This is a genomic window from candidate division KSB1 bacterium (assembly GCA_034505495.1).
In the GTDB taxonomy this organism is placed as follows: Bacteria; Zhuqueibacterota; Zhuqueibacteria; order Residuimicrobiales; family Krinioviventaceae; genus Fontimicrobium_A.
In genome coordinates this window covers 7,154-122,496 of record JAPDQV010000006.1, presented here as the reverse complement: position 1 = coordinate 122,496, position 115,343 = coordinate 7,154, and the positions used below count along the sequence as shown (strand labels likewise).

Annotated in this window: 101 protein-coding genes (1 of these 101 cut by a window edge); 81 read left to right on the top strand and 20 right to left on the bottom strand. The window is 53.7% G+C overall.

The features are described 5' to 3' along the window. From ONB24_04440 to ONB24_04365, 16 genes are all read left to right on the top strand, one after another. Window positions 1-86, top strand: partial view of a lysophospholipid acyltransferase family protein gene (locus tag ONB24_04440; protein ID MDZ7315354.1) — the 3' portion only. Its footprint begins 574 nt before the window's first position; 86 of the gene's 660 nt are visible here — the last part of the coding sequence; its start codon lies beyond the left edge, outside the window; it ends in the stop codon at window positions 84-86. After that, on the top strand, window positions 73-1,098 hold the full coding sequence (gene lpxK, locus ONB24_04435) for a tetraacyldisaccharide 4'-kinase (GenBank protein MDZ7315353.1): 1,026 nt from the start codon (window positions 73-75) through the stop codon (window positions 1,096-1,098). Before ONB24_04440 ends, lpxK begins: the two co-directional genes overlap by 14 nt. A 102-nt stretch (window positions 1,099-1,200) precedes the next feature. Continuing rightward, the gene (locus ONB24_04430; protein MDZ7315352.1) at window positions 1,201-2,586 is read left to right on the top strand and encodes a sigma-54 dependent transcriptional regulator; all 1,386 of its coding nucleotides are present in this window, start codon (window positions 1,201-1,203) and stop codon (window positions 2,584-2,586) included. Between the two features lie 290 nt (window positions 2,587-2,876). Then, window positions 2,877-3,962 (top strand): hypothetical protein, encoded by a 1,086-nt coding sequence (locus ONB24_04425; GenBank protein MDZ7315351.1) that lies wholly within the window; start codon window positions 2,877-2,879, stop codon window positions 3,960-3,962. A 203-nt stretch (window positions 3,963-4,165) separates the two neighbouring features. Continuing rightward, window positions 4,166-4,675: a hypothetical protein gene (locus ONB24_04420; GenBank protein ID MDZ7315350.1), complete on the top strand. Its 510-nt coding sequence runs from the start codon at window positions 4,166-4,168 to the stop codon at window positions 4,673-4,675. Between the two features lie 129 nt (window positions 4,676-4,804). Further along, on the top strand, window positions 4,805-6,460 hold the full coding sequence (locus tag ONB24_04415) for a response regulator (protein ID MDZ7315349.1): 1,656 nt from the start codon (window positions 4,805-4,807) through the stop codon (window positions 6,458-6,460). A 14-nt stretch (window positions 6,461-6,474) separates the two neighbouring features. After that, window positions 6,475-7,626, top strand: coding sequence for a response regulator (locus ONB24_04410; GenBank protein ID MDZ7315348.1), 1,152 nt, complete (start codon window positions 6,475-6,477; stop codon window positions 7,624-7,626). 14 nt (window positions 7,627-7,640) lie between these two features. Next, window positions 7,641-8,138, top strand: coding sequence for a hypothetical protein (locus ONB24_04405; protein MDZ7315347.1), 498 nt, complete (start codon window positions 7,641-7,643; stop codon window positions 8,136-8,138). Between the two features lie 5 nt (window positions 8,139-8,143). Next, a complete protein-coding gene (locus tag ONB24_04400) occupies window positions 8,144-8,521 on the top strand; it encodes a hypothetical protein (protein ID MDZ7315346.1) in 378 nt (125 codons plus the stop codon). Continuing rightward, window positions 8,518-9,468 (top strand): peptidase MA family metallohydrolase, encoded by a 951-nt coding sequence (locus tag ONB24_04395; protein ID MDZ7315345.1) that lies wholly within the window; start codon window positions 8,518-8,520, stop codon window positions 9,466-9,468. Before ONB24_04400 ends, ONB24_04395 begins: the two co-directional genes overlap by 4 nt. An 8-nt stretch (window positions 9,469-9,476) precedes the next feature. Next, the gene (locus tag ONB24_04390; GenBank protein ID MDZ7315344.1) at window positions 9,477-10,373 is read left to right on the top strand and encodes a lysophospholipid acyltransferase family protein; all 897 of its coding nucleotides are present in this window, start codon (window positions 9,477-9,479) and stop codon (window positions 10,371-10,373) included. 11 nt (window positions 10,374-10,384) lie between these two features. Further along, window positions 10,385-11,470 (top strand): polysaccharide pyruvyl transferase family protein, encoded by a 1,086-nt coding sequence (locus ONB24_04385; protein ID MDZ7315343.1) that lies wholly within the window; start codon window positions 10,385-10,387, stop codon window positions 11,468-11,470. After that, the gene (locus ONB24_04380) at window positions 11,448-12,653 is read left to right on the top strand and encodes a glycosyltransferase family 9 protein (GenBank protein ID MDZ7315342.1); all 1,206 of its coding nucleotides are present in this window, start codon (window positions 11,448-11,450) and stop codon (window positions 12,651-12,653) included. Before ONB24_04385 ends, ONB24_04380 begins: the two co-directional genes overlap by 23 nt. Further along, window positions 12,650-13,381 (top strand): glycosyltransferase, encoded by a 732-nt coding sequence (locus ONB24_04375; protein ID MDZ7315341.1) that lies wholly within the window; start codon window positions 12,650-12,652, stop codon window positions 13,379-13,381. Before ONB24_04380 ends, ONB24_04375 begins: the two co-directional genes overlap by 4 nt. Before the next feature lie 11 nt (window positions 13,382-13,392). Further along, window positions 13,393-14,241 carry a glycosyltransferase gene (locus ONB24_04370; protein ID MDZ7315340.1) on the top strand — a complete coding sequence of 283 codons (849 nt, stop codon included), beginning with the start codon at window positions 13,393-13,395 and terminating at the stop codon, window positions 14,239-14,241. Window positions 14,242-14,279: 38 nt separating this feature from the next. Beyond that, window positions 14,280-15,038, top strand: a complete 759-nt coding sequence (locus ONB24_04365) for a glycosyltransferase family 2 protein (protein MDZ7315339.1) — start codon at window positions 14,280-14,282, stop codon at window positions 15,036-15,038. Between the two features lie 7 nt (window positions 15,039-15,045). Here the strand turns inward: ONB24_04365 and waaF are convergent, their stop codons facing one another. Both waaF and ONB24_04355 read right to left on the bottom strand, forming a co-directional pair. Next, window positions 15,046-16,077, bottom strand: a complete 1,032-nt coding sequence (waaF, locus tag ONB24_04360; GenBank protein MDZ7315338.1) for a lipopolysaccharide heptosyltransferase II — start codon at window positions 16,075-16,077, stop codon at window positions 15,046-15,048. After that, a complete protein-coding gene (locus ONB24_04355) occupies window positions 16,064-17,149 on the bottom strand; it encodes a glycosyltransferase family 4 protein (protein ID MDZ7315337.1) in 1,086 nt (361 codons plus the stop codon). Before ONB24_04355 ends, waaF begins: the two co-directional genes overlap by 14 nt. A 116-nt stretch (window positions 17,150-17,265) precedes the next feature. Here ONB24_04355 and ONB24_04350 point away from each other — a divergent pair, with 116 nt between their 5' ends. The 20 genes from ONB24_04350 to ONB24_04255 all read left to right on the top strand — a co-directional run bounded on the left by ONB24_04350 (window position 17,266) and on the right by ONB24_04255 (window position 40,818). Then, window positions 17,266-19,122: an ABC transporter ATP-binding protein/permease gene (locus ONB24_04350; GenBank protein MDZ7315336.1), complete on the top strand. Its 1,857-nt coding sequence runs from the start codon at window positions 17,266-17,268 to the stop codon at window positions 19,120-19,122. Beyond that, entirely contained in the window at window positions 19,112-19,774 is a 663-nt protein-coding gene (locus ONB24_04345; GenBank protein MDZ7315335.1) for an L-threonylcarbamoyladenylate synthase, read from the top strand. The genes ONB24_04350 and ONB24_04345 overlap by 11 nt, the downstream gene beginning before the upstream one ends. 98 nt (window positions 19,775-19,872) lie before the next feature. Then, complete coding sequence (locus ONB24_04340) at window positions 19,873-20,310, top strand: single-stranded DNA-binding protein (protein ID MDZ7315334.1); 438 nt, start codon at window positions 19,873-19,875, stop codon at window positions 20,308-20,310. A gap of 80 nt (window positions 20,311-20,390) precedes the next feature. Continuing rightward, entirely contained in the window at window positions 20,391-20,795 is a 405-nt protein-coding gene (gene cdd / locus ONB24_04335; GenBank protein MDZ7315333.1) for a cytidine deaminase, read from the top strand. Beyond that, complete coding sequence (gene udk, locus ONB24_04330) at window positions 20,782-21,423, top strand: uridine kinase (protein ID MDZ7315332.1); 642 nt, start codon at window positions 20,782-20,784, stop codon at window positions 21,421-21,423. The genes cdd and udk overlap by 14 nt, the downstream gene beginning before the upstream one ends. Continuing rightward, on the top strand, window positions 21,420-22,592 hold the full coding sequence (locus ONB24_04325; protein MDZ7315331.1) for an acetylxylan esterase: 1,173 nt from the start codon (window positions 21,420-21,422) through the stop codon (window positions 22,590-22,592). The genes udk and ONB24_04325 overlap by 4 nt, the downstream gene beginning before the upstream one ends. Before the next feature lie 33 nt (window positions 22,593-22,625). Further along, on the top strand, window positions 22,626-22,841 hold the full coding sequence (locus ONB24_04320; protein MDZ7315330.1) for a DUF2905 domain-containing protein: 216 nt from the start codon (window positions 22,626-22,628) through the stop codon (window positions 22,839-22,841). 23 nt (window positions 22,842-22,864) lie between these two features. Next, window positions 22,865-23,443 (top strand): thymidine kinase, encoded by a 579-nt coding sequence (locus tag ONB24_04315; GenBank protein MDZ7315329.1) that lies wholly within the window; start codon window positions 22,865-22,867, stop codon window positions 23,441-23,443. Between the two features lie 7 nt (window positions 23,444-23,450). Further along, on the top strand, window positions 23,451-25,055 hold the full coding sequence (locus ONB24_04310) for a NupC/NupG family nucleoside CNT transporter (protein ID MDZ7315328.1): 1,605 nt from the start codon (window positions 23,451-23,453) through the stop codon (window positions 25,053-25,055). 16 nt (window positions 25,056-25,071) lie between these two features. Beyond that, window positions 25,072-25,932: a purine-nucleoside phosphorylase gene (locus tag ONB24_04305; protein ID MDZ7315327.1), complete on the top strand. Its 861-nt coding sequence runs from the start codon at window positions 25,072-25,074 to the stop codon at window positions 25,930-25,932. An 18-nt stretch (window positions 25,933-25,950) separates the two neighbouring features. Next, the gene (ade, locus tag ONB24_04300) at window positions 25,951-27,660 is read left to right on the top strand and encodes an adenine deaminase (GenBank protein MDZ7315326.1); all 1,710 of its coding nucleotides are present in this window, start codon (window positions 25,951-25,953) and stop codon (window positions 27,658-27,660) included. A 15-nt stretch (window positions 27,661-27,675) separates the two neighbouring features. Beyond that, the gene (locus ONB24_04295) at window positions 27,676-28,563 is read left to right on the top strand and encodes a DUF1684 domain-containing protein (GenBank protein MDZ7315325.1); all 888 of its coding nucleotides are present in this window, start codon (window positions 27,676-27,678) and stop codon (window positions 28,561-28,563) included. Window positions 28,564-28,649: 86 nt separating this feature from the next. Next, entirely contained in the window at window positions 28,650-29,132 is a 483-nt protein-coding gene (locus ONB24_04290; GenBank protein MDZ7315324.1) for a hypothetical protein, read from the top strand. Between the two features lie 14 nt (window positions 29,133-29,146). Then, the gene (locus ONB24_04285; protein MDZ7315323.1) at window positions 29,147-31,282 is read left to right on the top strand and encodes a TonB-dependent receptor; all 2,136 of its coding nucleotides are present in this window, start codon (window positions 29,147-29,149) and stop codon (window positions 31,280-31,282) included. A gap of 53 nt (window positions 31,283-31,335) precedes the next feature. Beyond that, on the top strand, window positions 31,336-32,997 hold the full coding sequence (locus tag ONB24_04280) for a T9SS type A sorting domain-containing protein (GenBank protein ID MDZ7315322.1): 1,662 nt from the start codon (window positions 31,336-31,338) through the stop codon (window positions 32,995-32,997). A 1-nt stretch (window position 32,998) separates the two neighbouring features. Next, window positions 32,999-34,126, top strand: coding sequence for an alanine racemase (locus tag ONB24_04275; protein MDZ7315321.1), 1,128 nt, complete (start codon window positions 32,999-33,001; stop codon window positions 34,124-34,126). Window positions 34,127-34,138: 12 nt separating this feature from the next. Continuing rightward, complete coding sequence (locus ONB24_04270) at window positions 34,139-35,890, top strand: T9SS type A sorting domain-containing protein (GenBank protein MDZ7315320.1); 1,752 nt, start codon at window positions 34,139-34,141, stop codon at window positions 35,888-35,890. A gap of 19 nt (window positions 35,891-35,909) precedes the next feature. After that, the gene (locus tag ONB24_04265) at window positions 35,910-36,755 is read left to right on the top strand and encodes a hypothetical protein (protein MDZ7315319.1); all 846 of its coding nucleotides are present in this window, start codon (window positions 35,910-35,912) and stop codon (window positions 36,753-36,755) included. A gap of 4 nt (window positions 36,756-36,759) precedes the next feature. Continuing rightward, a complete protein-coding gene (locus ONB24_04260) occupies window positions 36,760-38,928 on the top strand; it encodes a TonB-dependent receptor (protein ID MDZ7315318.1) in 2,169 nt (722 codons plus the stop codon). 273 nt (window positions 38,929-39,201) lie between these two features. Further along, entirely contained in the window at window positions 39,202-40,818 is a 1,617-nt protein-coding gene (locus tag ONB24_04255; protein ID MDZ7315317.1) for an SMP-30/gluconolactonase/LRE family protein, read from the top strand. Between the two features lie 139 nt (window positions 40,819-40,957). Here ONB24_04255 and ONB24_04250 read toward each other — a convergent pair whose 3' ends face one another. The 3 genes from ONB24_04250 to rocD all read right to left on the bottom strand — a co-directional run bounded on the left by ONB24_04250 (window position 40,958) and on the right by rocD (window position 45,332). Next, on the bottom strand, window positions 40,958-41,995 hold the full coding sequence (locus tag ONB24_04250) for a T9SS type A sorting domain-containing protein (GenBank protein ID MDZ7315316.1): 1,038 nt from the start codon (window positions 41,993-41,995) through the stop codon (window positions 40,958-40,960). A gap of 187 nt (window positions 41,996-42,182) precedes the next feature. Next, window positions 42,183-43,721 (bottom strand): alpha-N-arabinofuranosidase, encoded by a 1,539-nt coding sequence (locus ONB24_04245; protein ID MDZ7315315.1) that lies wholly within the window; start codon window positions 43,719-43,721, stop codon window positions 42,183-42,185. Window positions 43,722-44,129: 408 nt separating this feature from the next. Further along, a complete protein-coding gene (gene rocD, locus ONB24_04240) occupies window positions 44,130-45,332 on the bottom strand; it encodes an ornithine--oxo-acid transaminase (GenBank protein MDZ7315314.1) in 1,203 nt (400 codons plus the stop codon). Between the two features lie 139 nt (window positions 45,333-45,471). Here rocD and trpS point away from each other — a divergent pair, with 139 nt between their 5' ends. The 29 genes from trpS (at window position 45,472) to ONB24_04095 (ending at window position 75,911) form a co-directional block, all read left to right on the top strand. Continuing rightward, window positions 45,472-46,437 (top strand): tryptophan--tRNA ligase, encoded by a 966-nt coding sequence (gene trpS, locus ONB24_04235; protein MDZ7315313.1) that lies wholly within the window; start codon window positions 45,472-45,474, stop codon window positions 46,435-46,437. A 4-nt stretch (window positions 46,438-46,441) separates the two neighbouring features. Next, window positions 46,442-47,119: an HAD-IA family hydrolase gene (locus tag ONB24_04230; protein ID MDZ7315312.1), complete on the top strand. Its 678-nt coding sequence runs from the start codon at window positions 46,442-46,444 to the stop codon at window positions 47,117-47,119. Window positions 47,120-47,264: 145 nt separating this feature from the next. Continuing rightward, on the top strand, window positions 47,265-48,488 hold the full coding sequence (locus ONB24_04225) for a hypothetical protein (protein ID MDZ7315311.1): 1,224 nt from the start codon (window positions 47,265-47,267) through the stop codon (window positions 48,486-48,488). Window position 48,489: 1 nt separating this feature from the next. Next, on the top strand, window positions 48,490-49,917 hold the full coding sequence (locus tag ONB24_04220; protein MDZ7315310.1) for a hypothetical protein: 1,428 nt from the start codon (window positions 48,490-48,492) through the stop codon (window positions 49,915-49,917). A gap of 26 nt (window positions 49,918-49,943) precedes the next feature. After that, window positions 49,944-50,912 carry a hypothetical protein gene (locus ONB24_04215; GenBank protein ID MDZ7315309.1) on the top strand — a complete coding sequence of 323 codons (969 nt, stop codon included), beginning with the start codon at window positions 49,944-49,946 and terminating at the stop codon, window positions 50,910-50,912. Window positions 50,913-50,976: 64 nt separating this feature from the next. Next, on the top strand, window positions 50,977-51,861 hold the full coding sequence (locus ONB24_04210; GenBank protein ID MDZ7315308.1) for a PorV/PorQ family protein: 885 nt from the start codon (window positions 50,977-50,979) through the stop codon (window positions 51,859-51,861). Window positions 51,862-51,910: 49 nt separating this feature from the next. Further along, window positions 51,911-53,515 (top strand): S41 family peptidase, encoded by a 1,605-nt coding sequence (locus tag ONB24_04205; GenBank protein MDZ7315307.1) that lies wholly within the window; start codon window positions 51,911-51,913, stop codon window positions 53,513-53,515. Window positions 53,516-53,763: 248 nt separating this feature from the next. Then, window positions 53,764-55,113 (top strand): Na(+)-translocating NADH-quinone reductase subunit A, encoded by a 1,350-nt coding sequence (locus ONB24_04200; GenBank protein MDZ7315306.1) that lies wholly within the window; start codon window positions 53,764-53,766, stop codon window positions 55,111-55,113. Then, window positions 55,113-56,309, top strand: coding sequence for an NADH:ubiquinone reductase (Na(+)-transporting) subunit B (locus ONB24_04195; GenBank protein ID MDZ7315305.1), 1,197 nt, complete (start codon window positions 55,113-55,115; stop codon window positions 56,307-56,309). Before ONB24_04200 ends, ONB24_04195 begins: the two co-directional genes overlap by 1 nt. Beyond that, window positions 56,296-57,099 carry a Na(+)-translocating NADH-quinone reductase subunit C gene (locus tag ONB24_04190; protein MDZ7315304.1) on the top strand — a complete coding sequence of 268 codons (804 nt, stop codon included), beginning with the start codon at window positions 56,296-56,298 and terminating at the stop codon, window positions 57,097-57,099. Before ONB24_04195 ends, ONB24_04190 begins: the two co-directional genes overlap by 14 nt. Next, entirely contained in the window at window positions 57,089-57,706 is a 618-nt protein-coding gene (locus ONB24_04185) for an NADH:ubiquinone reductase (Na(+)-transporting) subunit D (GenBank protein MDZ7315303.1), read from the top strand. Before ONB24_04190 ends, ONB24_04185 begins: the two co-directional genes overlap by 11 nt. Before the next feature lie 2 nt (window positions 57,707-57,708). Continuing rightward, window positions 57,709-58,320 (top strand): NADH:ubiquinone reductase (Na(+)-transporting) subunit E, encoded by a 612-nt coding sequence (gene nqrE / locus ONB24_04180; GenBank protein ID MDZ7315302.1) that lies wholly within the window; start codon window positions 57,709-57,711, stop codon window positions 58,318-58,320. Between the two features lie 9 nt (window positions 58,321-58,329). Then, window positions 58,330-59,565: an NADH:ubiquinone reductase (Na(+)-transporting) subunit F gene (nqrF, locus tag ONB24_04175; GenBank protein ID MDZ7315301.1), complete on the top strand. Its 1,236-nt coding sequence runs from the start codon at window positions 58,330-58,332 to the stop codon at window positions 59,563-59,565. A gap of 176 nt (window positions 59,566-59,741) precedes the next feature. Then, window positions 59,742-60,200, top strand: a complete 459-nt coding sequence (locus tag ONB24_04170; protein ID MDZ7315300.1) for a CBS domain-containing protein — start codon at window positions 59,742-59,744, stop codon at window positions 60,198-60,200. After that, a complete protein-coding gene (locus ONB24_04165; GenBank protein ID MDZ7315299.1) occupies window positions 60,175-61,221 on the top strand; it encodes an FAD:protein FMN transferase in 1,047 nt (348 codons plus the stop codon). The genes ONB24_04170 and ONB24_04165 overlap by 26 nt, the downstream gene beginning before the upstream one ends. Window positions 61,222-61,854: 633 nt before the next feature. After that, on the top strand, window positions 61,855-63,252 hold the full coding sequence (locus ONB24_04160; GenBank protein ID MDZ7315298.1) for an MBL fold metallo-hydrolase: 1,398 nt from the start codon (window positions 61,855-61,857) through the stop codon (window positions 63,250-63,252). 31 nt (window positions 63,253-63,283) lie between these two features. Continuing rightward, window positions 63,284-64,240 (top strand): calcium/sodium antiporter, encoded by a 957-nt coding sequence (locus ONB24_04155; protein ID MDZ7315297.1) that lies wholly within the window; start codon window positions 63,284-63,286, stop codon window positions 64,238-64,240. Between the two features lie 122 nt (window positions 64,241-64,362). Then, window positions 64,363-64,767 carry a hypothetical protein gene (locus ONB24_04150; GenBank protein ID MDZ7315296.1) on the top strand — a complete coding sequence of 135 codons (405 nt, stop codon included), beginning with the start codon at window positions 64,363-64,365 and terminating at the stop codon, window positions 64,765-64,767. Between the two features lie 140 nt (window positions 64,768-64,907). Next, window positions 64,908-66,461 carry a capsule assembly Wzi family protein gene (locus ONB24_04145; GenBank protein ID MDZ7315295.1) on the top strand — a complete coding sequence of 518 codons (1,554 nt, stop codon included), beginning with the start codon at window positions 64,908-64,910 and terminating at the stop codon, window positions 66,459-66,461. Between the two features lie 6 nt (window positions 66,462-66,467). Then, entirely contained in the window at window positions 66,468-67,553 is a 1,086-nt protein-coding gene (locus ONB24_04140; GenBank protein ID MDZ7315294.1) for a glycosyltransferase, read from the top strand. Window positions 67,554-67,645: 92 nt separating this feature from the next. Beyond that, on the top strand, window positions 67,646-68,170 hold the full coding sequence (locus tag ONB24_04135; GenBank protein ID MDZ7315293.1) for a phosphatase PAP2 family protein: 525 nt from the start codon (window positions 67,646-67,648) through the stop codon (window positions 68,168-68,170). Then, window positions 68,171-69,214: a hydroxymethylglutaryl-CoA reductase gene (locus ONB24_04130; GenBank protein ID MDZ7315292.1), complete on the top strand. Its 1,044-nt coding sequence runs from the start codon at window positions 68,171-68,173 to the stop codon at window positions 69,212-69,214. It begins immediately after the preceding gene. Next, on the top strand, window positions 69,211-70,257 hold the full coding sequence (fni, locus tag ONB24_04125) for a type 2 isopentenyl-diphosphate Delta-isomerase (GenBank protein ID MDZ7315291.1): 1,047 nt from the start codon (window positions 69,211-69,213) through the stop codon (window positions 70,255-70,257). Before ONB24_04130 ends, fni begins: the two co-directional genes overlap by 4 nt. A 54-nt stretch (window positions 70,258-70,311) precedes the next feature. Then, window positions 70,312-71,490, top strand: coding sequence for a hydroxymethylglutaryl-CoA synthase (locus tag ONB24_04120; protein ID MDZ7315290.1), 1,179 nt, complete (start codon window positions 70,312-70,314; stop codon window positions 71,488-71,490). Then, complete coding sequence (locus ONB24_04115) at window positions 71,487-72,461, top strand: hypothetical protein (GenBank protein ID MDZ7315289.1); 975 nt, start codon at window positions 71,487-71,489, stop codon at window positions 72,459-72,461. The genes ONB24_04120 and ONB24_04115 overlap by 4 nt, the downstream gene beginning before the upstream one ends. Further along, the gene (gene mvk, locus ONB24_04110) at window positions 72,442-73,365 is read left to right on the top strand and encodes a mevalonate kinase (GenBank protein MDZ7315288.1); all 924 of its coding nucleotides are present in this window, start codon (window positions 72,442-72,444) and stop codon (window positions 73,363-73,365) included. The genes ONB24_04115 and mvk overlap by 20 nt, the downstream gene beginning before the upstream one ends. Beyond that, window positions 73,358-74,371 carry a diphosphomevalonate decarboxylase gene (gene mvaD, locus ONB24_04105; GenBank protein MDZ7315287.1) on the top strand — a complete coding sequence of 338 codons (1,014 nt, stop codon included), beginning with the start codon at window positions 73,358-73,360 and terminating at the stop codon, window positions 74,369-74,371. The genes mvk and mvaD overlap by 8 nt, the downstream gene beginning before the upstream one ends. After that, window positions 74,368-75,375, top strand: coding sequence for an SMP-30/gluconolactonase/LRE family protein (locus ONB24_04100; GenBank protein ID MDZ7315286.1), 1,008 nt, complete (start codon window positions 74,368-74,370; stop codon window positions 75,373-75,375). Before mvaD ends, ONB24_04100 begins: the two co-directional genes overlap by 4 nt. Before the next feature lie 14 nt (window positions 75,376-75,389). Further along, complete coding sequence (locus tag ONB24_04095) at window positions 75,390-75,911, top strand: nitroreductase family protein (protein ID MDZ7315285.1); 522 nt, start codon at window positions 75,390-75,392, stop codon at window positions 75,909-75,911. Window positions 75,912-75,959: 48 nt separating this feature from the next. Here the strand turns inward: ONB24_04095 and ONB24_04090 are convergent, their stop codons facing one another. The 5 genes from ONB24_04090 to ONB24_04070 all read right to left on the bottom strand — a co-directional run bounded on the left by ONB24_04090 (window position 75,960) and on the right by ONB24_04070 (window position 80,835). Beyond that, window positions 75,960-76,901 carry an esterase gene (locus tag ONB24_04090; protein MDZ7315284.1) on the bottom strand — a complete coding sequence of 314 codons (942 nt, stop codon included), beginning with the start codon at window positions 76,899-76,901 and terminating at the stop codon, window positions 75,960-75,962. Continuing rightward, window positions 76,898-77,443, bottom strand: a complete 546-nt coding sequence (locus ONB24_04085; protein ID MDZ7315283.1) for a hypothetical protein — start codon at window positions 77,441-77,443, stop codon at window positions 76,898-76,900. The genes ONB24_04090 and ONB24_04085 overlap by 4 nt, the downstream gene beginning before the upstream one ends. A 115-nt stretch (window positions 77,444-77,558) precedes the next feature. Continuing rightward, a complete protein-coding gene (locus tag ONB24_04080; protein ID MDZ7315282.1) occupies window positions 77,559-78,419 on the bottom strand; it encodes a patatin-like phospholipase family protein in 861 nt (286 codons plus the stop codon). Window positions 78,420-78,430: 11 nt separating this feature from the next. Next, window positions 78,431-80,092 (bottom strand): S8 family serine peptidase, encoded by a 1,662-nt coding sequence (locus tag ONB24_04075; protein MDZ7315281.1) that lies wholly within the window; start codon window positions 80,090-80,092, stop codon window positions 78,431-78,433. A gap of 11 nt (window positions 80,093-80,103) precedes the next feature. Beyond that, window positions 80,104-80,835: a peptidylprolyl isomerase gene (locus ONB24_04070; protein ID MDZ7315280.1), complete on the bottom strand. Its 732-nt coding sequence runs from the start codon at window positions 80,833-80,835 to the stop codon at window positions 80,104-80,106. A 175-nt stretch (window positions 80,836-81,010) separates the two neighbouring features. On the opposite strand from ONB24_04070, the gene priA reads away from it, so the two are divergent. Next, the gene (gene priA / locus ONB24_04065) at window positions 81,011-83,500 is read left to right on the top strand and encodes a primosomal protein N' (protein MDZ7315279.1); all 2,490 of its coding nucleotides are present in this window, start codon (window positions 81,011-81,013) and stop codon (window positions 83,498-83,500) included. Window positions 83,501-83,558: 58 nt separating this feature from the next. Here priA and ONB24_04060 read toward each other — a convergent pair whose 3' ends face one another. From ONB24_04060 to selD, 3 genes are all read right to left on the bottom strand, one after another. Continuing rightward, a complete protein-coding gene (locus ONB24_04060; GenBank protein MDZ7315278.1) occupies window positions 83,559-84,383 on the bottom strand; it encodes a family 16 glycosylhydrolase in 825 nt (274 codons plus the stop codon). Between the two features lie 85 nt (window positions 84,384-84,468). Then, the gene (locus ONB24_04055) at window positions 84,469-86,286 is read right to left on the bottom strand and encodes a peptidylprolyl isomerase (GenBank protein ID MDZ7315277.1); all 1,818 of its coding nucleotides are present in this window, start codon (window positions 86,284-86,286) and stop codon (window positions 84,469-84,471) included. Between the two features lie 181 nt (window positions 86,287-86,467). Further along, window positions 86,468-88,654, bottom strand: a complete 2,187-nt coding sequence (selD, locus tag ONB24_04050) for a selenide, water dikinase SelD (GenBank protein MDZ7315276.1) — start codon at window positions 88,652-88,654, stop codon at window positions 86,468-86,470. Window positions 88,655-88,736: 82 nt separating this feature from the next. On the opposite strand from selD, the gene ONB24_04045 reads away from it, so the two are divergent. The 8 genes from ONB24_04045 to ONB24_04010 all read left to right on the top strand — a co-directional run bounded on the left by ONB24_04045 (window position 88,737) and on the right by ONB24_04010 (window position 97,199). Continuing rightward, entirely contained in the window at window positions 88,737-89,432 is a 696-nt protein-coding gene (locus ONB24_04045) for a PTS sugar transporter subunit IIC (protein MDZ7315275.1), read from the top strand. Then, on the top strand, window positions 89,429-90,190 hold the full coding sequence (locus ONB24_04040; GenBank protein ID MDZ7315274.1) for a PTS system mannose/fructose/sorbose family transporter subunit IID: 762 nt from the start codon (window positions 89,429-89,431) through the stop codon (window positions 90,188-90,190). Before ONB24_04045 ends, ONB24_04040 begins: the two co-directional genes overlap by 4 nt. Window positions 90,191-90,214: 24 nt before the next feature. Next, window positions 90,215-90,490, top strand: a complete 276-nt coding sequence (locus ONB24_04035) for an HPr family phosphocarrier protein (GenBank protein ID MDZ7315273.1) — start codon at window positions 90,215-90,217, stop codon at window positions 90,488-90,490. 9 nt (window positions 90,491-90,499) lie between these two features. After that, window positions 90,500-92,263 carry a phosphoenolpyruvate--protein phosphotransferase gene (gene ptsP / locus ONB24_04030; GenBank protein ID MDZ7315272.1) on the top strand — a complete coding sequence of 588 codons (1,764 nt, stop codon included), beginning with the start codon at window positions 90,500-90,502 and terminating at the stop codon, window positions 92,261-92,263. A 30-nt stretch (window positions 92,264-92,293) separates the two neighbouring features. After that, complete coding sequence (locus ONB24_04025; GenBank protein MDZ7315271.1) at window positions 92,294-93,352, top strand: bifunctional phosphoglucose/phosphomannose isomerase; 1,059 nt, start codon at window positions 92,294-92,296, stop codon at window positions 93,350-93,352. Between the two features lie 112 nt (window positions 93,353-93,464). Continuing rightward, a complete protein-coding gene (gene metK, locus ONB24_04020; protein ID MDZ7315270.1) occupies window positions 93,465-94,601 on the top strand; it encodes a methionine adenosyltransferase in 1,137 nt (378 codons plus the stop codon). Window positions 94,602-94,625: 24 nt separating this feature from the next. After that, window positions 94,626-95,885, top strand: coding sequence for an adenosylhomocysteinase (ahcY, locus tag ONB24_04015; protein MDZ7315269.1), 1,260 nt, complete (start codon window positions 94,626-94,628; stop codon window positions 95,883-95,885). A gap of 57 nt (window positions 95,886-95,942) precedes the next feature. Further along, complete coding sequence (locus ONB24_04010) at window positions 95,943-97,199, top strand: DUF5723 family protein (GenBank protein ID MDZ7315268.1); 1,257 nt, start codon at window positions 95,943-95,945, stop codon at window positions 97,197-97,199. Here the strand turns inward: ONB24_04010 and ONB24_04005 are convergent. Next, on the bottom strand, window positions 97,196-98,410 hold the full coding sequence (locus tag ONB24_04005) for a sugar phosphate nucleotidyltransferase (GenBank protein ID MDZ7315267.1): 1,215 nt from the start codon (window positions 98,408-98,410) through the stop codon (window positions 97,196-97,198). The genes ONB24_04010 and ONB24_04005 overlap by 4 nt on opposite strands. Window positions 98,411-98,541: 131 nt before the next feature. Here ONB24_04005 and ONB24_04000 point away from each other — a divergent pair, with 131 nt between their 5' ends. After that, window positions 98,542-98,775, top strand: a complete 234-nt coding sequence (locus tag ONB24_04000) for a hypothetical protein (GenBank protein MDZ7315266.1) — start codon at window positions 98,542-98,544, stop codon at window positions 98,773-98,775. A 1,247-nt stretch (window positions 98,776-100,022) separates the two neighbouring features. Then, window positions 100,023-100,343 (top strand): hypothetical protein, encoded by a 321-nt coding sequence (locus tag ONB24_03995; GenBank protein MDZ7315265.1) that lies wholly within the window; start codon window positions 100,023-100,025, stop codon window positions 100,341-100,343. Window positions 100,344-100,810: 467 nt separating this feature from the next. On the opposite strand, the gene ONB24_03990 is transcribed toward ONB24_03995, so the two are convergent. The 5 genes from ONB24_03990 to ONB24_03970 all read right to left on the bottom strand — a co-directional run bounded on the left by ONB24_03990 (window position 100,811) and on the right by ONB24_03970 (window position 107,150). Next, window positions 100,811-101,824 carry an electron transfer flavoprotein subunit alpha gene (locus ONB24_03990; GenBank protein ID MDZ7315264.1) on the bottom strand — a complete coding sequence of 338 codons (1,014 nt, stop codon included), beginning with the start codon at window positions 101,822-101,824 and terminating at the stop codon, window positions 100,811-100,813. A 66-nt stretch (window positions 101,825-101,890) separates the two neighbouring features. Further along, complete coding sequence (locus tag ONB24_03985; protein ID MDZ7315263.1) at window positions 101,891-102,697, bottom strand: electron transfer flavoprotein subunit beta; 807 nt, start codon at window positions 102,695-102,697, stop codon at window positions 101,891-101,893. Window positions 102,698-102,831: 134 nt separating this feature from the next. Further along, window positions 102,832-104,667, bottom strand: a complete 1,836-nt coding sequence (locus ONB24_03980) for a 4Fe-4S ferredoxin (GenBank protein MDZ7315262.1) — start codon at window positions 104,665-104,667, stop codon at window positions 102,832-102,834. Continuing rightward, complete coding sequence (locus tag ONB24_03975) at window positions 104,654-105,097, bottom strand: hypothetical protein (protein MDZ7315261.1); 444 nt, start codon at window positions 105,095-105,097, stop codon at window positions 104,654-104,656. Before ONB24_03975 ends, ONB24_03980 begins: the two co-directional genes overlap by 14 nt. Window positions 105,098-105,107: 10 nt before the next feature. Beyond that, window positions 105,108-107,150, bottom strand: a complete 2,043-nt coding sequence (locus ONB24_03970) for an acyl-CoA/acyl-ACP dehydrogenase (protein ID MDZ7315260.1) — start codon at window positions 107,148-107,150, stop codon at window positions 105,108-105,110. A 529-nt stretch (window positions 107,151-107,679) separates the two neighbouring features. Here ONB24_03970 and ONB24_03965 point away from each other — a divergent pair. The 4 genes from ONB24_03965 (at window position 107,680) to ONB24_03950 (ending at window position 111,323) form a co-directional block, all read left to right on the top strand. Then, window positions 107,680-108,072 (top strand): TraR/DksA C4-type zinc finger protein, encoded by a 393-nt coding sequence (locus tag ONB24_03965; GenBank protein ID MDZ7315259.1) that lies wholly within the window; start codon window positions 107,680-107,682, stop codon window positions 108,070-108,072. Window positions 108,073-108,167: 95 nt separating this feature from the next. After that, entirely contained in the window at window positions 108,168-108,803 is a 636-nt protein-coding gene (locus ONB24_03960) for a hypothetical protein (GenBank protein MDZ7315258.1), read from the top strand. A gap of 67 nt (window positions 108,804-108,870) precedes the next feature. Further along, a complete protein-coding gene (gene selA, locus ONB24_03955; GenBank protein ID MDZ7315257.1) occupies window positions 108,871-110,301 on the top strand; it encodes an L-seryl-tRNA(Sec) selenium transferase in 1,431 nt (476 codons plus the stop codon). Window positions 110,302-110,318: 17 nt separating this feature from the next. Further along, window positions 110,319-111,323, top strand: a complete 1,005-nt coding sequence (locus ONB24_03950) for a sodium:calcium antiporter (GenBank protein ID MDZ7315256.1) — start codon at window positions 110,319-110,321, stop codon at window positions 111,321-111,323. 226 nt (window positions 111,324-111,549) lie between these two features. Here ONB24_03950 and ONB24_03945 read toward each other — a convergent pair whose 3' ends face one another. Next, complete coding sequence (locus tag ONB24_03945; protein ID MDZ7315255.1) at window positions 111,550-112,962, bottom strand: MATE family efflux transporter; 1,413 nt, start codon at window positions 112,960-112,962, stop codon at window positions 111,550-111,552. Between the two features lie 290 nt (window positions 112,963-113,252). On the opposite strand from ONB24_03945, the gene cas3 reads away from it, so the two are divergent. Then, the coding region (gene cas3, locus ONB24_03940; protein ID MDZ7315254.1) for a CRISPR-associated helicase Cas3' at window positions 113,253-115,343 on the top strand (2,091 nt) is incomplete at its 3' end.

Here is a 115,343-nt window from a genome sequence, read left to right as displayed (position 1 = left end):
CGACTCCGGAAGAATTCGAGCGGGAACGTCGTCGTCTCGAGGAGGCGATGAACCGCCTCCAGGAGAAAGCGGATGCTTTGGTTTGAATCCAGGCGAAAAGCCCTTTTTCTGTTTCCGCTTTCCCTGCTCTATCAACTTGTCGTAGCCTTTCGCAATTTTTTTTATGATAAGGGGATGTTTGCTATTTACAGACCTCCCTGTAAGGTTATCTCTGTCGGGAACATAACGGTTGGGGGCACCGGAAAGACCCCGACGGTTCAGTTCCTGGCCAATGAGCTCCTGCGACGGGGCAAAAAGGTCGTCATCCTTAGTCGCGGCTACGCCAGAAAAAGCCGAGGCACAGTCATTGTATCGGATGGAAATCATATTTTGACGGACGCCGAAACAGCAGGAGATGAGCCGCTGCTTTTGGCACGCAACTGCCCCGGCGTTCCCCTCATTGTCGACGAGGATCGCGTCCGCGCCGCTCAATCGGCGGTCCGGCGCTTTGCAGCGGATGTTATTTTGCTGGATGACGGCTTTCAGCATCGGCGGCTGGCGCGAGATTTTGATTTGATAACAATGCGCAGCATCAATCCGCTCGGCAACGGTTGGTGCCTGCCGGCCGGGCCTTTGCGGGAGCCTGTTCGCAGCATCCGCCGTGCGGATTTTGTTTTGTTCACCGGCGGCAGCAGCTTGGAAAAGGTTCCGCGGCAGATGTTGTCGGCAAAACCGTGGGCATGCGCCTCCTATTGCTTCAGAGAGGCGGTTGACATGCAGGGAAAGGTGCTGACTCTCGGTGATTTGAAAAATTGTCGAGTTGTCGCCGTTTGCGGATTGGCAAATCCGAAATATTTTTTCCGCATGCTTGAGGAGATCGGCATAGTAATCGCTGTAAAGATTATCTTCCCTGATCATTATTATTATCAAGATCAGGACATCGAAAAAATTAACAAGACACACAGAATCGTCAATGCCGATTATGTGGTGACGACGGAGAAAGACTGGGTTAAGCTAGAATCGAGGCATGTGGAGTCGAATTGGCTGATGATGCGGATGACTTTGCAAGGGAAAAACCTGTCGATATTATTGTCTCGTATTGAGAATCTGCTTGGTTGAGTGTATCATAAGCATACAAAAATTACTTGCAAATTAGCGTTTTATTTATTAGTATTTTATGCCATAAAATGAAAGGCGGTTTGTTTTAAAAGGAGACACTTTGTGGAAGAGAGGGAACGTCCGCTTATATTGATCGTCGATGACGATAAGAACATCTGCAAGATGATCGAGGCGAGTCTTCGCAAGGAGCGGAAATACGAAGTAAGCACCGCGCTGAGCGGAGAAGCCTGCCTCAAGTTGATCAAAGAGGACTTGCCCGATTTGGTGCTTTTAGACATTCAGATGCCGGGCATCGACGGAATCGAGACGCTTAAGCGAATCAAAGAAGAGGAACCTCGATTGCCGGTGATCATGATGACCGCACACGGCACCATCGAGCGGGCGGTCAATTCGATGAAGCTCGGCGCTTATGATTTTCTGACCAAGCCTTTTGCGCGCGAGCGCCTGTTGGTCACCGTACAAAACGCCCTGCTGAATAGTTCGCTGCAGAAAGAGGTAAGCGAGCTCCGTTCCGAGCTGAAGAACAAGTATGGATTTCACAACATCATCGGTCAGAGCGGCATCATGCAGGATGTCTTTCGGGCTGTCGAAAAGGTGGTCAACAGCAACGTTACCGTGCTGATTCAAGGCGAGAGCGGCACCGGAAAAGAGCTGATTGCCAGGGCGATTCATTTCCATTCCAAGACCAGGGCAAACAAGCCGTTTGTGGCTGTAAACTGTTCGGCACTGCCGGAGTCGCTGCTCGAAAGCGAGCTTTTCGGACATGAGAAGGGCAGTTTTACCGGCGCATCCGGCAGAAGGATCGGCAAATTCGAACAGGCGGACGGCGGCACCATCTTTCTCGACGAAATCGGCTTGATGACCCCGGCAACGCAGTCAAAAATTTTGCGCATTCTGCAGGAGCGCGAGTTCGAGCGGGTCGGCGGCAACGAGCTGATCAAGGTCAACGTACGCGTCATTTCCGCAACCAACAAGGATTTGGAAGAGGAAATGAAGGCAGGCAACTTTCGCGAAGATTTATATTATCGCATCTCGGTGTTTCCCATCAAACTGCCGCCCTTGCGCGAACGAAAAGAAGACATACCTTTACTGGCGGCACACTTTTTAAAGAAATTCAACGAACAGGAAGGAAAACACATCGAAGGCATTTCACCGGATGCTTTGGAACTGCTGATGGCCTATAACTGGCCGGGCAATGTACGCGAGCTGGAGAATGCCATGGAACGGGCGGTCGTGTTGGCCAACGGCGATGAGATTACTGCAAAAGATCTGCCGCCTGCTGTTCGAGCTTTGGGTGAAAAGCGTATTTATGAATCGGACAACAAGCTTGCCAGCTGGATCGAGAAATTGGAAGAACAGGCTTTGCGTCAGGCACTTTTGGAATGCGAGGGCAACATCTCGAAAACGGCCAAGCAACTTGGAATCGGCCGCGCGACCATCTACCGCAAAGCAAAAAAGTACGGCCTGCCGATGATAAAAAATTCGTGATTTGGTTTTTCTACTCGCAGAAAGGCGAACCTCAGAGTTCGCCTTTTTTGTTTTATTGTGATACACTGTTTCGCTTGGGTACGATTCTTCTGAGACGACTCTAGTAATAAGCATTATTGCTTTATTGTATTTAAAGCAGTTAAAGCATTAAAAACTGCCGGTCGATGGTATGCGTTTTGCGGAGAAAAAAATACTAATATACTGTGTCTGCATCGTTCCGGATGCAGCAACGATTTTATTGCAAACAAGGAACGGCATCGAAAACGATTCATGCAGGAAAGCTGTATCGGATGGAAAAGCAAAGTTTGAAGCAACTGATTCAAGCTGTTTGTTCCGGCAGCCATACGCAGGCACAGCTGATCGAAATCATCAGCTTAATGCAAAAGATATCATTAGGCTATTTGAAATATCAAGAAATTATCGGCAAACGAATCTCCGGGGAGAGGATCGATACCGATCTTGAACTTCAGGACTTGGCAACCGACTGCATAGCAGAGCTGTTTACCTGCGACGAAGACGGCACTTTTCTGCAGCTGAAACGATATTATGAGCCGAAATTTGCCGAACAATCTTTTGTTTCAGATGCCGACGTTATGATTTGGACGCGCCGTTTGGTTGTGAGAAAAACCAAGCAGGAGCTGTCACGCATTTTTCGTGAAAGAGATCCGGAAGGCGCTAAAATTGTACGCAACATCAAGGTTGCCATTCGCAGTTCGGAAAAGCTGGCCGTGTTTTCCGAAATGGGAAAGGAATATGTCTTTTATAAAAACGGCCTCGATCTTGCGCTGAATCAGCCGATTATCGTCGAGCAGATTCTGCCCTATTTGCGCAAGAATCGTCCTCCCATTCCGGAAGAGGTGCTCTACAATCGCTTCATCGACATCTACAGCCCCAACGATTCGGTCTCAGGTGCGATCCGAAAACTTTTGAAAAACCTTCATGACTCCGACGAATTTCAGAATTTTTTGCCGGTAGAAGCGATCGTCAAGCTTGTCCGCAAGATCAAATTCGAGTCGGCGCGAGACACTTTGTCCGCCGAAGAACACGTTCCCACGCCGCAGGACATACTGGAAAGCAAAGAGATCGAAAGCTATATCGATGTCGTTATGAAAAAAGTCGACGACAAGATATCGTCGCAATATCTAAAGTCCAACAAGTTGGATCCAGAACGTGCGGTAATCTACAGCAAGGCTCTACGAGATGTTCTTTACGATTTGATTCAAAAGAAGGATACTTCCTCGTATTTCCGCAATTTGCGCTTTTACCTTCCGCATCTCACCCAGCGCGAATATCGTCAAAACGAGCGCTCGATCTTTGAATATTTAGCCAAAGTCGCCAAAAAAGAATTTCGCCTGCAATTGAAAGCTCTTCTTTAATTTTCCGTGAAATATTTTTTTTGTCGGTATTTATTGTCAGTACACAAGCGGATGGTTTCGCTGGGCTCGACAATAAATAACCGTTGCGGAAAATGATCGTCAAGACTCTAAAAAACGAATTATGTCGAAAAGGGCGGGCGTTTGAAACGGCGGCTTTGGGAGAACCACTTACGGCAGATGACAAGCAACATTTTGATCGTCATTTGAGCGAATGTGTTCAATGTAGAAACGCCTACCAGGCCATTCGCAGTCTGTATGATCAAATTAATGAAGAACTGCAGAGGCCTGTGCACAACAAGGTGCTCGATTTGGCCAAATGCCTCTCCTCTCCGGAGGTCGAATATGGTCTGCTGATTTGCAGACCGATCGCCTCAAGTGAGCCAAATCCGCAGGCCGGGCTATTTTTCACCGAACTGTTATTCTATGCCAACGGCAGCCGTTTCGGTGCAAAAGAAAAGCTTGCAGATTATGGCCGCGAAGATTTGCAGGACTTTTTGACGATCCGCGCCATGAGCGACCTGCAGGATCATAAGCTGCTGCTGTATCTTTGGCAGGCGAATTGTGATAATTTTTCGGGCTGGAAGCTTAAATTGGCCGATCAGGAGGTCGATGTCTCCGCCGAGGGCAAGGCATCCATTCCCTTGTGCGGAATCAAGGAATTGCACGGCAAAGTTATTCAAATCGCGAAAAGCGCAGACCCTTCCGCGGTCTGAAAAAAGAATTTAATTTCAAGTTTCTCCATTTTACTGAATGCCGGATAAAAATCCGGCTTTTTTATTGCAGCTTGATTTGCGCGGACAATTTCGATACATTGTAAAGGCATCATAAGAAGGCACTGCAGCATGGCCGCCCGTGAGCTTTTAGTTATTGAGCACGAGCAAACGAATCTCAGTTTGTTCGAAAATTATTTCAGTGCGGCCGGATTTCGGGTTCGGTCGGCAGTTTCGGAAGATGAGGCGCTGGACATTCTTTCCGCTTCCTCCTTTGATGTGGTGCTATGTGAATTGTCGGCGCCCAAGATCAACGGTTTGATCGTTCTTCGCGAGCTGCAGAGGGCTTTGCTTCACCGCCGGTCCGTAATCATCTTTCTGACCTCAAAGAACGACGTGTGGAGCCGGACGGCATGTTTGCGCCTTGGCGCGGATGACGTCATCATCAAGCCGATTCATGCACGGGAAATCGTGGCGCGTGTAGAGATGCTTTGGCGCCGCAGAGAGCGCTGCCGAGCGTCTCTTGATCCTTCATCAACATTCGGCCGATTGGAAGATCATTCGGTAATTGATCTCATCGAAAGTATGGGGATCGAGCGGAGAAGCGGCCTCCTGCAGCTGGTCAACGAAAACGGTTCCACAGGTCGTCTGGCTTTTCGCGACGGATGTTTGATTGCTGCCGAAACCGGTTCTCTTTATGCTGAAGAAGCGGTTTTCAAAATGATGAGCTGGCGAAACGGCGTCTATACGATGTCTTTCGGCCGCGTAAACACGGAAGACGAGATGTCGCTCAGCAATATGGGCATATTATTTCAAGGAGTCAAACGCATGGATTTGCGCAATGAGCTTCTCAAACAACTGCCTGCTTTGGATTCTGTGGTCATTATTACCACGAATTTTCGTCAAATCGTAGCCCAAAAAGATACGAATCCCGAATTACGAGAATTTTTAACCTTATTTGACGGCGAGCGAACCCTTGGCCGCATCATCGACGAGTGCCGTGAAAACGAAATCGTCGCTTTGAAAAGGATCGTCAAGTTGTATAAACTCGGCTTTCTGCATGTGCTCAAAGATTTCGGCAGTGAGAGCGAACCCGAAACTGATACGGTAGAGGAAGAAGATTTAACCCCATCCATTTTGCTGCCGGAGCCGGCTGAGGAAGATGAAATTTTTCCTCGCGCAAATAGGATTCCTTTTGCGCGTCCCTCGGTGTCTATGCATGAAGAGGAATCGGCTGAAGATTTTCCTGCGTCCTCTGAGACAACAGAACCGAAAATGATCCGCGCAGAACAACTCGGCACCATTCTGGTTATCGGGTCAAATGAAGACAAAGCCCGCCAAGTTGTCGAAGCCATGACGCAGAAATCCCTGCAGACTGAAAGAGTCGGTAAACTCGACTTTCGCTATTCGACGCTCAATTCGGCAAACGGAAGCTATTTAACGGTCTTTTGTCTATCTACCGATAAAGAGTTGACTCCTCTGGTGGATTATGCTGCCAAGGATTTGGCAGGCATCATTTTGGCGCTCGATAAGGACTCTACACGTTGGGACTATTACCGATATCTGCTTAACGCTCTTCACCGTATTACAAAAGCACCGATTCATGTCCTTTTTTACGCTTCTTCAGGAAAAAGTGTCGAGTTTGATCAAGTCCGTAAACTCCTCGACGCTCCGGCATGGGTAGAGGTGCATGTGCAATCAACCTTTGAGCCGGCGGCCCTGCAGAGATTGCTTTTTGTACTTTTAAAGAAGCGCCGCCCTGATGCCGCTGCTTTTGTGAATCAATAAGATGCCTCATTTTTATGACCGGCTTACCCTCCCACAAAATTCTCATTATCGACAGCGAGTCGGTTGAGCTCGAAGAATTATCTCGGCTGCTGAAAGAGCAACGGCATCGAATTGACAGGCTGGATTCCCTGGAAGAAGCGGTTCAATTTCTTCAAAAAGAAAGGGTCGATGTCCTGCTTTTTGAGCCGCGTTTGAGCGACGATCGCGGCAAGCGTTTTATCGACCAGCTGCGCAGAACGTATGCCGAGCCTCCGATAGCCGTTATTGTCCTGACAGAGGAAGCGGATCACGACCGACGTATCGAGCTGTTGGAGCTGGATATCGATGATCTGCTGCTCAAGCCTTTCCATCCGCGCGAGGCGATGACCAGGATTGAGGTCCTACTCGGCCGCATGCGACCATTGGTACTCGAGGAAAGCGGGCAAGGAGACGGCCTTTCCGGCAGCCTGACGGAAATGGGCGTCGCCGATTTGATTCAGACGGTCATTATCGCTAATAAATCGGCGATTATTCATCTTCAGCATAAAACGGAAACGGCACGGATTGAAGTGCACAAAGGCGAGGTCTGCGGTATTCATTCCTACGATCAGAGCGCCGCGATCGAAGCTTTGTTGAATCTATTGGCTTGGGAAGAGGGACGATTCTCCATCGAGTTCCGAAACGAGGTCGGAAAACCCAAGCTCGGTTCAGAGGAGCGCGCCCGAATTGCCCTGATTTTGCGCGCCGTCGAGCAGCTTCATGAGACAATGGGCGAACCGTTTTCGTTGCAGACGAAATATGTGGCAAACTCTACTAATTTCAGCGGGGCTCTATCGTCGGCGGAACGAAGCATGCTGCTGCTTTTTCTCGAGCCGAGTTCGATACGTCGCGCATTGACCCTCAGTACGTTGGAGGCAGATCAGGCTTTGCAGTGTATTGATTCTCTGATCCGAAAAGGACTTCTTTTGAAAACTGAAGAGCATCGCCGAGCGGAAGAGGAAAAGCTTGTTTTTAATCCCGTTTCGGCCGGTGCGATACTCGGCGCAAAACAACAATACAGCCGCATTTTTTCTCTTTTTCGGCAGGGAGCACCCTTGATCAGCAAAGGAGAGTCACCTTCCGGACTTTACAATCGACCGCGGCTCACTAAAGCCGAGTTGATGTTGATTCGACAAAAATTTGTTTGATGAGGTGGTCGGAAGTGCTGCGTTCCGGTCAACGAACAGCCGAGATTGTTGTTTTAGGGCCCTCTTTTGCCTTGCAAAAACGACTGCTGACCCATCTTTGCAATGAAGTCGTTTTGACGCGGGAAAATTGCGCATTCGGGCGAACGCGAATCAGCAACGAACTGGAACTGTACTTTTACGGATTGGGAGAAAGCGACAAGTCCAAGGATTTTGCCTGGGATTTGGTTGCCGATAAAATCCTCGGTTTTTTTCTACTGTTCAATTGGTTCGACGGCGCTTCTTTTCAAAAAGCAATGGAAACGGCGGACGAGTTGTCGCGAAGATTCGATGCTCACGGGGTGATTGCCGGTGATCTTGCGGAAAATCTCGTACCGGTCAATGAAAAACTGATTGGTTATGGTTTTTCTCTTTCTGAGCGCGTATATTTTTCTTTGTGGAACTCGGCCGGCAAAGCATCCAGTCGCGCGTTGATGCGTCTTTTGGTTGACGCGGTTATGAGCCATCTGGGCTGATGCACATGCAAAAAGAAAACGAAATTTCGATCGGCGTAAAACTACAGTTGCTGCGTCATTTACTGACCGGAACGCCGCCGCAGAGCTTTCTCGATAATCTGACAGCCGCGCAGATGATCGCCGCCCACCAATTTATTTGGGAAAAGACGCTGGAAATAGGCATTCAACTGCTGGGGGACAAGTTTTCTCAGTCCGCCGTCGTCAAACGAATTCAAACCATCGAGGCTTACAAGAATGCCGCGGGCTGCAGCGAACCGCAACAGCGATGCGAAAGCAATGCCTGCATGGACGAACATCCCGAATGCGTACACCGCAAACTCAAACAACAAATTGAAAATCTCTGCGACTTTGCCTCCGATACCCTTCAGCTTGTTAAATCATGAAACGGCTTTTCCTCACGATCCTTGTTCTCCTGACGACGCTTTTTGCCGTCGAACCGGAATATGAATCCTACCTCTCCGGCAGAATTCTTATCTATTCTACCACCGAAGACGCCCCCTACCGACCGAACATCAGCCGTATCATTCGCAAAGCGATTGAAGAAATCACATTCGATTTTGACTGCTTTTCTGAGGATACGCTTGTTGTCTACATTGCGCCTTCGCGCCGCGCCTTTCGAGAGATGACCAATGGAACCTTGCCTTCCTGGGTGGGGGCGTTTGCCGTTCCCAATAGCCGCGCCATGATCATCAAATCTCCGCGCTGGTCGCAGGATCTTTCCTTTGAAACCACCATCGTGCACGAGCTGACCCACTTGATTCTGCACGACTGTTTGGAAGGCGCAGAGATCCCGCGCTGGTTGGATGAAGGGCTCGCCATCTTTTACTCTAAAGAGGAGCGACGGAAAACGTCGACGGTTCTGTCGAAAGCAATCGCCTCGAATTCGCTGATTCCGCTCGATCAGATCGAATGGGTGCTCGAATACGGCCGAATCAAGGCTGACTTGGCTTATCAGGAAAGCTATTCCGCCACGCTCTATTTCCTACAGACTTATGACATCGACGGACTGCGGCAGCTGTTGGGCGGCCTAAGGCGCCGCCTCCCTCTCGACGAGTGTTTTATTTTGGCCACCGGCAGCTCTTTTCGCCAGTTCGAAGCCGAATGGCGCGCTTATATTTCTACACATGAGAAATATGTATGGCTCTATGAATTGGAGGATTATTTTTGGGTCGGCGTCATCTTTTTGGCGGTTGCCGCCTTTATCGCCAAATGGATCAGAAAGCGGCGCATCGAGCGTGAATGGGAAGAGGAAAGTGTCCAGTCAGGCACGACCGAAACTGCAGACGGCGATCGCGAGGGGCTTGTTGTGAATGACGATGAGATTGAGTAAATTTTAGCATGACGCCGTGGAATCATCGCCTTGAATATCGTGCTCTTTGCTTTGTTGTAAACATTTGTCGAGGTCTCTCTCCCGCCTCAGTAGTGCGGCTGGGCAGATTCCTTGGCCTTTTCTCATACTACTTTGTCCCCATACGCAAAAAGACCGCTTTAAAGAATCTTGCTTTAGCCTTTCCTGAAAAAACCCTGCGCGAACGGAAGTGCATTTTGCGCCGTACGTTTGCTAATTTTGGTCAAACTTTTTTCGAATTTTTGCGCACCCCTTTTCGCCCCAAGAGTGAATTGGCTGATCGGATTCTGTTCATCAATCGCCGTCTGCTTTTCGAAGCCGATCGTAATGGAAAAGGCGCTCTGCTGTTAACCGGCCATTTCGGCAATTGGGAAATTATGGCGGCGGCTATCGCTTCATTGGGGTTTCCGATCATGGCCATCGGCAAACGGCAAAAGAATCGATTGGTCGATCTGCTGATCAATGACTTTCGCCGGACGCAAAACATCGAAACGATTCCTTTGGGAATGAGCGTGCGGCAGTTTTTGCGCGCTTTGCGTGAAAATAAATTCGTCGCCCTACTGGCCGATCAGGATGCCCATCGGGAAGGAGTTTTCGTCGACTTTTTCGGCATTCCTTCGGCAACGGCGCCCGGCGTTGCCCAGCTGGCTCTCAAAACCGGCGCGCCCATTATTTTCGGCACCTGCACCCTGTTGCCGAAAGGGCGTTACCGCGTTTTGCTGGAAACGGTTCCCGCCGATGATCTCGACCCGCGTGACGAAAATTCTATCGTGGAGCTGACCCAGCGCCACGCTCGTCTTCTGGAAAGCCATATTCGCCGGCATCCCGATCATTGGTTCTGGATGCATCGCCGGTGGAAGACCAAGCCGCCGGTGCAAAGCGGCTAAAGGCGGCCTGCATGAAGATAACCTTCATTACGACAATACGGCACAACATCGGCGACGACTGGGTGCGGATGGGGCTGCAGTTTATTCTGCAAAAAGCCCTTAAGAGTCACAAGCTTTCTTTTTCTTGCGTCCACAAGCATACACCGATCACCTCGCGCATCGGTTTTGGTCGGCTGCGCAGGCTGCGGGGCTTGAACGAGCTTTTGCCGCTGCGCTTTACCGGCGACCGTATTCTGCAGGCCGATTGGGTCATTCAGAGCGGCGCGCCGGTCTACTGGTGCCATGAGACTGTAGGTGCGCACTGCTGCGAAAATGAATGGTACGAGCCGCTGGTGCGGCGGCGGATCAATGCTTTTCGAATTCCCTTTTACAACATTGCCGGCGGTTCGTGTCAGACATTTCATTCGAATGGGAGCGAGGTTTGCGATCGTTGTCGGAATTATATTCGCGAATTCTTTGATTCGTGCCGATTGACGACGCTGCGCGACCAACTGGCTGCTGCCATTCTGCATAGCGTCGGCCGTGACGCGCCGGTCCTGCCCTGCACTTCGCTTTTTTCCGTCGATGCAAATTCGCCGTCGACGGTGGCGGAAGACTATGTCGCGGTCAATTTCATGCCGCTCGGAGGACACTACACTTTCGGGCAGCCTATAGATCGGCGTAAATGGTTCCAACAGTTTGCGTCATTTTATGCGATTTTGAAAAAGGAGCACAGGGTCGTTTTTGCCTGTCATAATGCCGAAGAAAGGCGGTGGGCAAAAACGATCGATCCTCAGGCGCGGATTTTTTTCTCCGCAAACCGGCCTGAGCCTTATATTGCCTTCTATGCGGGTGCCAAGGCCGGCGTATTTAATCGCATTCACGGCGCATTTATTATGGCTGCTCTCGGCAAGCCGTCTTTGACCGTCGGCGTCGATTCGCGCGCGAGAATCCTGCAGGAGATCGGCCTGCCGACTCTGTATGTCAACGATGCCACGGCGGAAAATATGATGGACATTTTCAATGGGCTGGTAAGAAAACGGCTTGCATTTGCCGATCAAATGCGCACAATAAAAGAGCAGACTCTCGAGAGCTATGTCGGACTTTTATCCTCATAATCTGCGGGACTGGTCGCGCCTTGAACAAACGCTCGACGTACGCGCGGCACGATCGCCCGTTTCCTTTTTGTGGCGATGGCTTTTTTTCCGCAGTCAGCCGTCGCCTCAACCGCAGAGCGGTGAAAAACGACTGTTGATTGTGCGTACCGATCGAATCGGTGATTATCTGCTTTTTCGAAATTTTTTGCCCGTGTTCCGAGCGAGCGCCGCTTACCGCGACTGGCGGATCACCTATTGCGGAAATCTTGTCTATCGCGATTTGGCCGAGACCTATGATCGGACTTGGGTGGATCAGTTTATCTGGGTAGATCGCAGATGCTTTTTTCGCAGTGCTTTCTACCGTTATCGACTTTTCGGACGGATTGCCCAAATTGGTTTTGCCGCCGCCTTTCAACCGGCCTTTTCACGCGATGTATGCGCTGATCTGTTGGTTCTTGCTTCCCGCGCGCCGTTGAGAGCCGGTGTTGACGGCGATTCGGCAGCGGAAAAACCGGCGCATTTGGCAGTGACCCGCGCTTTTTACAATCATTATATCAAAGTTGAGCCTAAACCCAAATTTGAATTTTACCGTAACCGCGAAGTTGTCGAGCGATTCCTCGGCGAGCCTGCCCCGATTGCCAAGCCGACTTTGCCGGCGCCCCCGGAAATGAATTGCCGCAGTGTGCCTTATGCGGTACTTGCCGGCGGAGCCGCATCACGCTTTAAGCAGTGGCCGTTTTTCGGGTCGATTGCCGAATACCTCCACAGTCGATACGGCCTGAGGGTCTATTTGACCGGATTGGGCGGCAAGGAGCACCGCCGATTGCTCCGATCTTTAACCAAGATGCAGCGGCGAATGATGGTGGATTTATGCGGCAGAACCACGCTGGTCGAGCTTGCTGCCCTAATTGCGGGGGCGGTCGTTGTGGTCGCCAACGACACGGGCGCCATGCATATGGCGGCGATGCTGGGCCGGCCGACGATCTGCGTCAGCGGGGGCACCAATGCAGTGCGATTTAACCTGTATCCCTCTGACTTTAGGTTGAACCTGGCCGTTGTCTTTCCTCCCAGTGTAGAAGCCATGACGCCCGAGGAATTGGCCTCCCGTTTTATTGAATATTCCGAAAATCATGAACTGGCCGAGATTTCCGTTGAGCGGGTTTGTGCAGCCATCGACCAACTATTGACCCAGAGCAAAAAATGAACATCTCGATTATTACCATAACCAAAAATGCCGAGAAGGAGATCGAACGAACGCTTTTTAGCGTTGCGCAACAAACCTTTCCCGTAGAATACATCGTCGTAGACGGAGCTTCCGAGGACGGAACGGCGGCAATAGTTGAGCGATATCGACACACGGTCAGCCGATTTATCAGCGAGCCGGATAGCGGAATTTATCATGCCATGAACAAAGGCATTCGTGCCGCCGCAGGCGATTATTGCCTGTTTCTTAACGCCGGCGACTATTTGGCCTATCCGGCCGCCATCGCCAATGCTGTTGCCGCCATGAGTGAAACAGAACCCGCGGACGTTTTCTACGGCTGCCAGCTGATGATCCATCAGCGAAACGGCGCCTCTCATATTTGGCGGCCGAGAAAAAAGGGTACTCTCGATTTCTTTAGCGGCAGTTTGCCGCACGCTTCCTCCTTTATTTGTCGCAAGGCTTTTGACCGGATCGGATTGTACGATGAAAGTTTTCGCATAGCAGGCGACTATGAGTGGTTCGTGCGCGCTTTTACTCGAGGCATACGGTTCATAGCGCTTTCTTGTCTGGTGGCCGTTTTTCTTCAGGATGAGGGAATTTCCACGCATCCGAAACAAAAAGAGCTGCAAAAATTAGAAATGCAGAGAGTGCGCGAGCTTTATTTTCATGGCTTTAAGCGGACCACCCTCCAAGTCGGTTTGTTTCTGAGAAAGAACAAAATTTTATAACAGTGACGCCTATGGCTTCGGTATCGGTCATCATTAACGTGTTTAATCGCCCCGACTTTCTCGACAAGGCCTTGCTGAGCCTGGCGCACCAATCGTTTCAGCCTGACGAAGTGATTATTTCGGACGACGGCTCCACAGTCGACATGCTGGGCGTTCTCCGCAGCCGATTACCGGTTTTGAATATGCGGGTCAAGTATGTACGGCAGGAACATCTCGGCTTTCGTCTCTCGCGGGTGCGCAACAACGCCGCCCGCCATGCCGAAGGGGATCATTTTATTTTTCTCGACCAGGACATCATTTACACCAAGCATTTTATTCGCACCTTCGTCGAGAATATTCGACCGCAACGTTTTCTCGTTGCCTATCCGGTGCGTCTGACCGAAGAACAAACTGCTTTGCTTACGGATGATATGATTGTCGAGGGGGCCTTCCCTATAATAACACGTGCGCAGCGGCGAAAGGTAATCCGACAATACCGTAAGGAGAAGCGGCAGTTTATCTGTAGAAAACTGCGCCTCAGCCGTATCGGCCCCAAGCTGCGCGGCGGTCTGGTGTTGATCAACCGCGAAGACTATATACGCGTCAACGGTTTTGACGAGCAGTATATCGGATGGGGTAACGAAGACGACGATCTCGGCCATCGCCTGCATGAAGCGGGTGTGATCGGCTACAATCCGTTCGTTAAAGAATTTCCGCTGCATCTTTATCATCCGCCTTTCCGCGAGGGGGAAAAGCGGGTCAACCTGGACTATTATCGCCGGCGCCTCAAAGAAATCCATGGACAAGGAATTTACCGTTGTCGTTTCGGTTTAGACCGTACGAATGGTGAGGATTCTATAACTCTGCTTCGTCTTAAATAGATCGGCTTTGAAGAAGCTGCAAACGGCGAGGTTTGCAAATGAGCAAAATATCCGTCGTCATCATTACCCTGAACGAGGAGCGGAACATCGAGCGCTGCCTTTGTTCGGTCAATTGGGCCGACGAGATCATAGTTGTTGATTCCGGCTCTACGGATGCTACGCTCGATATTTGTCGTCGGCAAGGCTGCCGCATCGTGCCGATAGAGTGGCAGGGATACGGAAAAGCCAAACAGCGCGGTGTGGAGGAAGCAAAGAACGATTGGATTTTCTCCATCGATGCAGATGAAGAGGCGACCCCCGAACTGCGGCTTCGCCTGCAGCAGCTCGCCTCCGCGCCGACGGCCGAGGGCTATCGCATTCGCCGACGCTCATTTTACCTTGGCAAATTGGTGCGTTTCTCCGGTTGGAGAAACGACTATCCGCTGCGATTTTTCAATCGGCGGTTCGGCCGTTACAATGACAAGGTTGTTCATGAGGGAGTAGAGGTGCAAGGAAGAGTCGGCGTGATTCAGGAACCGCTGCTGCATTACACTTTTCCCACCGTCTCTTCACACCTGCAAAAAATTGAGCGTTACGCCCGCTTGGGGGCAGAAGAAAAGGCGGCGCATGGGAAAAAGTCGAGTGTCGGAAAAGCTGTTCTGCGGGGGATGCTCGAGTTTTTACGCATCTTTGTAATGCGGCTCGGCTTCCTCGACGGACGTCGCGGGCTGGTGCTTGCCGTCAACTCGGCTTTTGCCGCTTATGTCAAATATTTGATGCTCTGGGAGATGACCGAACGGCCCAATCAGCTTTATTAAAGTCAGCTCAGGCGTCGAGCTCCAAGTGATACTCGACGGCGCGCACGACGTCGATCGGACGGATGTCGCGCATGCATTTGAAATGGCCTTTGGGGCAGGTCTTTCCGCCGTGAGTGCTGCACGGCCTGCAGTCGAGATCGACCTGAAAGATGCGGTCGTTTTCGCGAAACGGGGCAAAGCCGAAACGGGGCACCGTCGGGCCGAAAAAGGCAAAGACGTCGGTCTTTACGGCGTTGGCCATGTGCATGGCGCCGTTGTCATTGGCGATCAAGAGATCGCAGCTTGCAATCGCGGCCGCCGCCTCCGTAAGGCTGCAGGAACCGGCCAAATTGACGGCATTGCCCACACCTGACAGATTGATGATCTTTTGGCAATAGTCGCGCTCGTCCGCGCTGCCGATAAAAAGAAAGGTGATCGGATGGCGTTCGAGCCGACGCAGCAGCTCGACATACTTTTCCGCGGGCCAACGCTTGGTAGGCCAAACAGAGCCCGGCGCCACGGCGATCTTGTAGGGTGTGCGGTAGAGCTCCAACATGGCGTTGACCTTACTTTTGATTGCCGCATCAAAGAACACTTCGGTTTGATGCGAAAAGTTGCGCGATGTAAGCGGTTTTAACAGATCGAGATAGCGTTTGACCTGCGGCTTTTCGACGTCGAAATAGACGCGGTCGGTGTACAACCAGGAAGCGGCATTTCCGGCAAACCCGATGCGTCGTTCGACTTTGCCGAGCAGCAAAAGCTGCGCGGTGGTCATCGAGCGATGGGGAGCAAAGCCGAGGTCGTATTTCTGCTTCCGCAGCCACTGCACGGCGCGCATGAAGGCTTTGCGTTTGTCCGCCCGCTTGTCAAAAGTGTATAGAGTTCTAATAAACGGATTGTTTCTGAGAATATCGGCGGTCTGCGGGATGGCGACGACATCGACATCGGCAAGAGGAAACAGCTCCTGAGCCGCACGGATGAGCGGCGTGGTAAGGATTACGTCGCCTAAAAATGCGGTCTGAACGATGACGATGGAACGTACTTCTTTATGATTTTTCATGACGTTTCCTAATGATTTCGGTAAAAGCTTCTTCATAGCGTTGTATGGTTCGCTCTATACTGAAATCATCCAATGCGGTTTTGCGACCGTTTTCCTGGAGAGTTCGGTACAGCTCTTGATCCTGCAGAAGGCGTTCGATCTGTTGCGCCAAATGCCGCGAATCTCCAGCCTTGTACAACAGGCCGTTCTCCCCGTCACGAATCAGATCGGGATTTCCGGCAGCATCTGCGGCAATAACCGGTACGCCGAGAGCCATGGCCTCAAGCAGGGCTTGAGAGAGACCTTCCGTCTCTGAAGGCAGCACTTTGATGTCGAACAAAGGATAATGCGCCAAGACCTGCTCCTGCGGCAAATGGCCGAGGAAAAGAAGCCGATGGCCGGTAGTGGAGATCGGCAGGTCTGCTTCGGTGATGCCGATAAAGATGGCCGTCAGCCGCCTTTGGATGTGGGAAAGCGCCTCTAAAAGTTGGACCTGTTGTTTGCGTCGCGAAACGCAGCCGATAACCGGCTCTCCCGGGAGGAGATTGTATTTACTCCGCAATTCTGCCGTATAGCTTTCGTTGATGCCGACATATTTTGCGCGCGGCGTGCCGTTTGGAATAACCCAGATATGGCTTTCCGGAATGCCGAGCCGAATCAGCGCTTCCTTGACACCGCGGCTGACGGCTATGATCTTATCTGTTCCGCGATGATAAAGCCAAGTCTGGAGAAAAAATCCGGAACTCATCGGCTTTTGTCGGCGGGTGTGAACAACGGCCGCATCGAGGCGAAAGACAGCCCTTGCCATAATAGAGGTATATCGGTCCATGCCCGATTGGGCGTTGATCAATTGAATCTCGTAGCGCTTGACGGCATCGCGAATTTGCCGCATGTTGGAAAAATCAAAACGGCCGTTGAACGTCATTGGGTACAGAATAACCGGACTATTCAGCAGCAGTTCATAGAGCAGAACATCTTGACGGCAGCCGACGACCACTCGATGTCCTCTTTCGGCCAATCCGCGGGCCAAATAGGCAATGGAATAAGTGGAACCTGCGGTCCCGCCTTGATGGGTTAAAAAGAGAATGTTCATGGCTGCCGAGATTAAATTCAATTATGTAGATAATTTTTTTCTTTTTATATTTCGACTCCAATATATCGATTCGCGATGAAATATGCAACCGCCCTACATTTTTCGAAAGTTTGGATATGAAGCTTTACTTTCGCGTCATTAAATATATCAAGCCGCATTGGAGACCGGTCGCCCTCGGGTTCTTTTTTACCTTTACGTTTGTTCTGTTTAACGGCATATCGGTATGGGTTTCGGCTGATTTCGTCCGCGAGCTTTTCAATGCCGGCCGAGAAAGCGTGCAAAAAGAGGGTGCAGAAAAGCAGGATCGGCAACAGTGGATTTCGAACCAGCTTTCAAGACAAAGGTTTTACGTAAAAATAAAAAATAAAGTCAGCAATCTGCTGATCAAGGAGGATCGTTATCAGACTTTAAAGTTGGTCTGCATCGTCATTTTTGTCTCGTTTTTCCTAAAGAATATTTCCCAATATCTTCACAAGCTGCTTTTCTTTTATGCGCAGCTGAAAATCGTCACCCAGCTGCGCAATCAGCTGCAGGAAAAGATTATGCGGCTGCCGCTGTCGTTTTTCCACAAACGGCACACGGCCTCATTGACGTCGATCGTTTTCAACGACGTCAGCGGCATTCAGATGGTGCTGGACAGCAGCTTTGTCAAAATCTTTTTGGCACCGATGCAGATCCTTTCATACCTCGTCGTCTTGCTGATGATCAGTTGGAAGTTGACGGTTGCGACTTTTCTGCTTTTGCCGCTCAGCGGCTATCTATTGGTCAAGATCGGCCAGTCGATGCGGCGCAAGAGCAGACGCGTCTATGAGCAAATTTCCATGGTCGTCACCGCTTTTCAGGAAAGCGTTTCTTCCATTCGCGTGGTCAAGTCTTTTACCGCGGAAATGCGCGAAATTGCCAAGTTTGCCCGCACCAATCAGGACTATTTCGCCAAGTCGTTGCGCGCAAAAAAGCTGGATGCCTTGACCGGGCCCCTCAACGAAACGATCGGCGTATTGATTTTTACGGCTTTGCTCTGGTACGGCGGCACGATGGTCTACAAGGGCGAGGGATTGAATGCCGAAGATTTTATCCGTTTTCTGGTCTTCCTTTTCATGATCTTTCAGCCGCTTAAGGAGCTTTCCGGCTTGAACAATGTGCTGCAGACCGGCCTGGCGGCCGCCGAGCGGATTTTCAATTTTCTCGACCAGCCGACGGAACCCTACGATTCTCCTCATGCTGTGCCGTTCAGCGCTTTCGAACGCGATATTGTCTTTGAACACGTTTGGTTCAGCTACAACGGCCAAACTCCGGTACTCAAGGATATCAATCTGACGATCCGCAAAGGCGAAATGGTGGCGTTAGTCGGACACAGCGGCGTCGGCAAATCCACGATGGCCGATCTAATTCCGCGCTTTTACGACGTCACGGCCGGATCTCTCAAGATCGACGGTCGGGATGTACGGGAATACAATCTTATTTCGCTGCGCGACCATATCGGCATCGTCAGTCAGGAAACGCTGTTGTTCAACGATACGGTGCGGTACAACATCGGTTACGGTTTGAGTGACTATACGGAAGAAGAGGTCATTGCGGCGGCCAAGGCTGCCAACGCCTGGGAATTTATCAGCAAAATGGAGCAGGGACTCGATACATTGATCGGCGAGCGCGGCGTAACTCTTTCCGGGGGTCAAAAGCAGCGAATTTCCATCGCCCGTGCCATTCTAAAAAATACGCCGATCCTCATTCTGGACGAAGCGACCTCCTCGCTGGATACCCAATCGGAAAAGCTGGTGCAGGCGGCCATCGACAACCTGATGAAAAACCGAACGGTTTTGGCGATCGCCCACCGGCTGTCGACCATTATGCACGCCGACAAGATCGTGGTGATGGAAGACGGGAGGATCGTGGATGTCGGCAAGCACCATGAATTGCTAAAGCGTTCGCCGCTCTATCAGGAACTTTACCGCATGCAGTTTCATGATCAATAACCGAATCGAGCATATGGAAAAGATTATTCAGGTCAATCCACGCAAACCGGAACCTCATCTGATCCGCCAAGCCGCCAAGGTGCTAATGGACGGAGGTATCATTGCTTATCCGACGGAGACCGTCTATGGAATCGGCTGCAATGCTTTGAATGCAGCCGCCGTGGATCGGATCTATGACCTGAAGGGCCGAGATCGGAGCAAGGCCATGATCGTAATTGCCGGCGACATTCTGCAGGTACGTGAGTTGGTCAAAGAAATTCCGCCGGCCGCGGAAAAGCTGATCGATAATTTTTGGCCCGGCCCTTTGACGATTATTTTTGACGCAGTGGAAAAGGTGGCCGCCGTTTTTCGCTCCGGTCATAACACGATTGCCGTGCGTATACCCGATTCGAGGATCTGTCTTTCTCTTATTCGGCAAACCGGTTTTCCGCTCATTTCCACCAGCGCCAATCCTTCGGGCGAACCGCCGGCAACGACCGCCGAAGAGGTGGATGCCGTTTTCGGCGATCAGTTGGATCTTATTATCGACGGAGGGCCGACACCGTCCCGAACCCCCTCCACGGTAGTCGATGTAACCAGATCTCCGGTGAGGATTGTGCGGCAGGGTGCTGTTTCCGCATTGGAAATTCGAACCGTCTTGGATACAATTTAGGAGCTAAAAAATGCTTGATATTCAGGCAAAATATTCTTATGATGTCCTTGACGATAACCAAGGTTTACTTTACATGAACTTTTAAAAAGGGGGAACACATGGCTTACGACAGCAAGGGAACCGTCAACAAAGTTATCTTGATAGGCCGATTGGGACAGGATCCGGATGTCAGATACACGCCCTCCGGTGCTGCAACGGTGACGTTGAGCGTCGCCACCAATACCAGCTATCGCGGCCAGGACGGCAATTTGGTCGAAAACACTGAATGGCATCGCGTCGTCTTGTGGCGGCAGCAGGCGGAAACCGCGGGCAAATTTCTCAAAAAGGGAAGTCGGGTCTTTGTCGAGGGAAAGCTGGCGACGCGCTCTTGGGAAGATAAAGACGGCGTCAAGCATTTTACCACTGAGATTATTGCCGATCAAATTCAATTTCTCGATGCCCGCGGTGAAGGGAACAATGTCGAAGCGGGATCAAAAGGTGAAAAGACGATTCCGCCCGAACCTCCGATCGATGAGGCCGATGATTTGCCCTTCTAAGAATATTCGCTTCAGATGTATCAAATTATCGTCCGAAGTCTGTTCTCAGGCTTCGGACTTTTTTTTGGCATGTGAAAAAAATGGAATTCAATTCTCTTGTCGAGGCAGCCTTGGCGGCCAAGGCCAAAGCCCTCGCCCCTTATTCGCATTTTAGCGTCGGCGCTGCCGTGCTGACCAGTTCGGGGCGCATCTACGACGGCTGCAACATCGAGTCGAGTTCGCTGGGCCTGACGATCTGCGCCGAGAGGCTTGCTTTGTTCAAGGCGTTGGCGGCCGGAGAACGCTCTTTTGTCGCCGTCGCCGTTGCCGCCGATTCGAAGCAAGTCTGTCCGCCTTGCGGTGCATGCCGACAAGTTCTATGGGATTTTGCTCCAAATGCCACGGTGCTCATGATTTCGGGCGACGGAACCGTCAAAAGCCTCCCGGTTGCCGAGCTGCTGCCGTTGGCTTTTGATCAAGGGGTTATCAATCATGACGGGGAATAGAATTCGACCGGTGCTGATCGGAGTGGCCGGCGCTTCGGGTGCCGGGAAAAGCTATTTTACCCAGGCTCTGCGCGAAAAACTGAGAGCCGAGGAAACCGGCATCCTGTCGCAGGATGACTATTATCATGACCAATCGCACATTCCTTTTTCCGATCGCGAGTTGGTAAATTATGATCACCCGCAGGCCGTCGATTTCGACCTTTTGATCGAACATCTCAAACGGCTCAAAGCGGGCGAACCGATCGAGCATCCGCGTTATGATTTCAGCCGACATACGCGGCGACGTGAGACAGGGGTGCTGAAACCGAAGCGGGCCGTCATCGTGGACGGGATCCTGATTTTCAGCGTGGCGGCGTGTCGGGAGCTGTTCGATCTGCGCATCTTTATCGACACGCCCCTCGATCTCTGCTTCATCAGACGGTTGCAGCGCGATTTAATCGAGCGCGGCCGCAGCGTCGAGTCGATCGTCAATCAATATTTGTGCACCGTGCGTCCCATGTTCCTGCAATTCGTCGAGACTTCGCGCGTTTTTGCCGATCGAATCTTTTGCGGTGAGGGCGATATGTCGGCTGCCGTGGATGAGACCGTCCGGCTGGTCGACAAAATTATTGCGGAGAAAAAGCCATGACACGTTCGGCGTGTTTTCTGCTCATTCCATTCGGCCTTTTCTTTTGTCTGTCGACGGCAGGTGCCCAGGACTCGCTCCTTTGCGTCGGAGAGTATTGGAGCGAAGCGGAAGCGGCGCAAAAAATGGACGAATTTGCCGCTTCCTTTCATACGGCTGAGGAATGGCAAGCCCGCGCCGCAATAATTCGGCGGCTGATCTTAACCGGCGCCGAACTTGATCCGCTGCCGAAACGAACGCCGCTCAATCCCGTTTACCGCAATCGCCGAAAATTTAACGGCTACTCGGTCGTCAATGTTGCCTTTGAGAGTCTTCCTGGTGTGTTCGTAACCGGCAGCCTATATGAACCGAAACCGCGCCGAGAAAAGACGGCGGCGGTACTGTGTCCGCACGGACATTGGAACGATCCGAATGACTATGGACGGTATCGAGCCGACATGCAGAAACGGTGTGCGACGCTGGCGAAAATGGGGGCAACGGTCCTGAGCTACGATATAGTCGGATACGGTGAAAGCGCGGAGTTAGGGTGGGTTCATCATCATCCTAAAACCCTCAAGCTGCAGCTTTGGAACAGCATTCGTGCAGTGGATTTTTTGACGACTTTGCCGACCGTCGATTCGACGCGAATCGGCGTGACGGGCGCCTCCGGCGGCGGAACTCAGTCCTTTCTCTTGGCCGCCGTCGACGAACGCATTGCCGCCTCTGCCCCTGTCGTCATGGTTTCGGCGCATTTTTTCGGCGGCTGCGTCTGCGAAAGCGGCATGCCGATCCACCGCAATGCGACGTTCCAAACCAACAACGTCGAAATTGCCGCCTGTTGCGCGCCGCGGCCGATGCTGCTGGTATCCTGCGGCGGGGATTGGACGCGCAATTCGCCGGCGGTCGAATTCCCCTACATTCAGCGCATCTATGACCTGCTCCGAGCTTCAAATCATTTTTGGACCGCCCATTTGCCCGACGAGCAGCATGACTATGGATTTTCAAAACGCGTGCCGATGTATGCCTTTTTTGCCCATTTCTTCGGCTTGGATATCTCTGCCGTATTAAATGAGAACGGAACGGTCGACGAGACGTTTGTCACACTCGAACCTGCAGAAGCCTTGCGAGTGTTCGACAAGCGGCATCCTTTTCCCGCCCATGCAGTTAGGAATAATGATGCCGTTGTATGGTGAAACAAAATTGAACTGCAAAAAGTGAGGCATGCCATGCAAAACATTGGTAAGCTGTTGATGACCGTAGGTGTTTTGTTGACTTTTGCGGGTGCTTTGCTGTTTCTTTTCGAACGGTTCGGCCTGCGGATTGGCCGCCTTCCAGGCGACATCCTCATCCGCAGGGAAAATTTTGTGTTTTACTTTCCCATCGCTACCGGCCTGATAGTCTCTCTGTTGATAACTCTGTTCATTCGATTGTTCAAACATTAAAGTTTTGCTGAAAGGAGAAAGGCATGTTGAGCATCGTACCGCGAGACATGGGATGGATCGAAGTGATCTGCGGTCCCATGTTCAGCGGCAAATCGGAAGAACTTATTCGCCGATTGCGTCGCGCCGAAATCGCCCGGCTCAAAGTGGCGACTTTTAAACCTTTGATCGACGATCGGTATTCAACCGGCCACATCGTTTCACACAGCGCCCAGAGAATTCCCTCCATTTCCGTTTCTTCCGCCGAAGAGATCTTGGAAAAGGCGCAGGATGCACATGTGGTCGGCATCGATGAGGCGCAGTTTTTCGATCTTTCATTGGTCGATGTTTGCCAAAAGCTGGCCGACAGCGGCAAACGCGTCATCGTCGCGGGTCTCGATCAGGATTATATGGGCAAGCCCTTCGAGCCGATTCCTCAGCTTTTGGCGGTGGCGGAATATATCACCAAAACCTTAGCGATCTGCGTCAAATGCGGCAGTCCGGCGGGCCGTACGCAGCGGCTGGCAAAGCGCTCTGAACGGGTACTCGTAGGTGCGGCCGACCTTTATGAGGCGCGTTGCCGCTTCTGTCATGAGGTTTTCCAGGACGAAACAACCAACGAGTGAGGTCTGCATGCGCTTTATCGGTATTCTGGGACTTGTAACTATTCTCGGCATCGCCTTTCTTTTATCCGCCAATCGCCGCGCTGTACGACCGCGTGTAATCATCTGGGGAATGAGCCTGCAAATGCTGTTTGCCGCCGTCATTCTCAGCCGTTCTGTCGTCTCGTGGATCGGCACGTTTCTCTTCTTCAGCCTGATCGTCGCCTACCTCTATCGTCAAGAGCTGTCTTTCGCGCAGCCCGCACACCGCTTGGCAATCAAGGTTGCCGTCGGGTTGGCAGGTGCAGGTATAGGAACGGCGGTTGCCGTCGGGCTCGAAAAGGCGGGATATATGAGCATCATTCTTGGATTGACCGCTCTTGGTCTTTTCTATGCTTGGATTAGAAAAGCACCGAAACTGGGGCGAATTTTGTTTTCAATTTTGCTGATCCTTTGCCTTGGAATGATGATCGGCAAGGGCGTTTACGGCGACGCCGTACTCGTCAGATTGGCCGTCTATGTGGAACGGTTTCTGCGTTTGACCGATAAAGGAAGCGAGTTTCTCTTCGGCAATTTGGTCAAGACCGAATATTTTACGCCCCAGTCCGATGCCTGGCCTGGATTCGGATTTCAGTTTGCTTTTTCGGTTTTACCGACGATCATCTTTTTTTCGGCCTGCATGTCCATTCTCTATTATCTCGGCATCATGCAGGCCGTGGTCAAGGCGATGGCCTCTTTTATGCGTTGGACCATGGGCACGAGCGGTGCCGAAACGCTTTCCTGTTCAGCCAACGTTTTTGTCGGCCAAACCGAAGCGCCGCTGCTGATCAAGCCGTTTCTGGAAGAAATGACGATTTCGGAACTGCACGCCGTCATGGTCGGCGGTTTCGGCACCATTGCCGGCGGAGTGATGGCCGGCTACATTCGCATGGGCATCAGCCCGGCGCATTTGATCGCCGCCAGCGTCATGGCGGCGCCGGCCTCATTAGTGATGGCGAAAATTCTCCTGCCGGAGACACAGCATTCAAAAACGGCGGGAGACGTCAATATACCGGATGTGGGGCGCGCTGATAATCTGCTCGATGCCGCGGCGCGCGGCGTCACCGACGGCCTGAAACTGGCCGTCAATGTCGGCGCCATGCTCATCGCCTTCATCTCGCTGATCGCTTTTGTTGATCTATTGCTGGGTTTTGCCGATAAATGGATCGACGGCCGACTGCTGGGCGGCGCCTACAACGCTCAAGCACAACAGTTTTCGGGCATTTTCCCGGGCAGTTTAAAATCGCTTTTAGGCACGCTGTTTTCACCTATCGCCTTTCTAATTGGCGTGCCCTGGAAAGAGGCGCTTGACGTCGGCAACCTTCTCGGCGTCAAGATCGCGGTCAACGAATTCGTCGGTTATGCGCAGTTGAGCGAGGCGATTCGGCAGGGGATGTTGTCGCCGCGCTCGATCACCATTGCCACCTATGCGCTGTGCGGGTTTGCCAATTTTTCGTCCATCGGCATTCAATTGGGAGGCATCGGCGCGCTGATCCCAAATCGACGCTCAGAGCTGTCGCGCATTGCTCTGCGCGCCATGATCGGCGGCGCCCTCGTCTCCTGGATGACCGCTTCGATTGCCGGGATGCTTATTTAGAATGAATGCTTCAGACATGGCGGAACGCCAAGGCATGACATTAAAGGATAAAGTTCGCGAATCTTTGGCCTTCTTAAGGCCGCTGATTCCGCAGACTCCCTCAGCGGCTGTGGTTTTGGGTTCCGGCATGGGAGGAGTCGCCGAAGCGCTGCAAACGCCCGTCATCATTGATGTTCGCAGCATACCGCACTACCCGGTTTCTACAGTGCCCGGCCATGCCGGACGATGGATCTTCGGCCGGCTCAATGCGCCGGTCCTTTGCATTCAGGGGCGCGTGCACTATTATGAAGGCTATTCTTTAGCTGAAGCGACCTATTACGTCCACCTCGTCGCCGGATTGGGTATCCGCAATTTGATTCTGACCACCGCCTGCGGCGGCCTCAACCCCGATTTTCGCGCCGGTGATTTGATGCTCATCGCCGATTTGATTAATTTTGCCGGCAAAAACCCTTTGCGCGGCAGGCCGGAAAATCTGCTCGGCCCCCGTTTTCCGGATATGTCAAAGCCGTTCGATGCGCATTTGTGTCGTTTGGCCGAGCAGGCGGCGGCCAAACTGGAAATACCGCTGCGGCGGGGAGTATTCTGCTGGGTGACCGGTCCCAACTATGAGACGCCTGCCGAGGTGCGCGCTTTGCGCCGATTGGGCGGCGACGCCGTTTCGATGTCCACGGCGCCGGAAGTGATCGTTGCCCGTCAACGGCATCTAAACGTTCTCGGTCTGGCGCTTATCACCAACGCCGCAGCCGGTCTCTCTGCCGAGCCTTTGACGCACGAAGAGGTGATGCAAACCGCCGAATCGGCCGGCCAAAGACTGCAGAAGCTGCTTGTCGAAATAATCTCCGCCATTGCTCTGTTTGACAAGCAAACCGACAAATGAAGCGGGAAAAGCGGTTCTATGTTAAAGGACATTATTCAGGCGGCGCGCGGCGAGAAAGAGGTTGACCTGCTTCTCAAAAACGGACGCGTCGTCAATGTTTTTTCCGGCGAGATTATCCGCACCGATGTCGCGATTTACGGCGAAACTATCGTCGGCTTGGGCGACGGTTATGAGGCCAAAGAGACGGTCGATTTGGACGGCAGCTTGGCGGCGCCCGGGTTTATCGACGCACATGTGCACATCGAAAGCTCGATGGTAGAGGTGCCGCAGTTCACCCGCGCCGTTCTGCCGCTCGGCACCACATCGGTGATTGCCGATCCGCACGAGATCGCCAATGTCCTCGGCTACGAGGGCATCCGCTACATGATGGAGTCAAGTAAATACAACCCGCTCAACGTTTTTTTTACCCTTTCCTCCTGCGTGCCGGCCTCGCCTTTGGAAACCGCCGGAAGCGAGCTGCGCGCTTTTGATCTGTTTCCTTTTTTGCGGGAACGATGGGTGGTCGGCTTGGGAGAGATGATGAATTTTCCCGGCGTTTTGGCGGCGGAGCCGGATGTGTTGGACAAGCTTCGCATTGTCGACGGCAAGCGCATAGACGGACATGCGCCCGGGTTAAGCGGCAAAGACCTCAATGCCTACATCGCCGCAGGAGTTCAGTCGGATCACGAGTGTACGACCGTGGAAGAAGCGCGCGAAAAGCTGCGGCTCGGCATGTTCATCATGATTCGTGAGGGAACTGCAACAAAAAACCTGGACGATCTGCTGCCTCTGGTGACGCCCGAGAACGAGCGTCGCATCATGTTCTGCACCGACGACCGCCACCCGCAGGACATCTTGGCCGAGGCGCACATCAATTACATTGTCCGCTCCGCGATCCGAAAAGGGCTGCCGCCGGTGAGCGCCGTCCGCATGGCGACGCTCAATACAGCCGAGTATTTCGGTCTCAACCGGCTGGGCGCCGTAGCTCCGGGCCGATTGGCCGACCTGGTTGTGTTTGACGATTTTTCGACGCTCAATATACTTTGCGTTTATAAAAACGGCCGGTTGGCGGCAAAAAACGGCCGTATGGTCATCGAGCCGCCGGTTCGGCCCCGTGTCGGTCTGCGCGGCAGCGTCAACATTCGCTGGCTGGACGGTAACGAATTCAAGATTCCGGCGGCCGGCCGCAGGGCGCGCGTCATCGAAGTGGTGCCCGATCAGATTATTACCCGCTCTTTCGAGGCAGAGGTAAAAACGCAAGACGGGTTCGTAGTTTCGGATACCGAGCGCGATATTCTCAAGCTGTTTGTTCTGGAACGGCATCGAGCATCGGGCAATATCGGAAGGGGGCTTGTTCGCGGTTTTGGTCTTCAGCGCGGCGCGATTGCATCTTCCGTTGCTCATGACAGTCACAACCTTATCGTCGTCGGCGTTGATGATCGCGACATTTTAAAAGCAGTAACCTTTTTGAATAAAATCGGCGGCGGCATGGTGGCGGTTGCGGACGGTGAGGTGCTGGCCGCCGTGGAATTGCCGATCGCTGGGCTTATGTCCAATCAGCCGCTGGAGACGGTCAGCCTGCAAATGCAACGGTTGACCGATGCGGCTCTGCATTTGGGTTCCCGCCTCAAAGACCCCTTGATGACGCTCTCCTTTATGGCCCTGCCGGTCATTCCCCAGCTCAAGTTGACCGATCGAGGTTTGGTGGACGTCGATCGTTTTGAGCATGTCGAACTGTTTATTGAATAGAGTAGAGCAGGAAAAATGAAAAGAAGCCGATCAACGGTCATTTTGTTCATTTTGATCTTTGCAGCGCTGCTTTTCAGCGATGATTATGTGCAGAGCGTCGAGGCTTGGCGGCAGCAGCGCATCAACAATCTCAAGCGGCCGGACGGCTGGCTAAGCCTAATCGGCCTGTTTTGGTTGAGGGAGGGAGAAAATTCCTTCGGTTCGGATTCAGGTAATGACCTCGTTTTTCCCGACGACAAAGCCGATCCTTTTCTAGGCGTCTTTATCCTCAACGACGGCGCCGTGACCGTGAGGGCTGCCACAGGAGCAGACATTCGCTGTCATGGCGAACGAGTCAGTACCCTGCCTTTGATTGCCGACGACGGCGAGCCGACGATTTTGACGCATCGCAGTCTGTTGTTCTATGTGATCAAACGCGGCGACCGCTTCGGCATTCGCCTAAAAGACACGGAAAGCGATCTCTTGAAGCGATTCAAGGGTATTGACTGCTATCCTATTGACCCGTCTTGGGCCATTCCTGCGCGTTTTCAGCCCTATGACAGCGGCAAGACCATTCACGTTGTAAATGCCCTTGGCCAAACGACTCGAGAAGCCTGTCCCGGCGCGCTGATTTTTGTGCGGAACGGGCAGGAATATCGTCTGGATATCGTCGGCCAGGGGGAAAGCGAATATTTTATCGTTTTCGGGGATGCCACCAACGGTGAGTCAACCTACGGCGGCGGTCGCTTCCTCTACGTTCCCCGCCCCGATGCCGAAGGCAAAACCGTAATCGATTTTAACAAGTCCTACAATCCGCCCTGTGTTTTTACACCGTACGCTACTTGTCCTTTACCGCCGCCGCAGAATATTTTACCGTTCCCTGTTACAGCCGGAGAAAAGATGTTCGAAGGCGGGCATCACTGAAACCCCATATCGAGCGGAGCAGGCAATTCGGCTGTACACATTGTCGTCTTCCGAAACGTCAAATGGATGAAATCATGGGAGCTTTTATGAGACGGCGGCAATGGCGTCTTTTGAAGACAATGCCTTTTGCGGTCCTTCTTTTGACCGCAGCAGCCTGCGAAATCGATCACGGCTTGGGGGTGAGCAAGTCCCGCATTCGCGGTCATGTCATTCTGCCCGACATGTCGCTTCGACCGGATTATTTCGAGGCCGTCCGCATCATCGCTCTGACCAAAACGCTCGACGCCGAAAACATCAGCCTGAACGATGCGGTATTTTCCAACACTTCGGTCGATTTGAGCCAACCGCGGCCTGCCTACGATTTACCTGCTCCATTGTCGAAATACGAGTTCGTCGGGGCGGTTTGGAAAAAGCGCGGCCAACCGTGGGACTATACCCGCATATTCGGCTTTTACGGTTTTGATCCTGACAGTTTCAAGTTCGAGCATAAAACGATCTATTTGACAAAAGATCAACCCGTCGCCGAAAACATCGATATTGTCTGCGACTGGATTTTGGTGACTCCATAGACCAAGGGCGAAACGTGAACAAACTGTCGGCATGTGCCATCGTCATGGGGTTGATGCTGCGGGTCGCCGCGCAGGAGGCGACGATCGTGGGGCGCGTCGTCGAAGCTGAGAGCGGTCGACCGCTGCCGGGCGCTAATGTTTTTATCGTCAATACGTTTTTAGGTTCAAGCTCCACCGCCGACGGGCGGTTTGCCATTCGTCATGTGCCTCCCGGAGAATACCGCGTCAAAGCTGCTTATATCGGCTACCGCTCGGAGACGGTCGTTGTTCGCCTTTCAGCCGGCGAGACTGCGGAGTTGGAGTTCTCCCTCAAGTCTGCGCCTTTGGTCGGCGAGCAGGTGGTGGTGACCGGTTCTCGGCAGCCGGAAATCCTGGCTTCGGCTGCCGGCAGCATTCATGTGCTGAGCAAAGAAGAGCTGCAGCGCCGCGCTTCCTTCCGTATCGATGAGGCTTTGACGCATGTATCCGGTGTGACGTTGATAGGCGAACAAGTCAATATTCGCGGCGGTTCCGGCTACAACCGACTGGGCGGCAGCCGTGCTTTGGTGCTGTTGGACGATGTGCCCATGCTCACCGGCGACCTGGGCGAGACCAATTGGAATCTCGTCCCGATCACCGAAGTGGAGCTCATCGAAGTATCCAAGGGCGCTTCCTCGGCGCTTTACGGTTCCGGCGCCCTTTCCGGCGTGATCGCCGTGCGGACCAAGCAGCCCAGCCTCGGCAACACGATCTCTTTTCGCCAGACTGTCGGGGTGTACGACCGCCCTTCGGTGCCGCAATGGCGATGGACCGACGAGCTGCGCCATTATGAAAAGACGGATTTCAGTTGGTCGAACACGTTCGGGCGCGTCGGCGTCCGGTTGGCGGCAACTCGGCATGTTTCTACCGGCGACCGTGAAAACGGACAATTCACACGCTGGTATTTGACCGGAAAAGCGCATGCGCAGCTGCCGGGCAATTCGACCCTCACGCTTTTTTCAACCTACAGTGAAGAAGACCGTGGTTTGTTTCTGCAATGGTTGGAACAAGACCACGCTCTGCAGGTGCCGCCCTATGATAGCGGCAAAACTGTGGGACTCCGAGGTTATGTCGGCTATGCGGTTTTGAATAAATTATTTTCTCCTGCCTCGGCAATTAAAGTGAGGCTGTCGTACAATCAGCAGCTGGTGGGCATCCCGTTCGACTTGTCCGGCACATTCGCACCGGCTGCCGGCTTGGGCGGTGAACTGCAGTGGCAGTGGAAGCCGAAGCCGGATCACAGTCTGGCAATCGGCCTGGATTACAAATTTGACGCCGTCGAATCCAGCTATTACGGCAGGCGAACCGCCGACGGGTTGTCGCCTTATATTCAGGAAATCTGGAAGCTCAGCGAGCTGCTTCAGATCAATGCCGGTTTGCGGTGGGATAATTATGTGCTCGTCGGCGATTCGATCGAAACGCAGATCAGTCCCAAAATCGGCTTCAGCTGGCAGATGTTCCCCGGCACGGTGCTGCACGCCTCTTACGGCCGCGCCTTTCGCGCCGCAACGGTCGTCGAGCGATTTTTGGAAGCAGGTTCTTCGGATTTCCGTTGGCGCGCCAATCCGGCTCTGGAACCCGAGCGGTCGACGCTGCTCGATATCGGTCTTCGACAAAACGTCGGCGAACGGTTTTCCTTCGAAGCGGCTTGTTTTTTTAATCGGTTCGATCACTTGATCGAGCCGACGCTGTTCAACGATTTAACGGCCCAATTCATCAACACACCCGCCGCACGCATCGACGGCTTGGAAACGGAGATGCGCTTTCGGCTTTGGAAGGAACGTCTTGAGCTTCACGCCAATGCGGTTTGGATGAATCCGCGCGAAATCGAATCGGGCGAGCCGTTGGTTTACAGACCGCGCTTTACCGCTGCCGTCACGCCGGCGCTGCATTGGCGCCGCCTCAGCCTGGAAGCAGATTACCGTTACGTTGCCCGTCTTCCGAGAGTGGCTGTTTACCCGTTGGATGAGCGGGTGGCTATGAAGCTTGTCGATATTCGGGCCACTTTTCGCCTGCAGCGGTTGCTCTTCCGGTTTTTGGTGCGGAACGCGCTCAACTACAACTATACCGTATCCGAGCGCGTTCTGGGAGAGATTCGCAACTATGCTTTGGTTGTCGAAGGTCACTTTTAGCGCAGGACCTAAAGATAACAGCCGGGTCGGCCTGCGAATTGGGAAGGATTAGGATGATGAAGAAAAATAAACTCGTAACTCTCTGGTTTATTATTACCGTTGTTTTCGGCACCGCATCGGCGCAAAAGAACGGCATCGACCGACGATATGTGCCGATCCTGCAGTCGTGTAATCACCCCTTACTGTTGAATCTGCGCATCGACGAATGGACGGCTTTTCGCTATGATGCCGATCGCAATGAGTGGCAGGCGGTGCCGTTTCAGTTCGACAAACTGGATAAGAAAGGCAAGATCGAGCGCTTTCCCAGCGACTCGACCGATGCGACGGATGAGCTGGCGGTGCTGCCCGAGCATTTGGGCGACCGTGCATCCGCGTGGCAATGGTTGAACGACCCCGCCTCGCAGGCCGAAGCGCGCATCGAACTAGAGTTTTCCGATCCCCTGGATTCGGGGAAACGCGGCTGGCTTTATCTTTACCGCAGGGTCGGCAGCAAACCGGCTTTGCCGCAGGCGTTGCGCTATTCGCCGGGTCCAAGCGATGCACCCGCCGCCGATACCATCAAAACCGATGCCTTTGCCCTCGGTCATAACCGCAACGGCTGGATGGATTATCTGGCGCTCGGAGCCGATCGTGCCGATCTGATCGACCGCTTCAAGCTGCGGCTGGCCGGCAAGATGTTCATCGGGCCGGCCTACGATATTAACGAGGATTATGTTGAATCGCAGACCGGCAGTGAGGTCGTCTTTTTCATCCCCGGCCCGGTGCGCGCCTTTCACATTATCAAGGCCAATTTTTTGCTCGAAAAGCTCAAGCTGCCATTGCTGCCCAAGCGCTCGACCTTTGATTACCATTTTCATTATTTCCCCAACTCGTTCAAAATCTCCGCCGAGACCGATCTCGACGCCGCCATCTTGTCCATATTCGGTGTGCAGCTGCTGCGTCAGTCGCTCGACCTCAGCGAGAACGCCCGCGGCATGAAAGTGTTTTCGCCGTTTAATCGCGACGGTCTGACGGTCGACGGGAATCCGGATGCGGTCGTCGAGCCAGTGACCGGCGGAGTGGAGAACAACTGGGTGCTGATCTCCGGCACTCAGGGGGCCGTTTTGCTGATTTTTGAATTATCGCCGATGAAAAACTCGAAAAAGCTTTTTTATTATCATGACAACGCCGCAGGCAAAAGCGGCGACGGCACGGTAGATACCGGCGACGGCAAATCCATCGGCGACAGCGGCATCATGGTCAAGGCAACCGGCAGCGCTCTGATCGCAGACAAGTTGATCGTCAACTACAAGGCTTACTTTGTCACAGAGCCAAACCTCGACGCCGATTTCGCCGAGCGGATTGTGCGATGGGATCAAAATCCGTTAAAGCTGACGGTGCGTGAACAGCGGTACGTTCCCAGTTCCACCAGGCGTCGCTTTTGGTCGCCGCGCAGTTTCCGCCTTTTGCCCGCCTATCCCAATCCCTTCAATCCGAGGCAGATGAAGAACGTACGTTTTGAGTTCGAAGCGCCTCCCGGAGAGCATCGCCTGCTGCTTTTCAACGTACTGGGTCAGCAGGCCGCCGTTTTTACCGGCGTTGCGACAGAGGACGGGCGCGGCGCCATTCTGTGGGACGGCCGACAAGCCGACGGTTCTCTTGTGCCGCCCGGGGTATATTTTCTGCAGTTTTCCGAGACCAGGGAACTGCGCACCGAAAAACTGATCATCAACTAATATGGACTTTTATCTGGAAAAGTCTCCACGGCCCTATCGAATTAACAGGGTAGAAACGATTCGCACGCCGCAGCTGCTGGTCTTTGAAGATCGGGTCGAACGCAATATCGAAGCCATGCGTCGACTATTGGCCAACCTTGAGCCGCCGCTCGGTTTGGACGCGCTCTGTCCGCATGTCAAGACGCATAAATCAATTTGGACGACGAAAAAGCTGGCGGCAGCCGGAATTTCGTTTTTTAAATCGACGTTGAATGAGCTGCAGATGCTGGCGGATGCAGGTGCAAAGCGGATTTTTATTGCTTACCCCCTGCTGCCCAATGACGTTGAACAGGTCGCTGAATTTGCGGAGGCGCGCCCCGATCTCGATCTTTATGTGCAGGCGGGTCATCCGCAACATCTTGAATATTTGTGTCGACTGCCGGTACGTTGGAACGTACTGATCGACGTCAACGTCGGCATGGATCGGACAGGATGCCCGCCGGAAAAAGCGTGGGATCTTTATCTGATGCTGCGCGGCTGCCGAAACGTAGAATTTGCCGGGCTGCACGCTTACGACGGTCACGTCCATCAGCGCAGCGAGACGGAGCGATTCGCGCAGGCGCAGGCGAGCATGTCGCAGGTTATCCGGCTGGTTCGTCGATTTGCAGCAGCCGGCGCGCCGCCGCCCATGACGATCGTTGCCGGTACGCCGGCTTTCCTGTCCGATGCACAGATTCTAGGCTCTGCGGCTTTACCGACTCGAGTTTATTTTTCACCCGGAACGTGGGTGTATTCCGACAGCCTTACGGATGAGCTGTTGCCGGGTGTCTTTGAGACGGCCGCCGTGCTTTTAGCGCAGGTAATCGATCGACCGGCGCCTGGCAAGATCACTTTGAACATCGGCCATAAGCGCTGGGGCGCGGATCAGGGTCCGATAGAGCGATTCAGCGTGCCAGGCATGAAAGCCTTAAGCTGGAGCGAAGAGCACACTGTCGTCGCCGTGCCGACAAGTACGACCCTCGATATCGGTGATTATGTAGTAGCGGCGCCGCGTCATGTTTGTTCGACAATCAATCTTTGGGAAACCTTTTTATTGATCGATAGAGAAGGCAACTGCACAGAGTTGCCGATAGATGCCCGAAATCGATAAACGGAGGCAACCATGCAAAAACGACTGTTGATAGTCGCTCTTTTTGCTGCAGTAGGCACGGCCGTATTGGCCGGCTCGCTTATCGAAGACCGACAGTATGAACCCGTCGTCCTGTACGGCGGCGTATTGAGTCAGTTCTATAACGTTCCCATCAATGAAATTTACCTCTACGCATATGATCCCGCCGCACAAAAACTGAAAGTTATTCCGTTTCAAATCGATGAGAAAATCCTTACTCAGGATATTTTCAGTCCCACGCGCACGCGGCACTACTACGCCAATCCGGAAGCCTGGGTCATGGGAAAAAAGCAGGCTATTTTGGATGACGGCTTACTGGATGCCGACGACGAGCTGGTCTTTTTGGTGCGCGATTTGGGGCCCGAGGCGCCGAAAGAGGCCTGGAACGGCGTTGACGTCAAGGATGGTCTGCGCCGAACTCTGGCGGTGCGCGACCCGAACCGTCGCGATCAAGTCGCCTTTGCTTACTTGGTGCGATCATCGGAAAATAAAGAAATTCCCGCGCCTTATCGATTTTCCTACGACATCACCAATGACGTGGTCGGCAATTCGGTTTACTCGGTGCGCATGGCGCGGCCGAGCGGACTGATCGAAGATATCCGCTTTTTCCCGCCTTACGGCAGCGGCGTCGATATTTTCGACACGCAAAAAATCCGCTTGATCGGCCTGGTGGATCTCGGTATGATCTCGCTCACTCCGGGACTTAATGATCTGCCTGCCCTTAACGATCGCGAAAACTTTTACGTTTTTGCTCCGCAGGATCCTGAACAGGGGTATTTGAATGTCACACCGAATCCGGTCGTTCGCTTGACCCGCGAAGTGCGGCAGACCATTCGCTTGGGGGAACTAACGCTGAACGACGTGGCTTTTTACGTCAAGACCAAATTCTATCCTTTCAGCGGCAGTTTGGAGGGCGGCGGCAGCCTCGATCCTAAAAAGCTGCGCGAACTCTTTCCGGACCCGGATGACATCGCCATCAATTTCGACTTGGTGCGTCAGTCGTGGGATTTCAACGAGAATGCCGTCGGCATGAAATTCTATAACCCCAACAACAACGGTGTACTGGTCGACGGAAATCCTGACGCCGGCGTCAATCGCACGCTCAATTCCAAGGGCATGATCCGTGAATGGATGATGCTCAGCGGCGAGCAGGGAACGTTTTTTTCTTATCTCGTCATCGAAGACACCACCTATAAAAAACTCGAATTGTATTGGCACGACAATCGGAACGGCGGCCAGGACGATCAGAGCTATGTCGAAGGAGGCGACACCGGCGACGGCAAGTCCTACGGCGACCACGGCTTGAAAATACTTAACAGCCAGAGTTTGGAACTAGGTTTTATTGCTTATTTCGTCGAAAAGAACAAGGATCGTGCGTTTGCCGAACAGCTGGCCTACAATGTTGAAAATCCGGTGATCGCAAATTGGTATCCGATGGAGGTTAGCAATGCTTCGGATCAACCACCGGAGACGTTACGGCTTTTGCAGAATTATCCTAATCCGTTTAATCAGGCGACGAGGATCGATTATACTTTGAAGGAATCGGGCCGCGTTACGCTCGAAATTCTGAACTTGAAAGGGCAATGTCTTGCACGGTTAGTCGATGAAGAACAGACTTTTGGAGATCACTCGGCGGAATGGGACGGACGCGATGATCAAGGCAGCGGTGTCGGTTCGGGCATTTATCTTTATCGGTTGAAACAAGGACAATGGATGGTTACGAAAAAAATGCTGTTGGTGAAATAACATGTTTTGGGGAGGAAAGGTGATGCGGACAAAGAGGCGAATTTTTCATTTTTGGGCTCTTATTGTGATTCTTTTTATTCTCGTAACGTCCATTTACCGCTGTGACATCGACCATGGCCTGGCGCCGCTGCCGGGCACGCTCAATTTGACCGTATATTTTCGCAATACGCCGCCCAAGAACACGCAGGGCATTTACCTGATGGTGGCGCCGAAATTTCCGCCGCACGCCATCAATGAGGTCTATCACAGTCCCAACAGCCTGCCGATCGATCAGGATACGGTCTTTCATCAGCTGGCGCTGCCTTACGGCCATTACGATGCCCTGGCGCTGTGGTGGTACAGCAAAGACGTGGAAAGCAATTTAGCCGACGTCCTTGCCATACCCATCGACTATACGAGCGGCCTCAAGCCGTTAGGGTTCGATATTACGCCTGAAAAGCCGGTGGTTGACATTCAACTGCCGGTCAATTGGGCCAAAGTCGACCGCGATGCGGCGATCGAGGGCACAGTTTATTTCAGCGGCCCCTTTCCCAAGGATACCGACATTGTCGCTGTTGCCGCCTTTAAAAGCAAACCGGTCGGCGACGTCGATTACCTCATCCAGCTCAAATCGCTGGATTTCAGCATCAAAATGAACCAAAATCCCTACAAGTACCGGTTGCCCGTGCGCAGCGGCAGCGTCGGCTACATCGCCGTTTTTTGGCTGCCGGAGCATGCCGGCTTGAACGAATTCTCGATTGCAGGTGAATACAAAAGTCCGGAAGACAGCACGCGCCTCGGCTCACTTCGCCTTAAACCCGGCGATGTGGCGCAGAACGTCGACATTTTTGTCGATTGGAAAAAGATGAAACGGCTGGGGGAATAGGCGTATGAAAACTGTTACCCTACTTGCATCGCTGCTTTCCTTGAGCGGTCTGCTGTGGGCGCAGCAGACCTTTGGAACAATTTCCGGACGAGTTACGGATGCTAAAACAGGACTACCGCTTCCCGGCGCCAATGTAGTGGTGATCGGCACCATTTACGGTGCAAGCACCGATGCCGACGGGCGGTACGTCGTGCAAAAATTGCCGCCTGGAATCTATTCGCTGCGCATTTCGATGATGGGTTATCGCAGCATGCAGGCAACCGACGTACGCGTGCAGATCAACCGTGAGACACGAATCGATGCAGCGCTCGAAGAGACGTACATCGAAATGGATCCCGTCGTCGTGATTGCCGGAAAGTCCAAGCAACGCCTCGATGAAGCGAACGTTTCCATTTCGGTGGTCACGGCGCGTGACATCGAGCGGCGCAATGCCGTCGACATTAAAGAAGCTCTGGAGACGGCGCCGGGAGTCAACTTTATCGGCGATCAAATCAATATCCGCGGATCTACAGGGTATACTTTCGGCGCCGGCAACAAAGTGCTTTTGCTGTTGGACGGCGTGCCGGTCTATGCGAGCGACACGGGTCAGTTCAATTGGGACATGCTGCCGCCGCTGGACATTGAACAGGTCGAAATTCTCAAAGGCGCCGGTTCGACGCTGTGGGGGGCGTCGGCGCTCGGCGGCGTCGTCAACATCATCACCAAAGACCCGACGCCGGAAGGGCGTTTTCTTTGGTCTTTTTCCTCCGGAAAGTTCGATAAGCCCTACTATAAAGAATGGTACTGGACCGACCATTCGCGACTTTGGTACAACCGCGCCGATCTGAGCTATGGAAGGCGCTTTGGAAATCTGGGGCTGCGGCTGTCGGCCGGCCGAATGGAAACGACCGGCTATCAGCAGCTGGGCGATGCGCTGAAATATGTCGCCACCGTCAAGCTGGATTATCGTTTCTCCGGCGGCATCAAATGGACCGGCTATGCCTCGTACAGTTACATCGACCGCGGCTTTTTTGTACAATGGAAAGGGCAGAATGACCCTTATGAAGTGGATCCGAAAAATCTCAACAATTATGCCCAAACCAATCAATTGAACACCTATATGAAGCTGGCCGTGCCGTTGTCGCCGGTGTTCGGTTTTAATTTGCGCGCCTCCTTAGTACGCACGTTGATGGGCAACGAGTTCGGCAGCGCGGCGGATTTCAATCCGGCCATCGGCCAGGGCGTCGAGGCGCAGGCCGACTGGATTCCGCATTCCGCCCACACCATCACCTTCGGCGTGCAATACCAGCTGGATGCCGGCAGTACCAAGTATTTCGGCAGTCATCGCGGCTCGTTCATTGGGCCTTACGTGCAGAATGAATGGCGGATGAGAAAGAATCTTCGTTTGACAACCGGTGTCCGCTACGACCGCTATCAGCTGCATGGAGGTAAACGTGAGGATTTGTGGAGCCCGCGTATTGGTCTGAATTGGCAGCCTTGGAAAAGCACAAGTTTTCGCGCTTCCGCCGGCAGCGGATTTCGTGCCGCCACCATCGTCGAGCGGTTTCTGGAATTGGCAATCATGAATTTCAAAATCAAATCCAATCCCGCTCTTAAGGCGGAATCCTGTTGGGCGTACGATATCGGCGTACGCCAATATATCGGCGAAAACTGGAATTTTGACGTTTCACTTTTTCACAATCGCTACGATAACCTGATCGAGGCGCATCTCGACCTGATCCGCGGCCAGATTCAGTTCCGGAATGTCGCCGATGCGGTCATCGAAGGCCTGGAGGCGACGACCAATTGGAGCACCACTCTGCGCCTCGCAGGTCTTTCCGTTACTCCTGGTCTTACGCTCACCGGCACCTGGATGGATCACGAGGATTTGAAATGGCATGAACCCCTCACCTATCGACCGAAGACGCTTTTTACCGGCAAAGCCTCGCTCAAAATCGAACATCTGCAGCTGCAGCTCGATTACCGCTACGCCTCTAAAATCGACGAGGTCAAGATCTATCCCATCAACGACCGCGTGCCGATGAAGTTTTGGGATGTGCGCGCTTCATACGACTGGGGAGCCGTCTCGCTGATGCTCGGCGTCAACAACCTGCTGCAGTACAACTATGCGCCGATGGAAAGCAACCTTATGCCGCCGCGCACCTTCACGGCCGGTCTGAAAGGGCAATTTTAACACTTGACGGTTTGAAAACAGCTCTGCTTTTGCCGGAACGAGTCGATTATTTAAAATCTATGGGGGGAGAACGCCTTCATTTTGATCGGCCTTTGTGAGACGACGAATAGAACGGCGGGGCGGGAAAGTCTGGTGGAGAAGCTCTTGCAGATTTGAAGGAAATTGTCGACCTTTTTATAAGGGCTGCAACGCATCTCTATAATTGCTATCTGCAGCCCAAATAGTTCGGCTTGTATCAGCTTTGGTTTTCCCTTTCAAATAACAGGAGCGTATATGCCTCGGCTGCTTTTTCTCCTCAGTCTGCTGTGTCTTTCCTTTGCTCTTTATGCCGATGTCCCTGGAACGGTCAAGAAAACGCTTTCCTTGCCGACATCATTCGTAACCGGCCTGACATTCGACGGTGAAGCGTTCTGGACGGCAGATCGTGAGGCCGACAAGCTCTATCGTTTGGATATCCGCACCGGCAAGGTCGGCAAAAGTTTCGATGCGCCAGGTTATTTCTGCACCGCTCTCGCCTGGGACGGCAATGCGCTCTGGGTTGCCGACATGGACTTTACCAACACCTCCGCCGAAGCCTACAGCGGCAAGATCTATCGCGTCGATCCGCAGACAGGCCGTACGCTCAAGGTCATCATGGCTCCGGCTTCCGATCCGCAGGGCCTGACTTGGGACGGCACCTATCTTTGGGTTGCCGACAACGGCACGCGCGAAATTTATCAGATCAGTCCCGACGACGGCACCACCATCAAAACTCTGAAAGCACCGGCCGAGGATCCCCGCGGTTTGGCTTGGGACGGCGCTTTTCTCTGGCTTGCAGACCGATCTACGGATGAGCTCTACCGCATCGAGCCGGAGAGCGGCCGGGTGGTCATGATTCTTCCTGCTCCGGGCCCTTATCCCTGGGGTATGGTTTGGGCTCAGAACAGCCTTTGGGTGGCGGACTATCAGCAGGATCAGCTGGCACAGGTACTGGTCTTTTCCGACGCTCTCTACTCGCGAGCCAACGAGCGCCGCGCCGTCGTTACCGTAAAGCATGAGGTGATTAATTTCGGGCCGGGGACGGTGATCGATTTGAACGTCTATTTGGCTTTGCCCAAAAATCGACCGACCCAGGAAATAATTGCCGTGGACTTTATCCGGCCGCCCGACGCCGAACTGACAGACCGCTGGGAGCAGCAGGTCGTTTGCTTTAAAAAAGCCTCCCTCAAGCCGGGTGAACGCCTGGTTTCTTCCATGCGCGTCAAAGCCAAAATCTATGAGGTCAACTATTTCCTATTTCCGGAAAAGATCGGCTCCTTGGCCGAGATTCCGCCGGAGATACGGCGCCGCTATTTGGTCGATGAGGACAAGTACCGCTTATCGGATCCGGTAATACAAACAGCCGTCAAAGAGGCGGTCAAACGGCCCGACAATGCTTACTGGATTGCCCGCGACATCTACGACTATTTGCGCGAGCGCATGGTTTACAAGCGGATAGGAGGCTGGGATGTGGCGCCGACGGTTCTGCAGCGCGGTTCAGGCTCGTGCTCCGAATATGCTTTTGTTTATATTGCCATGTGTCGGGCGTCAGGACTGCCGGCACGGTACGTCGGATCCGTCGTCACCCGCGGTGAAGAGGCTTCGTTTGATTACATTTATCACCGTTGGGTCGAGGTCTATCTCCCCAACGTCGGCTGGGTTCCGGTCGATCCCAGCGGCGGTGATCAGGATTCGCCGCGCACGCAGGCCCGCTTTTTCGGGCATTTGGAAAATCGTTTTCTGATCACCACCGAAAGCGGCGGCGGGTCGGAGTATCTAAAATGGGACTACAATACCTCGGAGACCTGGCAGGCAGACGGCCGTGTGCAGCTGCGCATGGAGATGATCGCGGATTGGGATGGGTGGAAATAGGCTTTGTGAGAGGCCGGTGTACGCGATGCGAATAAAATCTATTCTCCCTCTTTTTTACTCTTTAACCTAAATAAAAAAACTCGGCGTCGATTAAAGGCGCCGAGTTTTTTCCCGTAAGATAAAGCGGGAAAAGCGCTGCCTAACGAACGAGAAGCATCTTTTGTGTGAGCGCTTTTCCTTCAGCTTCCAATCTGTAAAAGTAGACACCGCTGTTGACTGGGCGGCCCAAATCATCCGTACCCCGCCAAGTTGCCCGATGCAGACCGCTCTGATGGAATCCGTTCGCCAAGACGGCAATCTTCTCTCCGACGGCATTATAGACCGTCAGGGTCGCATTTCCTGGATTCGTTAAAGTGTATTCAATGGTCGTGGACGGGTTAAACGGGTTCGGATAGTTTTGCGCCAATTGAAAAGCCTGCGGCGCCATATCGCCGCGATCTTGAACACCGGCGCTCGGGAAATGCTGATAGAGATACGCCACTTCGTCGCCGGTCAAGACACGGTTATAAATGCGGACGTCGTGGATTTCGCTCAGCAGCACCGGATCGGCAGTATAGCCGCCGCGACCGATATAAGCGTAATTGGGGCTGATGTTGTAGAGCGCATTGTCGCCTGTCAACTCGGCAACGCCCATCCATTCGCCGTCGACATAAAAATTGAGTTCTGCGTCATCGATCGTCACCACCATGTGGTGGAGAATCCCGTCGTTGGTTTCGGGACCATTAACGCCGTTTTCTTTTTCCCAGGGATTGGTTATCTGACCGCAGGAAATGGCGGCTCGGCTCACATTGTCGCCGCGGCAGGGAGAAATGAAAAACCCGTTCGAACCGAAGCCGTTGAGGCTGTCGCCGAAATAGACAACCATGTGATAGCCGTTATTGGCGTCGGCAGTAGGTGTAAACCAAACCGCCACGGTGACCGCTTTATAATCAGGAATGCCGATAATGTCCCCCGGCAGCTCAATCCATTGATCCAACGATTCGATATAAAGCGAGCCGTTGGCAATAACGGCGTTGCCGATTACCGTACCGTGAGCAGCGCCCACTTGGTCGTTGGCTGTACCGTCATCGAACGGCCACCAGTGAGTTAGATTTTCGGTTCCCGGATCAGTCTGCGCCGTAACAACCGAGCACAAAATTGAAAAAATGATAAACAGCCGAGTCATGAGTGATTTCATTGCCTCCTCCTCACAGTTTTGATTGAATTATTATCTACCGATTCCGAAAATTGCTCATGCAGCCTTCCGTTTACAATTTGTACTTGAAAATCCTCTTATTCACCTCCTTTGGACAAGCCGATTGAAGCGGTTGTTTTTATTAGAAAATTTAAAGCAATGAACCTTAGAATCAGAGACAAATCAACCTTTATTTAGTGAGTTCAAGGACCACAACCGCGTGCGGCGGCAGTTCGACAGAAAGGCGGTTATCCTTAAGCGTAAAGACGGTAAACGGTTGAGGGACCACGCGATTGGGATTTTCAAACGTATTGTGATCCTGAATTTTTGCCGAGGTCAAAATCCTGCCGCTTGCTTTCTTTGCTGGGAATCCTTGAAGCTTGATATCGACCTTTTGCCCGTTGCGGGAATCGATATTGGTCAACGAGATGTGCAGCTTGCCGCTTTGGTCGATTGAAGAAGAAACAGAGAGCGCCTGGATCTTTTTATCCTTGAGAACATAATCGCTTGAAGTGATTTTAGTCGGTACAAGTTTCGCATCCTGATGCACGTTGTACATTTCCATCACATGGTAAGTCGGGGTGAGGATCATTTTTTCGTTTTGCGTTAAGATAATCGACTGCAGGCAGTTGACCATCTGGGCCAGATTGGCCATGCGTACGCGGTCGGCGTGATCATTAAAGATGTTTAAAGTCAGCCCTGCAATCATGGCGTCACGGATGGTGTTCTGCTGATAAAGCGCGCCGATGCCGCGCGGGTCGCGATCGTACCAACCGCCCCATTCGTCCACAACCAGCGCCACCCGTTTCTGCGGGTCATACTTGTCCATTACTTGACTGTTTCGAGTAATAAACTCTTCCATGAACCAAGCTCTCTGCATCGTATCAAAATATTCCTCTTCATTAAAATCATAGGAGGAACTTTTATGCGCCCAATTCACGGCATAGTGATGGATGGAAATACCTTCGAAGCGTCGAGCAGGAATGTTTTTCATAAGGCTTTCCGTCCACTCGTAATCCGGAACGCCCGGCCCCACTGCAATGCGAAACAGCCTCTCTGAATTGTAATAGTTGGTCATAGCCGTGGCGAATTGCTTGTAAAGGTTGATGTAATGATCGACGGTCATGGAGCCGCCGCAATCCCATGATTCGTTGCCGATTCCCCAGAATTTGACCCGCCACGGTTTGTCGCGGCCGTTCTTGGCGCGCAGATCGGTCAGCCAACTGGTGCCGTTGGCGTGGTTAACATACTGAACCCATTCGACGGCTTCCTGAACAGTACCGGTGTTGACGTTAACGGCCAAGTAAGGCTCGGCACCCAGCAGTTCGCATAGATCGAGGAACTCGTGCGTACCAAAGCTGTTGTCCTCGCGATAGTTGCCCCATGCCAGGTTTTCGATCGGTTTCCGTTCGCTTTGCGGACCGATTGCATCCATCCAATGATAGGTGTCGGCAAAACAGCCGCCGGGCCAGCGCAAATTCGGAACCTTGAGCTTCAGGAGAGCTTCGATGACGTCATTCCGCACGCCGAAGGTGTTGGGAATGGTCTTGTTTTCCTTGCCCACAAACAGCCCGTCATAGATGACGCCGCTGATGTGCTCGATGAAATGGCCGTAGATGTGTTTGCTGATTTGAACAGTTGCTGAATCGGCATAGACAGTAACCTGGTTTTGCGCCCAAGCGGTCGCAGTCCATGTCAACAGTAGAACGACCAGCGTCATTTTTTGCATTTTGACTCCTCCTCAATGGTAAAGCTTTTGACGGCGGGCGGCCAAGCAATTTCCGGCTGCACCATCGAAAATCCTTATCATGAGCTGTCGGCGGCCGGCTGCCGCCGTTGATCCCGGCTGTTAAAAAATGATTTTAAAAGTTAAGAATTATGGTAGACATTGAATAAACGAAAAAACTAAAGAAATGTTCGCAAGTCGGAAGGAAAAGAGGGAGATTAAGACTATTGATCCGGTAAAGAATCTAATTTTCACTAACGCGAGTGTATAAATTCTAGTCTTGCAGGGAAGAAAAAGGGTAAATTTTCATTATTCATTCCAAGGCTTGGCCCGCAAGCGGGAACCTTTGTTCGCCTTATGGAGTCAACGGCTGAATTTGTGTGCTGATTATTTGTAGGTGACGAAAAAGGTTTACAAGGTTTCCAGAACCTTTTTTACTCTTTCGAAAGCCCAGTCGAGTTCCTTCTTCTTAATGACCAGCGGCGGGGCGAATCGGATGATCGTCTCGTGCGTCTCTTTGCACAAAAGGCCTTCCCTGCGCAACGCCTCGCAAAAGCGACGGGCTCCGCCGGCTTCCGGCTTTAAATCGACGCCGATCAACAGTCCCTGGCCCCGCACTTCTTTGATATGCTTTTTATCGATCGTATTGAGTTTGGCCATGAAATAATCGCCGAGTTCGCGAGCGCGTTCCGGTAGATTTTCGTCGATGATGATCTTGAGCGCCTCGCGGGCGATGGCGCAGGCGAGCGGATTGCCGCCGAACGTGCTGCCGTGGTCGCCCGGTGTAAAGACATCCATGACCTCTTTGCGGGCGATGAACGCGGAAATCGGATAAAAGCCGCCGGCAAGCCCTTTGCCGATGATAATGCCGTCGGGCGAAACGCCTTCGAATTGATAGGCAAAGAGGCGACCGCAGCGCCCAAGGCCGGTTTGGATTTCATCCACGATGAACAGCACATTGTTTTTTCGGCAGATCTGTTCGATCTCACGCAAATAGCCTTCCGGGGGAACATTGATTCCGCCTTCACCCTGGACCGGCTCGATGAGAACGGCGGCGGTGTTGGGGGTAACGGCGCGGGCCAGCGCTTCGGCATCGCCGAACGGCACAATGACAAAACCCGGTGTAAACGGCCCGAATCCGAAGCGATACTGCTCTTCGGTGGAAAAGCTGATGATCGTTGTGGTCCGCCCGTGAAAGTTGCCGGCGGCGACAATGATCTCGGCTTGGTCCTTCGGCACGCCCTTGACGGTATAGGCCCACTTGCGCACGGCCTTGATGGCTGTTTCCACCGCCTCGGCGCCGCTGTTCATCGGCAGCACGCGGTCAAAGCCGGTCAGCTGACAAAGATCACGGCAAAGCAGCGGCAGCTGATCGTTGCGGAAGGCACGGGAAGTGAGGGTAATCCGCTTCATTTGCCGTTTGGCCGCCTTGATCAGCCGCGGATGAGCGTGACCTTGATTGACTGCCGAGTAGGCGCTCAAAAAGTCGAGGTACTTTTTCCCCTCGACGTCGTAAACCCAAACTCCTCTGCCGCGCGCAATGACCACATCCAACGGATTGTAATTATGCGCCCCGTACTCATTCTCCAATCGAATCAATTCTTCAACTTTCATAACATGCCTCGCGTAAAGTGTCGGCCAAACATACGAAAAGGGGTTCACAAAATCAAATGCTTTCCTGGAGACCATCCCTCTTTTATCTTTTTAATTGTTTTCGTACATTATTATGAATCGAAACAGAGGAGATGCTTCGTTGCGAGTTTTGTCAGGCATTCAACCTTCGGGCGCGCTTCATTTGGGTAACTATTTCGCCATGATGAAGCGCATGATCGAGTATCAGGCCAATCATGAACTCTTTTGCTTCATCGTCAATTACCATGCTTTGACGACGGTGCAGGACGCCGCTGTTCTGCGCAAAAACACCTTCGAAGCGTGCGCGGATTTTTTGGCGCTCGGAATCGATCCGGAAAAATCCTACTTTTACGTGCAGGCGGATATTCCCGAGGTGACCGAACTGACGTGGATTCTTTCCAACGTTACGGAAATGGGGCTTTTGCAGCGTGCGCACTCTTATAAAGATAAACTGGCCAAGGGCATCGAACCGAATCATGGTCTGTTCGCTTATCCGGTGCTGATGGCGGCGGACATTCTGCTTTACGGCGCCGAGCTGGTTCCCGTCGGCAAGGATCAAAAGCAGCACATCGAAATGACGCGCGACATTGCGCAGAAATTCAATTACCGCTTCGGCGAGGTTTTCGTCATTCCCGAGGCGGACATTCAGGAAGAGCTGGCCGTGATTCCAGGCCTCGACGGCCAAAAAATGAGCAAGTCTTACGGCAACACCATAGAATTGTTCGCTCCCAAGGAAGAACTGCGCAAAAAAGTGATGTCAATTGTCACGGATGCACGGGGTGTGGACGAGCCGAAGGATCCGGATCACTGCACGCTATTTGCCATTACGTCTCTTTTCCTCGATGAGCAGGGCAAGGCGGAGCTGCGCGAACGCTACCTCAAGCCCGGCCTCAAATACTCCGACGTTAAAAAGGAACTGGTCGAGCTGATCTGGAACTATTTCGAGCCTTATCGCGAAAAGCGAGAAAGGCTGATTAATGATCCGGACTATCTCCGCGATGTCATGCGCTACGGCGCCGAAAAGACCCGGCCGATTGCCCGCAAATACCTCGAAAAAGCACGCGACGCTGTCGGTTTGAACTATTAGCCGAATGAAGGAAATCCGCGCCGTTTTTTTCGACTTTGACGGCGTTTTTGCCGACACGCTGCCGGATCATCTGGCGGCATGGCGACAGGTTTTGCATGAAAGCTACGGTGTGCCGTTCGATCCGATGGTCGTCAAGCTGAACGAAGGCAGGCCTGTGATCGAGATCGCGCGCGCCGTAACGGAATCTTGCGGCTTAAAGTTGGATGAAGATCGGCTGGAGGCTCTCATTCGCGCCAAGAATGAACGGTTCCGTGGGCTGCATCGGCCTCGACTCTTTCCGGAGATTTTACAGATCATAGCGGCGGCCAAAGAAAGAGGCATCGCCGTCGGGCTGGTCACCGGCACCAAGCGGGAGAATCTTGTCGCCGTCGTCGATGCGGAGGTACTGGGACAGCTGGATGTCATCATCGCCGACGGCGATACGGCGCGGGGCAAACCGTGGCCTGACCCCTATTTGGAAGCTGCCGGTCGACTTGGTGTACCTCCTGCAGCCTGCTTAGTGGTCGAAAATGCACCTCAGGGAATCCGCGCCGCCAAGGCCGCCGGTATGTTCTGCGTGGCCGTCATGACTACCCTCAAAGAGGAACATTTGCAGGAGGCTGACGTTACAGTACCAACTCACGCCGACCTGCTGCGGTGGTTCAGACGTTCGGCGGTCGAGACTACCGACGCAAAGCCTTAGCCGCGCAGTTTTTTTACGGCGAGAAAAGGGCCGTGGTGCAGGCAGCCGATGCGGATTCTCGAAATTTTGGACCGACGGCAAAAAGAAATTTTTTTCTGCATAACAATGCCGGTCTTTTATATCATGCACCTGAAAAGGGGATAAGATGGTTTTTCTCCAAAGTGTCTTCAAGCCGCAGTATTTCATGACTGCGGTGTTTTTGCTTTCGGCCTGTACGCGCGAGCTGCCGGCACCTGCTGAGCCGGACAGTGCCGTTCTCGAAAAGCACCGGATTCCCTCGGTAGTCAACCCCGGGAGGAGTTATACCGTCGAAGTCAAGCTGATCGGCAATGCCCAGGCTGATTCGGTCCGATTGAGAGTGTTTGCGGCGCAACAGGAGGTCCTGCAATCCAGTCTGTTCGACGACGGCGGTGCCGTACACCCCGAATCCGGCGATCAGGCTGCATTCGACAACATTTTTACCTGCAAACTGCTCTGGAATGCGGCGCTCTCGCAGACCTCGGAATTGCTTTGGCGTTTTGAAGCGATCGGCCGCGGTGCTGCCGTCATTTCTCCGCTCGAAACGACCGTCCTTTCGATCAAAAACAGTCCGCCGGTTTTGCTCGCCGTAGAAGCGCCTGATCGTCTGCCCAGCGGATTCAAAGGTCAGATGAGGTTTGCGGCTGCTGCAGCAGATTCCAATGGATTGGAAGATTTGCTCGTGGTGCGCTGCACGGCCTTTCGAAGCGGAGCTCGAGCCTTTGCAATAGATTTGACGTCGAAAGCAGAGGCAGGTCGATTCGAAACGGCGATAGATTCATCTTTTGCGGCCGGAAAAAAGGGCGAGTATGATCTGTCTTTCCAGGCGTTCGATCGGTCCATGACCGGCAGCAACGTGTTCGAAAAGCGTATTTTGATCGATAATGAACCGCCCAGGTTGGTTGAATTTGTTCATCCCGACTCGATTCCTTTGCCCGGTGCCGGCATGATGACCGCCTTTCTTATAACCGTTCGCGTCGTCGATCCTCAATCCCTGCAGGACGTCAAGTTTGTCAAAATGGAGTGGAAAAAGCCGGACGGCACCTATTCAAAAAATAGCCCCTTTATGCTCTACGACAACGGTCTGCCCTGGAATGAGGACTTTAAGGGTTGGGACGACGGTTGGCGCGGTGATCAGACGGCCGGAGACGGCGTCTACTCCATTACGGCCATTTTTGATCCGACGCAGCCCCTCGGCGACTATCAATTGACCTTTTTTGCCGAAGACTATGCCGGAAACGTCAGTGAGCGAATCACGCGAATCGTAACGCTGCACGCGCGGCCCGGACTGAGCAAGACGGCGATTTTGGGCGAGCGCCCGCTTTTCCATCATCCTTTCGGAGGTCAATGACATGCTGCCGCGCATCTTTCTTCTCCTGATCTTTGTTTGCTCGCTCGCTTTCGGAAAAACGATCGGCGGTTATACCCTGCACAGCGGTCAGCCTTCTACAGGTCCGGTGGGAAACGGCATCACGGATTTGGTCTCCGGCAGAAACTGCCTCTGGATCGGCAGCGGGGAAGGGTTATCGCGTCTTCGCCTCGATACGCACCAGTTCGAATCGTTTCAACATGTTGAAAATATGCCGCGGGGCAGCATTTCAGCGCTTTTTGCCAAGGGCGATACCGTTTGGGTTGCCGCAGCAGCGGACAGTTTCATTCGGGCTGTCGGTGAGACCCTGCCGTATGGAACCGGTTTGGCTGTGTCAACGGACAACGGTGCCACGTGGACGCAATTCAAACAGCCGGGCGTTACGCCGGTACAAAATCTCTGCTATGACCTCACGATTGTCGACGGCGTGGTTTGGGGCGCCTGCTTCGGCGGCGGCCTCATTCGATCGGACGATTGGGGTAAAACCTGGAAAAATACGGCGCCGGATACTTTTGTGTTCGATCCGGCTGCTTATCTCAACCACCGCGTGTTCTCGGTACTTAATGCCGACGGTGTCTTGTGGGTGGGGACGGCCGGTGGAGTCAACAAGTCGACGGATAATGGTCGCACTTGGACAAACTTTAATGCCCGCAACCAGCAGAATCCGATTTCCGGGGACTTTGTCGTTGCTTTGGCGCAGCAAAAGACGGAAGATCGAAACATCATCTGGGCGGCGACCTGGCGGGCGGAAGGGCAGAAGGAATACTACGGCCTTTCCAAGACGGAAGACGGCGGCGCCTCCTGGAAAGTCTGTTTGAAAGACATTAAAGTTCAGAATATCGCAGCCGATGGGGCTGTCGTCTATGCCGCGACTCACGAAGGGCTTTACAAATCGCCGGATTTCGGCGAAACTTGGTACCGATTATCGGATCCGGTCGATGCCGTTACCGGTGAACGTGTGTATGCGCAGGAATACTACAGCTGTTATGCTCATGACGGTCAAGTGTGGGCCGGCTCGGCGGACGGGCTTGCTTATACGGCGGATAACGGCTATACTTGGAAGATCTTTCGTGCTTTTCGGCCGACAGGCGTCGCCGGAGAGCCTCGTACCTATGCCTATCCCAATCCCTTTTCGCCGAAACGCCATAATCAGCTTTACGGGGAAGGGTATGTACGGATGCAATACCGCGTGCAAAAGGATACCTATGTGACAGTCAAGATTTACGATTTTGCATTGGATTTGGTGGCGACGGTCTGCGAGCACAAATTCAGACCCGGCCCCGGCGATTACGCCGAAGTCTGGGACGGCCGCAATGAATATCGCGATGAGGCGGCAAACGGCGTCTATTTTTACAGCGTCACCGTGGAAGGTGAGGGTACGTTTTGGGGCAAGATTCTGCTCGTGAATTAATGCGCAAAATAGCGGATGGAGAGAGAATGATCAAGCGGATGATTCTGGGGGCAATGCTTTTGGGGAATGCGGCTTGGTGCGCCGTCGGTGCCGACGGCGGTTATGCCGGCGCTTTTTTGCGCATGGGTTTCGAAGCGCGCAGCAAATCTCTTGGTGATGCTTTTGTCGCCGTGCCTGAAGGCGCCGGAGCCGGCGTTTACAATCCGGGCGCGCTGCCGCAGCTTTCCGGCCCGCAGCTGATGATGTCGCTTTCTTTTCTGCCGTTGGATCGGAGTCTTGATTTTGTCGGCTTTGCGCTGCCGATTCGGCCGCAGTCCGGCAACAGCGGAGCTCGGCCTTTAAATGCCGGATTGATGGTCGGCTGGCTGCACGCCGGTGTCGATCATATCGACGGCCGCGATTTTGCCGGCAATCGGACGCAGGAACTCTCCAATTCGGAGCATGCCTTTTTCATGGGTTTTGCCGTTGCTCCGTCGGAGAGGCTCAGTTTCGGCGTTTCAGGGAAAATCCTTTACAACCGAATCCCTGATATCGCCGAAGAGGGCGGGGCGCTGACCTCACGCGGCCTCGGCATCGATTTCGGTGTTTTTTTCCGCGCCATGTCCGGATTGACCTTCGGCGCCGCCGTCAAGAACAACATGGCCAAGTATACATGGAATACGGACAAAGTCTATGAACGGGGCACATCCACGACCTACGCCTTGCCGCGTACGCTGCGGGTCGGCGCGGCCTGGCGGATCCCGCAGCAGTGGCTGTTGGTAGTCGCCGATGTCGAGAGCAGCGACAAGCAGAATCCGCGTTATCATTTTGGTGCCGAGGCAACACTGCATCGGCTGGCGGCGGTGCGCCTGGGTTTGGATCACGGCAAACCGACCTTCGGTTTCGGCGTGCGCTCGCGGCTGTTCGGCAAACAGGCTGAACTCAACTACGCTTTCGTGCCGACACTCGAAGCCTTATCGCCGGATCACGTATTCAGTTGGACGATCGATTTTTAGCGGAATGTCGATTTTCCGCTGCGTGTTTCCGGCAAAGCACGCGGCTTGATGGGAAAGGAAAAAAATGCTGAATAAACTGATTTGGGCTGTCCTCTTTGCAACAACGGCGACGAATGCTGCGGTCAACGGCGCTGCGGCTCTCAAGATTGCCGCTTCGGCGCGCGGCTCGGCAATGGGCGAGGCTTTTACCGCCGTTGCCGACGACGCCTCGGCGCTGTTTTGGAATCCTGCCGGCGCTGTTGCGCTGGAAAACCGCGGCATTCAGCTCAGCTACGCCTCTTGGATTCAGGGAATCAGCAACCAAACGCTCTCTTTGATTGCACCGACTCGTTACGGCGCCTTCGGGTTCGGGATAATGCTGACGACGGTAGAAGGCTTTGAACAGCGGATCATTGCTTCTGAAGAGCCTTTAGGCGTTTTTTCCGCCAATAGCTTGATCGCAGCTGCAACCTACGCCCGTCGGGTTTTGCCAAACTGGACGTTCGGTGCAAACCTCAAGTTTATGCATGAAAAAATATATATTGAAAACTCGCAAGGCTGGATGGTCGATTTCGGCCTGCAGTGGCGCGCGCCTTTGGAAGGCCTGCGCCTGGCGGCGGCACTGCAGAATTGGGGCACGACCACACGAATGGCACAGGAGCGGGTGCAGCTGCCGCGCACGCTCCGGTTCGGAGCGGCTTATCGACTTCCCCGGTCGGCGCCGGAGGCAACCGTGGCTTTCGATTACGTGACGGTGCGCGGCGAGACGGCTCACCTGCAGGCGGGCGCCGAAATTGCACCGTTGCCGTATCTTCTGCTGCGCACCGGCTATCAAACCGGCTTTGAAGATAAAGGAATCAGTTTCGGCTTCGGGTTGCGGCTGCAAAGAGCAGCGATTGATTATGCCTACGTCCCCTTTGGCCGAGGATTGGGCGACACGCATCGCTTTTCCGTTTCTTTGCCTTTTTAAGGCAAAAGCATTATTATTAAGGGCTGGTTGACGCAAAAGGAATTTTAACATGAAGGCAAAACGATATATACCTTTTTTGCTTTTCGGTCTGTTGGCCGGATCGACGCTTCTGATTACCCAATTTCGCAATCGCGACGCTTATTCATCGGACGGCGTGCGCGAGCAGTTGACCCGCTTTCAGGAGGTGTTTGCGCTCATCAACAACTATTACGTGGAGCCGCCGGATCGGGAAAAGCTGATTACCGGCGCGATCAACGGTATGTTGAGCGAGCTCGATCCGCACTCGGTTTATATTCCTAAAAAGAATCTGGAACGGGTAACCGAGCAGTTTGAGGGCTCCTTTGAAGGCATCGGCATCGAATTTGTCGTGCTCAATAAGATCTTGACGGTGGTGTCGCCGATCGTCGGCGGTCCTTCCGAAGCAGTCGGTATTCGGCCCGGTGATCAGATCATCCGCATAGAAGGTCAATCGGCTTACGGCATTACCGAAGATGAGGTACTGAAAAAGCTGCGCGGCCCTGCAGGCACGCAGGTCAAGGTGACAATTCGACGGCCTTCCGAAGGAACCGAATTCGAGGTCGTCATCACCCGCGACAAGATTCCCATCTACAGCGTGATGGCGGCGTTTATGCTGGACGACCGTACCGGCTACATCTACCTCGGTAGATTTGCCCGCACGACGGCGCAGGAGGTGGAGGAGGCGCTGCAAAAGTTGGAGAAACAGGGAATGAAACAACTTGTCTTCGACCTGCGCGGCAACTCGGGCGGCTACTTGGATCAGGCTTTCGAAGTGGCGGATAAATTCATTCCCGGAGGCTACAAGATCGTCTATACGCGCGGCCGCATTCGCAATTCGGATCAGGATTTTTACTCGACGGACAAGGGAACGCATCCGCTCTATCCTCTGGTGGTGCTTATCGATCATGGTTCCGCGAGCGCCTCCGAGATCGTCGCCGGCGCGATTCAGGATCTCGACCGCGGACTGGTTCTTGGTCAGACCAGTTTCGGCAAAGGCCTGGTGCAGAATCAGATTCCGCTCAGCGACGGCGGCGCTTTGCGCTTGACCGTCGCCCGATACTACACGCCCAGCGGCCGTTTGATCCAGCGGCCGTATGAAGAGGACAACCTGGTCGACTATTACAATGAGGCGTACAGCGACTCGGCCGATGCGCGAAAACCCGATTCCACCAAACAGTACCTCACCTTGGCGGGTCGCACCGTTTACGGCGGCGGCGGTATAACGCCGGACTCGATTTTAGCGCCGGAACGCATCACCCGTTTTACCAATCGACTGATCGTTAAACGGCTTTTCTTCGAGTATGCCGTCGATTGGGCAGGCAGGCATAAGGGAGCTTTTAAGGATTTCGAGGCCTTTAAGCGCGATTTCAAGTTCGATGCGGCCATGCTCGAAGAGTTCAAGTCGCTCATGAAAAAGCACGACATCGAGTTCGTCGAAGAAGCCTATCAAAAGGATGCCGATTACATTGCCCTACTGATCAAAGCAGAAATTGCGCGTCAATTGTGGAACAGCGAGCACTATTACAAAGTGAGGATCACCGCCGACCGGGAAGTCGAGCAGGCCGTCAGAATGATGCCGGAGGCCGAGCGAATCAAAAACCTCCATTCCTGGAATTCAGCCCCCAAAACGCAATAAAAGTAACGGAGACGCACAACGCGTCTCCGTTCTTTTTTCAGCCTTTGCCTGATTGCTTTTTACCGGGACAAGTCAAAAATTTTGCTCTTTCAAAAGCGCGAGCTTTTATAAGACTAAAAATCCGTTGGAAAATGGGGGTTTTTTTTATAATTTTCAAAATTTATTGCGGAACATTTCAAAACGGAATAGTGTTGCATTCTGCCTGCGATTAAGAAAAAAGATCAATTAGGACAGACAAAAAGGTTGCCATGAGAACGATTCGCATAAAGAAAGGCCTGGATGTTCCGATCAGCGGCGCACCGGAGCAGGTCGTTTATGATGCACCGGCCGTAAAACAAGCGGCGGTCGTTGGAGCCGATTACATCGGCATGAAGCCGACGATGCAGGCAGCCGTCGGTGACCGGGTCAAACTTGGACAAGTGCTGTTTACAGATAAGAAAATGCCTGCCGTCAAATACACTTCACCGGCGAGCGGCAGGGTGGCGGCCGTCAACCGCGGTGATAAGCGGGCGCTCGTTTCGGTTGTGATCGACATCGATGGTGATGACGCCGTAGTCTTTGACGCTTACGATGCATCCCGCTTGGACAGCCTCGATCGCGGAACCATACGGCAGCAGCTTCTCGATTCGGGTTTATGGACCGCTTTGCGGGCGCGTCCGTTCGGAAAAGTGGCCGATCCGCAAACGGTGCCGCATTCGATTTTTGTCACAGCTATGGACACTCGGCCGCACGCTCCCAATCTCGATGTCGTACTGAAGGGCAAAGAAAAAGATTTTGCCGACGGCTTAAAGGTTTTATCCCTGTTGACGGACGGCAAGGTGTTTGTTTGCCTCAGTCCGCAAAGCCGTTTGGCTGTTCAAGAATCGGACAAGATCGAAGCGGTCTGTTTCTCCGGCCCGCATCCGGCGGGGCTGCCCGGCACTCACATCCATTTCCTAGATCCAGTTGATCGGCATAAGACCGTTTGGTACGTCGGTGCCCAGGATGTTGCAGCGATCGGCCGTCTGTTTACCACAGGTCGTCTGGATGTCGAGCGTATTGTCAGCCTTGCCGGTCCGGCGGTCAAACGGCCGCGCCTGCTGCGCACGCGACTCGGCGCCTCTTTAGCAGAGCTTACCGACGGCGAGCTGCAAGGGGGTTCAGTGCGCGTCGTTTCGGGTTCTCTGCTCGACGGACGGACTGCCGCCGACGGCGCCGCCTTTCTCGGCCGCTATCATCAGCAAATCAGCGCGTTGCCGGAAGGCGGCGACAGGCACCTGCTGGGTTGGTTGAGTCCGGGCTTTAATCTCTACTCGGTCAAAAACATCGTCCTTTCCAAGCTGTTTCCGCACAAGAAATTTTCTTTTACCACGGCGCTTCACGGCGGCCCGCGGGCTATTATCCCGATCGGCAGCTATGAAGAGGTCATGCCGCTCGACATTCTGCCGAATCTGCTGCTCAAGGCATTGGCCATCAACGACATCGAAGAGGCAGAGCTTCTCGGCTGTCTGGAGCTGGAAGAGGAAGACTTGGCGCTTTGCACCTTTGTCTGCCCCTCAAAGATCGATCATGGGTTGAACCTGCGTAATACGTTGACCATCATGGAGAAAGAAGGATAGTGAAGGCTCTCAGAAGATTCCTCGACAAACAGGAAAAGCATTTTACCGAGGGAAAGCTAAAGGCGCTCTATCCTCTGTGGGAGGCAATAGACACCTTTGTCTATTCCACGGGCGCGGTGACGCGCAGCGGCGCGCACATTCGCGACGCGCTCGACCTCAAGCGCATGATGATGATGGTGGTATATGCGCTGATTCCGACGGTGATTATGGCGCTCTACAATACCGGTTACCAGGCCAATTTGGCCATTGCCGCCGGAGCCGAGTCGACCCGCTGGCAGGCTCAGGTCATGCAGCTTTTAGGGCTCGGCTTTTCACCGCAGAGTCTGCTTTCCTGTTTTGTGCACGGGGCGCTTTACTTTTTCCCCGTTTATATCGTGACGTTGGCCGTCGGCGGGTTTTGGGAGGTGCTTTTTGCCGTCGTGCGTAAACATGAGGTGGCGGAAGGATTTTTGGTTACCAGCCTTCTCTTTCCGCTCATCCTGCCGCCGACAATCCCTCTTTGGCAGGTCGCTCTCGGCATCAGCTTTGGTGTGGTCATCGGCAAAGAAATATTCGGCGGCGTCGGCTATAACATTCTGAATCCGGCATTGACGGCGCGCGCTTTTCTCTTTTTTGCCTATCCGGCGCAAATATCCGGCGACAAAGTGTGGGTGGCGGTCGACGCCGTCAGTCGCCCGACGATGTTGGCGCAGCTCGCCGATCCGCTCATCGAATTGACCTATTCGTGGAAGCAGGCTTTTCTCGGATTGATTCCCGGCTCCATGGGCGAAACGTCGACTTTGGCTTGTCTGATCGGAGCGCTGATTCTTATTCTTTCCAAGATCGGCTCCTGGCGCATCATGCTCGGCGTTTTGATCGGCATGACGGCGACTTCCTCGCTCTTTAACCTCATCGGCAGCGCAACCAACCCGATGTTTGCAGTCACTCCGTGGCAGCATCTGGTCGTCGGCGGATTTGCTTTCGGTACCGTCTACATGGCGACCGATCCGGTGAGTGCGGCGCAGACCGATACGGGGCGCTGGATTTACGGCATACTGATCGGCGTATTGGTCGTGTTGGTGCGGGTGGTCAATCCGGCTTTTCCCGAAGGGATGATGTTGGCCATTCTGTTCATGAACATCTTTGCGCCGATCATCGATTGGTTGGTTCGAAATGCGAACATCAAAAGGAGGCTCGCCCGTAATGGCGTCCAATGATTCGACCAAAAAGATCCTGACGGTTGCTTTGGGCGTCTGCCTGGTCTGCTCGGTGCTGGTGTCGGCCTCGGCCGTCAGTCTGCGCAGCCGGCAGGAGCGCAACAAGGAACTGGACAAGATTAAAAACATCCTTACGGCAGGCGCTCTGCCGGTAAAGGGTGCCGACGTTTTTCAATTGTTTCGTGAGAATATTCAGACGATTGTAGTCGATTTAGAAAGCGGTCGCGCCCTTGATCTTGGCGAGTTGCCTGCAGGCTTTGATCCGGCAAAATTCAACATCAAAGAAGCTGCCGACAGCCGCGATTTCGGAAAGGCGTTGCCGCCTGAGAAGGACCTGATCGGGATGCAGCGGATTCCGCGCTTAATACCCGTCTACGAGGTAATCAGCGACGGCCGCGTGAGCAAGCTGATTCTACCGATCTACGGCAAAGGGCTATGGTCCACACTCTACGGTTTTTTGGCCTTGAACGCCGATTTGACGACGGTCGAAGGCATTACGTTTTATGAACACGGGGAGACGCCCGGCCTGGGCGGCGAAGTGGACAACCCCAACTGGAAGGCCAAGTGGCACGGCAAGCGGGCTTTTGACGATCAAGGACATCTCAAACTGCATGTGCTCAAGGGCGCGCCGGACCCCAATGATCCCGAGGCAATTTACCAAATCGACGGCTTGTCGGGCGCTACACTAACGACCCGCGGCTTGGATGCGATGGTCCGCTTTTGGCTCGGCGAAGACGGTTACGGCCGTTTTCTGGCTCGTTTGAAGGAGGAGGCGCATCATGAAGGCTAAGAAACTGCTCTTTGATCCGATCTTTAACAACAATCCTATCGGCCTGCAGATTTTAGGCATCTGCTCGGCGTTGGCGGTCACGTCAAAAATGGAAACCGCGGTGGTCATGTCGTTGGCCGTTACGATGGTAGTCGGTTTTTCCAACCTCGCCGTCAGCCTGGTGCGCAACCATGTATCGAGCAGCATCCGCATCCTGGTCGAAATGACCGTCATCGCCTCGTTGGTCATCATTGCCGACCAAATCATCAAAGCGTACGCTTTCAGCGTAAGCAAACAACTGTCGGTCTATGTCGGGTTGATCATCACCAACTGCATCGTGTTGGGACGCGCCGAGGCGTTCGCACTCAAGAATCCGCCGCTGCCCAGCTTTCTCGACGGCATCGGCAACGGCTTGGGCTACAGCTTTGTCCTGTTGACCGTGGCATTCATCCGCGAGTTGTTCGGCTCCGGTAAACTCTTCGGCCACCAGATTCTGCCGATTTACACCGAAGGCGGCTGGTATATGCCCAACGGATTATTGGTATTGCCGCCCAGTGCTTTTTTCCTGATCGGATTTTTCATCTGGATCGTCCGCACCTTCAAGCCCGAGCAAGTTGAAGAGGAGTGACCATGTTTGAATATTATCTGAGCATGATCATCAAAGCGATTTTCATGGAGAACATGGCGTTGGCCTTTTTTCTCGGCATGTGCTCCTTTTTGGCGATCTCCAAGCGGGTCGAGGCAGCGTTCGGCTTGGGCATAGCCGTCATTGTCGTTCAGACTATTACCGTGCCGGTCAATAATCTGATCTACACCGGCATTTTGAAAAAGGGGGCTCTGGCCTGGGCGGGACTGCCGGAAGTCGACTTGACTTTCCTCGGACTGATTTCCTACATCGGCGTCATTGCCGCCATTGTTCAGGTGCTGGAAATGCTTCTGGATCGCTTTTTCCCCAAATTGTACAATACTCTCGGCATCTTTTTGCCGCTGATTACCGTGAACTGCATCATTTTAGCCGGCTCTCTATTCATGGTGGAACGCAACTATAATTTTGTCGAAAGCGTGGTGTTCGGCTTTGGTTCCGGAACCGGCTGGGCGTTGGCGATCGTCGCTTTGGCCGGCATCCGCGAAAAGTTGCGTTACAGCAATGTGCCCAAGGGGCTGCGCGGTTTGGGCATCACTTTCATCACTGTCGGGCTGATGGCGATCGCCTTTATGCTTTTTTCCGGAATTCAACTGTAGAGGGTTTGAATGTCGAATACGGCTCTGGTCATACTCGGCGTGGTTATGTTCACGCTGATCGTGTTGGTTCTCGTCATCAGCATTTTATGGGCGCGGCGGAAATTGGTTAAACAGGGAAGCGTGGCGATCGTCATCAACGACGATCCCAAGCACACCTACACAGTGCCGACGGGCGGCAAGCTGCTGAACGTGCTGGCGGATCAGGGCGTTTACTTGCCGTCGGCCTGCGGCGGCGGCGGCACCTGCGGCGAATGCAAGTGTATCGTACTCTCCGGCGGCGGCGACGTTCTGCCGACTGAGAAAAGCAAACTGACGCGCCGTCAAATACGTGAAGGTTACCGACTTTCCTGCCAAGTGGCCGTCAAGAGCGATCTCAAGCTCGTCGTTCCGCCCGAAGTGTTCGAGATCCGCAAGTGGGAATGTACCGTCCGTTCCAATCGCAATGTCGCCACCTTCATCAAGGAGCTTATTCTGGATCTTCCGCCCGGAGAGAACGTCGACTTTCGCGCCGGCGGGTACATTCAGATCGAGGCCCCGCCGCATCACGTTCGTTTTGCGGATTTTGACATTGATCCCGAATACCGCGCCGATTGGGAAAAGTACAATCTCTTTGCCTTGGAATCCAGGGTCGAAGAGCCGATCGTGCGCGCCTATTCGATGGCCAATTATCCTGAGGAGCGGGGCATCATCATGCTGAACGTGCGCATCGCTACGCCCCCGCCGAACAAGCCGAACGTACCGCCGGGACAAATGTCTTCCTACATTTTCAGTCTCAAACCCGGCGACAAGGTGACCATCTCGGGTCCCTATGGGCAGTTCTTTGCCAAGGATACGGATGCCGAGATGGTGTTCATCGGGGGCGGTGCGGGCATGGCGCCGATGCGTTCGCATATCTTTGACCAGCTCAAGCGGTTGCATTCCAAGCGCAAGATCTCTTTCTGGTACGGCGCCCGCAGCCTCCGCGAGGCCTTTTACATAGAAGAGTTCGAACAGTTGGCCAAGGAAAATCCAAATTTCACCTTCCATCTGGCGCTTTCCGAGCCGCTTCCAGAAGACAATTGGACAGGCTATGTCGGATTTATTCATCAGGTTTTATACGACAACTACCTCAAGGATCATCCGGCGCCGGAGGATTGCGAGTACTATATTTGCGGTCCGCCGATGATGAACGCGGCGGTCTTTAAAATGCTCGACCAGCTGGGCGTCGAACCGGAAAACATTCTATATGATGATTTCGGCGGTTGACGGCCTTTTTCGCAGTTTTTTTCGGTAGAATTCAAAGGGTGGGGAACGTCGGGTTTTTCTCAAAGATTCGGCAAGAAATAAATACCCTCGACACCGTGTTCTCTCTTTACGCTTAACAAAAGCCGGAAGGGGCGATTAAACTTCCGGCATCTTTTTAAATGTCGAGGAGACCTGCCATGAAGACTGCCGAGGATATTATTCGTCAAAAGGGAGACGAAATCTACTCCGTACCCGCCGATGCGATGCTCCATGATGCCGTTGCCTTAATGGTGGAAAAGCAAATCGGCGCCGTGCTGGTGCGTGAAGGCGAAAGGATGATCGGCATATGGACCGAGCGCGATCTCCTGCGCAGCAGCCTACAGGAAGGATTCGATCTCCGTCGCGAGCCGATCAGAAAACACATGTCCAAACCCTTGGTCACGGTTCCTCATACCGAGACGATCTACCGTTTAATGGACAAAATTCTCGGTCTGAGGTTGCGCCATTTGCCGGTCGAGAAGGACGGCAAGATCATCGGCGTGCTTTCCAGCGGCGACGTGATTCGTGCCGCCTTGATCGAGAAAACGCGGGAATATGAAGAGCTGAACAAAATGCTCGGTTGGGAATACTATGAAAATTGGCGTTGGAAGAAATAACACCCGTATAATTTTAGCGCTCACCTCTTTGCTTTGGGTTATAGTCGGCTGCGGGCACCGGTCAAAACCGTTGGAGTTGTACGGCCTACGCGGCCATACCATGGGCACGACTTACAGCATCAAAATCGTGCAAGAACGCGGCAGAGCGGTCGACGTGAATGCTTTGAAAGCAGAGATCGACGAGCTTTTCAAGCAGGTCAATCTGAAAATGTCTACTTATCTTCAGGAGTCCGAGCTTTCGCGGTTGAATCGTGCACCTGCGGGAGAATGGTTTCCGGTTTCAACGGAAATGATGACCGTGCTGATCGAAGCTCGCCGCGTCAGTGAAAAAAGCAACGGCGCTTTTGACATTACCGTCGGGCCGTTGGTGAATCTATGGGGTTTTGGTCCGGAAATGAGGCCGACGGTGGTTCCCACAGACAGCGAGATTGCTGCGCGCCGAGCATTGGTCGGCTATCAAAAATTGGAGCTGCAGGAGTCGCCGCCTGCCGTGAGAAAGGCGGCGGCAGGGATGTACTGCGATTTGTCGGCCATTGCAAAGGGCTGGGGCGTCGATCAGGCGGCTGAGCGACTCGAGGCCAAGGGCTTTCGCAACTATATGGTGGAAATCGGCGGCGAAGTGCGGGCAAAGGGAGTTAACGCCAAGGGTGAGGCTTGGCGCATCGGCATTTCTTCGCCCGATCCTCAGATCGCGGTGCAGCGGGTGATCCGCATCAGCGGCCAAAGTGTCGCCACCTCGGGTGATTATCACAATTATTTTGAGCAGAATGGAGTCCGCTACTCGCATACCATCGATCCGTCTACCGCTCGGCCGATCACACACAAGCTGGCGTCGGTAACTGTCATTCATCCCTCGTGCATGACCGCCGATGCCTTTGCCACGGCCATCGATGTGCTCGGTCCCGATGACGGCATGAGACTGGCTGAAAAAGAGAATCTGGCAGTGTTTATGATTGTTAAAACCGAGCAGGGTTTTGTTGAACAAATGAACCGCGCCTTTGAGGCATTTTTACAAAAGTGAGGAGATGATGCAGTTTTTAATTATTGTCGGAATATTTTTCGTTGTTTTTGTTCTGTTTGCTCTTTCATTAAAATTCAGCCGGTACAAAGAGCGCCCGGAAGGCTGCTGCGGCGGCGGACACTGCAGCGTCGAAGGTAAAAGCGCGCACGAATGTTGCGGGACAGAATAATGCCGGTTAGAACGGCATGTTCTGCTTTTTGCCCATTTTTGCTAAAAGTTAGAAACGTCTCGAAGATTCGAGCGCAAGCTTTTGGACGAATATTTTTTCTATTTAATGTTGAATGATCTCGGTGTTAGCACACCGGTAAGAGATTTTAATTGTGTTGAAGGTAATCCGACGTTTGATTTTTCTTTCAGGATTCGGGCATCCAGGACGTAACCACAATATGTCCGCAAAATAAGGCACGAATCGACGCACTTTTCGGGCTCAGGGGAAAAACATACACATCGATTTTCATTTTTAGTCGCATGCGAGCACGGCGTCGATCACACTGTTCACCGCAAAGGTACTATCCGTGCCGGCTTCCGTTTAAATACGGGAGCAGCCAAAAAGCGATTGCTTTTTAGCGGCTGCTTTCGTACACTAACGATGAGGAAAAAAACGATTCAGCGATTGTTTTCGAAAGGCGAGCAATGGCCAAATTGACATTTCTCGGTGCAGCAGGGACGGTAACCGGTTCGCGGCATTTGTTGACTGTAGACGGAAAAAACTATTTAATCGACTGCGGCATGTTCCAGGGGCGAAAGGAGGATCGCCTGCGCAATTGGGAGCCTTTCGAAATACCGCCCGAACGCATCGAGAGCGTCTTTCTGACGCATGCGCATATCGATCACAGCGGTTGGCTGCCGCGACTGGTCCGTGAAGGGTTTCGCGGCTCGGTTTACTGCACCTATGCCACCCATGATCTGTGTAAGATTATGCTTAAGGACAGCGCGCATCTGCAGGAAGAGGATGCCAAGTGGGCAAACAAGAAAGGGTTTACCAAACACAAACCGGCCCTGCCCCTCTATACCGTTGACGATGCCGAGGAGGCGCTTAAATATTTTCAGCCGCTTTATTACGGCCAGGAATACTATCGCGCCATACCAAACCGTCGCGTCAAATTCAAGGATGCCGGCCACATTCTCGGTTCGTCTTTTATTGAAATCAAGCGGGAGGACGGGGAAAAAACGCGTAAATTGGTTTTCGGAGGCGATTTTGGTCGAGCCGAACAGCCTCTGCTCAAGGCGCCCACGCAAATCTTTAACGTAGATTATCTGATTTTAGAGTCCACTTACGGTGATCGGCTGCACGGTCCGCAAGATCCGGCAGCAGAACTCGTCCGTGTCGTCAATGAGAGCATCGATCGCGGCGGTGTTCTTGTCATTCCCGCCTTTGCCGTGGGCAGAACGCAAATGCTTCTTTATCTGCTGCGTGAATTTCAGGAAAAGCAGCTTATTCCGCCGATTCCGATCTTTATCGACTCTCCAATGGCCATTGAATCCGTTGATGTATATGCCAAACATCCTGCAGATCTCGACCTGCAGAGCCGGATGCAGGTGTATCGGGGGAAAAATTTGTTCAAACCGAAAAATCTGCATATTTGCCGCACTCAGGAACAGTCTCAAGCCATTAACAGCGTTGAAAGAGAGGCGATTATTATTTCTTCCAGCGGCATGGCGACAGGCGGTCGTATTCTCCACCATTTAGCGGCACGACTGCCGGACGAAAGGAATACGATCCTGTTCATAGGTTACCAGGCGGAGGGGACACGCGGCCGCACAATTCTTGAAGGATCGCCAATCGTGCGGATTCACGGTGAGGATGTTCCGATTCGAGCCAAGGTCGAGCATATCGACGGCGCTTCCGCACATGGTGACTATGAGGAGATTATGGCTTGGCTGATGGGATTCAATCGACCGCCGGAGTGCGTTTTTATCGTCCATGGAGAGCCGCAAGCCTCCGCCTCTTTGGCCGACAAGATCCGTAACTATTTCGGCTGGAAAGTCGTTATTCCTAAACGGAACGATGAGTTCGAGATAGACATCTAAAATCTACTTTTTTAGTTTAGGTGACGGACGAATGCTTCTGCTTGCCTTCTTTCTGCTGATTGTGGGATTTGCGCTGCTGGTAAAAGGTGCAGATTGGCTTGTGGACGGCGCATCGGCGCTGGCGTTGCGGCTGCACATCAAACCCATCGTCATCGGCCTTACAGTTGTGGCGTTCGGGACATCGGCACCGGAGCTGATCGTAAATGTACTCTCTGCCATAAAGGGTGTCAATGACATTGCCTTTGGAAACATCATCGGCAGCAATATCGTCAATATTCTTCTTATACTTGGGGTAGCGGCGGCGATACGGCCGCTTAAAACGCAGCACAATACCATCTGGCGAGAGATTCCATACTCGATGTTGGCGATCTTTGTGCTTTTTGTGATGGTTAACGACTCGCTGTTCAGCCAAGGCGTTAACCTTCTTGCCCGCAATGACGCATTGATTCTATTGTGCTTTTTCGGCTTTTTTCTCATCTACAACTTTGCCATTGCTCAAGTGCAGGTAGTTGATTTCCGGCCATCCAAACAGCTTTCTGTTTTCAAAATGACGGTCCTCATTGCGATCGGCTTGGCCGGCCTTTTTCTAGGCGGCAAGTTGGCGGTTGAAAATGCCGTGATTATTGCCCGCGCTTTCGGCATCAGCGATAAGGTCGTCGGATTAACCATCGTGGCGTTGGGAACATCTCTCCCAGAACTGGTCACTTCCGCCGTGGCCTCTTATAAAAAGAAAGACGACATTGCTGTCGGCAATGTGGTGGGTTCCAACATCTTTAACATTTTTTTCGTTCTCGGTTGTACGGGTATCATTCGTGATTTACCCTATAACCCCTCCATTAATTTTGATTTTCTTGTTTTGACTTTTGCATCGCTGTTGTTCTTTTTCAGCAGCTTTGTCAAAGAAAAAGGCCAAATCAGCCGTCGGGAGGGTTGGCTTTTTATCATTATTTACCTGGTCTACACCGCCTATCTCTTCATAACCAAATAGCTTCTCTCCGTATTTGCAGCTTTCTGCCGTTGAAAACTGATAGAATTTTTGCAGAATTTTTTGTAAATTGTAACGTGCATTTCAATCAGTGAGGAACAGCACAAGCGGAAAGGAAGCAAGGTATGTCGCAAGTCCTGATCATCGAAACCGACCGCGTTCTGGGCAGTCGTCTGGCGAGTGCACTCAGGCGTCAGCGGTTTCAGGTCAAAAAACATAAAGACGTACTGGAGGGTTTGCGCGAGCTGGCTTGGTTCAGCGCGCAGATGATTATTTGGCAACCCGACCCCAATGATGCGACGAAACTAAAAAAATTCAAAGCCATCAAACAGTATCGCCGCTATACGCCCCTGGTTATTCTGGACGATTCGACGACTTTTCACGACCAGCTGGACGAGAACACTTTTCTCTATCCGAGCGATACCGAACCGGACGTACTGGTGCAGAAGGCGGTCGATCTGCTGGGTGTTCCCAATACGCCCGAATTCGAAGACATTGACAATGAACCTTATGAAGAAAGCGGATACTGACAGCCGCTTTCAGGTTCCTTATGCCTGCAAAAAGCGCTCACTGGGAGGTTGAGCGCTTTTTCTTTTTTGACTGAGCGCTGTTGGACGTTTGATGTTTCAAAGATTTGTACTATCTTTTAGCGACAAAGCGAGGGCCGGATTTGAGACCGCTGCTGATTCTGTTAATGACCTCTCTTTCCGCTTGCGGGGAAACGACGGCAAACCTGCCTCTCAATCATTGGGCCTATCCGTTTTTTGAACGCTTGGAAGCTTTGGGCGTCATTAACGCAATGGAGCTGCGTGTGCGGCCGGTTTCGCGGCAAATTGCGGCGGAGTGGGTTCGGCAGTCTCTTCAAGCGGCGGAAAAATCGCCGCATCTGTTTTCGACCGGCGATCGAAAGCTTTTGGAGCAATTACGCGGCGATTTTCGCGATGAATTGGGAGAATCGGCTGCAGATGCGACGCCTGAGCGCCATTTTTACACTTTGCGCGAGCAGGAAACAATTTTGCACATCGATATTCTAGCCGCAGAGCAGATCGATTCCCGTCGCAGCTCTGGCCCATCGGATCAATTGCTTTCGCATACAACCTTCGGCGGCAATTTGCGCGGCCAATTGGGCAACAGCTTGGCCTTCTTTGCTCACGCCCGCAATACGCTGACGCGGGGCGAGAAACGAGACCCGAACGACGAAAATTTCAATCCGGCTAAAGGGGAGCCGGTCGTAACCTCAGGCGCCAACGTCTATCGCGATCAAACAACGGCTTACTTTGTTTGGCAAAAATCGGCATTTCGGCTGCAGGCCGGAAAGGATGAATTCGACTGGGGACCGTTCATCGGAAAAGGGTTTGCTCTTTCTTCGAATGCGCCGCCTGCCGATATGCTGCGACTCGGCTTTCGACTCAAAAAGTTTTCTTTTAACTCGATGCATGCCTGGCTGCGCAGCCCATTGGGGCAAAAGTACCTTGCCGCCCATCGACTCGATTTACAATTGTTACGGGGTTTGTCTTTGGGATTCGCCGAAACGGTCGTTTACGGCGGCCGAGGAGTCGAGCCGTCCTATCTCAATCCGCTGACCTTTTATCATTTTGCAGAGCACCACTTGGGGGACCGCGACAACAATAACATCGTTGCCGACGTGGTGGTAACCGCCTTTCCTCGCCTTACACTTGCGGGCGAATGGTATATCGATGACATGACCTCGACCAAAAGCTGGAGGAACTATTTCGGCAACAAATTCGCTTGGGCCGTGGGCGGTTTGTGGGCGGATGCCTTTAACCTGCGCGGCCTCGACCTTCGATTTCGCTACGGCCAAATTTCTCCTTACGTCTATAGCCATTGGGATTCGCTAAATATTTACACTCATTACGATCAGATCATCGGCAATCGATTGGGGCCGAACAGTGACGAGTTTTCGTTTACTCTCGGAAAACAGTTCGGTCGCGATTTCCGCCTCGAGCTGAACGGTAGATTAAGCCGGAAAGGTACGGGTGAGGCCGACACGCGCACGCGTCCGCATGTGGGTGATCGCAAAGAGTTTCTCAAGGGAGTCGTTGAAAGGCGGTCGGGCGCCGGATTTCGCATCGTCGATCAATTGATCCGTGATCTGTTTGTTTCCATTTCTTACGATTATGAGGATGTCCGTAATGCCGACCTTGTGGCAGGTCGATCTCGATTCCATCATTGGGTGCGTTTCCGCATCGATTGCGATTACTGAGGAGCCATGCAGGTCGCCGAGTTGATTCTCGTCGGACTTTCGCTTTTCTACGGAGCCGCCGTGTTGTGGATTCGCGCCGGATTACGGCGTATCCCGTCGGAACGCACCCTCGAACAGCCGATGGTATCGGTTATCGTTGCGGCGCGCAATGAAGAAAAGCATCTGCCGGCGCTTCTCGACGCATTGGCGGCTCAGGACTATCCGCGCTCATGCACGGAATTCATTATTGTAGACGACGAATCCGAGGATGCCACAGCGGCGCTCGTCGAAGCGTACCCCGATGAGAGGTTTATTCTACTGCATAGTCGAAATCGAAATGCGAGCGCTTCGCCTAAAAAACAGGCGCTCGATTTGGGCATAAAAACAGCAAGAGGCGAAATTCTTCTCCTTACCGACGCCGACTGCCTGCCGCCGCCGAATTGGCTGAGCGATATGGTAGGCTATTTTACACCGGATACCGGTATGGTCATCGGTTTTTCGCCCGCAGAATTGCCGCTGAAAAAGGGATTTTTTCCGTGCCTCATGCAGCTCGACTCGCTGTCCCTGGCGGCGATAGCGGCGGGCAGCAGCGGCTGGAACGCCGCAGCTACCTGCAACGGTCGAAATTTGGCTTACCGCAAATCCGTCTATCAACAGGTTGGCGGATTCACACGAATTCAGCGTCACCGTTCCGGCGACGACGACCTGTTGTTGGGGCTGGTGCAAACAACCGAGTGGAAAATCCGCTACGCTTTTGACGCACGTGTGGTTGTCCCCACCTATCGTCCCCAAAATTTCCGCCATTTTGTCCGCCAGCGGCTCCGACACGCTTCAAAGGGTTTTTATTACTCGCCCGTCAAAGTTGCTGCCTTGATTGCCGCTTACGGCTATCACTTTATACTTTTTACGGCGCCGTTTCTATGCGGATGGATGCCGTTTTTTTTCGCCATGATTTTCAAGCTTGTCGTTGATTTTTATCTGTTGCATCGTTTTGCCGTTCCTATGCGGCGGACCGAGTGCCTCAGGATTCTGCCGCTTGCCGAGCTGTTGCATGTGCCTTATGTAGTGCTGTTCGGGGCGGCCGGCCCGTTTCTATCAAGCAAATGGAAATAGGAGTCACCATGCTGAGTTGGCTTCTGAATATTGATCGGGAGATCTTTTTTCTCATCAACCGCGACCTTCAGAACCTCTTTTTCGATTTAATCATGCCGTTCATCACCAACCAGCGTAACTGGACGCCCATTTTTGTGATCATCATCCTGGGCCTTTTGTGGAAAGGCGGCCGCAAAGGCCGATGGGCTCTTTTATTGTTGGCGGCGGCATTGACGTTGAGCGACCAACTTTCATCATCGGTCATTAAACCGTTGGTCAAGCGGGAGAGACCGTGCGTAACCTACGGCGAACTCGGCATGGTACACTTGCCGACCGGCATCACGCGTTCGCCCTCTTTTCCCTCTTCACACGCGGCCAACTCGGCCTCCGCCGCTACGGTTCTGGCGTTTTTGTATCCGCAGTGGCGAACTGTATGCATCCTGGCCGCGGTCTTGGTGGCTTTTTCGCGTGTGTATGTGGGCGTGCATTATCCCTTGGATGTTCTGGCCGGTGCACTCCTTGGATTTATCAGCGGAGCGCTGGTTGTTTTCATATTCAGGACATTTGAAAAACGGCATTTGCAGAAAACATCAATGAAAACAGAGCAGCAAAATGAGCTCACTATTAGGAGCGAGTAAATGAATCGAGCGGAGCAAACGGAGGAGCACGCCGAAATCCCGATGCGGCGCGTGGGGCCGCTCAAGATCGTCGGGCCGGTGATGGACGGAGAGGTGATGGTGCCGTTGGCGACTTTCGAGACGCCGCTCTGGCCCTCAGTCGAGCGCGGTGCGAGGGTTACGGCCGAGGCGGGAGGTGTTCGCGCCGTGGTTGTCGACGAACGGATGGCGCGCTCGATTCTCGTCCAGGCAACGGACGCGGAAACCGCTCTGCAAGTGCGTCGGCAGCTGGAAGCCCGCAAGGCGGAATGGGCGCAGGTCGCGGAGAGCACCAGCCGATTCGCCCGTTTTGTCGATCTTCATTTCCAAAATCTTGCCGATCTGCTTTATATTCGCTTGGACATGAGCACCGGCGATGCTGCCGGCCACAATATGGTCACCAAAGCGGCCGACGCTCTCATGAGCCGACTGCTGGAAGAGTTTCCGCAGGTTCGTTACGTCAGCGTTTCGGGAAATTACTGTACCGATAAAAAAGTGTCGGCGGTCAACGGCATTTTGGGCCGCGGCCGGTATGTCATCGCCGAAACAACGATCAGCGCCAAACTTTGCCGACGGTTTCTCAAAACCACGCCGGAAAAGCTGGTCGATTTGAACATCAAAAAGAATCTTTATGGAACCATGCTCGCAGGCGGTGTACGGGCGGCGAATGCTCACTTTGCCAACATGCTGCTGGCTTTTTATTTGGCGACGGGTCAGGACGCCGCGAACATTGTCGAAGGTTCGCAAGGATTCGTCAACGCCGAAGTAAGGGAAGAGAATCTCTATTTTGCCGTTACGCTGCCGCATTTGATTGTCGGCACCGTGGGCGCAGGAAAAGGGCTGCCTTTTGTCGTCGAAAATTTGCAACGGCTTGGCTGCCTGGAACAGAGGATGCCGGGAGAAAACGGCCGTCGACTGGCAGTGATTGCCGCGGCGACGGTGCTTGCCGGTGAACTTTCTTTGCTGGCCGCTTTGACCCAGCCGCACGAGCTGATGAGGGCTCACGAAGCTTTGGAACGCAAATGACGGATCATCTGACCAACGACCGCAAACTGGAACACATTTCGGTCATCCTTAACGACGAGCAAACCGACCGCGCCAAACATTATTTCGACCGCATTCATCTCGTGCATAGGGCTCTGCCGGAAGTCAATCTCGATGAGATCGATCCTTCGATCGAATTCATGGGCAAAAAGCTTTCCTTTCCCCTGCTCATTTCTTCGATGACCGGCGGTTCGCAGGAAAAGGTGATGGTCATCAACCGGAATTTAGCGACGGCAGCACAAACCTGCGGGGTGGCGATGGGCGTGGGATCGCAGCGGGTCATGTTTACACATCCCGAAGCGCGGCCCAGTTTCGAGTTGCGGCCATTTGCCCCCAATGCATTGCTCTTTGCCAACCTGGGGGCGGTGCAGCTCAATTACGGCTTTACGATCGATCATTGCCGCCGCGCCGTCGAGGCCGTCGCAGCTGATGCGCTTTACCTTCACCTCAATCCCCTGCAGGAGGCTGTGCAGCCGGAAGGGAACGTCGATTTCAGCGGACTTGCGGCCAAGATTGGTGCCGTTGCCCGAGATCTTGAGGTGCCGGTGATCGTCAAGGAGGTGGGAGCCGGGATTTCGCCCGCCGATGCGAATCTTTTAGCGGCCCAAGGCATCCGTTATATCGACGTGTCCGGTAGCGGCGGCACAAGCTGGAGCCGCATCGAGCATTTTCGGCGGCAGGAGGAGGCGGACGATCTTGGCCTGCTGTTCCAGGATTGGGGCAATCCCACGCCTTTGGCACTTTACGCGTTAAGGCCGCTGACCGATCGGGTGACGCTCGTCGCCTCCGGCGGCATCCGCTCGGGTATCGATATGGTCAAGGCGGTCATTTTAGGAGCGTCGCTTTGCGGTCTGGCCAAACCCTTTCTCAAACCGGCCATGGAATCAGCAGAAGCGGTGATTCGCGTCATCGAACGGCTCAAAAAAGAATTTGTCGTTGCCATGTTTCTTTTGGGTGTCTCGAATACAGACCAACTGAAGAAAAACGATTCGTTATTATGGAATCCTGATTTTGCGCGACTGTGAATGGCAGGATCGTTTCCCCAAATAACTTTTTCAAATTCAGCAGAGGAGCTCAACATGCAGGTCGGCATCGAAGCAATCGGCATGTATACGTCCAACTATTATATCGACTTGAAAACTCTGGCAGTGCACCGAAATGAGGACCCGAACAAATATTATGTTGGCATCGGGCAGGAAAAAATGGCGGCGCCGCCTCCGGATGAAGACATTGTGACGTTGGCGGCTAATGCTGCCCGCGAAGCCCTGACGGATGTGGACTCTTATGCAATTGATACGCTGCTGTTCGCAACCGAGTCCGGCATCGATCAGTCCAAAGCCGCCGGCACTTGGCTGCATCGACTGCTGGATTTGCCGAAAAACATGCGCGTCATTGAACTCAAACAGGCCTGCTACAGCGGGGCCGGCGGATTGATGTTGACGCTTCCCTATCTCATGCAGCACCCGGAGCGCAAGATTCTTCTGGTTGCCGCAGACGTCGCTCGGTACGGTCTCGATTCAGCCGGCGAGCCGACGCAGGGCGCAGGCGCGGTCGCGTTGGTTCTCTCGGCGCAGCCGCGTCTGTTGGCTTTCGATTCCACGAGCGGCCTTTATACCGAAGATGTATTCGATTTCTGGCGACCCAATTATCGCGATGAGGCGTTCGTCGACGGCAAATATTCCGTAAAAATTTACTTGCGCGCCTTGGCTTCAGCCTGGAACCAGTATTGTCATCTTACAGGGCGCAGCTATCATGATTTCGATCGCTTTGTCTATCATCTGCCCTTTTCCAAGATGGGAGAAAAGGCGCATGCTTTTTTGGTCAAGCATGCAGGTTTCGGCGATCTGCCCGAGGAGGAGTGGAAAGATAAAATTCAAGACGCTGCCGTCTACCAACGCATCATCGGCAACACTTATGCCGCTTCGGTTTTTATGGCGCTCGTTTCTCTCCTTGAATGTTCGACAGTCGACTTGACGGGACGGCGGGTGGGTCTGTTCAGCTACGGTTCCGGCTGCGTCGGTGAATTTTTCAGTGGTGTGGTATTGCCGGGCTATCAGCAATACCTCAAGGTCGAGGCGCATCGGCGTCTGATCGAAGAACGTCAAGAGCTGGATTACGCCGCTTATAGCGATTTCTATACTTACAAGTCCAATCTGCCCACCGACGGTACACCGGTCGTTACGCCAAAGTACCGTACGGGCGGCTTTCGCTTTGCCGGAATAAAGGAACACAAACGGCTCTACGAGGTGGTCGATTGAGGGCTGCAGCGCCCGGAAAACTGATTCTTAGCGGTGAACACGCCGTGGTACACGGCGCGCCGGCTTTGGCCGCTGCGGTCAATCGCTTCGCCTATGCGGAAATTGAATTAATTAAAGATGATCTCGAGTTCTATTTGGGCGATTATCCCCTGCACTTCTCTTTGTCCGAGTCCGAATTTTACCATAAGCTTGAGACTTTATCCAAAATCGACCAGAGACGATCCAATGATCCGACGGCTCTGTTAATCTACCTGATCCACATCTTTAAGCGCACATATGGGCTGAAATTTCCACGCGGTTTACGGCTTAGGCTGCAGTCCGATCTGCCCATCGGCAGCGGCATGGGATCTTCAGCGGCAGTGATTCTTGCCGTGCTGCGTGTTCTCCATGAGTTTTTCGATATTCCTTTCCAAGCGGATAAGGTCTTTCCCCTCGCTTTGGAGGCGGAGAATCTTCAGCATGGCCGCTCCAGCGGCTTGGATCCTTATTTGGCGTTGCACGGCGGATTTGTGCTGTTTCAAAAAGGCAGTGCAGAACCGCTTCCGCAATCCGATCTGCCTTTTTTAGCAGTTGATACCGGCAAACCTGAGGCAACCACCGGCGAATGCGTTATTGCTGCGGCCAAAGAGTTTGCCGACGGCAGGCTTGCAAAAGACTTTGCCGCGGTGACTAGGGCGCTTTGTCAAGCGCTGGAAAATGGCGACGCTGCCGGTGTGCGCGACGCCGTGCGGAGCAATCACCGACTGCTTTGCCGCATCGGCGTTACGCCGCCGCGCGTGCAGGAATTTATCGAGCGGATCGAAGCCGAAGGCGGAGCGGCGAAAATCTCAGGTGCCGGCTCGATCCGCGGTAACGCCGCCGGCATGGTGATCGTCTTTCATGATGAGCCGTCGACGCAGCGATTGGCTAAAGACTTTGGCTATCGCTTGTTATCCTTAAAAGGAGAGCCGCATGGCGCGCGCCTCGTTTAGGGTCTCTGCACCCGGCAAGCTGATGCTGCTGGGAGAACACGCCGTGCTGCATGGCAGCCACTGCCTGGTCTGTGGCGTATCGCAACGACTTTCGATCATCGTTACGCCGCGCCAGGATCGCCGGTTGATCATTCGTTCGGCTTTGGGAAACTATGAGGCGACGCTCGACAGCGTAAGCCCCTCACCGCAGTTTCGCTTTATCCTGGCCGCTGTTAACCAATTTCCGCAGCCCCTTACGACGGGCCTCGAACTCGAGGTCCATTCCGATTTTTCGGCGGACGTCGGTCTCGGCTCATCAGCTGCGGTGACTGCTGCAGTCGGCGCCGCCCTCTGTCAGTTGACCCTGAAGAATGTCGAAAGGCAAAAAGTGTTTGACTTTGGGTTACAGGTCATCCGCAGCGTTCAGGGAACCGGTTCAGGCGCCGATCTGGCTGCCTCAGTTTTTGGCGGCGTTCTTCTCTACCGCGCCGAGCCGTTTACATGCGAACGGCTGGACAATCTCTATCCGATCTCTGTGGTTTATTCAGGTGCAAAAACCCCGACCACGCAGGTCATTGCAAGGGTGGAAGAAAGCCGCCGTCGTTTCTCCGAGTTGTTCGATGCAATTTTCGGCATCATGGACAAGAGTGCGTTGTGGGCTGCGGAAGCGATCCGTGCCGACGATTGGCGGACCTTCGGCGAGCTGCTGAATTTGAACCAGGGACTGATGGACGCCATCGGCGTGAGCAACGCCCGCCTGGCGCAGATCGTCTACGCGCTGCGCGCGCAGCCGGGAATTTTAGGCGCAAAAATCAGCGGGTCCGGATTGGGCGACTGCGTCGTCGGATTAGGTGATGCCGGCGTCGATTGCGGCTATGAGGTTCTGCCCATTCAAATGAGTCGGGAGGGCATACGAATTGACTAAGCAGGAGACCGTACGGGCGTTGATCGGCGACCGCCTGCAGCCGAAAAACAGCCGAGCCGAGGCCTTTGCACCGGTCAATATTGCCCTGTGCAAATATTGGGGAAAACGGAATGAAGAGCTCAATCTGCCGATGAACGGCAGTCTGTCGGTTTCGCTCGGCAGATTGGGAACGCGGACACGCCTCTCCATTACGGAGGGCGGCGACGAGGTGATTTTAAACGGGCGAAAATTGGCGCAGGAAGAGTCTTTTGCCCGCCGTGTCTCGGCTTATCTTGATCTTTTTCGACCACCAAACGCAGGTTTTCGCATTGAAACGGAAAACACCATTCCCACAGGCGCCGGCCTGGCCAGTTCGGCGTCGGGTTTTGCCGCGCTGGCGATGGCCTTGAATCGGCTTTTCGGCTGGGAATTAGACGGGCGTGCGCTTTCCATTTTGGCGCGCTTGGGAAGCGGCAGCGCCGCCCGTTCGGTGTTTACCGGCTTTGTCGAATGGTTCGCCGGCGAGCGGAAAGACGGTCTGGACAGCTATGCCGCGCCGTTATCGATAGAGTGGCCGGAACTGCGCATCGGAGCCGTTGTCCTTTCCGCCGTTGCCAAGCCGATCGGTTCCACGGCCGGGATGAAGCAGACCGTGCGCACTTCACTTTTTTATCGGCTTTGGCCCCAGCGCGCTGAAAATGATCTGGCCGAATTAAAACGCGCGATTGCCGCACGCGATTTTCAGCTCTTGGGAACGATCGCGGAAGCGAATGCTTTGGCCATGCATGCAACCATGATCGACTCGCGACCGCCGGTTTTCTACTGGCTTCCTGAAACCATTTCTGCCTTTCAAACCGTCTGGCGACTGCGGCAAGACGGCGTCGGCATTTATTTCACTATCGACGCCGGTGCCAACGTCAAACTGCTCTTTCTCGCGCACAATCTCAATGTTGTTCGTGCCGCGTTTCCCCAAGCCGAAATCATTGAACCGTTTGCATCCATTGAAATTGGAAAGGAGCAGCCATGAAACGAATGGTTTTTACTGTTCTTTTTGTCCTCCACCTACAACTGACGGCTGCCGATTTTCGCACCGTCGGCAAAATCGAGCGCCTTTCGCCCAATCTGGATAAGCTGTTGCCGGCAGATGCCGTCATTGAAGTGCTCGCCGAAGGCTTTGACTGGAGCGAGGGTCCGGTTTGGGTCAAAGACGGCGGTTATCTCTTATTCAACGATATTCCGCAGAACACCTGCTGGCGCTGGGACGAGGAGCGCGGCTTGTCGATTTATCTGCGTCCCGCCGGTTATGCGCTGGGCGACAATCCGCCGGGACGTGAACTCGGCTGCAATGGTCTCTACATCCATCCGCAGACCGGTCGGCTGGTACTCTGCGATCACGGCAACCGCTGTATTGCTCAGCTTAACACCGAAAACTGGACAAAAAGCGTTTTGGCGGACCGATTCGAAGGCAAGCGCTTCAACAGTCCGAACGACTTGGTGATCAGCCGCAGCGGACACATTTACTTTACCGATCCGCCGTACGGACTCAAAGACCTTAACGCCAACCCGACTAAAGAGCTGCCCTTCAGCGGCGTCTTTCATTTGGCGCCGGACGGCAGAATTTCGCTGGTGACCAAAGAGCTGCCCTTTCCCAACGGCATTCATCTTTCGCCGGATGAAAAGACCTTGTATGTGGCGAATTCCGGACAGGAAGCAATCTGGATGGCTTTCGATGTTGCCGAGGACGGCAGCACCTCGAACGGTCGAATCTTTTACGATGCCGGCGAGCTGCGCCGCGCCGGCCGATGGGGCGGCTGCGACGGCATGACCGTCGATCAGTATGGAAACCTATGGGCGACCGGTCCGGGCGGCGTGCTGATTCTTTCGCCGAAAGCGGAACTGCTCGGCATCATTGCCGTCGGTGAAGCGACTTCCAACTGTTGTTTCGGCGGCCCGGATGGAAGCAGTTTATTTATTACCGCCGACATGTTGTTGTGCCGCGTCAAGACCAAGGTGAAAGGCGCCGGTTTTTGAATATGGGCGAAGGGATGATCGATCTGTTGCGTCGGCGGCGCAGCGTGCGACGCTTTGAGCGCCGACCGATCGAAGAGGAAAAGCGGCAGATATTAGCCGAGGCGCTGCTGCGCGCGCCGTCTTCGCGCGACCGTCGGCCTCTCCGGTTCACTTTTGTGGATGAACCGGAGCTGTTGAAGCAATTAAGTCGTGCGAAGCGGCACGGTTCCGCTTTTATGGCCGGCGCACCTCTGGCCGTCGTCATCCTCGCCGACGAGGCGGTTTCCGATGTCTGGATTGAAGACAGCTCCATCGCCGCCATCCTGTTGCAGATGACGGCGCTTTCGCTTGGACTGGGCAGCTGTTGGGTGCAAATTCGTCTGCGGGAGCACGACTCGCAGCAGAGCGCCGAGGACTATGTGCATGCAGTATTGGGCATACCGGCAAGCCTGCGCGTCGGCTGCATCGTCGCGATCGGTTATCCGGCGGAATCACCGCACCCTATACCTTTCGAAAAACTCGAGTTCGAGCGAATTCACAGAAACCGCCTGACTTGAAGGTTGCGTCCCGTGCTTCCTGTAAGGGGCGCAGCCTTTGCCATTCGATCAGTCCTGCGCTAAAACCATCGCCCGAATTTCCGCAAAGGTTTCTTCTTGAATGCGGCGGTCGCGTTCGGTGACTTTTTCGCGACCGGCAAGTCGGGTAAAGACATGGAGATCCGTGTTCACCATCTTTACGTCGATGCGGCCGCCGTTTGAGGTGCGCACGCCTTTGTAAATCAGCACCGCCGAGACCGGATCGGCACTGGGATCCTTGATCGCCTTGTAGACCTTCATGCGCGCGTTATCCGGCAGAGTGACGCCGGCTTCCAGCTGCTTTCGCACGCGATTGATCACCTCGTTCAACTGCTGCAGGGTTTCATAAGGTCGATAGTGATACCATCGGCCTTCCTCTTCCGGTGTAGGCGAGGTCTCGGTATAGCCGAGCATCGGGCCGACGAAATCGACCAACGACAGCAGTTTGTCCGAAGGAATGACAATCGGATCGATAAAGATAAAATGGCGGGGCGTTTGTCTGCCGTCAAACGCTCTCGATGCCGCCAATTCCAGCATCAAAGCGCAACCGGTGGAAGAGCCGAGGAGAGAGATTTTTCGATAACCAAGCTGCTCCAGCTTTTGATATTCTTCAAGGATCGGAGTTTGCCAATCGCGCCAGGTGGAGCGTTTGAACTCTTGATAGGTGCGTCCGTGACCGCCGAGCAGGACCTGCGAAAGTAGAAAGCCGCCGTGTTCGCGGCTCCAGGCGCGCAGCTCATCCCACTCGAAGGTCGTTGCAGAATATCCGTGCGCGGCGATAATGACCGGCGTCTGCAGATCGGCTTCCGTAGGATAAGGATTGGCCGCCGAAACCAGATATTTTTCCGGTGCATAAAGAGAGGGGTCAAAGATTTTCTCGCCGTCCAGCATGGTCTCCGAGTCGATTGCCGGATTTTTGCTGCAGGAGACGAGCAGAACTGCAGTTGCAAACAAAACGATCAGCTTTTTCATGGCCGGCCTCCTCCGAGAATGACCCAGCTTAGGGTGATTTGGTAGAACAGAGGATAGAGCGTACCGGGTCCGGATACGCCGTTGCCCGTGATGAGATTATAACCGAGTCCGAGTTCCAGCACCGCGGGGATATGCGGACGGATCTGCAGGCCTCCGGTTAACGACCAGAGAAATGAGCTGTTGGGCAGAGCGTCGAACAGCTCGACCTCATAATCGGCATGAAACCAGCCGAGGTGCATTTTCACCAGCGGCCTTATCAGATGCTCCTGTCTAAATACGGCAGCAGCGGACAGCAAATACTCTTCCTGTTTGACGGCGTTGGAGTGGAATGCGCTGCCCAGGCGCGAGGATAAAATCGCGGCGCCGAAGGATAGGCGGCCGTCCCACAGCTTGGAGTTGCTGTACTCGACGACAATTCCGTTTTCCCAATAGAGACCGACGGATTTCTGCAGCCGCGGCCCGATGCTGAGGAGCTGATCGGCGCCCTCCGCCGATGCTCCCGACAAAAGAGCAAAAAGAAAGATGAGAGCAAATGCTTTCATAACGATCCTCTCTGAATAAAAGAAGGTTAATCGACAGGCTGGGCAACGTTGCGGTGCGGAGAATTATTCCGCAGAAAGGCCGTTCAGGCAGCAAAAAAGGGGATAGTTTGAAAGTCTATAAAAGGCTTTTGCATTGCTTTTTGAGGAGCGGAAGGACGCGAACGGCGGCCTGTTCACCCTCAGCGATAAAAGCTTCGAACTCTTCGAACTCGCGCCAGCTGAACCATTTAACGTGCGGCCGGATGAGAACGTCTGCCTCTGCGATCAAGTCGCGATGACGACAGGCGCCGGTGACGGCGAATGAGCGCATCAATAGGGATAAGGGGTTCTTTTCATCGAATGATGCCGAGAGTCCTGCCGAAACGTCGACGGCGACGATGCAGGCGTCGGGGGCAAGGGTGCGGGCGGCGCGTACGGGAACGGGCGAAGCGGCGGCGCCGTCGGCAAGCAGCCGCACGCCGATTTCCAGCGGCGCAAAAATGCCCGGCATGGCTGAACTGGCGGTCACGGCATCGGCTATGAGCCCATGGCGAACGACTACTTCTTCGCCGCTGCGCAAGTCGGCTGCAACGGCGGCAAAAGGGATCCGACACTCTTCGATGAGCGGCCGCGGAAACAGCTCTTCGAGTGCTTCCTTCAATCGGATGGTCATCACGCTCATTTGCTCAAGCTGATTTTCGTTTTTATCGCGTTGCGAGAGCAGCAGCTCGAGTGCGTCGTCGGCCCAAGATGGTTTTTTTTCGACCGAGTTCGCCTCGCGAAAAAGCGGCGAGTCGAGAAAAGAGCGTATTTTACCCTCAACGGCTGCAGCGTCGGCGAGCTGAGCATAGAGGCCGCCGACAACGGCGCCCATGCTGGTGCCGACGATGAGTTCGATCGGCAGCTCGGCTTTCTCCAGGGCGCGCAGTACGCCGATGTGGGCAAAACCGCGGGCGCCGCCTCCCCCAAGCGCTAAAGCAATCGGCCGCTTCAACATTCCGGTTTTGATCAACGCAATAGGGTGATTTTTGTCATCTGCTCTTTTTCGCCGATCCTTATGCGGCAAAAATACACTCCGGATGGCAGAGGGATGCCGTTCGGCGCTCTTCCGTCCCACGAAACCGAAGCCGCGCGCGTAGCGGGCAGTCTGACGTCGACGATTCGGCCTAAGAGTTGGCCGCGAAGATTATAAAGATCGATCTGAGCAGGTGCCGGTTCCTTAAGATCGAAAACGAATTTGCTGCTGCCGCCGTGTGCCTGCGGAGAAAAAGGGTTCGGATAAAAGCTCAGGAATCGGGTCTCTTCGGCGGGATTGCCGACCGGACCCCAATAATTGACCGCAGCCAGGGCGTTGACGAGCCCAAAGCCGTATACATTGTCCGGCGATGCGGCGCGGTTGGCCGTCTGCAGAAGAGCTTGGCGCACTTGAAGCGGAGTTAAATGCGGATGGGCCTGCAGAATCAAAGCAGCCGCACCGGCAACCAGCGGTGATGAAAAGGAGGTGCCGCTTCCGGTGGTGTAACCGGAACCGCTCGACTGCGCCGAGGTTGCGCCGACTCCCAAGGCGACCACATCCGGCTTGATGCGGCCGTCGCTGGTGGGTCCGCGGGAACTAAATCCGGCAATCACACTGTCGGCGCCGACGGCTCCCACGGCAATGACGCCGAAACCGTCCGCCGGTGCCGTAATGTACCGCCAAGGGCTGTTGCCCTCGTTGCCTGCCGAGCAGACCACAACCACGCCTTTCTGAACCGCCAGATCCGCCGCTATGGTGATCGGCGCCGTACGTCCGTTCATGTCTGCATAGGTGTACCAGTCGATGTAACCGAGGCTGGTGTTGAACACGTCGGCTCCCAAGCCTTCGGCCCACTCGGCGGCGGCAATCCAATAGTCCTCTTCCACCGGCGTTTCGCTGCTGATGTCTTCGGTCTTGGCGAGAATGAACGTAGCTCCGAACGCCGGTCCAATCAGATAACCCGGAGCATAACCCCCGAGGATGGAAAGAACCTTTGTGCCGTGGTCGTGCTGTCCGTAGGGATCTCCAGGCTGTTGATCTACTTCGTCGTCGTTATTGATGAAATCCCGCTTGGCAAGGATGTTCATGTGTTGAAAGACGGGGTGTTTGACGGAAAATCCGGCATCCATCAAGGCGACGATCACCCCTTCGCCGGTCAATCCCAAGGCGTGCACTTCGGGCACGCGGATCATGGCGTTCTGGATGTAGGAAGCGCCGTAATCAATGGGTGCGTCGCCGGCAACCTGCCGCTTGGAGAGCGCCGTTGCTTCTTCAGGTTGCGGACGATGTCTTCCGCGCAGAACCGGCTGCACCTTGTCGACGAAAGGAAGAGACCGGATCTCACGTAACTGATCGCTCTCTACCCGCGCGCTCACGGCATTCAGCCATTTGGACGTTACGATCGGCTCGATGCCGAGGCTTTTCAGCTTTTCCGTATAACCTGAATAAACCGGCAGATCGGTTGGATCAGTGAGCGGATGCATCACCTTGGCTCGACGTTGCAGAGCGCGGGGGCTGAGCTCCGCCTGCGCTTTCTGCAGACCTTCCGGATTCTGCGGACCTTTGTCCTTGAAAAAGATCCAATACTTTTCGGCGCTAAAACAGAGAGATGCTGCAAAAAGCAAAAGAACCGTCAGACGATTGAAAAAGGACATGGCGACGTTCCTCAGCGTTTGATCCAAAAGGCCTGTTTAAGCACAACCGGTTCGATCGGAGAAGAGGGTTCACCAAAAGGACTTTCTTTGACCGGCACGCGGCCGATTTTCTGCACGACATCCAGACCGCCGATGACTTGGCCGAAAACCGTGTATTTGCCGTCGAGAAAACGGGTGCGCTCGCGGGAAAGGCAGATAAAGAACTGCGAACCGGCGCTGTTCGGATCTTGTGCGCGCGCCATTGAGACGATGCCGAGATCATGAGGAATGCCGTTGAATTCGGCAGGGATGGTATAGCCGGGACCGCCGCTGCCGTCGTTCATTGGATCCTCATCGCGGGTTAATATGTCGCCGCCTTGTATTACAAAGCCGTCGATGATGCGGTGAAAACGGGTCTGGTCAAAATAGCCCGCCTTGACCAGCCGTTTGAAATTGCTGCAGTGGCCGGGCGCTTCTTGGGGATAAAAGGCGATGACAATGACGCCGTAATTGGTCTCGAGGATAGCCGCTTCGCGGGGATCAACGGGTTCAACCGGCGTAGCCTTGACGCGTTCTAAGACTGCTGCGATTTCCTCGGAAGAGAGAATGCGGTCCGGCTCGGCAGGTCGGCTTGATTGCTTGGCCTTGACCAATAGAGCCTGTGTTTCTTCTGCCGTCAACGGCTTGTAAGGATCGAATTTCGCACAACCGATGGTACTGAGGAAAAGAAAAAAGGGAATGAAAAGCATGACCGTAAGTTTCATTGTTCCTGCTCCGTGTTTTGCTCAACAATAATTTAACAAAACCCTGACAACAAACAAGCAGCAGCTTTGTCATCGCGCGGCTTTGTTGCAACCTTGTAATCCACGGCAAGTTCCCGACGGATTGCCGATCGTCCTGCGGTTAGGAAATCAAGGGATTTGTTTTTAAATTCGGTATATGAGCGAACCGATTAAAAATCCCTATGCACAGGTGGTCTTTCCCGTGGCGTTGGATCGGGCGTTCACTTATCGGATTCCCGAACGATTTCGCGATGACGTGGTGCCCGGTGTACGGGTTTTGTGCCCCTTCGGGCGAAGGCGTCTGACCGGTTTTGTCGTGGAGCGAAACGCAGAGGCGGCAGTGAGCGATCTCAAAGAGATCGAAGAAGTGCTCGATCCTACGCCCCTGTTTACGCCGCAGGTGCTGCAGTTGGCGCGTTGGATTGCCGACTATTACCTCTGCGGTTGGGGAGAAGTGCTCAAGGCGGCGTTGCCGTCGGGAATACACCTCGACTCCCAACGCGTCGTCCGGCTGATGCATTCCAAACCGGAGGAGTTGGCGGATTCCCTGCAGGAACGGGCGCCGCGGCAGGCTGAAATCATTCGCCGGCTGGCGCTGCAGAATCCCATGCGCATCAGCCGCTTGGCGGCCAATTTAGGAAAGAATGTCTATGCAGCGCTGCAGCCCCTGCGCGAGAAAGGTTTGGTGCGCATCGAGTTGGAGCTCCCTGAACCGCGCGTAAAGGCCAAATACGAGATCGTAGCGCGACTGGCTCCTCATTTGACTTTGGACAAAATCGGCAGCATAATCTCGGAACTGCAGAGCAAGGCGCCCAAACAGGCGGCCGTTCTGGCGGCATTGCTCGATGTCGTCGGCGGCGAGCTTTCGCGTGCCGATCTTCGACGTCTCACCGGTGCCGATCACGCCGTCTTTACGGTGCTGGCGGAGCGGGGATTCATCATCCTCGACAAACGCGAAGTCGTGCGGGAATATTATCAGGAACTCGAGGTTGAGGAGCCGCCCAAATTGACCCTCAACCCCGACCAGCAGGCGGCACTTGAAGCCGTGACCGCAGCTTTGGACGCCGGCAAGTTCGAGACTTTTCTTCTTCACGGCGTTACCGGCAGCGGCAAGACTCAGGTCTATATCGATGCCATTCATCACGTCATGCGCTTGGGCCGTACGGCGATCGTGCTGGTTCCTGAAATTGCCCTCACACCTCAGACCGTGCGGCGTTTTCGGGCGCACTTTGGAAATGCGGTCGCCGTGTTTCATAGCCGCATGTCCCCGGGCGAGCGCTACGACTCGTGGCGAAAAACCTGGGAGGGCGAGCACAAGATCGTTATCGGCCCGCGCTCCGCCATCTTTTCGCCGCTCAAGAACATCGGACTGATCATTGTCGATGAAGAGCATGAGCCTTCCTACAAGCAGGTGGAGCCGGCGCCGCGTTATCATGGCCGCGATGTCGCCGTCGTTCGCGGTCGGTTCGAGAATGCCGTTGTTATTCTCGGCTCTGCAACCCCTTCCGTCGAAACGTTCTACAATGCTCTGGCCGGAAAATATCGTCTGCTCAAGCTGCCGAAGCGCATCGATGACGTGCCGATGCCGCTGGTCCACCTGGTCGATTTGCGCAAAGAACCAAAGGTCATCGGCCGCAGTGAAGCTCCCATTTTTTCCAGGCTGCTGCGGCAAAAGATCGAGGAAAAACTGGGCCGCGGCGAGCAGATCATTCTCTTTCTCAACCGGCGCGGCTTTGCCACCATGTTCAAGTGCCGAGGCTGCGGTTTTTTGGCCAAGTGCAGCCAATGCGATGCAGCGCTGACGTTTCATCTGCGGGGTCGTCTGCTCAAGTGTCACTATTGCGGCTATACGCAAAAAGCGCCCGATAGGTGTCCCCAATGCGGCGGAGAGGACGTCTTTTTGCGCGGGGTCGGCACGCAGCGTGTCGAGGAGGAGCTGCGCCTCTTTTTCCCAGATGTAAAGTCACTGCGAATGGACCTCGACACCACTAAAGGCCGCATGGCTCATGACAGAGTCCTTCAGCGTTTTGCCGACGGCGAGCACCAAATCCTTCTCGGCACGCAGATGGTGGCCAAGGGACTCGATTTTCCCAACGTCACATTGGTCGGCGTGATCAATGCCGATACCGAGCTGCTTTTGCCGGACTTTCGTGCAGCCGAACGGACTTTTCAATTGCTTACACAGGTTGCCGGCCGCGCCGGGCGTAAAGACAAAACCGGAGAAGTGGTGATCCAAACCTTGTCGCCGGATCACTACAGCCTTCAATTTGCTCAAAAACACGATTACGATTCGTTTTTCAAGGCCGAACTGCTCGACCGCAGAGCTTTGCTCTATCCGCCCTACAGCCGGTTAATTTATGTGCTTTTCAAAGGCCGTGAAGAGAAAAAAGTCGAGGAGGCCGCGCTGCGGTTTAGATCCCTCCTTTCCGACGATGGATCCTTTCGCGTTCTGGGTCCTGCGCCGCCGATGATGGTCAAGGTGCAGAATCTTTTCCGAAGACATCTTTTGTTGATGAGCGATAAAAGCAGGGATCCTGGCGGGCGTGAAATGAAGGACGCGCTGCGTCGAGCGCTCGACGGTTTTGGCAAAAAAGGCCGCGAACAGGTGCAGATTGTCGTGGACGTCGATCCGCTGTCGTTTTTCTAAAAACGACTCTTTCGGTTTGCTTAAAAATGGGGAGGTGGAAAGATCCCAAGTGCCTGTATCAGCGGCTCATCGGCCTCGTCTTTTGATAACGACGGTAAGCGACTGAACGATAGAGGCTGGTAATCGGCAGCACACTCGGATAGAAGCGCCCTACCCACTCTTTCGATTCCGATACCCAATAATTCATACGGATGTTCATCGCCTGATTCAACTGGTTGAGAACATACGGTTCCGTAAACTCTGCAGAGAGTCTGTTGTCGATGGTAAAATAAATGGAGTCCGGCTTCCAGACGATGGCATAATGATGGAATCGATCGCTAGCGTCAAAGTCGAGCGGCACCTCTTTTACAACTGATTTAATGCCGCCTCCCTCGCCGTAATGTAGAGCATAGGAAATTTTTCGCGTGCTTCCTGGGAATTCGATGTCGATTTCGTACCAGTCGATGTTGTTCCCCTGTCCATCCCGCTCATCGTACATGAGAAAAAATGAGGCCACTACTCCCGGCGGACAAAATGGTTTCATTTCCACTTCGAAGCGGCCATAGAGATAGCGCTCGAGTCCGTAGACTTCGCCTCCCCAATAGGGCTTTTCTCTATATTTTCCTTTATCCGCACCTTTTTGAGCGATGCGCAGCTCGAGCCCTTGGGCTGTTACCTGGACCATGGCGGGTGAAAACTCGCATAGGTTGTAATTAAACGTCCAATCGCCCAGTGCCCAGCGACGACGATCAAGATCAGTGAACTGATCTTGCCAGACCAGAGGAAAATCTGTATTATCAGTCGGTATTTGTTGGGCGTTTGGGGGTTCCTGACAAGAAGATATGATAAACGCCTGGCAAGCGGCAACAAGGAATTTTATCAGTTTTTGAAAAATGGAATTCATGACACTGTTACGGAACACCCTTTGAAAGTTGTAAGGGTTGCTTAAAAACGAAAAAAGCGGGCGATTCCGACGCCCGCTTTTTTGATTAAAGGTAAAGCGATCGATAGTCTTTAATTTTAGCTTCTTTTTTCAAGTTGCCATACCATTGGGAAAACGCCTGATTGCGTTGGCGAACAGCAAGCTGAGCTTTTATCATATCCTTTTGCTGCTGAAAGTCGTTTTCGTCAAAAGGCGTTTTGCTGACCAGTTGGATGATGTACCAGCCGCGGCTGCCCTGAACCGGCTGCGACACCTCGCCGACGTTCAGGCTCAGCGCCGTTCCGGCAAACGCCGGTTCCCGGCCGACATTCGGAATGGCGCGTCCGGCAGTGAACTCGTCCGTTTGCTGCAGCGTTAGATTGTGCTGTTGCGCCACCACCTCCAGCGGAGTACCGGATTGATAAGCCCTGTAAGCCGCTTCGGCATTTGCCTTGGCCAATGCGGTGCGCTGTTCCGCTTTTAACGCTGCAACAATGCGGCTGCGCACCTGCTCGAGGGTCGGAATATGCTCTTTTTCAATCTTGGTGACTTGAGCGACGACATAACCGGACTCGGTGTAAATCACGTCGCTGACTTCGTTCAGCTTGGCGCGAAAGACAAACCGTCCCAAGCGAGGTTCCATGCCGATACCCGGAATGAATCCTTCGGCCGCAAAGGGCGGCGTAGTTTGGACGGTGCGCTTCTCGGCTTCTGCTGCGGCTTTCAAGCCGGATTCCTTGGCCGTTTCCGCCAAGTAGGCGGCGTCGTCTCGAATCGCCTCGCGTGTTTTGGTGGACGGCTCGATTTTGAGGAGGATATGCGACGCCTTTACCTCATCCTCGCCGTCGGCTTTGCGGCGGTCTTCGACTTTGATGATGTGCAGTCCATATTGGGAAGCAACCGGTCCGACGATTTCGCCCGGTTTGGCGGCAAATGCGGCATCGGCAAAGGGCTTGACCATGGCCGAATGCTTGAACCATCCCAAATCGCCGCCGCTCTTTGCCGAGCCTGGATCTTGCGAGTAAAGCGACGCCATCTCGGCAAAATTACGGCCTGAACGGGCATCCTCGAGAATCTCCTGCGCCTGCCGCCAAACCGCCTGGCTGTCCGCCGGCGACGCTTTTAGCTCAAAAAGAACATAATCGATGACCCGTTTTTCCTTTTCGCGATATTCTTCTTTATGCTTTTCATAGTAGGCCTTGATCTCAGCCTCACTCGGCTCGTTTTCCTTTCCGGCAAAGGCCGAGGCGTCGAAAAAGAGATAGTTGACCCGCGCCTTGATATTGTTTTTGATATACTCGATGCGTGCGTCGTCGTCGGTCACTACGGGCGTCGCATTAATGAGATCCCCGAGCTTTTGGAAAGGCAGAACTGTGCGCAGATACTCGGCCACGGTCTCCCATTGACGATCGAGCTGGGGATTCTCCAGCGCCTGCTGGTAGAGCTGCATGCTGAAGGTTCCTGTCGTCGAATCGATAAAAGCCGGCGATTGACGGATAAATTCGGGCGGATTGTTCCACAACTCTTCCCCAATCTCTTCGTCAGTCGCAGATAACTTCATTCTATCCGCCACTTTGCGCAGCAGTCGCTGTTGGATCAACCGTTCATAAACCTGATTTTCGATCTGTTGCAGCTGATAGTTTTCGAGTTCCTCTCCGCTCTGTTCGCGCTGCTGCTTCAGCTCCTGCTGATAAGCCCTGCTGAATTCGTCATAGGGGATATCCTCGCCGTTGACCTGGGCGATGACACCGTGGGGGGCACCGCCGCGGCCGCGCGTCCGGAAACCTCCCATTCCCCAGTCGAATACAATCGTGGCAATAAACGCAAGCACAAGGATCATCAGGATCGTCTTCATGCTTTCGCGCATTTTGTTCATTACCGCCATAGCCGTCCTCTTTCAAGGCGAGTCCTTAGACTCGGTTTGTGGTCCTTACCCGCCGACCTTTGCAGCGGGCTCTTTTTCGTTCAAATGTGCATCTGGAAAAATTTTGCCCATTGGAGCAAAATGAATAAAGCCGGAAAATATACTTTTAAACGACTTTAAAATCAAGGCATTTTTGCAGAACTTATTGTACATAAATGCTTTTACCCTTTTTTTCGATGATCTCGCCGATGATTGCTGCGGAAACGCCAGCGCGATGCAAAGCGGCGGCGAGCCGCATTGCCGAGTCGGAATCCAAAGCAAACAATAGGCCGCCGGAGGTTTGCGCATCGGCGAGCAGCCGCCGAAGGGTGGGAGAAAGCCGTTTCGAAAACTCGACATAATCGCGCAGATAGGCCAGGTTGCTTTCGGTGCCGCCGGGAATTGCTCCTGCGGCGGCAAGCTCCGACGCTGCTGGAAGCAGCGGCACATCTTCACTTCGGACCAATGCGCTTACACCGCTGCCGCCTACCATCTCCAAAAGATGACCCAAAAGCCCAAAACCGGTCACGTCCGTGCACGCGTGCACCGGGAACTGCGCGGCAATCTCGGCGGCGGTTCGGTTCAGTGAAGCCATGACCTCAAAAGCTGTTCTTGCCGTGCCGGCATCGATCATGCGGCGCTTGAGTGCGGTAGTCAGGACACCGGTGCCGATCGGCTTGGTCAATACCAAAGCGTCGCCGGGCTTTGCGCCGATGTTGCGCCATATGCGATTCGGATTCAGCCGACCGGTGACAGCCAGACCGTATTTCGGCTCCGTGTCGTCGATCGTGTGCCCGCCGATGATGACGACACCGGCTTCGTCCGCTTTGTCGCGGGCGCCGCGCAGAATTTCCTGCAGAACCCAAAGCGGTAACCTGGCGGACGGAAAGGCGACGATATTCAGGGCGAAGAGCGGCTGCCCGCCCATGGCATAGATGTCGCTCAACGAGTTTGCCGCCGCTACTGCGCCGAATTGGTACGGGTCATCGAGAATCGGAGTAAAAAAGTCGACCGTCTGCACGATCGCCGTTGAGGAGTCGATTTGATAAACTGCAGCGTCGTCCGAGGACTCGAGGCCTACGAGAACCTTTGCATCCCGCGGCGGCGTCATGGCTGCCAACACCTGCTCCAAGAGCTGGGGACGCATCTTGCAGGCGCAGCCTAACCCGTGCGTAAACTGCGTCAGGCGAATTTCTTCGCCGCGTATCTCCTGTTCGGCTTCTCCCCGCAATTGCCTAATGACGGACTGAATCAAATCGATTGCCCGCTCGATCTCTTCATCGGTTGTCGGGACACCCAAGGAAAAGCGAATGGTGCCGCGCGCCCAATCGATCGGCACGTTCATCGCCTGGAGTACATGCGAGATGCTGACGTCCGCTGCGTGGCAGGCGGCGCCGGCGGAGGCGGCAATCTGATCGAGCGCAGAAAGAATCGTGTTGGCGTCCAGCCCGTAGAAACTGAGGCTGACGGTGTTGGGTAGGCATTGCTGCGGGTGACCATTGCGCCGCACTCCGGGCATGTCGAGAAGCGCCTGCGCCAAGCGTCCGCTTTGACGATTGCTTTTGGCCATCCGCTCTTCGAGTTCGGCACCGGCCAGCTCACAGGCTTTACCCAAAGCGACGATCGCAGCTACGTTCTCCGTTCCGGCGCGCTGCCCTCGTTCATGGCCGGCGCCGTGCATAAATTTTGCCAGCCGAGTGCCGCGGCGGATGTAAAGCGCCCCAACGCCCTTGGGGGCGTAAAGCTTGTGACCGGCAATGCTCAAAAGATCAACGCCCAGTTCATCGACATGCACCGGAATTTTGCCGATCGACTGCGCCGCATCTGTATGCAGCAACAGACCGTGCTTTTCGGCAATGCGGGCGATTTCGGCGATCGGCTGAATCGTACCGACTTCATTATTCGCGTGCATGATGGTGATCAAAAAGGTGTCGGCACGGACGGCTTTTTCGACATCCGCAGGATCGACCATGCCGTAAGCATCCACAGGCACTCGCGTTATCCGAAAGCCTTGTTGTTCCAGATAGTCGCAGACCTCGAGCACGGCCGGATGCTCGACGGCGCTGGTGATGATATGGCCGCTGCGGCGGCCTTCGGAAAAGGCGCAGCCTTTTATAGCCCAGTTGTTCGATTCGGTGCCGCCGCTGGTGAAATAAATTTCCTCCGGCCGAGCCCTTAACAACTCGGCGACTTGTCGTCGCGCTTCCTCGACTGCCAGTCTGGCCGTTGTGCCGTATGGATGCGTGCTCGAGGGATTGCCGAACCGCTCGTCCAAAAAGGGCAGCATGGCTTCCTTGACCGCCGGCAAAACGGGTGTGGTGGCGTTATAATCCAGGTAGATCGGTTTCATTGACTTTCATTCGGCAAGGTTTTTTAGTTGCTTATTAATTTAAAAATAGTTATGTTTAAAAAGAGAAGCAAGGAGTCCGTGCGTGTTGCCCGAAATTGTATTGGTCAGTTTGTGGGGCGGTTTGGTATCGATGGATACGACCGCATTTCTGCAGATCATGACCTCGCGGCCTCTGGTGACCTGCTCTGTTGTCGGGTTGATTCTCGGAAATCTTCAGCTCGGGCTTTTGATCGGCATACTGTTGGAGCTTGCCTACATCAGCGAGCTGCCCGTCGGCGCTGCCAAATTTTCCGAGAGCAACGTCGGCGCGGTATCGGCTGCAGCCGTTGCCGAGTTGTGCATCCGACGCTTTCCGGATCGTGAGGATGCCGTTATTTTTTTCGCGATTTTGACAGCTTTGGTGGTCAGCGCCGTCGGCGGTGTTTTGGTCAGCCGCATGCGGAGCTTTAATACACGCAACTACACCCGCATTTTGGAGCTGCGCCAAATTCGGCCGCGCGACATCGCCGGCGCGCATCGCTCAGGCCTTTTAGCCGCCTTTCTTCTCGGCTTTTTTTGCGTTTTCATCTCTTCGATCGTTTTAACGGCCGTAATTCCCTATCTGTTGATGGGGTTTCCCCATCCGTATGATCGAATGTTTAAAGCGGCAATCGGCGGTCTTTTAGCGGCCGAAAGCGTCTTTCTGATTCACATGTTTTGGACCCAGACCAGGCAGCGCTATTTGATTTTTATCGGTGCTGCACTGGGACTGCTGTTACTTTTGCTGCGGATGCAATGAGCAACCTCGTACCAAAAAGCGACCTGCGCAAAGTTTTTTTGCGATCATTCACTATTCAGGCGACTTGGAATTATAAATCGCTGATCGGTATGGGCTTTGCCTACTGCATGATCCCGATTGCAAAACGGCTCTTTCACACTCCCGAGGAACGGTCCGCCTTTTTGCGCCGCCATTTAGAGTTTTTCAACTCGCATCCTTACTTTACCGGCTGGTGCCTTGGAGCTGTCGTTCGACTGGAAGAAGAGGCGGCAGCTGCGCAGAAAACCCAGAAAGAGCAGATCAGTCTGTTCAAGCAGCAAATGAGCGGGCCGTTGGGAAGTCTAGGCGACCAGCTGTTTTGGAGCCGCTGGAAGCCGTTGACCAGCGCCGCCGCGCTCTGCATCGCTTTGCTGTTCGGCTGGATCGCCGTGCCGATATATCTGCTTGTTTATAATATTCCGCACCTTTTCGCCCGCTATTACGGCATGAAGAAAGGCTACGAGCGCGGGTTCAACGTCATCGAGGTGCTGACGAAACTGCCGTTCGGCAAGATCACTTCCTTGCTGTCCGGCATCGGCATTATGGTCGCCGGCTTTCTTACCATTCTCGCTGCGGACTGGTGCTTGGCTAAAAATGAGGATTTCGTCCTATTTATTGTGTTTTGGTGCTGCTTCGCGGCAGCATCGATACTCGTAATTTTAAGGCGTTCTGTACACTTTATTTTGCTGACTGTACTCGCCGTCAGCCTGCTCGTCGGACTTTTGTTTTCTGTTTATTAATTCCATGCGGGATTGAAAAAGAAAATGATTACCAAGTCGTTTGTCGTCAAGAATCAATATGGTCTACATGCACGCCCGGCGCGAATGATTGTCGAGGAGGCCTCGAAATTTCGCTCGGCGATCTATATTTCCAAAGACGGCGAAGAAATCAATGCCAAGAGCATTATGGGCATCTTGACGCTGGAGGCGCGCAAAAACAGCGAGCTGATCCTGCGCATTGAGGGGGAGGACGAAGAGGAGGCCATGCAGGCCTTGACCGAGGTTATGGAAAAAATATCGCTGTTGGAAGAGCAATTTTAAAGGGCTCTCATGGCAAAAGCCGCTAAAGAAATTCGCCTGCAGGGTGTGGCTGCTTCACCCGGTGTAGTCATCGGGCCGGTACGGATTCTGACCGGCGAAGTCGCCATGATTTCGCGCCGCACGATCGAAGCCGACCAGGCCGCCGCCGAAATGGAAAGACTGATGCAGGCCCTTAACCAGTCAAGTGAAGAACTCGAAATCATCTATCAGCAGACCTCGGCGGCTTATAGTCCCGACGCCGCTCAGATCTTCCGCGTCCATCAGGCCATGCTTTCCGATCCGATGGTGATCGATGAATGCCGCGACATGATTCAAAAAGAGCGCGTCGGAGCGGAATACGCTTTTTCCGAAGTCATGGACCGCTATATCGAAAAGCTTTCAGCACTCGGCGACGAGATGTTTCGTGCCCGTCATGCCGACGTGCGCGACCTTAAACGGCGTGTCCTTCACCACCTGCTCGGCAGCGAAATCGCGCCGATCGTACTCGAAGAGCCTTCCATTATTTTTGCCCGCGAGCTGACGCCGTCAGACACCGTGCACCTGGAACGCGGCAAGGTGCTCGGATTTGCCATGGATTTCGGCGCGCGCACCTCCCACGCTACGATTCTTGCACGATCCATCAATGTGCCTGCGGTAGTAGGCTTGAAGGAAGGAGCAGCCTCGATTAAGGACGGCGATTGGGCAATTCTGGATGGAAGCGAGGGCGTGCTGATCCTCAATCCGACACCGGTGACCGAGGCGTTCTATCGCAAGCGGCGCGAAAAGTATCTTGACCGCCTGCAGCGGTTGGAAAAGCTCAAAGACCTTCCTGCCCGCACGCTCGACGGCAAGAACATCGAACTGGCCTGCAACATCGAGTTTATCGAAGAAGCCGAGAGCGTCATCGCCATGGGCGGGGATGGAGTCGGCCTCTTTCGCACCGAGTATCTCTTTCTGTCAGGCGCCGAGCTGCCTACGGAAGAACGGCAGGTGGAAGAATACACTCGACTCGCCAAGGCGATGAAGGGTAAACCGCTGATCATCCGCACCTTCGACCTGGGCGGCGACAAACTGCCGCCGTTCATTACGTTGCCGCCTGAACAGAACCCGTTTCTCGGCGTACGCGGTGTTCGTCTCTATTTCAACGGCGCCTCTTCGCTCTTTCGTACGCAGCTTCGCGCCATTTACCGAGCCGGTTTGCACGGCGACATCCGCATCATGCTGCCGATGATTACCAGCGTCGAAGAAATCATTCAGTGCCGGCGCATCATTGCCGAAATCCAGGAAGAGCTGCGCCGAGAAAAACTGCCGTTTGCCGAGCAGTTGCCGCTCGGCGCCATGATCGAAGTGCCGGCAGCCGCCGTCGTCGCCGATCTCATTGCCAAAGAATGCGACTTTCTCAGCATCGGCACCAACGACTTGGTGCAGTATACGGTGGCGGTCGACCGCGGTAACCCGCATTTGCTCTATCTCTACCAGCCTTATCACCCGGCCGTCTTTCGTCTCATCGCCGGCGTCATCCAAAAAGCTCATGAGCAGGGCGTATGGGTAGGCATGTGCGGCGAGATGGCTGGCGATCCGCTCGTCACCATGATCCTCATCGGCATGGGGCTGGATGAGTTCAGCGTCAGTCCCGGCTCTTTGCCTTATATCAAAGAAATCATCCGTAACGTTTCGGTGGAAGAATGCGAAGAAATGGTTGCGCAGCTTTTCGAATTAGCAAGCATCGACAAAATCCAGCGCTTTTTGAATGATTCTTTCCGCCGCAAATTTTCGATGGAAATGCTGATTTAAAAAACCGGAAAACTCACTAAAACGGTGTTTATGAATCTTGAGGAATTGTTCCGATTCGATGAAGCGAATATGTTCGATATACTGCTTCGCACGCCGCAACAGCTGCGCGAAGCCGTTCTATTACAACCTGAACTCCCCTTACCCGACGCCTCCGTACCGCTGCACCACTTGGTCATCACCGGCATGGGCGGTTCAGCCGTCGGCGGTGATCTGATCGCCGGTCTATATGGTGATCTGCTCGATTTGCCGTTGATTGTCAATCGCGACTATCGTCTGCCGCAATTTATCAGCGCCCATTCGTTGGTCATTGCCTGCAGCTATTCGGGCGATACCGAAGAAACGCTGGCGGCCGTTCAGCAGGCGGCGGATGCGGGCGCGCCCATCGTCTGCATCGCCTCGGCCGGAAAGCTGGCCAAAAAGGCCGTCAAGAACGAATGGGGTTTGGTACGGGTGCCGGAGGGTCTGCCGCCCCGTTGCGCCCTTGGGTATCTCTTTTTCGCTCTAATGCGCATTCTGCAGGAGTACGGCATCATTTCCGTAGCAGAAGAGGATGTAGCGGAAACCATCGAAATGGCGGAGCGCCTTACGGCGGAACTGGCCGACTATAAAAAGGCGGAAAATCGCGCCGTCAAACTGGCGGAGGCACTGAAGGGCAGAATCGCCGTGATCTATGCCGCAGACGAACCCAATTCTGCTCTGCCGTTGCGGTGGCGAAATCAGCTGAACGAAAACGCCAAGGCGCCTGCTTTCAGTAACCTCATTCCCGAAATGAATCACAACGAGATCTGTATGTGGAATGAGGCGATTCTTAACCCGGAACTCTATCACGTTATCTTTTTAATGGATGATCACAATTCGCCCGAACTCAAAGAGCGGTTGGAAATCAGCCGTGACCTGATCGCCGCTTGCCGTGTGCCGGTCACGGAGCTGGAGCCGGAAGGAGAATCGCGTCTCTGTCGAACCTTTTCTTTGGTAATTTGGGCGGATTTTGTCAGCTACTATCTGGCTCTCCTCAATGGCGTCGATCCCACGCTGATCAAGCCGATCGACCACTTGAAGCGTGAAATCGCCAATCGATCAAAGGAATAACTAGTCGACGAGCGGCTATAGATTTCCGCATGTTTGTTTATTTGCGGGTACTATCAGCCGCTTTTTTGGAATGACTCCGGCTCGAATGCCGGTGAATTAAAGGAGAAACTCTATGTCAGAAATTTTGTTTACTTCCGAGTCGGTCACCGAGGGCCATCCCGACAAGATTGCCGATCAGATCTCCGATGCGGTTCTCGATGCGGTCTTTGCGGGCGATCCCTACGGCCGTGTCGCCTGCGAGACGTTCGTCACCACCGGCCTGGTGCTCGTCGGGGGTGAAATTACCACCGAGGTTTATGTCGATATCCCCACCATCGTCCGGCAGACGATCGAGGAGATCGGCTACACCAATGCGCATTACGGCTTTGATTACGAAACCTGCGCTGTGCTGACGTCGATCGATCAGCAGTCTCCCGACATTGCGCTGGGTGTGAACCGCGACGGCGCCGGCGATCAGGGGATGATGTTCGGCTTTGCCTGCGATGAAACCGAAGAGCTCATGCCGCTGCCGATTATGCTGGCGCACAAATTGGCCAAGCGCTTGGCCCTGGTGCGCAAAAGCGGCGAAATCCCCTACCTGCGGCCGGACGGCAAATCCCAAGTCACCGTCCGCTACGTCGACGGCGTGCCGGCGGAAATCGATACGGTGGTCATTTCCGCTCAGCATCACCCGGAAGTAGATTATGAAACCATTCGTCACGACATCATCGAGAACGTCATTTATCCGATTCTGCCGAAAGACTTGATTCCCACCAAGGGCATCACATACCACATCAATCCGACCGGCCGCTTTGTGACCGGCGGTCCGCAGGGCGATGCCGGCCTCACCGGCCGCAAGATCATTGTCGATACCTACGGCGGCTATGCTCGGCACGGCGGCGGCGCATTTTCCGGCAAAGACCCGACAAAGGTCGACCGCTCCGGCGCTTATATGGCCCGCTATATTGCCAAGAATATTGTCGCCGCGGGTCTGGCCAAAAAGTGCGAAATTCAAATCGCCTATGCCATCGGCATTGCCGAGCCGGTTTCCGTGCTGGTCGATACCTTCGGTACCGGCAAAATCGATGATCAGGAACTGGTGCGCCTGGTGCGCAAGAACTTTGATCTGACGCCGAAGGGCATCATCACTACCCTCAATCTGCGCCGGCCGATTTACAAAGAGACCGCGGTTTACGGACATTTCGGCCGCACCGGCGAAAACTTTACTTGGGAAAAGACCGACAAGGTTCAGGATCTGCTGAAGGGCTGATGCCCGTCATTCATTGGAGGAAGAGTGAATTACGATATTAAAAATATCAATCTTGCCGACGGCGGCAAAATGCGCATCGAATGGGCCGAGCGCGACATGCCGGTTTTGCGGCAGGTGCGCGAACGGTTCGCCAAAGAAAAGCCGCTGGCGGGACGCAAAATGTCCGCCTGTCTGCATGTGACCGCCGAAACGGCCAACCTGATGCGCACGCTGCAGGCCGGCGGGGCGGATTTGGTGCTGTGCGCTTCCAACCCGCTGTCCACGCAGGACGACGTCGCCGCTTCACTGGTGCGCGATTTCGGTATTCCCGTTTACGCCATAAAAGGCGAAGATCACAAGACCTATTACGATCATATCCGCGCCGCCATCGAGCACGGACCGGTCATCACCATGGACGATGGGGCTGATCTGGTCTCCAACATCCACTCCGATTATCCCGAAATTGCCAAGCAAATCATCGGCAGCATGGAAGAGACGACCACAGGCGTCATCCGCCTGCGCGCTATGGCCAAGGACGGGGCGCTCAAGTTTCCGGTCATCGCCGTCAACGATGCCATGACCAAAAACCTGTTCGATAATCGCTACGGCACCGGCCAGTCCACGGTAGACGGCATTATACGCGCGACGGATGTTCTGCTGGCCGGCAAAACGGTCGTCGTGGCCGGTTACGGCTGGTGCGGACGCGGTTTCGCTTCACGCTGCCGCGGCATGGGCGCCGACGTCATCGTCACCGAAGTCGATCCAATCCGCGCCCTGGAGGCGGCTATGGACGGCTTTCGCGTCATGCCGATGATGGAAGCCGCCAAAGTCGGCGATCTGTTCTGCACCCTCACGGGCGACATTCACGTCATTCGTCCGGAGCACATGCTGGTCATGAAGGATGGCGCCATCGTCGCCAATTCGGGCCATTTCAACGTCGAGATCGACCTCGAGGGCTTGAAAAAAATAGCCGTCAAAGGGCCGATCGAAGTGCGTCGTTTGGTCGATGAATACACCCTGCCCAACGGCCGCCGCATCTATGTTCTGGCGGAGGGCAGGCTCATCAATTTGGCCGCTGCGGAAGGCCATCCGGCTTCGGTCATGGACATGAGTTTTGCCACGCAGGCGCTGGCGACCGAATGGGCGGTCAAGAATGCCGGCAAACTGGAAGTCAAAGTGCACAATGTGCCCAAAGAGATCGAGGATTGGGTCTCCCGCCTCAAGCTCAAGGCGATGAACATCGAAATCGACGAGCTGACCGAAGAACAAAAAGAGTACCTCTCCTCTTGGGAAATGGGCACCTGAGAACGTAACGCGAGGGAGCGAATCGCCGCTCCCTCTTCTTAAAGACCGGCGAAGCCTATGAAACGCGGGTTCTTTTTAGCTTTTTGCATGTTCGCCGCAGCAGGCGCGTCGGATATCTTTACCAACGCGCGCCAGTACGCCATGTCCGGCGCCTATTCGGCTGCAGCGACCGGCTGCGACGCCATCTTTCTCAATCCCGCCAACCTGGGTCTGCCTTTTCGTAACCCCTTTTCCATGAATTTTTTCGGCATCAGCGGCGATTTTACCAACAACGCCTGGTCGCACGTCATTTATCAACGCTACGTCGGCACCTATCTGGATGAGAGGGAGGTCGAGACCATTCTTAACGCCGTGCCGCGGGAAGGATTCGAGCTCTCCTCCAATCTGCGGCTTCACGGCCTGAGCTTGGGATACGGCCCCTTTGCTTTCGGCGTGCGCGGATTCAGCAGTTATTCGGGATCCTTCGCCCGCGAACTGTTCGAACTGATGCTGCACGGCAACGAACTCAATCGCCTCTACGAATTTAATCCCGTTCAAGGCGACGGGATGAGTGCAATAGCCATGGGATTGGGATTCGGCAAAGGTTACGCGGTCGAAAACAGCGTCATCGAGACGTTGTCCTGGGGGGTGACGGCGCGCTATCTCTACGGTCTCTCTTATGCCCGCATTACCCGCTCGCACTTTATTTCGCAAACCACTTTTGCAGGCATTTCGGGCGCGGGAACGCTGGATCTGGACTATGCGGAAGGAGGCCGCGGCTACGCGCTTACCGCAGCTCTCAGTCTGCAGCTGCAGAATAAATGGATCGCCTCGGTCATTCTGCACAACCCGCTTTCGCAAATGGAGTGGGATATTCGCGCCGTAAAATCTACTTTCGATTTTCGTTTGAAAGAACAGCCTCTGGAGGCACTTTTGCGCAGCGCCTCCATCGATTCGTTTTTTATCACCGACTATTATCAGGAACCCGTTGAAAAGCATTTGGTACGGCTGCCGCGAGTGCTCAACATCGCGATGGCGGCGCCTTTTGCCGACAACTATCTGGTTTCGGCAGAGTTCGAGGTCGGTTTTCGCGACTCGGCGCTTTCCAGCCGCGACCCCCGTTTGGCGATCGGCGGCGAAATCCGCTTGACTGACTATCTTTTCGTCCGCGCGGGAGCATCGCGCGGCGGTCTTGGTCCGGACTTTTTCTCCGGCGGCTTCGGCATCAGCCTGCGCCGCTTTTCGTTCGACGCCGCCTTTCGCACCTACAGCGGCTTGACTTCGGCTACCTCGACAGGGTTAGGACTTGCCGCAGGACTCTCTCTGCGCATCTAATCCCACACCGCGCCTGCCGGCATTAAATCGCTTTGGACGACTTGTCCCGGCCTAGTGGTCATGTGCGGCCAAATTTTCCTGCCCGGATAAATTGACGTATGGATGCCGGTCGATACGCCGTCGCCCAAAACAGCGCCCAACTTTTTGCGCTCCGTATTGATCAATTTCCCCTTTACCATGGATTGAATAAAGCCGTCGTCATGACGATGGTTGGCGGTGATTGTTCCTGCGCCTAAGGAACAACCTTCACCGATCACCGAGTCGCCGATGTAACTGAGGTGTTGAATGCGGCAGTGCGGAAAGATGACCGAATTTTTGATTTCCACCGCAGCGCCGATGATGCAGCCGTCGCCGATGGACGTGCAGCCGCGCACATAGGCGTTCGGCCCGATGACGCAGTCGTCGCCGATGATCACCGGCCCTTCGATATAAGCGCCGGCCTTCACGACGGTGTTGCGGCCGATCGACACATTGCCTTTGATCACCACCCCTTCTTCGATGATGCCTTGGCATTCCCACTCTCGGCAGCGCTCCATTAGAAACTCCTGATGAACCAGCAGGTCCCAAGCGTAGCCGGTCGGCCGCCAGTAACCCTGAATCGGCAAAGCATAGAAAGGTCTCTTTTTCGCCGTGGCGAGAATGGCGGATGTAATCTCGATTTCGCCGCGCTCGCTGAGCGGCGTCCGCTCCAGCTCGTCGAAAAAGTCGGGCTGCAGCACATAACAGCCGATGTTCACCAGATCGCCGAGATATTCCTTGGGCTTTTCCACCAGATTGAGGACGCGGTTCTGTGCATCGACTTGATAGACGCCGTAGCGTTCGGGGTGCTCGGCGCGCATCACCAGCGCGGCGTATTCGTATCGCACCAGCGCTTCCAGATCGACGCGCGCAAACAGGTCGTCGCCGTTCATCACCACGAATTTGCCGCGAATGTGCGGCTTGGCCTGCAGTGCAGCGTGGCCGGTGCCCAGCTGCTCTTTCTGCTCCTGGTAGATAATGCGCATTCCGCGGTACGAATTGCCGAGCCGAGCTTCGATCATCTCTTTCCGGTAACCGGTGATCAGAATCACCTCGTCGAACAAACCGACGAACTGGTCGAGATTGTGATACAAAAGAGGCCGATTGAGAATCGGCAAAAGAGGTTTCGGACGCGTGAGCGTAAGGGGATAGGTGCGGGTGCTTTTGCCCGCAGCCATCAAAACGGCTTGCATAAATGGTACCTCTTTAAATGTGCAATTTTTAAAAAATAACTAACGCGGAGCAAATTTCCAAGTTGAGAAGGCGTCATCGATATCCGCTGCCGATTTTTTAAAATTCATTTTATGTCTGATGGAAAAAGCCCATGAAGCAGGTGATGGTAAAGAGATTAATTCAGTTTACAAAGGTCATTCTGATGATGGAACAGAATACCTTGCAAAAATGTGTTTTGCGGCCCATGCCCATGCGGGAGCTCAATGCGATGCGACTTGGCTTTCTTATGGGGCCGCCGCTTTTTATTACTTTCCCGCTAATTCAAAGACATCGAGTTCGTCGAATTTGCTCTGCCGGTGGATGGGTTTCGCTTCATGTAGAATAATTATCTTTGATTTAAAGCATATTAGCCAATACTATCTATGTCAATAAAGATTTTGCTTGACATGAGTCCATTTTTTTAAAATAAATAAAGAAAATTGGCTTTTAGGGGGAATCCCAATTTACAAAAACAAGGTGTTGGGGGTCGATTTTATGTTAATTGTCAATTCATTTTGCAGCCGCCTTTACAAAAGATCTTATAAAATAATAAGCAAATAGAAATTTTACGTTCTCTTTTGTCCGTGTGTAGTTTTCGGGGGGTGATTTATATGGGTAAGCAAAAGACATTCAACAGGCGACCGTTTATGTGAGGTCTTTTTTACTGCAGAGCTGTTTAAGCTTTGCTATATGGTCTTATTAACCATTGACAAAAAGGGGTTAAAATGAACGCAAAATGCTTTTTATTAACGGTACTTCTATTTTTTCTTGCTCAAAAGAAGTATCTGACCCGACAAGCGCGCATAATGCCGCAATGCCTGCAGCTGCAAATTTGAATTAAAATTTCGTTGACAAATTTTCTTTTATTGGCGACTTACATAATGCATGTCTTGATTTTGATTTGGATTATTTGAAACAAAATGAGGACTCAATTTTCACTTTTGAAGATCTGCTTAATTTTTCAAGAAGAGGAGTTTTTGAGTTTTTCAATAAAAAAGGATGCAGTATTTGTGAAGATAAACTCGATATCGGATTTCGTATTGCAAAACAAGAATATGAATTTTGCCATGGCGATTCTCAAATATCTCCATTTGATTCGTTAATAAAGGCCAATGTTTTTTCACATGGTCAGAAGGAATTTATAATTCGAATAGGCAACTTTGTCTATTTTTCACTCAGCCGTTCGCGATTCATTGAGCAAAATTTGTTTTGACGCGAATAAAAAATTAGGTTCAAATAATGCAAAACCTATTTTCGTAATGTCAGCAATTCTAAAAAAGTCAAATGATTATTGGCAGGATAAAGAAAAAAGAGCAAGTGGTTGTCTTTTGTAAAAAAGCTGAAAAAAGGAAGACTGGCGAAGCAGTACGATGTGGGCCTTGGATGGAACATGATAAGCGTCGATGTTACATCGGCAGGGGCTGCTGCAATTCCCTGTATAGGAGCGACAATTGGGTATGGTACCAGCGTCGCAGGTGCTGCTGCAGGGGGTTCTACGGCATACTTGCTGTATGAATTCGGAAAATGGATTTTTTCATAATGTTTCTTTCATCATTAATATGCGCCTCTGACTTGCTATAGAAAGGCCAAGCTATGAATTTCCTCTTATGGTCGCCGTTTCAGTCAAAAGAGGTAAAAGAAATTTGCGTCAACATGACGCCGAAAGAAAAGTTTATGGCAGCGAGGCGGGCATTCCTCTATGGCTTGTGGATATTCGTTTCTCTGTTGATCCCTCTCTTTGGGGTCGTCAAGCGCCCGGAGATGGGGTCGTTTATTCTTGCTGCAATAGGGTTTTTATTGCACATTCTCTATCTGCCGGTTTGGCAAAGAAAACAGAAAGAGTTTATGTGCGGAACAGAATGGGCGAGGGAAAACGGCATTACGCCCGATAAGCTGGCGCTCTTTAAAAAATAGAACTTAATCGCTGCCGTTGATGCGGCTCGGCCTTTTTTGATATCGAGCCGCTTCGACTTTGTGCTGATAGGAGAAAGGGCTTCTTTCTAACGCATTACCGGCAAAATAAATAAGCTTGGTTCTCTTCCCGGCAATAAAAAAGATATGTAGCATCGGATACATATACTGCAACACAGACCTTATAATCTTTTACCGATACTATTAAAAATCTAAAACAGACACAACTGCCGTACTGAAAACCACATACCTCCCCTTTTCCTGCTGATAATGTTCAATACCACCGTTGGGGTTGTGCTGATTTATAAATATCGGAATTCCGTTGCCTTATTGGGCAAGCTGATGTTAATGTTGGGAAATATTGTTGTTTTGCTGTTCTTCATAACAAGTCGGCTAAAAAGCAGGTTTAAACCGCAGGCCGGCCCGAAAGGGTGATGCGATCCCATAGTAGGATCGCATCTACTCATTGATCACTTTTCCCCCAACAGCCGATTCACTTCCCGCATCACCTCGAACGCATCGGCGACGTAAAGCACGTCCGCCTTGCCCTGCGCCCAACCGCAGTTGGGGTCGAGATTGACCGCCCGGCGCTCGTTGATGAAGCGCCAGCCGACAACATGCGGCTCTTCACCGTGACAGCAGGTCGCCAAACCTTTGGGATGGCGCGGCGTCGAGCCGGTCTGTCCCACTTGATTGAGATGCGACATGAACGGCAGAACCTGCTGACCCTCGCCCTGCAGATCGACCAGCGACTTGCTGCTGCCGAGCGAGGCGTCGGCTTTGCGGATGAACTCCATGATCAGTTCGGCCGCCTCTTCGACATGCGCTTGGCCGTCCTTTTGTTTTTTCGTCCAACCGGCGCCGGCAACAAACAGCAGCTTGGCGTCCGGCTTGATCGTCTGCTCGCCGGTCTGCGGCGCTTTCACGCCATGCACCGTCGTGCGCATCAGTGCGGGCGTAACGGCAACGGTCAATTTTTGCACTTCGGTTGCTCCCGAACCCGCAAAGGGAGCGAACACGCCCGCTTCGACGGCGATAAACCACGGCCGCGCCGTACGTGTCAGCTGTACCTGAATGCGCTGACGGTACGTCCAGCGGCTGAGAACGATGCGGTCCTCTACACGGAGGCCGGTGACGTGAGTGTCGACTTTGCCGCCGAAACGCGCCGCCAAGCCTGCGAAAAAGCGCATCATGCGGCTGTTTCCCGGAGCAATAACGATCGAGGCGCCGGCCGCCCGCACGACAACTTCCGCCGCCGCGACGTCCGTCGCGTAGCGGGGCACGGAAAAATCGGTGCCCTCTACAACCAAAACCTTGCCGGTAACTTGCTTGACGGCCTCTTCTGCTTTACCACCGAACAAGCCGACGATCAGCTCGCCGCCGGTTGCTTTCGCCAGATCGGCGGCAGCGGTCAACGCTTCCAAGTCATGAGATGAAAGCCCGCCGTTTTCTTCCGTATGGGATAAAAAAAGAATCTTTTCCATAGTCAATAACCTTCCGGATTCTAATTTCTTCGTCCAAAAAGACGGAAAGTAACTTTGAGATTGCCGTCAGTTTTCCTTCAGCCAGGCGACGATTTCCTGGGCGATTTCCGCAGCGCTCTTGTCCTTGACAATGCGCGTCTCGCGGCGCTGCGCCGGCACCTCGGCGCTGAGGAACGTCAACGAGGCGTCCTTGATGTTCTTTGCCTGCGCGCGCTGAACGGCGGGCATGACCGTCCGCATGTTGGCCATGCCGATCTGCGGATTGTTCGGCGGTTCCGGCAGATTGCCGGTCGCCCAGCCGAGCACGGCCGGCGGTCCCGCGCAGAGAGAAACCTGGTGTTTGCCGCCTTCCACTCGCTCCAGCACCTCAAAGGAGCCGTCCTCATGCAGTTTGATTTCGTCGACGCCCTGAAACTGGTCGAGGATGCCGAGCTTTTCGCCGACCATCTGCAGCGTCGCTCCGGCGGCGCGCGAAGCCGACTCCCAGCCGCCGAAAAGGAGCGTGCGATTCCAATCGAGGTTGGGAATGGCGCGGATTGCCTCCGCCAAGGCCTCTGCTGTAGTTGCGGCGTCGGTAAATCCGCTCGCCGATCCGTCGACGGCAATCAGCTCGAAAGGCGCCTTTTGTGCGGCGCTCATCATCACCTGCTGCAGCTTGGCCTTCGGCGCCAGACTGACCAAGTAGACTTTGCCATTGACTTGTTTGGCCAGATGCGCGGCTTCATACAGCGCATGTGCCGCCCAAGGGTCGAGCACGTGCGGCAGCATCATCTCGTTTTTGAGCGCCGGCCCGTCGGGATTCATCACCGGCGTCAGCGTCTGCAGCGGATCCGGTACAATGCTGCCGCAGACGATTATGGTGAGTCCTGTCATAGAGTACTCCGTTTCGTGACTTTCAAATGCCCAAAATATCGCTCTTAAAATCAGCCGAGTGCCGATCCGTTTTTTCACCGGGCCAAAGAATCGGCACCTTTTGATTGAATAGTTGCCGATTGAATATTACAAAGTTAGTTTTCCACCGAATGCAGGCCGCCCGCGCCGGCTTGGAACGACACGTTGGTGCGGGTCGGATCTTCCGGCAGTGTCTTGACGCAGTTCCACAGGCAGGCGCCGCAATGGATGCACTTTTCGCGATCGAACTCCGGTACGCCGTCCGCACCCGGCAGGATTGCTTGCCCCGAACACATTTCGATGCACAATTTATTGGTGCAGGATTCGCACAGATGAGGATAGATAAAGACCACGTGATCCTTGTAACCCGCCGGAGCCTGCACCTTGCCGCCGGTCAGCAAAGCGTCCTGATGCGAAACCAGCAGCCGGCCGTCGTAGGGAATGTCCGGCCAACCGGCGGCGCGCATCAACGCCTCGTTGGCGGCTTTGCCTTGGGCGTAAGCCTCCTGCTGAATGCGGCGAATCTCCTCCGGCGCCAATTTGCCTTTGAAAAAGCGCACCAGATCCGGTTCTCGTTCCTGCGCCGAACGCACGCGCACTGGCAGTTTGAGACGACCGGCAGAAATCATGGCCAATCCCATGCCCAACAGTCCAAGGAAAAAGCCTTTTTGAAAACCGTCGCGGGCGCCCTGAGCCGCAACCGCCTCTTTTTCCAAACGACTGGAGCGCCGTTTGCGGAGATAGGTCTGTTCCAAATTCTCACGCGTGAACGACTTGCCGCTCTTGAGCAGCTCTTCCGTCGCTTCGGCCAAAAGCACGCCGCTTTCCCATGCCTCATCGACTCCGGAGTTTAGAAAAATGTTGGTCGTGCCGCTGCCCTCGCCGATGCGCGCATAGCCGTCGCCGACGAGAAAAGGCTCGCCGCGCTTGCCGGACTCCTGAATCGACTTGGCGCCCCAGGAGCGCAGCACGCCGCCCTGCAGATCTTTCCAAAAGTAGGGGTGCATCATCCAGTACTGCAGGTAGCGATAGGCGGTGCGCGCCGGATTGTCGAACCAGGAGGGCACAAAAATGCCCAGCGAGGCGACTCGATCAGGATGAACATAGAGAAAGCCGAAAATTTCCGGCTCCGGATAACCGAGCGTGTGGATGACGGTGCCGGGTTCCAGGGTTGAATGTTCGGGCAGCTCGACGACGAACTTCATGCCCACCGCCCAGTCCTTACGCTCAAACTCTTCCGGTACGCCGAGCTTTTCCTCCAATTGACGGCCGATAAAACCGACCGGTCCGTCGCCGACGACCGTCAGCTCGGCATGAATGTCCATGCCCGGCATAAAACCCACGTCGGGCGTTCCCTGTTTGTCGACGCCCTGGTCGCTCAGACGCACACCGATCACACGGTCGCCGTCGAACAAGGGTGCGCTGACCGGAGTAGCCGGCCAAAGCTGCACAGCGCCGGTCGATAGGATGCGTCCCGCAACCCATTGACTGAACTGGCCGATGGAAAAGATCAGGCCGCCGTGCTTATTCAAAGGCTTGGGAATAAACGGTGCTTCGACCGCATAATTTCGTGCAAAAGGCTTGAGCAGACCGTCGAATAGACGATGCAGGCGCGTGCGGCGCGAGGCGCCGTGCGGATCCAAAAGATAGACCAGCTTTTCCTTTTTGACCTCAATGGTCATAGGAATCTCTTCGGGACGCAGGTCGGGCAGGCTCGCGCGGATAGCCGTCGCTTTGCTGACTACGCCCGAGACGCCGAAACCGAAATCGTCGGCCCGTTCGTAGCAGATGACCTGCAGCGGCATGCCGGGCAGTTTGCGGCTTTCGAGGTTCAGCGAACCGTCTGAATTCAAAATGCGGCCGGCCAGCGTGGTTAAAAAGCCCGCAGTCGCCGGTCCAAAACCGACGCAGACAATGTCGACACCCGCCGTTTGTGGTTCAATTTCCGTCATGGTTTTTTTCGTTCTTTCCTTGACCGGATGATGGGATTTCAGAGAGGGCCAGGCGCAGCGTCAAAAGCGCCAAAATGAGTGTAAATGGACGCAGAAACAACGGCATGTTCAGTACGGGATCGATCAGATCGAGAATGCCGTGGAACAGTAACAGCGCAAAAAGGAGCCATACGGCAGCCGCGGTAATCTTTGGAGCATGGCTCGGAAGCCATCCCGCTCGGGCGGCAATGACGGCAATAAAGAGAGCCAATACCGTTAATGACAGAAATTCAACCGTCAGCGGGCTGATCGGCAAGTTTGCAATACCTTTCCCCCAAATCAGCTCGAGCGGAACGAGCCCCCTCAGTCCCAAAACGTGAAGCAGCATCAGCAGACTAAAGGCGGCGACCAAAAGGCCGGCGGCAACTTGGGCGCTCAACAGCTTTTTCATACAGCGTCCTCTATTGGGGATAATCCAAGGCTTCAGGAATCATGATCTGCGTCAAGGCTGCACCGGCGCGCTCTTTGGCCTGTCCGAGGCCCGCCATGCGGCGCTCGACATCTGTCTTCAAGGCGACAAACTGAGCATCATCGCGGTCGGGCACATCGTAGCCGTAGAACTGCTCGCTGCAGATTCCGGCCGCTTCCCGCACGGCGCGCAAGACTTGCAGCGCACAAAGGTCGCGGAAAAAGGCCAAGGTTCCTTCCAGCCCCTCGGCGATCGCAGGATTCTGCGGCCCCTTTTCCGCCAGTTCCATGACATCCGCGATTTGATGGTAAGATGCCGCCAGCCAGCAGAACGCGTCGGTCATGGGAAAAGTCACACCCTGACGCGCGCTTCCCCAAAGCTTTTGGCCGTCGGCATCTTTGTGATTCTGTAGAAACTCGAATGTGTATCGCCACAGCTCCATAGCCGCCGCCAACGCGCCGGCGCCGGTCTGCGGCTGTTTTTCGGCGATTTGTTTCAACTCGTCGATCCAGGTTTGATAATAGGCGGCAAAGACCGGCTGCGTAAGAGTGAGGGTGAGCTGACGTCGCTGCACCGCTTCCGGCCCTTCGTAGGTGGCTTCGAGCTGAGCATCCATCCATTTTTGACCGAGGAAGCCGGGGCAGTCCTCAGTGATGCCGTATCCGCCCATCAGACTAACCGCCTCGCGCATCATGTTGGCGCCGACGCCGGTATTCCACAGCTTGACGGCCGGGCAGAGCACGTTTGCCAGTGCGTCGACGGCCACGTAACGGGTGATCGGGTCGTTTTCCAGCTCTTCAAGCCTCGATGAGGTTTCCCTTTTGGCCTTCAGCTGCACATACTCGATCGCATCAGCCTCTTTGGCTTTCAGGGCTTTGAACTCGGCGCGGCCTTTCAATCCTTGTTCGGCGAAAAGGCGGAATTTCTCCTCCTCCAGCGGCGCCAGTTCGTCGAAAACGCGCGCGGCGGCAAAGCCGAATGACGCGGCCGCTTCGCCCATCGCCCAAACTGCCGCCAGCCGCTGCACCGCATCGTCTTTTTGCTGGATGCCGAGCTCATAACGCGGCGAGCCGGGTTCCAGTTCGCCGCCGCGGAAACGCGTCCGCTGATAGCGGATGATCGGCTCCACCGCCGACAACAGCTTGGCGGCGGTCATCAGCCCGACGGTGACGCGCGTCCGCTTGAACACCGCTTCGATCACCTGGCTGTGATCGAAATTGGGGACGATGACGCCGTCCTGCACCGTATATCCGCCGATGATGCGGCTTGCGGGAACCTGGAGACTGAGAATGGGATCGCGCGTGGATGAGAGCTGGTGGACGAGTTTGAGCGTCGGTGCGCCGCGATCGAATAGGCCGGGGTCCGTCTCTTCAAGAATAATCATGCAGGACCCTTTGATGCGCGGATCGTCGCTCTCCACGGCGGCGCAGACGAAATTGGCAAAGTCCATATTGGTGATGAACCGTCCGCGCTTGTCGACCTGCAGAATCGGTTCGCCGCCCTCCGGCCATTCGGCAATGCGCACGCGTCCCGACAGCATGCCGGTTTCCACGCCGACAAAGGGCAGCGGTTCGGTCAGACCGAAAGCGCCGCGCAGGATTTTGCGATTTTCCCCCGGCTGCGGCGGTACGGCGCCGCTCATATAGTGCCGCTTCTGCTCTTCCGTGCCGCGCTCGTGGATCGGTTCCAAGGCCAGATTGCCGGCCAGACTGCAGGTTGCGGCGCCGGCATCCACCCAAGAGAGCTCGAACGCGGCAATAGCCAAAGCTAAATTTTTCGGCCCGCTGATATAGCCGCCCTGTTCGGGTTCCATAAACAGCGCCGTAATGCCGTAATCGTCAAAGGCCTGCAGCAGGGCGGCCTTTTCCTCGGTCCATTCGTGCGAACGGCGCGCTCCGGCGGCCACGGCGCGCGCCACCGGACCCCGCGCCGCGCTGCGCACCGACTGCACCAGCATCTGCAAATCGTACCGGTCGGCATAACGCCACATTACGGCGCGAATATCATCATTAGGCAGAGTTTTTATCGTTTCCATCCCGTTCCTCTTTTGTTGATCGACGGCGAACACGTCGGAGACGATATTCCTGAAAAGGATTCAAAAGGATCAAAATATAGCAGTAGGGTCTTTAAAAACCAAGCAAAAAGTTGTGATTAAAACCTTGGGTAATTCCTGATGCGGAGACTGACACATGAAATCGGCTATGAAAAAGAGCCGGCCTTTTTCGGTTAACATCCGCGGCCGTATCTATCGAGCGCGCTCGAATCATAAAATACGAAGGATCCGGCTGTCGGCGCATCGCGTTAAAAATTATTTCTCAGGAATTATCTTTGACGTCGGCAATGCGGTTTTCGTTTTCAGGCAGCCCTGCTTTCGCCTCGTTTCTTTGCCGACGGCTTTTTACGCTGCCCGGCGACTCGAATTGATCTGCAAAAATCCTAACCCTCGCCTCATAGAACAAGGCAATTTTATTACTTGTGTTCTTTATAAGACAGTCGTAAATTATACTCCTTATTAAGAGCTCTTCCGGCAATTCAGAATTACGCATCAAAGAAGGGTGCCGACTATGAGTGAAAAAAGAATTACCCCTTACAGCGACGAAGAACTCGAATACTTTCGCGGCTTAATTTTGGAAAAAAAGCGTGAGACGGAGCAGGAGATCGAGCGCCTGCAGAATGAGCTGGCGAAAGAAAGTCGCGATTTGCTGGATGACGACTCGGGCTACTCTTTTCACATGGCTGACTCGGCAGCGGTCGCCACGGGCCGCGAACAAATTTATATGATGATCGACCGCCTGCAGAAACTCATCGGCTACTTGGATCGGGCGATCGAACGCATCAACAACAAAACCTACGGCATATGCCGCGTCACCGGGAAACCGATCCCGAAGGAACGTCTGGAAGCCATTCCTCACACCGAATTGTCGGTTGAAGGCAAGATGTTGGAACAGCGCCGGTGAGGCGTGACGATCGCTATTAACGAAGGGGCGTTCTGCGCTGCGCCGATGGGGCGCGTCGCGCGGCTGGTTTAGGCATAGGGCTCGCGGGAGGCGGCGTGCGGCAAAAAGGTCTGTCTTATTTTTTGGGTTGGTTTCTTTTGTTGATCGGGGCAGCGGTTCTTTTCGACAAACTGACTCATGAAGGAGTCAAGATTTTTTGGCTTACTCTTTTTATCGTCACAGGGGTTATCGCGGCGCGCACGGCAAATGTAAGCCGCCAAGCGGAATGGATTTTTCTTTCTGCGTTTGCTTTTCTTTATGCCGCAGGCATTCTTTTATCGATTCGATTGCCCATTCTTCAAGTCATCGATAAGGCGGTTCTCTTTTTCGGTGCTTTCGGGTGGTTTGCCCTACTCGCCGTAAGGACCGGCAAAGGATGGGCAATTTTGCTCGCCGGTCTTTGCTTTGCTCAAGCAACGGCACTTCTGGTCTGCAGTTTAGGGCTTTTGCCTCAAACCTACGGCGCCTTTATTTTCTTTTTCGGTGCGGGTCTCACCTTTATCTATCTAAAGAACATTTCATCGCCGATCGACATGGGCGTCAATTGGATGGCTCCGGCGGCGCTCGGCTGTTTTGTCTTGGCTGCCGTCGCATTAATCAAAGCCCTGCGCCTTAATGGTGAGATAGTACTGGCAGGTTTTCTGCTCGCCTTCGGCATCTATCTCATCGCCCGCTTTGCCAAACGAGGTTAAAAGTGAAACCAAGCCTTCTTTGAAAGGTGCGTCCGCCTTTCAAACCGTTTGTTGATGCATGTCGTCTATGAATGAAAAATTGAAGCTTTTCCCTTCCATTGATATGCTTCTTTCGACGCCGGAGCTGCAGTCCTGGCTGGCGCGCCGGCAGCGTCCGTTTGTGCGCCGCATTGCTGCAGACGAGGTGCAGCGGCTGCGAAAGCAGGTCCTCGAAGGTTTGGTGGAGGGACTTGACAGCCGTAAGGCTGTCACCGAAATGCTTTTGATGCGCATTTCGCAAAGACTGCAGCAGGAGGAGGTGCCTTCGTTAGGTCCGGTCATCAATGCCACAGGGGTCATCCTGCATACGGGGTTGGGGCGGGCGCCGTTGGCTCCCGAAGCGCAACAGGCGATACAAAAAGTGATGGCCGGCTATTGCAATCTTGAATTCGATTTACACACCGGCGAACGCGGTGAGCGTACCGACCATGTCCGTCGGCTGCTGTGCGGGCTGACAGGCGCCGAAGACGCTTTGATGGTCAACAACAATGCCGCAGCCGTATTTTTGGCGCTCAATACATTGGCCGCCGGCAAGGAAGCGATCGTCTCGCGCGGCCAGCTGATCGAAATCGGCGGCTCTTTTCGTCTGCCCGAAATCATGGCGCGCAGCGGTGCGGTCCTGCGCGAAGTGGGCACCACCAACCGCACCCGATTGCGCGATTATGAAGAGGCCATCAACCCTCAAACCGGCTTGATCGTCGTTGCCCATCCCTCCAACTATCGGGTGATGGGTTTTACCGAGGAGGCCGAACTCAAAGATCTATGCCGCCTCGCACATGCGCATCATTTGCCGCTTCTTTATGATCTCGGCGCCGGCGTTCTGGTTGATTTTCGGCAATACGGACTTCCTTATGAGCCGTTGGTGCAGGAAAGCCTGGAGGCGGGAGCAGATATCGTCACGTTCAGCGGCGACAAAGTGATCGGCGGACCGCAGGCCGGCTTGATCGTCGGCAAAAAGACCTTTCTGCAGGCGATGCACCGCAATCCCATCATGCGCGCCGTGCGCTGCGACAAGATGACCTATGCCGCCATGGAAGCGACGCTTCGCCTTTTTCGACGCACGGATTTGCTCGAACAGCATACCGTCCTACGGCTTTTACTTCAGTCAACGGATGAGCTGCAGAGACGCGCCGAGACGATTTTACAACTCATTCCCCCAGAAGTATACCGGCACCTGCAGATCACCATCGAGCCGCGCCCGGCTCAGTTCGGCAGCGGCGCCTTACCGCTCGAAACCCTTCCCAGCGTGGCTTTGGCGCTCGAGCCGCTGGAGATAAAAGTTACAGAGCTGGCGCGCCGCCTTCGACTCGGAGAACCGGCCGTCATCGGCTATATCGACAAAAATCGACTCTACCTCGATCTCCGCAGCGTGTTCGACGAACAAACTGACGCTCTCGCTTCCGCCGTTGCCGCCGCTGTGCTCCCATCCTCTGCAAACAGCCAAGCCGATGAACCATAAACTCAAGGAAATGAAAAATGAGCCGACTTTTCGAGTCTTTCGTCTCCATCAATTTGCTTACTGCAGGTTTGGGACTCGCTTTCGGAATCGCCCTTTTGTGGTACGGTTCCAATCTGGTCACGCAGAAAATCGCCCCCATTGCCAAGCATTTCGGTGTTAAGGAACTGGTGATCACCATTCTCGGCGTCAGTGTCCTTTCTTCCTTGCCGGAACTCACGGTCTCTCTGTTTGCCGCCGCGGCGGGTAAAGCCGATATTTCTTTAGGAAACGTCATCGGTTCCAATTTTGTGACTTTGACCTTTGTGACCGCTTTGTGCGCCCTGATCTCGCCGATCGTTGTACGTACTGAAATTAAAGAGCGCGAAAGCTCATGGATGATCCTCTCGACTACGGCAATTTTTCTATTGGCTATCGATGGGCGGCTGTCGCGACTGGATGGTGTGATCTTGATGCTGCTTTACTTACCTTACCTTGCCGCCGTAGTACGCGAGGCCGTGCAGGAAGCTAAAACAAAACAGAATGAGCTGTCGACAAAAGATCCGCGCATTCTTTTGCACTTTATCGCCGGGATCGCCGGCATCTTTGCCGTTATTTTAGGCGCCAAGACGGCGCTCGTTTCCGGCGAAAGCATCGGCAAAATTCTCGGACTTGCGCCGGCCGTGCTTGGTATTCTGATATTTGCTTTCGGCACTTCGCTGCCGGAACTGGCGATTGCCCTCTCCGCCACCCTGCGAAAAAAAGCCGATATCTCGATCGGCGAAGTTTATTCTTCCAATATTTTTACGGCTCTTTTCATCTTGGGCGCCTGCGCCGTGGTCATGCCGATGACCTTATTTGAGAATCCTGCCGTTCCCTCTGTGCTGGTCAAGTACGATATCCCCTTTCTCATCCTGGCCGGCGTAATCATCCAAATCTTTGTGACCACCGGCAGTATTCTCAAACGCGGCGAGGCATTGATCATCCTGCTGTTATACGTTTACTTTGTCGTCATTCATTTCGTACCCGGCCTGCTGCCGTTCTAGTTGTTTCGACTAATCGATATGAAAGCTCGTTATGAATTCGAAAAAGGTTTCGGGGATATAAAATGATCCTCTGCTAACACCCGAATCGAGAGTTTTTATTTGCGTTGCTTTTTCTGGGGGGTAACAATTGATGTGGGCCGCCTGATTGTAAAACCGTTCGGTTCCCCTTGGAATTCTCAAGTTGTCCGCCAAGCAACCTGGAGCAGCTTCCATTGCTTCTCTGCCGTCAGCTCAGCCCTTTTTCGGCGAGAACCTCTTCGAGAACCGTTTCTTTGACCTTGATTTCTTCGGTCAGTCGTCTCCGTTTCCAGCGGCCGGTGCGGAACCAACTGATGGAAACGAATGCCGTGACGATGTTGGCGGCCGGAAACGATGCCCACAATCCATTCACCCCCATCGCCGTATAACGCGACAAAACCCAGGCCGTAGGCAGCTGCAGAACCCACAACGTCAAGATAGAGAGCATCATGGTAATAAGCGTGTTACCGGAGCCACGAAAGGCGCCGTTGAGCGCCATCTGCGCGCCGATGAGGCCGAAGGAAACGGACAAGTAGCGGATCATCACTGCGCTCGCGCGGATGGTTTCCGGCTCTCGGGGGATGAATACGGCAGCGATGCCTTCGGCAAAGGCAAAGAATAGAACCCCGATAACGGTTAACGGCACGAATCCCGCCCACGCGCTGAGCACAGCGATGCGTTCCGCACGCTGAATTTGTCCCGCACCAAAGTTTTGTCCGACCAGCGTCGAAGTGGCCATCGACAGACCGATGGAAGGAATAATAACGAAGCTAAGCACCCGACTGCCGATTCCGTAGGCGGCCAGCGCCTGCGTGCCGAAACCGGCAACTAAAAAGGTAATGGCCATGGTGCCCAGCGCGCGCGCCGAGTGCTCTATCGATGCCGGAAAGCCGAGTTCGAAAACTTTGCCGATCAAGGGCAGATCGGGCACCAGATCGCGAAGAGCAAGCCGAATGCCGTAGCTTCCACCGATGAGTATGTGCAGGCCTATCACGGCAGCTGCCGCCTGAGTAATGAGCGTGGCGATCGCTGCGCCTTTTACACCCATCGGGGGTACCGGTCCCCAGCCGAAAATGAACAAGGGGTCGATAAGGACATTGAGCAAGACCGTCCCAAGGACGATGATCGCGGGCGTTTTGACGTCGCCGATGCCGCGAAGAAGCGATTGAAAGGCCATAAAGACGAATGAAAAAAGCAGGCCCGCAAAAGAGATTTTCAAATAGACGAGCGCCTGCTCAAAAATGACCGTTTCCGTGCCCATCAGCCGCAGCAGCAGGGGTGAAAGAAGAATGCCGAGCACGGATAAGAGGAGGGAAACGACGAAAACCAAAAGGAAGGTCTGCGACGTGATGTGGTCCATGGCCGTCTGATGATTTCGGCCTTTGAATTGGGCGACCAGAATGGTGCCGGCAATGGTCAATCCGCCGCCGAGCGACACCAGGAGGAAAATGATGGGAAAGCTGACCGAAACCGCGGCCACAGCCGCCCCGCCCAGCCGTCCGACCCAAAACGTGTCGGTCAATTGATAGGCCGTCTGCAGCAGGTTGGCAAACACGATGGGCACCGACAACGCCCAAAGGGATTTGAGGATGGAGCCTTCTGTAAGACTGCTATTTTTCATAAGAAAAATTCTACAAATACCTTTCGATATTTCAAAGCAAAAATCCGGCAACACAGGGCGATATTAAGGCTCGATATGTAAAAATGATCTTGCTTGAAAAGATAACATTTTTCATATTGAACTGAAATTCTATGAAAATCCTGATTTTTGGGGGATTTTTATGCGTGCCCTGTCCAAAGTTTTCTCAAAATGCTGATGGCAAGTTGCAGATACCGCAGTCGGTGGCAAGAAGGAAAAAACTTTGCTGGTTACTCGCAAAATTTTTGTAGAAATATGAGATCAATAAGCTTATGGGAAAGTATTTATTAATTGCGCATATCAAAGAAGACGGGCGTGAACAATCGCTTCAACGACATCTCGCTGAAACCGCTCTTTTTGCTGAACAACTTGCAGATAAAATTGGATTAAGAGAGATCGGGCGGCTTTTGGGATTGGTTCACGACTTTGGCAAAGCCGCCAAAGATTTTCAACAATACTTGCGGACACAAGCAGGAAAACTTGATCCTGATGAAGACGGCCATTCCCCTGCAAGGCGGGGTGAAATAGACCATTCTACTGCAGGGGCGCAATTAATTTATGAGAAATTTAAAAACAGAGGTCATGAGGGCAAAATTTTGGCGCAGTTTTTGGCCCTGGTGATTGCTTCGCATCATTCTGGGTTGATAGACTGCTTGAAACCTGACGGCTATAATGAATTCGAACGTCGGATTAACAAAAACAAAAATCTAACGCATCTCATTGAAGCACGGGAAAAACTTGTCGATATTGAACAGCAATTGGATGCAATTATTAAACAGCCTATTGAGAAAAGGTTCGTGGCAAAACTTAAACAAATGCAGGAACCGAATGATTCAGACCAAACCCTGCCGTTCAAACATGGCTTGCTGGCGCGTTTCCTGCTTAGTTGCCTGCTGGAGGCCGACCGCTTAAATACTGTCGATTTCGAGCATCCTGAAAACCAAGAGGCGCGGAATTACGGCAAGTACGTCCCCTGGAATGTGCTTATTGAAAGACTGGAAACAAACTATGCAGAATATGCTCGAAATACATCCAAACTACCGTTTGGACGTACCAAAGAGATCAATGAAATTCGAGGACAAGTGGCGCAAGCCTGCCTTGAAGCAGCGAAAAAGGCCAAAGGCATATTCCGATTGACCGTCCCGACGGGTGGCGGAAAGACGGAGGCGAGTTTGCGCTTTGCCCTGCATCACGCAAAGAAGCACGGCATGGAACGGGTCTTCTACATCGTTCCCTATATCACCATCATTGACCAGAACGCCGATAAAGTGCGGGATATTCTGGAAACAGCAGACGAACGCGGCCAAGTCGTTCTCGAACATCACTCCAATTTTATTCCTCCAGACGATACCGCCAAGCGTTACAACCTGCTGGCGGAAAATTGGGATGCGCCGATTGTATTCACCACCCAGGTTCAGTTTTTAGATTCATTGTTTGGCTTCGGCACGCGCGACGCCCGCCGAATGCACCAATTGGCGAACTCGGTCATCATCTTCGATGAAGTGCAGACCATTCCCATCCGAATTACGCATATGTTCACTACCGCCTTGCGCTTCCTGACCCATGACTGCGGCGCAAGTGTGGTGCTTTGCACCGCCACCCAGCCGCCTTTCGACAACACAGGCAACCCGTATCGCGAGTTGAACATTCCAAAAGAAAACCACATCATCAAAAACGAGGCTGAACTGTTCCAGCGGTTGAAGCGAGTCCAGGTCCATGATGCGCGCAAGCCGGGAGGTCTGACAAATGCAGAAATTGTCGACCTTGCGGCAAAAGCCTTGCATGAAAAAGGCAGCGTGCTGATTGTGGTCAATACCAGGCCTTCCGCATTGGCGTTATATCAGGAAATTAAGGGACGTCAATTGGATGCAGCAGTCTTTCATTTGAGTACGAACATGTGTCCCGCACATCGTATGGATAAATTAACTGAAATCAAGATGAAATTGGATAATGAAGAACCTGTGATTTGCGTCAGCACGCAACTCATCGAGGCGGGCGTGGATATCGATTTTGGCGCAGTCATCCGCACCATGGCGGGTCTGGATTCCATTGCGCAATCAGCAGGGCGATGCAACCGTAACGGCGAGCGTAAGGATGGGGGTAGCGTGTGGGTGGTCAATCCGCAGGAAGAAAATATCGACCGTTTAGTTGAAATCAAAATCAGTCGAGAACATGCCCGGAGGGTTCTCGATGACTTTAAAAATGCGCCGCATAAATTTGAGAACGATCGAATTGGATTAGCTTGCGTTTCCGCATATTACAATTACTATTATCAGGCAGAAAAAGATAAAATGGATTATCCTGTTGAAGCGAATTCATCTGTCAGGCGTCAAGATAATTTATTCAACCTGCTTTCGCTGAAC

What these genes read in the sequence shown, in the direction of transcription:
- lpxK (MDZ7315353.1), top strand. Translation starts at nt 73, where the DNA reads ATGCTTTGGTTTGAATCCAGGCGAAAAGCCCTTTTTCTGTTTCCGCTT.
- ONB24_04425 (MDZ7315351.1), top strand. Translation starts at nt 2,877, where the DNA reads ATGGAAAAGCAAAGTTTGAAGCAACTGATTCAAGCTGTTTGTTCCGGC.
- ONB24_04415 (MDZ7315349.1), top strand. Translation starts at nt 4,805, where the DNA reads ATGGCCGCCCGTGAGCTTTTAGTTATTGAGCACGAGCAAACGAATCTC.
- ONB24_04410 (MDZ7315348.1), top strand. Translation starts at nt 6,475, where the DNA reads ATGACCGGCTTACCCTCCCACAAAATTCTCATTATCGACAGCGAGTCG.
- ONB24_04400 (MDZ7315346.1), top strand. Translation starts at nt 8,144, where the DNA reads ATGCAAAAAGAAAACGAAATTTCGATCGGCGTAAAACTACAGTTGCTG.
- ONB24_04395 (MDZ7315345.1), top strand. Translation starts at nt 8,518, where the DNA reads ATGAAACGGCTTTTCCTCACGATCCTTGTTCTCCTGACGACGCTTTTT.
- ONB24_04390 (MDZ7315344.1), top strand. Translation starts at nt 9,477, where the DNA reads ATGACGCCGTGGAATCATCGCCTTGAATATCGTGCTCTTTGCTTTGTT.
- ONB24_04385 (MDZ7315343.1), top strand. Translation starts at nt 10,385, where the DNA reads ATGAAGATAACCTTCATTACGACAATACGGCACAACATCGGCGACGAC.
- ONB24_04380 (MDZ7315342.1), top strand. Translation starts at nt 11,448, where the DNA reads ATGTCGGACTTTTATCCTCATAATCTGCGGGACTGGTCGCGCCTTGAA.
- ONB24_04375 (MDZ7315341.1), top strand. Translation starts at nt 12,650, where the DNA reads ATGAACATCTCGATTATTACCATAACCAAAAATGCCGAGAAGGAGATC.
- ONB24_04370 (MDZ7315340.1), top strand. Translation starts at nt 13,393, where the DNA reads ATGGCTTCGGTATCGGTCATCATTAACGTGTTTAATCGCCCCGACTTT.
- ONB24_04365 (MDZ7315339.1), top strand. Translation starts at nt 14,280, where the DNA reads ATGAGCAAAATATCCGTCGTCATCATTACCCTGAACGAGGAGCGGAAC.
- waaF (MDZ7315338.1), bottom strand. Translation starts at nt 16,077, where the DNA reads ATGAAAAATCATAAAGAAGTACGTTCCATCGTCATCGTTCAGACCGCA.
- ONB24_04355 (MDZ7315337.1), bottom strand. Translation starts at nt 17,149, where the DNA reads ATGAACATTCTCTTTTTAACCCATCAAGGCGGGACCGCAGGTTCCACT.
- ONB24_04350 (MDZ7315336.1), top strand. Translation starts at nt 17,266, where the DNA reads ATGAAGCTTTACTTTCGCGTCATTAAATATATCAAGCCGCATTGGAGA.
- ONB24_04345 (MDZ7315335.1), top strand. Translation starts at nt 19,112, where the DNA reads ATGATCAATAACCGAATCGAGCATATGGAAAAGATTATTCAGGTCAAT.
- ONB24_04340 (MDZ7315334.1), top strand. Translation starts at nt 19,873, where the DNA reads ATGGCTTACGACAGCAAGGGAACCGTCAACAAAGTTATCTTGATAGGC.
- cdd (MDZ7315333.1), top strand. Translation starts at nt 20,391, where the DNA reads ATGGAATTCAATTCTCTTGTCGAGGCAGCCTTGGCGGCCAAGGCCAAA.
- udk (MDZ7315332.1), top strand. Translation starts at nt 20,782, where the DNA reads ATGACGGGGAATAGAATTCGACCGGTGCTGATCGGAGTGGCCGGCGCT.
- ONB24_04325 (MDZ7315331.1), top strand. Translation starts at nt 21,420, where the DNA reads ATGACACGTTCGGCGTGTTTTCTGCTCATTCCATTCGGCCTTTTCTTT.
- ONB24_04320 (MDZ7315330.1), top strand. Translation starts at nt 22,626, where the DNA reads ATGCAAAACATTGGTAAGCTGTTGATGACCGTAGGTGTTTTGTTGACT.
- ONB24_04315 (MDZ7315329.1), top strand. Translation starts at nt 22,865, where the DNA reads ATGTTGAGCATCGTACCGCGAGACATGGGATGGATCGAAGTGATCTGC.
- ONB24_04310 (MDZ7315328.1), top strand. Translation starts at nt 23,451, where the DNA reads ATGCGCTTTATCGGTATTCTGGGACTTGTAACTATTCTCGGCATCGCC.
- ONB24_04305 (MDZ7315327.1), top strand. Translation starts at nt 25,072, where the DNA reads ATGGCGGAACGCCAAGGCATGACATTAAAGGATAAAGTTCGCGAATCT.
- ade (MDZ7315326.1), top strand. Translation starts at nt 25,951, where the DNA reads ATGTTAAAGGACATTATTCAGGCGGCGCGCGGCGAGAAAGAGGTTGAC.
- ONB24_04295 (MDZ7315325.1), top strand. Translation starts at nt 27,676, where the DNA reads ATGAAAAGAAGCCGATCAACGGTCATTTTGTTCATTTTGATCTTTGCA.
- ONB24_04290 (MDZ7315324.1), top strand. Translation starts at nt 28,650, where the DNA reads ATGAGACGGCGGCAATGGCGTCTTTTGAAGACAATGCCTTTTGCGGTC.
- ONB24_04280 (MDZ7315322.1), top strand. Translation starts at nt 31,336, where the DNA reads ATGATGAAGAAAAATAAACTCGTAACTCTCTGGTTTATTATTACCGTT.
- ONB24_04275 (MDZ7315321.1), top strand. Translation starts at nt 32,999, where the DNA reads ATGGACTTTTATCTGGAAAAGTCTCCACGGCCCTATCGAATTAACAGG.
- ONB24_04270 (MDZ7315320.1), top strand. Translation starts at nt 34,139, where the DNA reads ATGCAAAAACGACTGTTGATAGTCGCTCTTTTTGCTGCAGTAGGCACG.
- ONB24_04260 (MDZ7315318.1), top strand. Translation starts at nt 36,760, where the DNA reads ATGAAAACTGTTACCCTACTTGCATCGCTGCTTTCCTTGAGCGGTCTG.
- ONB24_04255 (MDZ7315317.1), top strand. Translation starts at nt 39,202, where the DNA reads ATGCCTCGGCTGCTTTTTCTCCTCAGTCTGCTGTGTCTTTCCTTTGCT.
- ONB24_04250 (MDZ7315316.1), bottom strand. Translation starts at nt 41,995, where the DNA reads ATGAAATCACTCATGACTCGGCTGTTTATCATTTTTTCAATTTTGTGC.
- ONB24_04245 (MDZ7315315.1), bottom strand. Translation starts at nt 43,721, where the DNA reads ATGCAAAAAATGACGCTGGTCGTTCTACTGTTGACATGGACTGCGACC.
- rocD (MDZ7315314.1), bottom strand. Translation starts at nt 45,332, where the DNA reads ATGAAAGTTGAAGAATTGATTCGATTGGAGAATGAGTACGGGGCGCAT.
- ONB24_04230 (MDZ7315312.1), top strand. Translation starts at nt 46,442, where the DNA reads ATGAAGGAAATCCGCGCCGTTTTTTTCGACTTTGACGGCGTTTTTGCC.
- ONB24_04225 (MDZ7315311.1), top strand. Translation starts at nt 47,265, where the DNA reads ATGGTTTTTCTCCAAAGTGTCTTCAAGCCGCAGTATTTCATGACTGCG.
- ONB24_04220 (MDZ7315310.1), top strand. Translation starts at nt 48,490, where the DNA reads ATGCTGCCGCGCATCTTTCTTCTCCTGATCTTTGTTTGCTCGCTCGCT.
- ONB24_04215 (MDZ7315309.1), top strand. Translation starts at nt 49,944, where the DNA reads ATGATCAAGCGGATGATTCTGGGGGCAATGCTTTTGGGGAATGCGGCT.
- ONB24_04210 (MDZ7315308.1), top strand. Translation starts at nt 50,977, where the DNA reads ATGCTGAATAAACTGATTTGGGCTGTCCTCTTTGCAACAACGGCGACG.
- ONB24_04205 (MDZ7315307.1), top strand. Translation starts at nt 51,911, where the DNA reads ATGAAGGCAAAACGATATATACCTTTTTTGCTTTTCGGTCTGTTGGCC.
- ONB24_04200 (MDZ7315306.1), top strand. Translation starts at nt 53,764, where the DNA reads ATGAGAACGATTCGCATAAAGAAAGGCCTGGATGTTCCGATCAGCGGC.
- ONB24_04190 (MDZ7315304.1), top strand. Translation starts at nt 56,296, where the DNA reads ATGGCGTCCAATGATTCGACCAAAAAGATCCTGACGGTTGCTTTGGGC.
- ONB24_04185 (MDZ7315303.1), top strand. Translation starts at nt 57,089, where the DNA reads ATGAAGGCTAAGAAACTGCTCTTTGATCCGATCTTTAACAACAATCCT.
- nqrE (MDZ7315302.1), top strand. Translation starts at nt 57,709, where the DNA reads ATGTTTGAATATTATCTGAGCATGATCATCAAAGCGATTTTCATGGAG.
- nqrF (MDZ7315301.1), top strand. Translation starts at nt 58,330, where the DNA reads ATGTCGAATACGGCTCTGGTCATACTCGGCGTGGTTATGTTCACGCTG.
- ONB24_04170 (MDZ7315300.1), top strand. Translation starts at nt 59,742, where the DNA reads ATGAAGACTGCCGAGGATATTATTCGTCAAAAGGGAGACGAAATCTAC.
- ONB24_04165 (MDZ7315299.1), top strand. Translation starts at nt 60,175, where the DNA reads ATGAAAATTGGCGTTGGAAGAAATAACACCCGTATAATTTTAGCGCTC.
- ONB24_04160 (MDZ7315298.1), top strand. Translation starts at nt 61,855, where the DNA reads ATGGCCAAATTGACATTTCTCGGTGCAGCAGGGACGGTAACCGGTTCG.
- ONB24_04155 (MDZ7315297.1), top strand. Translation starts at nt 63,284, where the DNA reads ATGCTTCTGCTTGCCTTCTTTCTGCTGATTGTGGGATTTGCGCTGCTG.
- ONB24_04150 (MDZ7315296.1), top strand. Translation starts at nt 64,363, where the DNA reads ATGTCGCAAGTCCTGATCATCGAAACCGACCGCGTTCTGGGCAGTCGT.
- ONB24_04140 (MDZ7315294.1), top strand. Translation starts at nt 66,468, where the DNA reads ATGCAGGTCGCCGAGTTGATTCTCGTCGGACTTTCGCTTTTCTACGGA.
- ONB24_04135 (MDZ7315293.1), top strand. Translation starts at nt 67,646, where the DNA reads ATGCCGTTCATCACCAACCAGCGTAACTGGACGCCCATTTTTGTGATC.
- ONB24_04130 (MDZ7315292.1), top strand. Translation starts at nt 68,171, where the DNA reads ATGAATCGAGCGGAGCAAACGGAGGAGCACGCCGAAATCCCGATGCGG.
- fni (MDZ7315291.1), top strand. Translation starts at nt 69,211, where the DNA reads ATGACGGATCATCTGACCAACGACCGCAAACTGGAACACATTTCGGTC.
- ONB24_04120 (MDZ7315290.1), top strand. Translation starts at nt 70,312, where the DNA reads ATGCAGGTCGGCATCGAAGCAATCGGCATGTATACGTCCAACTATTAT.
- mvk (MDZ7315288.1), top strand. Translation starts at nt 72,442, where the DNA reads ATGGCGCGCGCCTCGTTTAGGGTCTCTGCACCCGGCAAGCTGATGCTG.
- ONB24_04100 (MDZ7315286.1), top strand. Translation starts at nt 74,368, where the DNA reads ATGAAACGAATGGTTTTTACTGTTCTTTTTGTCCTCCACCTACAACTG.
- ONB24_04095 (MDZ7315285.1), top strand. Translation starts at nt 75,390, where the DNA reads ATGATCGATCTGTTGCGTCGGCGGCGCAGCGTGCGACGCTTTGAGCGC.
- ONB24_04090 (MDZ7315284.1), bottom strand. Translation starts at nt 76,901, where the DNA reads ATGAAAAAGCTGATCGTTTTGTTTGCAACTGCAGTTCTGCTCGTCTCC.
- ONB24_04085 (MDZ7315283.1), bottom strand. Translation starts at nt 77,443, where the DNA reads ATGAAAGCATTTGCTCTCATCTTTCTTTTTGCTCTTTTGTCGGGAGCA.
- ONB24_04080 (MDZ7315282.1), bottom strand. Translation starts at nt 78,419, where the DNA reads ATGTTGAAGCGGCCGATTGCTTTAGCGCTTGGGGGAGGCGGCGCCCGC.
- ONB24_04075 (MDZ7315281.1), bottom strand. Translation starts at nt 80,092, where the DNA reads ATGTCCTTTTTCAATCGTCTGACGGTTCTTTTGCTTTTTGCAGCATCT.
- ONB24_04070 (MDZ7315280.1), bottom strand. Translation starts at nt 80,835, where the DNA reads ATGAAACTTACGGTCATGCTTTTCATTCCCTTTTTTCTTTTCCTCAGT.
- priA (MDZ7315279.1), top strand. Translation starts at nt 81,011, where the DNA reads ATGAGCGAACCGATTAAAAATCCCTATGCACAGGTGGTCTTTCCCGTG.
- ONB24_04060 (MDZ7315278.1), bottom strand. Translation starts at nt 84,383, where the DNA reads ATGAATTCCATTTTTCAAAAACTGATAAAATTCCTTGTTGCCGCTTGC.
- ONB24_04055 (MDZ7315277.1), bottom strand. Translation starts at nt 86,286, where the DNA reads ATGGCGGTAATGAACAAAATGCGCGAAAGCATGAAGACGATCCTGATG.
- selD (MDZ7315276.1), bottom strand. Translation starts at nt 88,654, where the DNA reads ATGAAACCGATCTACCTGGATTATAACGCCACCACACCCGTTTTGCCG.
- ONB24_04040 (MDZ7315274.1), top strand. Translation starts at nt 89,429, where the DNA reads ATGAGCAACCTCGTACCAAAAAGCGACCTGCGCAAAGTTTTTTTGCGA.
- ONB24_04035 (MDZ7315273.1), top strand. Translation starts at nt 90,215, where the DNA reads ATGATTACCAAGTCGTTTGTCGTCAAGAATCAATATGGTCTACATGCA.
- ptsP (MDZ7315272.1), top strand. Translation starts at nt 90,500, where the DNA reads ATGGCAAAAGCCGCTAAAGAAATTCGCCTGCAGGGTGTGGCTGCTTCA.
- ONB24_04025 (MDZ7315271.1), top strand. Translation starts at nt 92,294, where the DNA reads ATGAATCTTGAGGAATTGTTCCGATTCGATGAAGCGAATATGTTCGAT.
- metK (MDZ7315270.1), top strand. Translation starts at nt 93,465, where the DNA reads ATGTCAGAAATTTTGTTTACTTCCGAGTCGGTCACCGAGGGCCATCCC.
- ONB24_04010 (MDZ7315268.1), top strand. Translation starts at nt 95,943, where the DNA reads ATGAAACGCGGGTTCTTTTTAGCTTTTTGCATGTTCGCCGCAGCAGGC.
- ONB24_04005 (MDZ7315267.1), bottom strand. Translation starts at nt 98,410, where the DNA reads ATGCAAGCCGTTTTGATGGCTGCGGGCAAAAGCACCCGCACCTATCCC.
- ONB24_04000 (MDZ7315266.1), top strand. Translation starts at nt 98,542, where the DNA reads ATGAAGCAGGTGATGGTAAAGAGATTAATTCAGTTTACAAAGGTCATT.
- ONB24_03995 (MDZ7315265.1), top strand. Translation starts at nt 100,023, where the DNA reads ATGAATTTCCTCTTATGGTCGCCGTTTCAGTCAAAAGAGGTAAAAGAA.
- ONB24_03990 (MDZ7315264.1), bottom strand. Translation starts at nt 101,824, where the DNA reads ATGGAAAAGATTCTTTTTTTATCCCATACGGAAGAAAACGGCGGGCTT.
- ONB24_03985 (MDZ7315263.1), bottom strand. Translation starts at nt 102,697, where the DNA reads ATGACAGGACTCACCATAATCGTCTGCGGCAGCATTGTACCGGATCCG.
- ONB24_03980 (MDZ7315262.1), bottom strand. Translation starts at nt 104,667, where the DNA reads ATGACGGAAATTGAACCACAAACGGCGGGTGTCGACATTGTCTGCGTC.
- ONB24_03975 (MDZ7315261.1), bottom strand. Translation starts at nt 105,097, where the DNA reads ATGAAAAAGCTGTTGAGCGCCCAAGTTGCCGCCGGCCTTTTGGTCGCC.
- ONB24_03970 (MDZ7315260.1), bottom strand. Translation starts at nt 107,150, where the DNA reads ATGGAAACGATAAAAACTCTGCCTAATGATGATATTCGCGCCGTAATG.
- ONB24_03965 (MDZ7315259.1), top strand. Translation starts at nt 107,680, where the DNA reads ATGAGTGAAAAAAGAATTACCCCTTACAGCGACGAAGAACTCGAATAC.
- selA (MDZ7315257.1), top strand. Translation starts at nt 108,871, where the DNA reads ATGAATGAAAAATTGAAGCTTTTCCCTTCCATTGATATGCTTCTTTCG.
- ONB24_03950 (MDZ7315256.1), top strand. Translation starts at nt 110,319, where the DNA reads ATGAGCCGACTTTTCGAGTCTTTCGTCTCCATCAATTTGCTTACTGCA.
- ONB24_03945 (MDZ7315255.1), bottom strand. Translation starts at nt 112,962, where the DNA reads ATGAAAAATAGCAGTCTTACAGAAGGCTCCATCCTCAAATCCCTTTGG.